General features: G+C 38.7%; 59 protein-coding genes (1 of these 59 only partly in view). 23 read left to right on the plus strand and 36 right to left on the minus strand.

What is annotated here, in order from left to right; genetic code table 11:
• The 4 genes from ACWIB3_RS11950 to ACWIB3_RS11965 form a co-directional block, all read right to left on the minus strand.
• Positions 1-336, minus strand: the 5' portion of a protein-coding gene (locus tag ACWIB3_RS11950) for a YpsA SLOG family protein (RefSeq protein WP_185211764.1). It extends 123 nt beyond the left edge of the window; only the first 336 of its 459 coding nucleotides appear in the window; its start codon is at positions 334-336; its stop codon lies beyond the left edge, outside the window.
• 231 nt (positions 337-567) lie between these two features.
• Positions 568-1,632 carry a PD-(D/E)XK nuclease family protein gene (locus ACWIB3_RS11955; RefSeq protein ID WP_454291676.1) on the minus strand — a complete coding sequence of 355 codons (1,065 nt, stop codon included), beginning with the start codon at positions 1,630-1,632 and terminating at the stop codon, positions 568-570.
• Between the two features lie 369 nt (positions 1,633-2,001).
• The gene (locus ACWIB3_RS11960; protein WP_454291677.1) at positions 2,002-2,523 is read right to left on the minus strand and encodes a YqiA/YcfP family alpha/beta fold hydrolase; all 522 of its coding nucleotides are present in this window, start codon (positions 2,521-2,523) and stop codon (positions 2,002-2,004) included.
• 636 nt (positions 2,524-3,159) lie between these two features.
• On the minus strand, positions 3,160-3,576 hold the full coding sequence (locus tag ACWIB3_RS11965) for a DUF3995 domain-containing protein (RefSeq protein WP_454291678.1): 417 nt from the start codon (positions 3,574-3,576) through the stop codon (positions 3,160-3,162).
• Positions 3,577-3,785: 209 nt separating this feature from the next.
• Here ACWIB3_RS11965 and ACWIB3_RS11970 point away from each other — a divergent pair, with 209 nt between their 5' ends.
• The 3 genes from ACWIB3_RS11970 (at position 3,786) to ACWIB3_RS11980 (ending at position 6,501) form a co-directional block, all read left to right on the plus strand.
• Entirely contained in the window at positions 3,786-4,712 is a 927-nt protein-coding gene (locus tag ACWIB3_RS11970) for a hypothetical protein (protein ID WP_454291679.1), read from the plus strand.
• A 90-nt stretch (positions 4,713-4,802) separates the two neighbouring features.
• Positions 4,803-5,819: an acyltransferase gene (locus tag ACWIB3_RS11975; protein ID WP_454291680.1), complete on the plus strand. Its 1,017-nt coding sequence runs from the start codon at positions 4,803-4,805 to the stop codon at positions 5,817-5,819.
• A gap of 193 nt (positions 5,820-6,012) precedes the next feature.
• The gene (locus ACWIB3_RS11980; RefSeq protein ID WP_454291681.1) at positions 6,013-6,501 is read left to right on the plus strand and encodes a hypothetical protein; all 489 of its coding nucleotides are present in this window, start codon (positions 6,013-6,015) and stop codon (positions 6,499-6,501) included.
• Positions 6,502-6,525: 24 nt separating this feature from the next.
• On the opposite strand, the gene ACWIB3_RS11985 is transcribed toward ACWIB3_RS11980, so the two are convergent.
• Complete coding sequence (locus ACWIB3_RS11985) at positions 6,526-8,496, minus strand: DUF1963 domain-containing protein (RefSeq protein ID WP_454291682.1); 1,971 nt, start codon at positions 8,494-8,496, stop codon at positions 6,526-6,528.
• Between the two features lie 611 nt (positions 8,497-9,107).
• Here ACWIB3_RS11985 and ACWIB3_RS11990 point away from each other — a divergent pair.
• Together ACWIB3_RS11990 and ACWIB3_RS11995 are read left to right on the plus strand one after the other, a co-directional pair.
• Positions 9,108-9,617 carry a flavodoxin gene (locus tag ACWIB3_RS11990; protein ID WP_454291722.1) on the plus strand — a complete coding sequence of 170 codons (510 nt, stop codon included), beginning with the start codon at positions 9,108-9,110 and terminating at the stop codon, positions 9,615-9,617.
• Between the two features lie 329 nt (positions 9,618-9,946).
• Positions 9,947-10,507 (plus strand): hypothetical protein, encoded by a 561-nt coding sequence (locus ACWIB3_RS11995; protein WP_454291683.1) that lies wholly within the window; start codon positions 9,947-9,949, stop codon positions 10,505-10,507.
• A gap of 73 nt (positions 10,508-10,580) precedes the next feature.
• On the opposite strand, the gene ACWIB3_RS12000 is transcribed toward ACWIB3_RS11995, so the two are convergent.
• From ACWIB3_RS12000 to ACWIB3_RS12015, 4 genes are all read right to left on the minus strand, one after another.
• Entirely contained in the window at positions 10,581-10,925 is a 345-nt protein-coding gene (locus tag ACWIB3_RS12000) for a hypothetical protein (protein WP_454291684.1), read from the minus strand.
• A 201-nt stretch (positions 10,926-11,126) separates the two neighbouring features.
• Positions 11,127-11,876 carry a helix-turn-helix transcriptional regulator gene (locus ACWIB3_RS12005; RefSeq protein WP_454291685.1) on the minus strand — a complete coding sequence of 250 codons (750 nt, stop codon included), beginning with the start codon at positions 11,874-11,876 and terminating at the stop codon, positions 11,127-11,129.
• A gap of 159 nt (positions 11,877-12,035) precedes the next feature.
• Positions 12,036-12,272 carry a hypothetical protein gene (locus ACWIB3_RS12010; RefSeq protein ID WP_454291686.1) on the minus strand — a complete coding sequence of 79 codons (237 nt, stop codon included), beginning with the start codon at positions 12,270-12,272 and terminating at the stop codon, positions 12,036-12,038.
• A 4-nt stretch (positions 12,273-12,276) separates the two neighbouring features.
• Positions 12,277-12,555: a hypothetical protein gene (locus ACWIB3_RS12015; RefSeq protein ID WP_454291687.1), complete on the minus strand. Its 279-nt coding sequence runs from the start codon at positions 12,553-12,555 to the stop codon at positions 12,277-12,279.
• Positions 12,556-12,780: 225 nt separating this feature from the next.
• Here ACWIB3_RS12015 and ACWIB3_RS12020 point away from each other — a divergent pair, with 225 nt between their 5' ends.
• From ACWIB3_RS12020 to ACWIB3_RS12030, 3 genes are all read left to right on the plus strand, one after another.
• Positions 12,781-13,302, plus strand: a complete 522-nt coding sequence (locus tag ACWIB3_RS12020; protein ID WP_454291688.1) for a hypothetical protein — start codon at positions 12,781-12,783, stop codon at positions 13,300-13,302.
• Between the two features lie 439 nt (positions 13,303-13,741).
• The gene (locus ACWIB3_RS12025) at positions 13,742-14,224 is read left to right on the plus strand and encodes a hypothetical protein (protein ID WP_454291689.1); all 483 of its coding nucleotides are present in this window, start codon (positions 13,742-13,744) and stop codon (positions 14,222-14,224) included.
• An 849-nt stretch (positions 14,225-15,073) separates the two neighbouring features.
• On the plus strand, positions 15,074-17,602 hold the full coding sequence (locus ACWIB3_RS12030; protein ID WP_454291690.1) for a phosphocholine-specific phospholipase C: 2,529 nt from the start codon (positions 15,074-15,076) through the stop codon (positions 17,600-17,602).
• Positions 17,603-17,652: 50 nt separating this feature from the next.
• On the opposite strand, the gene ACWIB3_RS12035 is transcribed toward ACWIB3_RS12030, so the two are convergent.
• From ACWIB3_RS12035 to ACWIB3_RS12060, 6 genes are all read right to left on the minus strand, one after another.
• A complete protein-coding gene (locus ACWIB3_RS12035; protein WP_454291691.1) occupies positions 17,653-19,161 on the minus strand; it encodes a redoxin domain-containing protein in 1,509 nt (502 codons plus the stop codon).
• A gap of 14 nt (positions 19,162-19,175) precedes the next feature.
• Positions 19,176-20,711 carry a RagB/SusD family nutrient uptake outer membrane protein gene (locus ACWIB3_RS12040; RefSeq protein ID WP_454291692.1) on the minus strand — a complete coding sequence of 512 codons (1,536 nt, stop codon included), beginning with the start codon at positions 20,709-20,711 and terminating at the stop codon, positions 19,176-19,178.
• Positions 20,712-20,721: 10 nt separating this feature from the next.
• Entirely contained in the window at positions 20,722-24,174 is a 3,453-nt protein-coding gene (locus tag ACWIB3_RS12045) for a SusC/RagA family TonB-linked outer membrane protein (RefSeq protein WP_454291693.1), read from the minus strand.
• Positions 24,175-24,443: 269 nt separating this feature from the next.
• Positions 24,444-25,619 (minus strand): FecR family protein, encoded by a 1,176-nt coding sequence (locus tag ACWIB3_RS12050; protein ID WP_454291694.1) that lies wholly within the window; start codon positions 25,617-25,619, stop codon positions 24,444-24,446.
• Between the two features lie 143 nt (positions 25,620-25,762).
• Complete coding sequence (locus tag ACWIB3_RS12055) at positions 25,763-26,362, minus strand: RNA polymerase sigma factor (RefSeq protein ID WP_454291695.1); 600 nt, start codon at positions 26,360-26,362, stop codon at positions 25,763-25,765.
• Positions 26,363-26,445: 83 nt separating this feature from the next.
• Positions 26,446-27,675 carry a DUF3748 domain-containing protein gene (locus tag ACWIB3_RS12060; RefSeq protein ID WP_454291696.1) on the minus strand — a complete coding sequence of 410 codons (1,230 nt, stop codon included), beginning with the start codon at positions 27,673-27,675 and terminating at the stop codon, positions 26,446-26,448.
• Positions 27,676-28,155: 480 nt separating this feature from the next.
• Here ACWIB3_RS12060 and ACWIB3_RS12065 point away from each other — a divergent pair, with 480 nt between their 5' ends.
• From ACWIB3_RS12065 to ACWIB3_RS12090, 6 genes are read left to right on the plus strand one after another with little or no spacing between them, the layout of a single operon-like run.
• Entirely contained in the window at positions 28,156-28,809 is a 654-nt protein-coding gene (locus tag ACWIB3_RS12065) for a hydrolase (RefSeq protein ID WP_185211735.1), read from the plus strand.
• Between the two features lie 54 nt (positions 28,810-28,863).
• Positions 28,864-30,156: an alginate export family protein gene (locus tag ACWIB3_RS12070; RefSeq protein WP_454291697.1), complete on the plus strand. Its 1,293-nt coding sequence runs from the start codon at positions 28,864-28,866 to the stop codon at positions 30,154-30,156.
• Positions 30,157-30,183: 27 nt separating this feature from the next.
• Positions 30,184-32,100, plus strand: a complete 1,917-nt coding sequence (locus ACWIB3_RS12075; protein WP_454291698.1) for an amidohydrolase — start codon at positions 30,184-30,186, stop codon at positions 32,098-32,100.
• A gap of 9 nt (positions 32,101-32,109) precedes the next feature.
• Positions 32,110-32,532 (plus strand): DoxX family protein, encoded by a 423-nt coding sequence (locus tag ACWIB3_RS12080; RefSeq protein WP_185217025.1) that lies wholly within the window; start codon positions 32,110-32,112, stop codon positions 32,530-32,532.
• 5 nt (positions 32,533-32,537) lie between these two features.
• The gene (locus ACWIB3_RS12085) at positions 32,538-33,221 is read left to right on the plus strand and encodes a YoaK family protein (RefSeq protein WP_454291699.1); all 684 of its coding nucleotides are present in this window, start codon (positions 32,538-32,540) and stop codon (positions 33,219-33,221) included.
• A gap of 19 nt (positions 33,222-33,240) precedes the next feature.
• Entirely contained in the window at positions 33,241-35,037 is a 1,797-nt protein-coding gene (locus tag ACWIB3_RS12090; protein ID WP_454291700.1) for an amidohydrolase, read from the plus strand.
• Between the two features lie 60 nt (positions 35,038-35,097).
• Here the strand turns inward: ACWIB3_RS12090 and ACWIB3_RS12095 are convergent, their stop codons facing one another.
• The 3 genes from ACWIB3_RS12095 to ACWIB3_RS12105 all read right to left on the minus strand — a co-directional run bounded on the left by ACWIB3_RS12095 (position 35,098) and on the right by ACWIB3_RS12105 (position 41,117).
• Positions 35,098-36,243 carry an efflux RND transporter periplasmic adaptor subunit gene (locus ACWIB3_RS12095; RefSeq protein ID WP_454291701.1) on the minus strand — a complete coding sequence of 382 codons (1,146 nt, stop codon included), beginning with the start codon at positions 36,241-36,243 and terminating at the stop codon, positions 35,098-35,100.
• A gap of 2 nt (positions 36,244-36,245) precedes the next feature.
• The gene (locus tag ACWIB3_RS12100) at positions 36,246-40,586 is read right to left on the minus strand and encodes a CusA/CzcA family heavy metal efflux RND transporter (RefSeq protein WP_454291702.1); all 4,341 of its coding nucleotides are present in this window, start codon (positions 40,584-40,586) and stop codon (positions 36,246-36,248) included.
• Between the two features lie 135 nt (positions 40,587-40,721).
• The gene (locus ACWIB3_RS12105) at positions 40,722-41,117 is read right to left on the minus strand and encodes a hypothetical protein (RefSeq protein ID WP_313258389.1); all 396 of its coding nucleotides are present in this window, start codon (positions 41,115-41,117) and stop codon (positions 40,722-40,724) included.
• A gap of 637 nt (positions 41,118-41,754) precedes the next feature.
• Here ACWIB3_RS12105 and ACWIB3_RS12110 point away from each other — a divergent pair.
• Genes ACWIB3_RS12110 through ACWIB3_RS12125 form a run of 4 tightly spaced genes read left to right on the plus strand, consistent with a single transcriptional unit; the run spans position 41,755 to position 50,049 of the window.
• Positions 41,755-44,739 carry a SusC/RagA family TonB-linked outer membrane protein gene (locus ACWIB3_RS12110; RefSeq protein ID WP_454291703.1) on the plus strand — a complete coding sequence of 995 codons (2,985 nt, stop codon included), beginning with the start codon at positions 41,755-41,757 and terminating at the stop codon, positions 44,737-44,739.
• Between the two features lie 10 nt (positions 44,740-44,749).
• Complete coding sequence (locus ACWIB3_RS12115) at positions 44,750-46,156, plus strand: RagB/SusD family nutrient uptake outer membrane protein (RefSeq protein WP_454291704.1); 1,407 nt, start codon at positions 44,750-44,752, stop codon at positions 46,154-46,156.
• Between the two features lie 21 nt (positions 46,157-46,177).
• Complete coding sequence (locus ACWIB3_RS12120) at positions 46,178-48,160, plus strand: S9 family peptidase (RefSeq protein ID WP_454291705.1); 1,983 nt, start codon at positions 46,178-46,180, stop codon at positions 48,158-48,160.
• Positions 48,160-50,049 (plus strand): CocE/NonD family hydrolase, encoded by a 1,890-nt coding sequence (locus ACWIB3_RS12125; RefSeq protein WP_454291706.1) that lies wholly within the window; start codon positions 48,160-48,162, stop codon positions 50,047-50,049. The genes ACWIB3_RS12120 and ACWIB3_RS12125 overlap by 1 nt, the downstream gene beginning before the upstream one ends.
• Before the next feature lie 21 nt (positions 50,050-50,070).
• Here the strand turns inward: ACWIB3_RS12125 and ACWIB3_RS12130 are convergent, their stop codons facing one another.
• On the minus strand, positions 50,071-50,412 hold the full coding sequence (locus tag ACWIB3_RS12130) for a hypothetical protein (protein WP_454291707.1): 342 nt from the start codon (positions 50,410-50,412) through the stop codon (positions 50,071-50,073).
• A 180-nt stretch (positions 50,413-50,592) separates the two neighbouring features.
• Positions 50,593-51,684 carry a helix-turn-helix domain-containing protein gene (locus ACWIB3_RS12135; protein WP_454291708.1) on the minus strand — a complete coding sequence of 364 codons (1,092 nt, stop codon included), beginning with the start codon at positions 51,682-51,684 and terminating at the stop codon, positions 50,593-50,595.
• 178 nt (positions 51,685-51,862) lie between these two features.
• On the opposite strand from ACWIB3_RS12135, the gene ACWIB3_RS12140 reads away from it, so the two are divergent.
• Entirely contained in the window at positions 51,863-53,116 is a 1,254-nt protein-coding gene (locus tag ACWIB3_RS12140) for a YaiO family outer membrane beta-barrel protein (protein WP_454291709.1), read from the plus strand.
• 3 nt (positions 53,117-53,119) lie between these two features.
• Here the strand turns inward: ACWIB3_RS12140 and ACWIB3_RS12145 are convergent, their stop codons facing one another.
• The 6 genes from ACWIB3_RS12145 to ACWIB3_RS12170 all read right to left on the minus strand — a co-directional run bounded on the left by ACWIB3_RS12145 (position 53,120) and on the right by ACWIB3_RS12170 (position 64,239).
• Positions 53,120-56,518 (minus strand): sulfatase-like hydrolase/transferase, encoded by a 3,399-nt coding sequence (locus ACWIB3_RS12145; RefSeq protein ID WP_454291710.1) that lies wholly within the window; start codon positions 56,516-56,518, stop codon positions 53,120-53,122.
• Between the two features lie 2 nt (positions 56,519-56,520).
• Positions 56,521-57,588, minus strand: a complete 1,068-nt coding sequence (locus ACWIB3_RS12150) for a hypothetical protein (RefSeq protein WP_454291711.1) — start codon at positions 57,586-57,588, stop codon at positions 56,521-56,523.
• Between the two features lie 3 nt (positions 57,589-57,591).
• Positions 57,592-57,945 carry a response regulator transcription factor gene (locus ACWIB3_RS12155; protein WP_185211717.1) on the minus strand — a complete coding sequence of 118 codons (354 nt, stop codon included), beginning with the start codon at positions 57,943-57,945 and terminating at the stop codon, positions 57,592-57,594.
• A gap of 4 nt (positions 57,946-57,949) precedes the next feature.
• Positions 57,950-61,852 (minus strand): response regulator, encoded by a 3,903-nt coding sequence (locus tag ACWIB3_RS12160; protein ID WP_454291712.1) that lies wholly within the window; start codon positions 61,850-61,852, stop codon positions 57,950-57,952.
• Between the two features lie 314 nt (positions 61,853-62,166).
• Positions 62,167-62,850, minus strand: a complete 684-nt coding sequence (locus tag ACWIB3_RS12165; protein WP_185211715.1) for a potassium channel family protein — start codon at positions 62,848-62,850, stop codon at positions 62,167-62,169.
• A 3-nt stretch (positions 62,851-62,853) separates the two neighbouring features.
• Positions 62,854-64,239 (minus strand): TrkH family potassium uptake protein, encoded by a 1,386-nt coding sequence (locus ACWIB3_RS12170; protein ID WP_185217038.1) that lies wholly within the window; start codon positions 64,237-64,239, stop codon positions 62,854-62,856.
• A 278-nt stretch (positions 64,240-64,517) separates the two neighbouring features.
• Between ACWIB3_RS12170 and ACWIB3_RS12175 the strand changes: the two genes are divergently transcribed.
• Positions 64,518-65,360 carry a mechanosensitive ion channel family protein gene (locus ACWIB3_RS12175; RefSeq protein ID WP_454291713.1) on the plus strand — a complete coding sequence of 281 codons (843 nt, stop codon included), beginning with the start codon at positions 64,518-64,520 and terminating at the stop codon, positions 65,358-65,360.
• A 676-nt stretch (positions 65,361-66,036) separates the two neighbouring features.
• Here ACWIB3_RS12175 and ACWIB3_RS12180 read toward each other — a convergent pair.
• Together ACWIB3_RS12180 and ACWIB3_RS12185 are read right to left on the minus strand one after the other, a co-directional pair.
• Positions 66,037-66,288: a hypothetical protein gene (locus ACWIB3_RS12180; protein ID WP_254529175.1), complete on the minus strand. Its 252-nt coding sequence runs from the start codon at positions 66,286-66,288 to the stop codon at positions 66,037-66,039.
• Positions 66,289-66,513: 225 nt separating this feature from the next.
• A complete protein-coding gene (locus ACWIB3_RS12185) occupies positions 66,514-68,964 on the minus strand; it encodes a ThuA domain-containing protein (protein ID WP_454291714.1) in 2,451 nt (816 codons plus the stop codon).
• Positions 68,965-69,444: 480 nt separating this feature from the next.
• On the opposite strand from ACWIB3_RS12185, the gene ACWIB3_RS12190 reads away from it, so the two are divergent.
• Positions 69,445-69,633: a hypothetical protein gene (locus ACWIB3_RS12190; protein ID WP_454291715.1), complete on the plus strand. Its 189-nt coding sequence runs from the start codon at positions 69,445-69,447 to the stop codon at positions 69,631-69,633.
• Between the two features lie 223 nt (positions 69,634-69,856).
• On the opposite strand, the gene ACWIB3_RS12195 is transcribed toward ACWIB3_RS12190, so the two are convergent.
• The 4 genes from ACWIB3_RS12195 to ACWIB3_RS12210 all read right to left on the minus strand — a co-directional run bounded on the left by ACWIB3_RS12195 (position 69,857) and on the right by ACWIB3_RS12210 (position 75,131).
• Entirely contained in the window at positions 69,857-71,071 is a 1,215-nt protein-coding gene (locus ACWIB3_RS12195; RefSeq protein WP_454291716.1) for an MFS transporter, read from the minus strand.
• Between the two features lie 38 nt (positions 71,072-71,109).
• Entirely contained in the window at positions 71,110-72,246 is a 1,137-nt protein-coding gene (locus tag ACWIB3_RS12200; RefSeq protein ID WP_454291717.1) for an NAD(P)-binding domain-containing protein, read from the minus strand.
• A 343-nt stretch (positions 72,247-72,589) separates the two neighbouring features.
• Positions 72,590-74,092 carry an acyl-CoA dehydrogenase family protein gene (locus tag ACWIB3_RS12205; RefSeq protein WP_454291718.1) on the minus strand — a complete coding sequence of 501 codons (1,503 nt, stop codon included), beginning with the start codon at positions 74,090-74,092 and terminating at the stop codon, positions 72,590-72,592.
• A 169-nt stretch (positions 74,093-74,261) separates the two neighbouring features.
• Complete coding sequence (locus ACWIB3_RS12210; RefSeq protein ID WP_185217043.1) at positions 74,262-75,131, minus strand: helix-turn-helix domain-containing protein; 870 nt, start codon at positions 75,129-75,131, stop codon at positions 74,262-74,264.
• Positions 75,132-75,270: 139 nt separating this feature from the next.
• On the opposite strand from ACWIB3_RS12210, the gene ACWIB3_RS12215 reads away from it, so the two are divergent.
• Positions 75,271-76,545, plus strand: coding sequence for a DUF2264 domain-containing protein (locus ACWIB3_RS12215; protein WP_454291719.1), 1,275 nt, complete (start codon positions 75,271-75,273; stop codon positions 76,543-76,545).
• Between the two features lie 103 nt (positions 76,546-76,648).
• Positions 76,649-77,116, plus strand: a complete 468-nt coding sequence (locus tag ACWIB3_RS12220) for a response regulator (RefSeq protein WP_185211707.1) — start codon at positions 76,649-76,651, stop codon at positions 77,114-77,116.
• An 11-nt stretch (positions 77,117-77,127) separates the two neighbouring features.
• Here ACWIB3_RS12220 and ACWIB3_RS12225 read toward each other — a convergent pair whose 3' ends face one another.
• The 4 genes from ACWIB3_RS12225 to ACWIB3_RS12240 all read right to left on the minus strand — a co-directional run.
• On the minus strand, positions 77,128-78,216 hold the full coding sequence (locus ACWIB3_RS12225; RefSeq protein WP_185211706.1) for a hybrid sensor histidine kinase/response regulator: 1,089 nt from the start codon (positions 78,214-78,216) through the stop codon (positions 77,128-77,130).
• A gap of 49 nt (positions 78,217-78,265) precedes the next feature.
• Positions 78,266-80,398, minus strand: coding sequence for a sensor histidine kinase (locus tag ACWIB3_RS12230; protein ID WP_185217044.1), 2,133 nt, complete (start codon positions 80,396-80,398; stop codon positions 78,266-78,268).
• A 37-nt stretch (positions 80,399-80,435) separates the two neighbouring features.
• Complete coding sequence (locus tag ACWIB3_RS12235; protein ID WP_454291720.1) at positions 80,436-81,539, minus strand: ThiF family adenylyltransferase; 1,104 nt, start codon at positions 81,537-81,539, stop codon at positions 80,436-80,438.
• A 5-nt stretch (positions 81,540-81,544) separates the two neighbouring features.
• A partial coding sequence (locus ACWIB3_RS12240; RefSeq protein ID WP_454291721.1) for a hypothetical protein occupies positions 81,545-82,364 on the minus strand: 820 nt, incomplete at its 5' end.

Here is an 82,364-nt window from a genome sequence, read left to right on the forward strand (position 1 = left end):
AATCATTTCTATTCCATTAGGATTAATACAATATGGTTTCTTAAACTTGTTTAAAAAATTGATAGTAGAGGCAGTTCCTTTGGATGCTATATTTCCAAATATTACTGTTCCATCGGAACTTTTAACATTATATCGAGTGCGTTTAGCCCACATACCAGAATCTAATTCTTCCAAATCATATAATTCTTTGAACTCAGGCTTTGGTCCTTCCTCTGTCATGAAACCTGGAGGCATGAATCCACCGGTCGAAATACCATGTAACTTTGCAAGTGATAATCCTAATTCATCAATACCTGTTTGACCACCTGAAATGACTTTAAACAACATGATTTTCATATTTAATATTTTATGGTAAAAGAAAAACATATTATACTACGATTGGTTAGAGTTTTTCATTATTATGAAAAAATTGTAGAAGCTTAAGAACTATTTTTAGTCTTACAACAGAAAAGCTCATCCCCCGATGAGCTTTTGTATTTGGAATTCAAGGAAGAAAACTTTCTTCCAATGAGTATAAAATTCAATGTTGGTAAGGATAAAAACTATTTATCCTACACACTACTGAAATTAATTCAAAATTTCTGGATTAGTAAATTCAGCAACATAGACCTGACTTAAATAATTTTTGATTTTTTCACCGTATTCTTCCATTGGAATATCGAAGAAATTAATTCGGTCTTCAAAAACAATTAGATGTTCATTTCTCCTGAAAACATGCTCATTGTTCCTTTTAATTGCCAACTTATCAAGTAAGGTTCTAGCCTTTAAAGAACGACCGCCGATAAACATTGAAACCTTCGTATACTCAAAAACAATATTTACAGCAATAACGGAATCATTAATAGTAAAATCGTAAACTAAAAAGTTTTTATTATAAACCCATTGTTTTACATTATCCGCCTCAAAACCGACATGATTCTTAACTTGATTTAGAGTACGCAGTAATGCCTCACTTAATTTTCTTTTTTCAATTTCTAATTCATTAAGCTCCTGTTCATTCTCCACTAAAAAAGAGAACATTTCTTTATTTATTTCTTCCATTTTATAATGACTTTCTATAGTTTGAATAAAATCTAGTAAATAGTTTAAATATATTTTATTTGCTTTTAGGCTGTAATATCCAATATTGGCTTTTATTTTATCAAAAAACTCTTCGTATGTTATACTGATAAAACTACCTACAACACTTTCTTTTTTTAGCGAGAGTACAATATGGATGTTCTTATCTTTTTTAAATTTTCTATTTACCTCCTTCTCATATAGCAAAAGATCATTATTAAGATGATGGAATAATTTATTCTCAATATTTATACAAAAATTCTCTCCAAGAATTATTAAATCTATTCTTTTCCTCTCATCAATTACATATTCTCTATAATAATTGACAACGTTCAAATTCATAGCATCAATTGATTCTAATTTAATAGTCTGCAAAAGAGATTTTAATAATAAATCCTGCAATCCATGTTTTCCATTTGTATTTAGAAAAAATGCCAAGATATTACTTGAGACATTCTCTAAATTTGGAAAGCCAGAAATATCCAGATAGGTTGGAAGAACTTCTTCTAATTTGCCAATTCTATTAAATTTCTTTAAAAGACGCTCTAAATTTTTTATTTGATCTACATCCATTTGATCCTTTTTTTAAGATATTATTTTTTGAAATTACGACTATCAAACAATGAAAGATTCAAATATTCCTTGATGTAAATTTTAACAATTACATTCAAAAATATTCCAAAACAATCATGTTGAAATTAACTTATGACTTGAAATTGATTGGTTGTTAATAATTAATATGAAACAAAATTCAATAAAATATTTTTTATTGAATTACGGCAAACCGTAAAATCCTATTTTACTCGAATAATTTAGTAATTATAGCTCGACAGAAGTAATGAATGAATGATCAGAGATACATTTACCTCAATTATTCCAAAGAATTAAACTTTAAATAATTGAGTGAATCCCTTCTAAAACCTCAATTACATTAATAAAAACTTAATGTTTTTCAATATACTTCTTAATTGCATCAACATAATTCTCAAAAGTCAAGATCCGATGCGTATCATCTATGATTAATTGCTCCACCTCAGGGCCTATTTTCATTTGGGAATGATCAATGACTTCATCTCGATTACTCTGAAGAAGAAAACAATGGTCTATTTCCTTTATTTTCTCCAAACTCTTTTCAAGTTTCTCCGGAAAGGGAAAACTGGCAATCCTGTTAGAAAAGTCTAATAAGGGATTAAGGAGGACTAATTTAATTTTCACTCCAGAGACTTTTAACCTTTCTCGTAATTGGTATGCAAAATTTCCGCCTGTGGAATCACCTATAAGGACAAGTTCCTCTTTGTCCTTGTAGAGTGACCATAAATCAGTTAATAGTCCAGATATATCAGTATCATTCCTCCATTCTACACAAAAACAACTGTGGCTACTATCAAAGGCATTATTAATCAGCTTAAATTTTCTAGATTCCTTATTGGATCCCAAACCATGAAAATATAATAAATCAATCATGAGTAATTTTCTTGTTAGTGAATAGAACTTTAATTACACAAAGGGGCAAAACAAATATTAACCAAGGCAAGGCATAGATCAATTGTATTGAAAATTTTATCAATTTATTGACCATTCGAAATACTGAATTATTCATGCTTACCAACTTTTAATTTCCCCAAAAGTAGATTAATAGACCATAGAATAGAATGTTCAATTCTAGCTTTAAATGCCGGTATTTTATTTTAAATGGACCTTTATAAAAACTTTGAAGCGATGTATTGGAATAGAAATCTATTTGAGGAAAATAATGCTTCGGCTTACCGTAGGTTATTACAAATAATTCAGTGAGAACTGTATAGACCAATTGAATGAAATTTCCAATAAACCAAATAAGCAGTCGATAATTATTTCTCCTATAATATCTTTCCTGCAATGGAATTAATACTTTGTCAAGAATAAGTTTAGGAAAATATTCCAGGAATTTAATCTTATAATAAATGTAGTATGAAATAACCATAGTCGTTTTTTTTAACATAATACGACGAGTGGCACAAAAATTTCAATAACTGTGATATTTATTAAGTATTCTTTTAGATAGCACGATTAAACAGTGTAAAATGATAAACATTTTTTACTTGAATTTAGCTCAATTCATTAATCAGCAAGATTCTTCACCAATATCAATAAAGCGATCAAGAAGCACAATGGCACAAAATATCTATTATCATTTCTTGAGAATGTCGTGTTTTTCACTTTCTTAAAAAGGCCGACATAATTAAAATCACCTATTACACGCAATAAAAACACGACCATTACTAACCAAAGTATACCACTCGAAATTGTGTCAGAAACTAAATCCAGACTTGGTAGGTACAGGAGAAAAATCAAAAACAAGAAACCAAGTCCCACAACAAGGCAAGGCATGAACCCAGGCTCAAACAATAGAGTTCCTTTTTCAGTTACCGGCACACTTTCGGTTTTTCCTACGGTTCCTCCAAAAGCCCAATACAAATGAAACAGGGAGATAATTAAGAAGATAATGGTTAAGACGATCAAAATTGTTAAAAGCATGCTATTCATTATTATAAAATCTAATTAAAGACAATATTAAAATACGATTTTTCCACATCATAATTAAAAGGATTTTTGATAACAGAAATCACGAAATGCTGGGCAATAAATTGATTCAGAGAAATTGTTATAGGTCATAAAAGATTTACCCAAAATTATCCTTATTTATTAATAAATTAGTTCGTCGGTAGACCTTTCACACTATAATTATGAAAACACTAAAAATCACATCCACTATTATAGGTTTTGCAGCATTTCTATTAACCCTAATTTCCTGCAAGAAAGATCAAACCGTACAAGAAACTCCATCAGACCTGATCAGCAAGCTAGAAATCATCAAACTCCAAGCATCCACTGGATTTGGTAATACCGTAGATTTAAAGTATGATGAAAAAAGCAGGTTAATTGGATATGGCTTAGAGAAGTTTTCCTATAACGCTCAAGGAAAGGTTGAAAAAAGATCATTAACCGATGAAAGCAATAAATTAATCCGTGAGTACGGATACATTTGGGATACAGATGGAAGATTGGCAGAAGTTCGTTTAAACTATTATTATCAGGACAATCAACCGGCAGCGACAGATATCGCCAAAGACAAACCTGTTATTGCCAAATTTGAATACCTGGAAAATCAACGTAACCCAAGTGAATTGACATGGAAAACCATTGTGACTGGATACGCTGCGGGGAGAATTACTACAACTTTATCCGCTGAAAAAACCATGAAATATTACTATGAATCCGACAATCTTCAAAAAGCAATATATTCCGGCAGCAATGACTTTTTTCCGAGCACCGGAGGCTCAAATAATTTTGAAGATATTGAAGCCCATATCTTCTTTAAACCTGGAGATAAAGCCCATTTCTTAAATAAATTATATAATCAACTGGGATTCAATCCTATCGAGCTATCAGACATTATTACGGCCAAACAACCTATTCAAAGCATCACGTATGTTTTTAAAGAGAAAAACGTAGCAGTCCAACCAGACTGGGAAAAAGCAAGTTCTTATGAGCTTGCTTACGATAACCTTTCCCGCCCAACCATGGTTTCTATCAATCAGAATATCATAGGCCTTTCCAGCATATTCCCTGATTTCAATAAATTAACATTGATCTACAAGATAACCTATTAAACTGATGACCTCTTACCCTTTCAAAGAAGGGTAATTCTTAAATTAGAATCACCTACTTAATTTTTCTCCAAATATCCATACTTTTACCCTATGGCCGAGAAAAACCCCTATCTCATCTATCTGCGCGTTATCGCGACGATATTTGTGGTACTTATTCATGCTTCCACTGGTTTCCTCAATCGTATAGACACCAATGCCTTTGATTGGAATTATGCCAATTGGATCAATGCGGCTACACGATGTTCAGTGCCTATCTTCGTTATTATTTCTGGGACCTTATTAATTCCAAAAGATGAGGACACATGGACTTTTTACAAAAAACGCCTTCCTAAAATCATCTATCCCTTTCTATTCTGGACAATTATTTATCTAATCTATTATTTCTACCGATACACGAAATTTGACCAATTATCCAATGAAAAGATATGGTCCATCATCGTAGATAAGCTTTTGCACGGAGCCAATGCGCATCTATGGTATCTATACATGATCATCGGCGCCTATTTGGCCATTCCATTTTTGAGAAAGATCCTGATCCATTCCACGACTCGGGAAATAGAATGGTTCCTTGTGCTCTGGCTCCTATCCTCTTGCTTCATGAGCAAACCCCTTTACTCCTACATGCCGAAATTCGACCTCACCTTCTTTTCTGGTTATATTGGCTATTTGGTATTAGGGTATTACTTCAGCATCAAAACTTTCAAATTCAGCAACAGACAGATAGTTTGGGCCTTAACCTATCTTTTGATGATCGCTATCGCAGGCTTTGGAACCAATCTGCTCAATCAAAACGCAAGCAAACTGAATACCTTTTTCTATAACTACCTTTTCATTTCAACAGCTTTGGCAGCAGCCGGCTTATTCCTGTGGGTAAAGGAAAGCATGCAAGATCTAAAGGTCCCAAAATGGGTATCAATTACCGACAAGTATAGCTTTGGAATTTATCTTGCCCATATCATACCGCTGAATTACTTCCATCCCATTATCGCAAAACAGGTGGGAACAGTCTGGCTGATTCCATTAGCAACCATTTGTACCATAATAGCTTCAATTATCATAACCTTTGTTCTCAGGAAGATACCTTATGGTAAATATATTAGCGGGTAGACTGATTTCCACCTCAAAATCTTTCACTCACATCAAAACTATTAATTATCTTTAAAACATATTACACACTAAATTATAATCAATTATAATAGCCAAAACATAGGCTACCCTTTAAACATTTACCGATATATAAGCTACAACTTATGAATTAAAATATCATAAGCCCACAATACCTAAATAACCAATCAGAACCATGAAAAATCATAACAGCTTAATACTCCTAATCATTTCGATCATGATTACCTGTTCAGCAAAACCATCCTATTCACAGGGACAGAAATTCATTTACGCAGAAGCAGTTGGTTCTGGTTTACTGGCTAGTATTAATTTTGACAGGCGGTTCCAGAAAGATTCCAGAGAAGGAATGGGATTCAAAGCTGGAATAGGAACCGGTTCATTAATAGGGTTTTGGGACTCTAAATTAAACATTCCATTAGGAATAAACTATGTCAAAGGCAAAAACAGATCAGCCTTTTTATTCGGTGCCAACCTTACAACGACCCTAGTGGATGAAAATGCATACGAAAAATCGGGCGTTATTTTAGTCCCTTCCTTGGATATTGGCTATAGATTCAGGCCATTGAAAAAAGGATTCGCTTTTCAGGCAACAATTAATCCTTGTTATGTACAGGATTCTGGGCTATCATTGGTTGGAGGTGTAGGATTAGGCTATGCATGGTAATTTCACTATTCCATCCCTCCTTCCCTAACTACTTTCCATGGTCACGAATACCTTACTGAAATCCTTTTTAGCCAAATCACTTTTATGGATCACAAAAAACAGGTCACCGGCATCGCCCCATTGAAAACTCCCCTTGGACCCCACTAATAGCAAGGTAACCCAATCCTGAGGCTCTCCTTTCCTGGCCAAGGCTGCCTGTAATTCTGGAGACTCATGTTGTGTAAAACCATAGGCATTCATGGCATGGTCAAATCCATGCAGATCTAGCACTGGTTTTTCAAATGGTTCATACAGGTCATAGGTAAAATCATATTGATCTTTTAAAGATTCTGCCTTTCCTTCAAAAAGATAATTATTGACATAACTCGCATAAAAAGAAGGAGCGGAAACCGTCAGGAATGCATCAGCCTTATTGGCTTGGTATTCCCCATCCATGAGTTCAAAGAAATCTCCCTCCACAAAATCAAATCTATTTCCAGAAGCCAGATCCTTATTGTCTTCTACATAAATGACCTTTCCGATATCCTGATCTTCAGATCCAAAAAACTGAAAACTCTTAAAAAAGAAAAACAAAGTCCCTGTTCGCGGTAAATAATCCTGTAGAGCCGCAATCCTTTCACAATTGATTTGCGCTATGAATTCATAGTTTAATTCTTGCTCTCTATAATCAGAATAGAAAGTTGGATATGGAATATTTTCAGGCAAATCAGGTTGTCCACCAAACCGATGATTTCCGACTTCAGCATAATCTTCTTCGCTGGTCAATTTAAATCCTACACTTCGCTTTACCAAGGAAACTAATGCCTCCTTATATTCAGATAAATCATTCGTGTCAATAATTTTCTCTACAGGTGAAATCAATAGTTTATTATGTTCAGCTTTATACATCGATTCATCCCATTTGACCGTTCCTCCTCCATCGGCACCTGGATATGTCGTATCCAGGAGTCGTTTTATTTCCTCCATGGTCAGACCTAAGCCTTTAAAGGAATTATAGGCAAAAGGAAGATTTTCCAAGGGATTAAAACTTGCCTTAATGGTTCTCAGATTAGGCTGTTGAAGTAGCGATTCGGGAAGAGTTTTGAGAAGGTTATTTTCGATGTCCAAATATTCTAACCAAGGCATTTGAATGTCTGCAGGAATACTTTCGATCTTATTCTTCCCTAACAGGACATATTCCAGTCTAGGCATTTTCCAAAATCCATCAGGTAGGGTGTTTAGCTCACAGTCAATAATACTCAGTCGATCCAATTGCATTAGTTTGGCAAAGGATTCTGGGAGGCTGCTAATCACAGCTTGATTTACGGTTATCTGTTTTAAGTTTTTTAATTCGGCGATTCTTTCTCCAAAATCAGCAAAAGGCAATTTATCCTTATCCCAATAATTCCCAATTCTTTGAATGATTAGGTACTCCAAATTTTCAAACGAATAAATACTTTCAGGCAAGGTGCTGAAAGTTGGATTGGTAATTTCCAGTAGCCGAATGGTTTGAGGATCTGCACCTTCGGTTTCCTCCAAACTCTTAAATTTATAGTCATTCCAATCTAAACTTGCTGGGTCAAACTCCAATGCCGCTTCCAAAGGAAAACTAGGAGAAGGATCACCGTATCGGTTTTTTAAATCCCCCTTAATTAAAACCCAACCCTTCTTATATTCAATGGTACCATAAAAAAACAGCAAATATTCCAATCCATTCTTACGGAAATAGGTATAATCCTCAGGATTTTTATCCTCTTCATAAGAACATATTCCAGTTGGAACGCCATCCTTAAAAATTTTTGAAGCCTCAAAATCAATTGATATAATCCCATCATCGGAAAAATCATTCAGCAAACCCTTCTTCTTATCAGACTCCACATCCTGACTCAGGATGCTGATCTCTGTATATAAGGTTTTACTTAACTTTCCAATTACCCATTTCGTTTTCTTTGCTTGAATAGTATATTCTTGACCATCAATCTTAAAATACGGTTGCTTAATTTGATCGTTTTCCATAGTGATATACAATTAGGATATTGCAAACCTAATATAATCAATTTCGCTAGAATTTAACCACCACCTTAAAAAACATGGAAAACTCATGAGTATATTTATATTGTTTCGATAACAGTATAGATTTAAAACAACAATTTATTCCAATTGAAATTTATTTTCCCTTTACCAAATAGATTGACAAGCTTTTACTTATGAAAGCTATATATTCTCCATCTCTCAACGGGACAAGCAATATCTCTTACCTAAAAAACTGAGTGGGACCGCCTTTCCATTAGCAGGATAAATGCTGATGAATAAATTTACCTCCACCTCTATGCCCAATTGCCATTTGACAGCACAATTTCCCGAACATGAACATCTGAAATGCAATATTGGTACTTGATAGGTAATATTGGTAGCAATCTCCGTAATCTGTATACCTAATTAGTAAGCTACTATTAAGAACTTTGTTTGCATATATCAATGGAATACAGATGAAAACAAACATGCTATACTGTTTTATACTAAGCATTTTCCTATCCTCAATCTCCTGTACAAGAGCTGAAGAGTCTGTTACCTCCAAAGAGCAAACTTTATCAGGAAACCAGGACTCCTTAGGAAATAAAAATATATTGATCGTCTATTTATCAAGAACAAAAAACACAAAGGTCTTGGCAGAAATTATCCAACAAAAAACTGCCGGTGGAATAGTAGAAATTGAAATTGAAACACCTTACCCAGAGTATTATCAAACCATGGTCGATCAGGTAGCTGAAGAAAACAGAACAGGCTATTTACCCCCGCTTAAAACAAACATCCAAAATCTGGAATCTTACGACATCATTTTTGTAGGTTTTCCAACATGGGGTATGCAGCTTCCCCCTCCAATAAAAAGCTTTCTTTCGAAATACGATTTAAAAGGCAAAACTATTATTCCCTTCAACACGAATGCCGGATATGGAATTGGCACCAGCCTGGCTACTATCAAACAATTAGCTACAAACAGCAGAATCGTTGATGGATATTCCACTCAAGGTGGTAAAGAACGCGATGGGATTTTCTTCGTCATGGAAGGATCCAAAGCAGAACAGGTTGATAAAGATGTTGAGATTTGGCTGACTAAAATAGGATTGCATAGGTAAAGAATTGCCTTATTCTCGCAATAGGAATAAACTATAATCAATTCATTGATGAGAAAAGTTTTTGGCTCTCCATAAAATTTGGTGAGCCTTTTCTTTTTAATTAGGATTTGTGCTATCCAAAAAACCCTGGTTAAGTCCTTAAATAATTAGGAAACCATCTTTTTACAAACATTTAACCAAAGGTTAGAACGAAAATAGAAATAGTGCTAAAAAACACGCATTGACTACTGCAAACCCAACCTTACAATTATTTCATAATCCCTTAACCTGTAATTGTCATTTTCCTTAATCTGCCTCTCTAAATTCATATAAACAAAAACTAATTGATTATGAAAACTTTACTATGCTGCAGCCTTTTACTGCTACTTTCTTCTTTTGCCTCAGCACAAGAAGACTCTGAAAAAGTTGAAATCGCCATTATCAACGATTCTACGACATTAAAAATTCAGGACACCCTAATCGTTAATATTCCTGCATCCTATGAATTTACAACGATTGAAGAACAGAAAAGGAATCTTGGTTTGGGGAGGCTCAAGCAAATTGGGGATATTGGAGGCGCGCTTGGTTACGGTATAGCCATGATGGGCACAGATCTATCTTCACTCCAGTCGGGCATTAAAATAGTAGGTGCTTCCAGTATCATAACTTCAGCAGGAATGACATCAGATGCCATTGATGATTTAAATGTGTCAAAGAAATCAAAGAGTATCATTGGCAAAAAACTTTTCATTACAGAGCTCCATAAATACCCGATAAGTGCTATTGATCACGGCTATTTTGCCATCACAAAAATGCTTAAGTCGAAGAAAAAATACAAGATCTATCTTGTCCCAGCACTATATTCCAAAGAGGTAATCACCATGCCTGAACTGAGGAGATTAACACAGTAAATTGTTCTCCATTTATCAGCGGAAAGATTGTATTGGACGATCAAGGATTTCCAATACAATCTTTATGAGCAAATTATTCCCTAACCAGATTCAGTTTATCTGGAAGGTTTGTTTTTGAAACTTCATCTAAAATAATCTCATCATCTGAAACGAAGGTCACACCATAAATAGCTTCAAGCCCTGTAGATCGCAAGGTCAATAGATAGTCCCCATAGTTATAATTGCCCTTTAGACTTAATGGTTTAGGGACATCCACGTTCATTTCAAAGGATTGGTCACTTTTCAGGTTAATAAATATTGCTGGTTTATCATTATCTATGACCCATCGGCCAACAATATTTTCCAGGTGCAATTCAGGCTCTTCAGAACAGCTTATCACGCACAAGGAAACCAACAATGCTATTAAAATTCTTTTCATGATTTTTGGATCTTATTTCTTTAAATAGTCAGAATCAAAAATAAATTTAATTAATTATAATTATCAAATTTTATTTCAAATACTATATAAAAACAAAGGTATGGGCTAAGCTCGTAAAGGAATTTTCCTTAGTTCTTCTTGAATAATTCTTCTGTCAGGATATTGTTATCCTTTTGAATTTTATAGAAAACCTTTTCATCTTCATGCCCCATACCTTCCAATCATATTTTTCAAAATATTTAGCATTTCCAACCTTAAGGATTGAGGTTCCATAACGACCAATTGTTCTCTATTTGACAAAAGTGCCTGTATAAAATCATAGGTAGGTCGAATAAATACTTCAAAATCCGTATAGCCCTCACACTCTTCAACTATTTCTTGGGAATGGTGTAATGGAACATCCTTTAGATAGGCGTTCTGAGGCCAAAATGCCCTAATTTTTATGAGTTCTGGTTCACCTTCATTAATTACGCCATAACTATGCGCAAAATAATCTTTGGGATTTATATTAATATTTTTCTTTACAATTTTTGGATCTTTTTCAGATTCTATTTTTAATTCTTGAATTCTTTCAAAGGCATATACCCTTTCTTTGTAATCTGCACAGTTCACACCTACAACATACCATCGCTGACCGCACAATCGCACAAAAACCGGATAAAATGAAACCTCTTTTGCATCCTTATAATGGGACTTATAAATCATTCTCATGATTTTTTTACCTTCAATACATTCCAGTATAGGTTCAAGAAGATCGGCTGCTGGAGGTGCGGGATCCATGACCACAAAGGATTTATCCCTAATTTCCTTAGATAGATTCCCTAACCGGAAACTTGTCAGTTCCCAACTTAGAAACCGATCATTTAAGATTTCTTCTTTATTTTCTATCTCATACCGATTGCCTAAACTCCTATTACATTTTATTTGGACCTGATATTGTGATTCAGCCATTCTCCTATACCTATTGAAAGTTCTTTCGGATAACTCATCCTGATCAGGATTACAACTAGCATACAACCATTTTGCCTGAATTTCCTGTAGATTCAATGGCTTTCTCTGCAAGGTATCCAACAACCAAAGACAAAATTTATTTTTATGATTCACGTTATTCTATTTAAATAATCCGATGATAAATCCACTGATATCCTTACTGGTGTTAAACATTAGCTTCACTGCCAAAATTCCTAAAATCAATAAAACGATATTAAAGGCCCATGCCCAGTCGGTATATAAGAATATATCTTCAGGTCCCAAAGACCCATATATGATTAATAATAAATAAATCGCTGGCCCAATAGAACCACTGATCATTAAAATGAAGATTATTACCGTCAATATTTTACCCATGACCTTATTTTATAATGAATAAAATAATATGTTTGACCATGGCCTGAGTAAAAATAAAAGCCAAATAGGCGATTATCATTATGATCAGTCCCACAACAATAGCTGAATATTCTATGGAATATTGCTGGTATAAAGCATACCAATAAAGGACAATCCAATAACCAGGTATCAAGCAGAGCAGTAAAGCAGCATAGGTAGCAATGGTTTCTTTTTCATTTGCCGCCGCACCTACTTCTACATCAGCAATCTCAGTTTCATTTTTTTCTAAATTTGTCTGTTCCATTTTTAAATTGATTTGATAATGGTCCAAACATAAAACACAAAACCGCCAAAAGTTGGCGGTTCAAAATTGCTTAAACCAGATCCGAATATTTTCAACACGACTGAAAAATATAAAAGGAATATGAACGCTCCTTACGGAATTCCGTAAGAACGGAATCTTTCATTCCATTTTCCCTCTTTACTGGTACGATTTTCGCTTCTCTCTGCAATGTCACACTATATTATTATGAAAAGGAAAATATTATTTGGAGCTGTATTAGCTGTTTTTACACTATTAAATTTAGGTTGCAGCAAAGATGAAGGCGTTTCTGGAGAATTAGGAAACAATTATCTAAAAGTCAAGGTTGATGGCGTTGAAAAAATCTTCGCGAATGTGAGTGCGAATTGGGTTGAAGGCGGAAATTATCTGATGATAACTGCGATGGACCAAGGTAAAGAGTCTTTAATGATCAATGTGATGTCTGAGTCCACTCGTGTACCTGCAGGCGAATATCATTTAGATGGCGGATCAGGGTTTAAATTGTTGATAGCTCATAATACCACAAATGAATCTGGGCAAGTAAATTCAACCGCAACTGATGATACCGTGGCTCCCGAAGATTCATTTGACCTAAAAATTGACAAGATCAACAACAATGAGGTTGAAGGTACTTTTTCTGGCGTTTTAGTGCGTACCCAAGGCTTAGTGACCTTAGCTACACTTAAACTGACGGAAGGCTCCTTTAAAACTTCTATAAAGCCTAATTAGTAATTAACGGTTAAAAAAAATATCATGATGGTCGGAAAAATTCTGACCATTTTTTTGTTCGAATTTGACCTTTCCCTTCGACTTTCCTTTTACCCATGTTCGACCCATATTCGGAAATTTCAAAATATGTCTCGAATAAGACCAAAAGAAGGTCCGAAAGAATTGATAAAATTTTGTCCAAATATTAGATAGTTCATTCCATAAATTTCCGGCATTTTGCCATTCGGCCCAATATTGCCCCTCATTTTGTTAGTTCTTTTTTGTCTGAGTTTTGCTTTTATGACAACCCTAAAAAACACTATTACCTTAAACGCCCCATTTAACGGAACAATATTATTAACAGGAACAAAAAAAGACACTCAAATAAATCAATAAACACTTCGCTAATTATTCCTTTAACTGTAGTAAATTAACTAATATTGCGAAAAATTATCTCGACATGAATAAAAAAATACTTTTTATATCATTGCTTACCTTGTGCACAATGAATGCTTCTGCGCAGCACCGAAAATTAGCCTTCTTTGAGCTGGGAGGTTCCAGCATATTTGGATCGGCTAACTACGACATGAGATTTTCAAGGAATGTCAATGATGGATGGGGAGCTAGGCTTGGTTTTGGGGGAACTTTTGGCGCATTTGACACTGACAGAATCTACACGGCACCTATAGGCATTAACTATATCTATGGAGAGGGCAATAATGGTCTACTGATTGGTGCAAATTCTGTTTTTGCATTTAATGGAGAAGGTGAAAAGAAACCCAGTGACTTCAAATCTGTTATTTTTTCGGCTGATATAGGTTACAGATATTCTCCCAAGGATAATGGATTGAGCTTTCAGGCGACCTATACGCCTTTATTCAATACCATTGATGGAAATATGCCTTTCTGGATCGGAGCTGGAATTGGATATTCCTGGAAATAAGGGAGTGAAGATTTATAATTTTTCAATCGAAGATTAACTCCATTTTCTTGTCTTGACGAAGGAAGGTTCTAGGGATAAATGCACAGCTTCAACATCAAAAACAACATTATGAGAATTGGCGAGCTATTTTAAAGTTTCGGTCCCCCCTTTTTGTTATGTTGAGGAACGAAACATCTCAGGGCTATACCTACTTATTACCTAATCAGGAAAAAAAGCATTGGCGAACGGTTCCTGCACCTGAAGTGCAGGACGACAGGGTCGTAGGTCAAAATTAATAAGTTAACGTTTTTTTTGTGTCATGCTGAGGAACGAAGCATCTCGGAACGATGCAGATCTTCATTCTACAACAGCCCTTATGGAATTGGCGAACAGTCCTTCAATCGAAGATTGAAGTAGTCAAAGCCATTATGGGGAGAACCGTAAAGATTCTTCATTGATTGTACAGAATCAAAATCCGCTAAAGAGGGATTCAGAGTGAAACGAAGAATCTATTTCTTGTTTTTTAGAATTTTTGTCATCTTGAGCAAAGCGAAAGAACTGTTTTCTGTCTTCAAAAAGATATATTGAAAAATATTTCACCCACGCTGTGGGTTGGCCACTGCACACATCCAATTTCTACAAATATTCCATCCCCGCTAGGGGTTCCCAATTTATACAAACAATCATCTTTCCGCAGGAAGTCCTTTAGCAACCGGCTCATTTCCTTGGCGGAAAAGTGGAAAGAATGCCGGAGGCTTGTAATCTTCATTCGTAACAATTCTATTTACTTAACAATTTCATAATCAATTCTCTCGAAATTTTCTCTCCCAATGGGGTAAATTAGGTAAACCTAAACAAACCCAACATCTCATGGATAACCGCAGAGAATTTTTAAGGAAAGTAATTATGCTTTCAGGGGCGACAGGAATGGTGAATGTAATTCCTTCCGCTATTCAAAAAGCAATGGCCATCGATCCCGATCCTGGGAGTACCTTTCTAGATGCTGAGCACATTGTGATATTAATGCAGGAAAACCGCTCTTTCGACCATGCCTTCGGCTCTCTTTCTGGGGTCAGAGGTTTCAATGATCCGAGAGCAGTGCTACTTCCAAACAAAAATCCTGTTTGGTTCCAAACAGATCTCGCAGGTAAAACCTATGCTCCTTTTCGCTTGAATATCAAAGAAAGTAAAAGTACATGGATTGGTGATCTACCACATTCTAGAGCAAGTCAGGTCGATGCCTATAATCTTGGGAAATATGACAAGTGGTTGCTCTCAAAACGCTCCAGCAACAAGAGATATGCAGATATGCCTTTGACTTTAGGCCATTACAATCGTGAGGACCTCTCCTTCAATTATGCCATGGCAGATGCCTTCACCATTTGTGACCAAAACTTCTGTTCGGCCATGACCAGTACAACCCCTAACCGTTCTTTTTTCTGGACTGGAAAAATCATGAGTACCCAAGACGGATTGCCAAAAGCAAACATCCGGAATGAGGACTATTCCTATGGACAGGAGACCTGGAAAACATTCCCTGAATTACTTGAGGACAATGGCATTTCTTGGGGATTTTATCAAAATGAATTGAGCAGTGTGGGTGGGTTTAAAGGAGAAGAGCGTTCTTGGCTTAGTAATTTCGGATGTAACCTGCTTGAATTTTTTGAAGCTTATCAGGTAAAATTCAATGATCGCTATGTAGCAGGCCTAAAAAACAGGATAGAAACCCTACCAGGTGAAATCAATAAACTTCAAGAAGAAAGTCCATCTTCGCAAGAACGGGCAAAGAAAGTCCAAGCCAGCATCCGAGATAAGCAAAAAGCATTGGATGATGCCATTGCAGAATTGGAAAAATGGAGCAAAACTAATTTTGAAAAACTGACTCCAAAACAGAAAAGTCTATATAAACGTGCATTTATTACCAATGAAGGAGATCCTGATTATAGGAACCTTGATACATTGACCTATCAGGACAAGAATACCCAAAGAGAACTAGCGGTGCCAAAAGGGAATTTACTTTATCAGTTCCAAGAGGATGTCCAAGCTGGAAAGTTACCTACAGTTTCTTGGCTGGCCGGACCACAGAATTTTTCGGATCATCCTAGTGCTCCTTGGTATGGAGCTTGGTATGTTTCTGAAATCTTGGATATCCTGACCAAGAACCCTGAAGTATGGAAGAAAACCATTTTTATTGTCACTTACGATGAAAATGATGGATATTATGATCACATCCCTCCTTTTAGCATTCCTGACAATAACAAACCCGAAACGGGTAAAGTTTCCCAAGGGATTGAAACTGAAGAGGAATTTGTTAGGTTGAGCAATGAATTAAAACAAGGGATTCCAGAGAAACAAGCAAGAGAGGGAGCGGTAGGCCTAGGGTTTCGTGTTCCCATGATCATTGCATCACCTTGGAGCCGTGGTGGAAAGGTATGTTCGCAGGTGTTTGATCACACCTCGACCCTACAATTTCTGGAGCATTTTGTTAATAAAAAATTCAATAAAAATATTCATTTTGATAATATAGGGAACTGGAGGAGAACGATTTGTGGAAATTTGACCTCAGCTTTCTCCCCTTTCAATCCAAAAGAGAAAAGTATCAGTTTCTTAAATCGGAATCCATTTATTGAAAGCATATACAGCGCGAAATTCAAAGAAGATCCAGGGAACTTCCATGAGATCAGCGATCAAGATATCCAAGAAGCTCTTAAAACGGGAAATTATTCCAAATTGATGTCCCAGCAAGAACCTGGAAAAAGAATCTCAACAGCTCTGCCCTACCAGTTAAACGCTGACCTGGAATTACTGGATAAACAGCGAATCCGCATTACGATGAAGGCTGACAACAAAATATTTGCCGATCATGCTGCCGGTTCAGCATTTACTGTTTATGCTCCGGATAATTTTACAGAAAACGGAAAGCAAGAAAGATGTAGAAACTGGTTTTTTGCTGTTAAAGCTGGCGATGAAATCCAATATGAGTGGCCTATCTCAGCTTTTGATTCCGGAAAATACCGCTTACATCTACACGGTCCAAATGGATTCTTTAGGGAATTCGCCGGTACGGCACAAGATCCGAAAATTCAGGCCCAAGTTTCAGGAGAATTGAAACGAATGACGAAAGCAGCTACTGAAAATATTAGCCTAAGGATAAAAAACAAGGGTTCTTCAACTTTACAGATCAGTGTGAAAGATATGAGCTATAAAAAAGGCGTCCTATTTGAAAAGAGTATTCCAGCGAACGCAGAGGAGAATTTGAGCATCGATTTGACTGGAAGTTCAGGTTGGTATGATTTCATTTTAACTACACAAGGAAATAAAGATTTTTATCAAAGATTTGCAGGAAGAGTGGAAACCGGCAAAGAGAGCATAACAGATCCGTTGATCAATCGGGTATGATAAATTAAGAAAGGCTTTTCTGTCATGGAAAAGCCTTTCTTATTCTCAATCTATTTCATCATGGATTCTATCATCAAGGTCAACATCTGTTCATTTTCAGCATCAACTGTAAAATCTGAATAGACGATCCTCCCCTGCTGATCAATGATAAAGTTAGTAGGTGCAGCGACTATTTGATAATCTCTTTTAATTTCTTTACTTGCTCCCAAAGGGGTAAAACTAAAGCCTGTATTGTCTAAAAAGGATTTGATGAGCTTATCTTGTTCCCTATAGATATTGATTCCTAAGTATTGGAACTTATCGCGATCGAAGCCCTTAATTGCATTTTCAAAGTGCGGCATCTCTCCTCTGCAAGGCCCACAAGCAGGATACCAAAAAGTCAGTAAAGTTACTTTCCCCTTTAGATCTTCCAAGGTAACTTTCTTTTCGGAATCGAATGAATCAAGAGAAAAAGGCTTGGCATTCTCTGCCTGCTTCATGACATGTTGATAAACATCAGTATCCACTACCTGATTGCTCTTATTCAATTTTGCGCCATATCTATAAATGGCTTCCTGATTGGCTAATGAAGGTTTATGCGCCTGAAGAATAATTAAACTATCATATGCTGCTTGGGTCTCTTTGTTCGCGTCTAACGCCAAAGCCTTCTTCAGCATCAGTAAGCTCCCTAAGTCATTACCATTCAATGTTCTATATTGAATATTGATGATCTGTTCTTTTGCTTCTGCAAATTGACCAGCTTTCATTCTAGCATCAGATTCTTTGAGGCTTTGCGCTAATGAGAGTTTTTCAGCTAATCCTAAATTAGCTTCTCCCTTATCCTTATAATTTGTTGCTAGTTCAATGGCCTTATCGTACTGTTCGGTCTTTATATAAGAATCAACCAGTCGCACCACTGCTACCAAAAAAACCAGACTTTCATTGTCTGGAAACAGTTTTAACATACGTTCACCGGACTGGATTTTATCAGCATCATCTTTTAAAACTATTCCGGCAATATTAAATATGGTAATGGATTGTTCAGAATCAGGGTATTTATCGATAAATTCATTGGCCTTTACCTTAAACTCATCTGCATCATCAGAAAACAGGAACACATACCTGGCCTTTAGATCAAGGCTTTCTGGATTAGCTTGGACAGCTTCTTGAATATACCTGATTTCATCTTCTTTGTTTCCTTTGAAGGCTGCATCACTTGCCAGATTTTCCCAGTTCTCTACATTTTTTGGATCGATTTCTGCCGCTTTTAACAAGTATTGCATTCTTTTGGGATTGAAATCACCTAATTTTTTGGCAATTGCAATTGGAAAGGTTGCAGAATTTGGGAATTTAGCTATTAATTTGATGTACTCAATTTCTGCCTGTTCAGGCTTAGCAAATCCCGCAAGATACTCTTCATGCAGCTCCATACTATCTGGATGAGCAAGTACCGCAGCCTGAAGATCTGCCATTTCCTTGGCAGAATATAAATACTCTTCTCCCGTTTGGGCATTTAGCTTTGCCAAACATGCCATGAAAATAATGAATAGGCAAGTGCTATGAATAAGTCTGATTTTCATTATAGGTCCGATTTTTAGTATTTATTCTGTTCAATTTTTCCATTACTAGCTTCTATATCCGAAACCGGAATTGGAGCTGCCCAACGTCTTGAGTCCTTGGATAACGTATAATCCTGTTTAGGCTGATCATTATTGACAACTGAGTTATTATACGGATAGAAGGATTTTTTCATAATGATATCATCTGAGGAAATCTCATTATGATTATATCGACGGACATCAATCCATCTTTGGGAAAAAGGCATTTCACGTCTTCTTTCATCAGAAACCTTTTTAATTGCATCTTCCTTATTTGAAGCTGTTAAATTGACCCAAGGTCCCGCAAGCATTCTTTTAGAACGTAAAGTATTTAATGTTTCCATGGCAGCAGCTGCATTTCCTAAATGGGCTTGGGCTTCCGATTTTGTTAAGAGCATCTCCGCAACAGTTGGTCCTGAGGGAATTCGATCTTTATAAAAAAATACATAGCCAGGATAATCATAGGATGGCTTTAACATCCCTCTATCATAAGAGTAACCTTTAACGATGTTGTATTTATAGCGTAGATCATTTTTTTGGTCATATAAAGCCAATAATTCGGGACTAGGTACATACCAATAACTGGGATTGGAAAGCATCCTAAAATATAGGAACTCCTTCCATCCGATCATATCGGTATATTCTACTTGATTATTATGGGTATAGGGATATTGAATCGTAAAAGATTTCTGATTTGCTGTACCTGCATCCAGTGTTACAGTTTTAGGAATTCCAAAACGCATTTGGGAATTATAATCCACAAGGATACTATAACCCGATAGAGCATCATTAGCATATTGTAGAGATTTGGCATAATCATTCCTGTTCAACCAATACCTTGCTGCAAATGCATTTACTGCAGTCTTATTGGCTCGCCAATGTACTGCTCTCCCACTTTGGACCAATGGCGTATTGATCTTTAAGGCCTCAGCAAGATCACTTTCAATCTGCGCATAGGTATTTGCCAAAGATTGACGTTCGCTATTTTCCTCAAAACTGATGGTCAATTTTATGGGCAATCCGAGCTCATTTGCATTGGCCTCGGTATAAGGTAAACAATAGGTATTTGCCAATTGCCATAAGCTATAAGCCCTAATAAAGTGAGCTTCAGCTTTCATGTTGTTTTTCTGTTCAGCAGTTCCACCCGAAACTTGGTCAAGATAGGTCAAAACAGTATTAGCATAAAAAACCTTTTTATACTCGGCAGTCCAGAAATCATCACCAGTATTTGTTGGCAAAAAGTTGCTATCCCAAAGACCGTATTTAACTGCTGTGATGGATACAACCGAAGGATCGGCATCATAAATGCCCGTACTTAGAAAATAATCATCAGAACTAAAGACCGCAGTCATGTTTAGATCTTGGGCAAATACCTCGCTATAGTTATTTAACAACTGGTTTAACTGATCAAAGGTCTTGATTTCCAATTCCGAGGTTTTGCTTGGAGGTTCATTTAAGAAATCATCAATTTTACTACATGAAGTTAATAACAGGGAAGATATGATCGATATCGTAAATATTCTTTTTTTCATTTTCTAAGTTTTAAAAGTCAAACTTCAACCCGAAGGTATAGCTAGGCATCAAACGCATTCCGCCCATTGGGAATTCTGGGTCTTCTCCAGCCTTGTTGGAATAGATGCTGAATAGATTGTTCCCCTGTGCATACAACAGTACGTTGTTGATCCCAATTCTTTTGGTCAAGGTTTCTGGAAAATGATATCCTAAATAGATTTCTTGAAGTCGCAGATGCGATGCTGATTGGATCAGATAATCCATTGAACTGGTCACATAGCTCCAGATATAATATTCCGAATCATCTTTATTCAACGGCAAAGGGACCATCTTGCTTGGATCTGCAGTATTCACTTCCGATAATTTTGAATTCGGAAGCACTCTAGAAACCCAGTTTGGCGGATAATTGAATCCTAGCGTTTGAAATACATGCCCAAATTTACCAGTGAAAATAAAGGAGAAATCAAAGTTCTTATACTTGAAGGAGTTCATAAAGCCAAGGGTATATGGTGCTACCATGGTACCCATATTTCTCAAATAGGTTAATGGATTGCCTTCAGGAAAAGAAGATAATGGGAAGGGTTCACCATCAGGGCCAATTCGGGTCGGTTGATTATCGACGATACCAGAATATTGCCATCGCCATGCCGTATTCGCATCATAGCCTTTTACATAAGCAGCAGAGCCGCCCAAAGGCATTTGGAATGCATTGTAATTCACAACAAATAAATCCGTGATCTCATTTTTATTATAAGCGAAATTTACGTTTCCAGTCCACTGTACTTGGTCGCCAAAATTCTGCGAAGTACCAAGATCTATTTCAATACCTTTATTGACCATTGCCGCATTGTTCAGTTTCTGGATAAACGTACCATGGATAGAAGGAATGGACAATTCGGCCAAAAGGTCTTTACCAGATTTTTTATAGAGGTCTACCTTACCAAATAGTTTGTGTTCAAAAAATGAAAAGTCTATTCCGAAATCCCAATTACTGGTCTGCTCCCATCTAAGGGTTGGATTACCGTAACTTGCAAATCCAGCAATCAGTGCATTGATATATAGATCGGGAGACTGGCTTGGTGTAATCAAGGGCCTGAATGTGGTAGATGGATCATAATTGCCTAACTTTCCAAAGGTCAATCGGGTTGTTAACCGGTCTATCCAATCCACATTTTCCATGAACCCTTCTTTATAGAGATGCCACATTCCCCCAACGGAAAAGAATGGGGCATAACGATATTTAGGATCATCAGTAATTAAATTGGATGCATCAAAACGGTAACTTCCGGAAAGGATATATTTCTGTTTATAAGTGTATGCAGCATTCCCGTAAGCAGAGAATAGGCGCTGTGTCGTGTATCCAAAAACATTAAGGTATGGAAACGTAATTTCCTGTCCCAAATAATCTAGGATAGGATTAGATGGTCCCCCTGGGCCATTTGGAAAAGTCCCTACAGACATGGTTTCTTCATTATACCCATAGGCAGGTGGATTTTCAACAGACTCCGCTGTTAAGCTTTGGAATTCCATACCCGCTAAGGCATCAAGCTCATGATCAGGACCAAAATCGCGGTTATACCTTAATTGCCCTCTTACATTATATAAATCTGTACGTACTCGTTTTTGCTTTAAAATGCCACCTTTGGGAAGGTTCATTATAAAGAGGTTGGGTTCCACGGATGGATCCCAAGTCGTCGATTCGTTTACAGACTTTCTGACTTCAAAACTGTTTTCATTGTACAGATTTCGGGTATTGGCTGTTCCATATTCATATTGACCTCTTAATTCTGCAGATAAGCCTTTTAACAATTTAAAATTCATGGCCCCTTGAAATCTAGCCTGTGTATTTTCTATACTGAGGTTTCTGTTTGCAATTTCTAATATCGGGTTATAGGTCCAGTCAGCATAAGGAAATGAAGCAGTAGGAACTTCTCGATCTAGAATAGGTGCATAATATTTATGGACATTTGTATAGGAGCCATCAGGATTGATCAACATATCATAAGGTGACCAGCTATTCAGATCTTCCAAGGTAACTCCACTGTTATGATCTTTATTGAACAGATAATTCGCTCCCAAGGTTAAATCCCACCATTTTGTAATGCTGGTAATATTCCTAAAGTTGATCAAATATTTTTTACCATTGGTTTCTTTAAAGTTTGACTGGTTACTTTCATGCATCAGGGATAGATAATTGGTCATCCTTTCAGAGCCACCGGAAATGGAGAAATTGTATTGGGTAGCCGCTGGATTGTCAAGCAAATGATCAGTGATCTGCTTCTTATTGTCCAAAGTTTTCAATTGAGCCAATTGTGCATCACGCTCAGCCGTTGTTATAAACCCATAATTAGCTTCATTCATCAATATGGATGCTGTTCCCCAATCATAGCCTACATCATAAAAAGAAAATGGATCAGGTAGGGCACGCCAATTTTCATAGGCTTTCATTTCATAATGTACCGTTTCAGAAGAGGAAGCCAGTGGACGAACATAGCTTAAATCCAGTTTGGGTGAGATTTTAGTGAATACATTTAATTCCACCTTTAATGGAGCATTTTTATTGGCACTTTTAGTCGTGACAACAATAACCCCATTTGCAGAACGAGCTCCCCAAACTGAGCCTGCTGCGGCATCCTTCAAAACAGTAACGGATTCAACATCATTGGGATTGATGGAGGAGAAATCACCTTGGATAGGAAAACCATCCACAACAACCAATGGGGATGCATTGGCCATCAAGCTGGATTGGCCACGGATCTCGAGTTTAGGATTTCCTTTATCATCTACAGACCTAGCTTGCATTCCAGGTACTGTCCCGATCAACCGTTGCGAAATATTGGTAGAAGGTTTCTCCAATTGAGCCTTGGATACGGTACCATATGAGCCTGTGGACCTTTCTTTAGAAATAGTTTGAAAACCAGTATTGACAACCGTCACCTCACCGATGCTTTCAGGCTTGGGAGTCAGTAGCACAGAATAGAATGATTTCCCATCCAATTGAAGCTGCCTTTTTTCATATCCCAAATACGATATTTCCAAAATATCTGTCGCTTGCGCATCATCGATGGTAAAACTACCCTGCGCATCCGTAGAATAGTTTTTCTGTGTACGAAGATTAATGATGGTTGCCCCGATTAGCTTTTCTCCTTTTTCATTTAAAACCTGACCAGTAATGGTCCCTTGCTCTTGGCTTTCACTGACCTGTGGAGCTCTTGAAGGATTGACTTGGCTTACTGGCTTTAATGAAATTGAAATGGATTTTCCACTTCTCTTAAATTGCAGAGGCTTATTCTCAAGTAACTCAGGCATTACCTCTGAAAAATCCTTGTTCGAAACTTTTAGGTTAATATTCCAATCCGGATTTATTACGCCATCCTCAAACACAAAGATATAGCCAGTCTGTTTGGTAAGTTCTAAAAATGCTTTCTTAAAGGTGGCATTTTTGAGGTCCAAATTGACTTTCTGTGCATTAGATTTTGCCATGACCCCTAGCATGGAAAATAAAAATAGAAAAATGGTCAGTTTCATTTTTAATAAAAAAACATGTTTTTTATTGCTCATCGGTACATCATAATGAACAATACATTCCATAAATCAAGACGGACTTAAATTGTAAAATCCAGTCTAATGATTAAGTTTGTACTGTCTGTTTAAAAAATAGTTAGCTATACTTTTATTTTTTCAGGCATTACTGCCTGAGGTGTCTTCAGCACCTCGGCAGCTTTTTGTAATGGCAAACAATAGATCGACCCCTATTTATATGCAGTTACTTTCCTGTCTTTTACTTTAAATTTAATCTTGGTATTTAATTCTATTGCTTCTAAAACTTCATTTAACTTCACGTCCCTTCTGATGGTAGCCGAGAGTTTTTGTTCTTTAAAAGGTCCCATATCTACTTCAACATCATACCATCGTTCGATTTTCTTTCCAAAATCTTCCAGACTTAGGTTATTGATCATGTAGAGACCATCCTTCCAGGAAGCATACTCATCTGTATCAACTACTCTGGTTTGCAATTCTCCATTACTTGAAAGAATAGCTTGTTGACCTGGTTTAATCTTAACAACCGCATTGTTCTGATCCGAGCTCACCTGCACACTACCTTCAACCAAAGTAGTAATCACCTGCCCTTTATCACCATAAGCATTGATATTAAAGGAGGTTCCCAAAACTTTTACGAATTGATTATTAGATTGAACGATAAATGGTTTCTTTGGGTTTTTCGTAATTTCAAAATATACTTCACCCGTAATTTTTACCTGTCTGTTTTCTCCAATAAATTGAGTAGGGTAATTAATGGATGAAGCCGCATTTAACCAAGCTTTAGAGCCATCCGGCAAGGTCACTTGATATTGCCCTGACCGCGGAGTGCTAATGGTTGCCAACTGCACTTCCGGAGTTTTCATAATGGTTGTCCCATCTGCATAGGTCATTTGATCTGCTCCGACTACAAGTCCTTCCTGCCCCTCACTTAATGCAATGGCATTTCCATTGGAAAGGGTTAAAGTTGCGCGATTGGTTCCTGGGAGGATATCTGCTGAGGCAACCTGTTCCTGCGATGTTACTTTAGCTTTATTGTATATATAGTACCAAACCGTTGAAATGCTCATCAATAATAGTACGGCAGCGGCATATTTCAAAACTGGTGAAATTCGGTGCTTAGGAAATTCTATGACACGATGTTCTTCATTGATTTTTAGGTTCAATTGCTTCCAGGTTTCTTCTACAATTGGAACAGATTTGATCTTCAGGTTTTCCTGATCCTTATCATTCTCGGAAAACTGGAAATAATCCCGAAAACAAGCATCCATTTCCTCTTCATATTCTTCTGAGTCAATCATGGAAGTCAACAGGTCTAGTTCATCCTTATCCAAAGTATCGTTAATATACTTATGGAACAAAACGCGATATTGTTCATTCTTTTCCATATCGGATTTTAAAATTGGCTTTATTAATAGTTAGTGGACTATACTTAGAATACACCGAATACCAAAAAAGTAACAGGTTAGTTTTATAAAAAAACTGAAATAATTTATATCAACCTGATTATCAGATATATAATTTTAGGATTTTAGCGAAAATAATTGCTTGAGACAAAGGGAACCAAGAACAAAAGTAGCTGAGGAAGCCTACTTTGAAGGAATAATCGGATCTGCTTATTAGCGATCTGCAAATGTTGATTGATGGCGGAATGGCTGATCTGAAGTTGTTCACTAATTTCTTTATAGCTTTTACCTTCCAGTTTATGGAGTACATATACTTCTCTTTGTCTAGGTGTCAAAGCAGATAGCGCTTCTTCAAATAGTTTATTCGTTTCTTCAAACTGTAAGTTCTCCTCCACGTGCGAGTAGAATTCTCCGGTATTTAGTTGAGAAATACGATTCTGTTCTCGAATTGAACTCCTAAATGCGTTTCGCGATTGATTGGTCGCCATGGTATAGAGCAAGGCTCCAAAAGATTTTTCTTCCTTTAATTCTGTTCTGATCTGCCAAATTTTAAGAAAGATATCCTGTAATAGATCTTGGGCAAGATCTTCCGATTTCACGAGTTGCAGGAGTTTTATCGTAAGTTTTTCAGCGTACCTATGGTATAGTTTTTCAAAAGCAGTACGATTTCCAGCTTGCAATTGCAAAAGCAATTCTCTTTCGTCTTTATTGCCTTGATCGACCATGTATTTTATTCCTTAGGGTGATGAACATCCTAAATTACAAAAACCTTTGGTTATTGACGGATATTCATGTTTAAACGTACGCTCTATTTTAGGTAAATCAATTTAATCTGTTGATTCAGTTTTCCGTTGTTCTTCACAAATTGATTAAATGCGATGATGCGACCATTCCTAGAGAAGTTAGGGATTCCTTGAACAGGGAGATCCTCTTCATTGAAATCGGTGAGTTTAACCAATTTGGACTGTTTCAAATGGAAGAGGTAAACATTATTTTTGGCAATAAAAGTAATCCGCTCTCCTTTTGGATCAAGATTGATAGCTGATGCAACTGAAAAATCAAAATCGCTAAGATAGATCATTTTCCCAGAAGGAATTTCACATTGTATAATTTGGTTTTTATCCTGATTATCTTTGGCCAATGCATAAATGGCTCCTCCATCTGGACTTGCTCTTAGCCAATGCCTTAAATTTGACAAGCCTTTCTCCGATCTCGTGATCCTAACAGCTTCTATATCCTGAGGTACTTTTGGATAATCCAAAATGTTTTCATCATTAACAGAATCCTTGAGCAATAAATCCCTATTAATTTCAACGATATAGATTTCGGTTATCTGCTTACCTTCCTTATTTAACGTATTACCTTGAAAAGCCAAGACATTATCATTTAACCAACATTCATCAAATGCTTTTACGATTTGATCCGAGCCTGGGATGGCCTTTGGTACCACCTGAGCTAAAAGGCTGGAAAAATAGGTTCCTTGTATATTTCCAGGAATAGGTTCAACTTTTTCTACAGGACTCTTTTGAAACATTACTCCAACGGTCCTTAAATCAGGTTCAATAAACTCGTCATTATAGGTGAAACTAACCATGTCACCGTTGGGACTCCAGCAATGCGAATGCGTTCCACCCCTTAAGCTTCCTTTTGAAAACGGCTTTTGGATATCCCTTGAGTCTGCTGGATATGCATTGATCTCATGACCAAGTTCGACCATCATTCCAAAACGGCGGGTCATTGCGTAAGGTTTTTCAGCATTGGCATCAGGTAAGCCATGGATAAAGATCACACAGTTCTCATGCGGGTGAAAAGATGCTGCTCCTACTCCTGGACCATATTGGCTTGGGTTCTTGGTCTGGTATATGATTCTTTCTTCCTTGGAGTTAACATTGACCATTCCAATTTCGGTACATTCTCCAATTTTAGTATCGTCGTTCCTTGCGTCGAAAACGATCCACTCATTATTGAAGTTGAAAACGGAATTATGGTGAAGGGTATGTCCTCGATCGGATTGGGTAAGCGTTTCAATTTTATACATGGAATTAGAATTCATTTTACATCCGGCAAAAAAACAGCTGCAATAACAAGAAGCAAATTATGGAATTTAGCTGGAAAGAAGGCAAAAATTGCTGTTTTGGATCGACCATGAAATTCAAACCCTAAGTTCACCCGCTTTATTTTTGATAATATTTTATCCAACACGCATAATTTTTGGTTAATAACTTTAAATTTTTTTCATCTTTTTAAGATTTCTGTTAGAATTTTCTTTTAAAACCTTGCCTAAAGCAAAGAACACATCCCTACTCTGCTGTTAATAATTTAACATTAATTGTGAAAACAAACTGGAAATTAGATGGTTAAACATTTAATTGTTCTTTTTAAATTTATTAACATAAATCAATGGATAGTTATCATTCAGGAAATAACTTTGAAATATGTTTTAGGTTTTGAACATTATTTTAATACCTGCGAAACTAATTAACTAAATATTTTTTTTCACTATTTAATCACAAAGACCATGACATCCAAAAATCCAACCCCAGCAAAATCACTTCTGACACCAGACAACCATGCTTTAGTGTTGATCGACCATGAAGGACAAATGGCTTTTGCAACATCATCCATCCCCATGATGCAGTTGCGCGCCCATGTAGCCTTACTAGCCGGAGGATCTAAAATCTTCAATGTCCCTACCATCGTAACTACAGTAGCCGAAGAAACATTCTCGGGACCAGTTTTCCCTGAGATCGAAGATGTATATCCGCAAGCAACCCATCCTTATATCGACCGTACCACAATGAACACTTGGGAAGACCAAAATGCCCATGACGCCATCGTAGCCACAGGAAAGAAAAGATTGGTATTGGCTGGTCTGTGGACCAGTGTGTGTATTGCGATGCCAGCACTTTCGGCAATTGAAGAAGGTTATGAAGTATATGTTGTTACTGATGCCTGTGGTGACATTACACCTGAGGCCCATAACATGTCCTTAATTCGCATGCAACAAGCTGGTGTAATTCCGATCACTGCTGTTCAATATGTATTGGAACTACAGAGAGATTGGGCACGTCAAGAAACTTACGAACCTGTAAACAACTTAATCAAGCAAAGAGCAGGATCATACGGTTTAGGTGTGCACTATGCGAAACACATGCTTAATAAAAACAATTAATCCTCTAACCCTATTATTTTAAGGTAGAAGATGAACAAAACCAAAAACTGGCGAATGACTATTAGCAGATATATTTTTATTTCAATCATATCATTAATTCCAGTTTTTGGTTTTTCCCAACAGCAAGATTCCATAGAACGATCAAACAAAATCAATTTCAAACAGGGAGGAGATATCCGGGTGCAATATTTTCATTTCAACAATCAAAATTGGAAAAAGGGAAATGATTCCGATTACTTATTGACTCGATTTTTATGGAATGCATCCTTAAATGTAGGTGCATCCCATCAATTCAAGGTTGAGTTCCAAAGTGGATTGGCAAATGGAATACCTAAACCGGTGTCCCCCGTCGATGAAAATGTTTTGGATCTACATCAAGCGTATTATAAATATTCCCATAATATCAATAACTCGAATAAGATTTCAGCGACGATAGGAAGACAGGAACTTCAATATGGTTCACAAAGGATTATTTCTGTTCGGGAAGGACCTAACAACAGGCAGTCATTTGATGCCATCAAGGTTAAATATGAACAAAATGACCTGTCGATTGATGCTTTTCTTTCCACATACGTTCAAGCCAAGACCGGTTTCTTTAATGATAGATTCTTAAATCAGAACAATGTGCTATGGGGAATATATGCTGTTAAGCATCATGTTCCTGTGATCCAGAATTTTGACCTTTACTATTTAGGTATCCATAGAAAAAAGGAAGTTATCAACCTACATAGTTATGAAACCAAGAAGCACTCTTTAGGGCTTCGAATTTGGGAAGGCACCTCAAACTTCACTTATGATCTAGAAGCACTCCTACAATGGGGAAAGACTAATTCAGGGGAACAGATCAACTCCTCTACGGCCTCAGCTCATATCACGTATAAGTTTGCGGAATTAGATTGGAAACCAATTTTAGGCTTAAAAGCGCAATACATCAGCGGAGACAAGGATTCAACAGATCAAACGCTGAATACCTTCGATCCTATATATCCAAAAGGAGCCTATTTTGGATTAAGTCCGATCATCGGTCCTAAAAACTTAACCAACATCCATCTTTACAGCAAAATCAATCCTATCAAGGACCTTACAGTTTCCTTAGAATACATCTATTTCTGGAGGAACTCGAGTGAAGATGCCGTATATGATGTAGGCGGAAATCCCTTGATAAAAAGCCTAAATCAGGAATCAAGAAACATTGGTAGCCAGTTTCAGGTCAGCCCTCAGTATCACCTCAAAGAAAAGCTTGTTCTCATGGGTGACTTTGCCTATTTCAAAACCGATCAATTCTTACAGGAATCGGATGCTGTAGACCTGTTCTCAGCTGCATTGGGAATTCAATATTCATTTTAGAAGTATAATTTTTAAAAATAAATAATCATGAAAGCAGACATAATATTATATAACGGAAAGATTAATACTTTAGACAAAGAAAACCAGATAGCCAATGCAGTGGCTATAAAAGATGATAAATTTATTGCGGTTGGTACCGACAAGGAAGTGATGGAGTTTTCGGACAACAAGACCAAACTTGTGGACCTGCAGCAAAGAACGGTTATCCCGGGCATCAACGATTCACATACCCACTTAATCCGCGGTGGTCTGTACTACAATCTTGAGCTGCGTTGGGATGGAGTACCTTCTTTGGCTGATGCCTTGAGAATGCTTAAGGAACAGGTGGATATCACACCGAGTCCGCAATGGGTCAGAGTTGTAGGCGGTTGGACAGAACAGCAGTTTGCAGAGAAAAGGATGCCTACTTTGGAGGAGATCAATGCCATCGCTCCTGATACCCCTGTTTTTATCCTTCATTTATATGATCGAGCATTTTTGAATGCCGCTGCCCTTCGTGCTGTCGGTTATGATAAAAACACGCCTAACCCTCCGGGAGGAGAAATCCAAAAGGATGCCAATGGCAATCCAACAGGTTTGATCCTAGCGACTCCAAATGCGACCATCTTGTACGCGACATTGGGCAAAGGTCCAAAATTAGGTTTTGAGGAGTCCTTGAATTCCACAAGACATTTTATGCGTGAGTTGAATCGCTTTGGGATTACCAGTGTAATCGATGCTGGCGGTGGTTCACAAAATTATCCGGATGATTATAAAGTCATCGAAACCTTAAGGGATGAAGATGAACTGACCGTAAGGATAGCATACAACCTATTTACACAGAAACCTAAAGAGGAATATCAAGATTTTCAAGGCTGGATAGACAGTGTAAAGCTTTTCCAAGGGGATGATAAATATAGGCATAATGGTGCCGGCGAAATGTTGGTTTATTCTGCTGCTGACTTCGAAGACTTTTTGCAACCAAGGCCTGACCTTCCAGAAACCATGGAAGAAGAGCTGGAAAAAGTGGTGAAGCTTTTGGTTACCAACAGATGGCCATTCAGGTTACATGCGACCTATAACGAGAGTATCAATAGATTCTTAAATGTCTTTGAAAAAGTAAACAAGGAAGTTCCTTTTGATGGATTGCATTGGATTTTTGACCATGCTGAGACCATTACCGAACAAAACATTGAACGTGTCAAAGCATTGGGCGGTGGTATTGCAATTCAGCATAGAATGGCCTACCAAGGTGAATATTTTACCGAACGATATGGCAAAGATGCTGCTGAACATACCCCACCAGTAAAAAAGATGTTGGAGATGGGTATTCCTGTAGCCGGAGGTACTGATGCCACTCGTGTTGCAAGTTATAACCCATGGGTTGGCCTATACTGGTTAGCTGCCGGAAAAACAGTAGGTGGACAGAAAATCTATTCCGATCAAACCATTTTAGACCGTCAAACCGCTCTTGAACTATATACCAAAGGTGGCTCTTGGTTCTCAAACGAACTAGGCAAAAAGGGCGAGATCAAAGTAGGTCAATTAGGAGACTTGGTTGTTTTGGACCGTGATTATTTCAATGTTCAAGAAGAGGAAATCAAAGATATCGAAGCTGACCTGACCGTTGTTGGGGGTAAGATCGTCTATGCTAAAGGTGATTTCCGAAACGAAGCGCCTCCTGCCCTTCCAATTTTACCGGATTGGTCGCCGACCAAAAACTACAATGGCTATTTCCCTGGATCTAACAATCTAGAACTTTCAAGCTACAATAAGAATAGCAGCGACGTCAAATCGGCGAAAGCAAAGGCTATGGCCCAAGCGCAAGCACAGTACATCCACGCATGTATCGGCTCATGCAATGTTCATGGCCATAACCATAATGTGGCTAGGATGAGCAATGTCCCAGTAAATAATTACACGTCTTTCTGGGGTACATTAGGCTGTTCTTGTTTTTCATTTTAATAAATATCCATGCAAGAGCTAATAACCAAACTATTATACTCTGATTTAGGATCAGAATTTAACAATTGGGTATTCCTTGGGTTCAGGGTGTTATTGATGATCGAACTGATGCGAGTGCATGGTCTAAAGAAAACGGACAGCCATCACGACACCCCAAATCCTTTGGGTTTGCCTCAAAAACTGAATAATTTAATTTCAGTATTCGCCACCCTATATCTTCCATTATTAGGAGTCATAGGGCTTGGTACCCGCTTAGTTATGCTGCCAGCATTAATGATCACGGCTATCGGATACTTTGTCATCCACAGGAAAGATAGTGTGGTAGAAAGAGATGTGCCCTTTATGTACAGTCTTTCTCTATTGTTGCTGGTACTATTTGGAGCAGGAACCAAATCAGTGGACTACTGGATCATAAACAACTTTCTACATTAAAAAACATGGAAAACAACATTTCAAAAATCATCGCTAATTTTCTTTTGGTATTTGTTGCCGGCTATGCAGATACCGCAACATTTACTTCTGGAAATGAAGTATTTTCTGCCCATGTGACGGGAAACTTTGTCGTCTTTGCCAATAAGTTGATCCACAATCCGCAACTTTCTGATTACAGGATATTACTGACCTTTCCTGTATTTATTGTTGCTGTTTATTTTACGGGATACCTTAACAGCAAAATCAATAATGAACGTACTCTTTATTTAGTAATGGGTACCATTTTAGCTATCTCGGGACTGCTCGCTCATTTCATCGGTAAAGATTATCCCATTGAATCGTTAGTGAATTTCGGAATAGTGCTGGTTGTAGTGTTTGCTCTAGGTATTAAAAATGCCATCAATAAACTCTATGGTAAATCTACTTTTGGACCAACGACGGTGATGACTGGAAATGTGACTAAGGCAACATTGGATTTTTGTCATGCTTTTATGGGCAAGGAAAAAGATGTTGATGCCAGAAAAAGTTTCCGGAGGATGCTCATATTAATTGTCGGGTTCTTGATTGGCTGTATCTCTGGAGCCCTGCTTTCTGCAAAATATGGCTTAGTCGTCCTGTTGATTCCGGCAACATTGGTCCTGCTCTATTACAGCCTGTTTTTTTCAAAAGCCAAAATTGCAAGCAGTTAGTTCCTTAAACATATCTATCATGAGAAAATTCAATCACTACATCACACTTGCCTACCTTACTATACTCTGTGTTTTTTGCAGTTCGCAATTATCGGCACAAGAGAAGGCAGATATTATTATCCATAACGCGAAAGTCCATAGCATGGACAATGCTAATCCCACTGCTGAAGCTATCGCCATCAAAAGCAATAAAATCCTAGCCTTAGGCAGCAATGCTGAAATCAATAAGTTGAGAGGAAAATCCAGCAAAACAATAGATGCCAAAGGGAAAACAGTAATTCCTGGTCTTTTTGACTCCCATTCCCATGTGATCCGAGCTGGCAGATTCTACAACAGCGAATTGCGCTGGGATGGAGTGAGCAGTCTGGAAAGAGCACTTCAGATGTTAAAAGAACAAGCCGAACGGACTCCAAAAGGCCAATGGGTGCGAGTTGTTGGTGGCTGGTCTCCGAATCAGTTTAAGGAAGAACGCTTCCCTACACTTGAGGAAATCAATGAAGCTACCGGCGATGTACCGACTTTCGTCCTTTATCTTTACGGAAAAGTGTATTTAAACAAAGCGGGGGTTGCCGCCCTGAAACTGAACTCGGAGAGTGAAAATCCTCCTGGCGGATTAATAGAGAAAGATAAACACGGAAATCCAACTGGGATGTTATTTGCAGAACCCAATGCTTTTATCTTGTACTCCACCCTTTCCAAACTGCCCGAGCTGAGTGACGCAGAAAAGATAAATTCAACCTTACTCTACATGACAGAATTGAATCGCCTAGGCATCACCTCTGTTATGGATGCTGGTGGTGGTTTCCAAAACTATCCGGATGATTATAGCATAACCGATAAATTGAATGAAGAAGGAAAGATCAGCATTCGACTTCCACATTACCTTTTCGCCCAGAAAAAAGGTGAAGAGCTGAATGACTATACCAAATGGGTAGGCATGGTTGATGTGGGCATCCATCCAAAAGCAACAGCGGTACCCAAAGATTATTATGTAGCTGGTGCCGGCGAGAATATCGTCTCTGATGCCGGAGATTTTGAGAACTTCCTTTTCCCCAGACCGGAATTACCAGAATCCATGGAAACTCAATTGCTGCCCGTAATCCGATTGTTGGTGAACAATAAATGGCCGTTTAGGTTGCATGCTACTTATGATGAAACCATTGGAAGGATGTTGGATGTGATCGAAGCCGTTAATGAGGAAATTCCATTGGGAGACCTTGTTTGGTTTTTTGACCATGCGGAAACGGTAAGTGATGCAAACCTAAAAAGGATCAAAGCATTAAACGGAGGGATTGCCATTCAAAATAGGATGTCTTTCCAAGGTGAGAATTTTATCAGAAGGTATGGCAAGAAGGCTGCGAATCAAGCGCCACCCATCCATAAAATCCTAGAAATGGGAATCCCTGTCGGATTAGGCACCGATGCCACCCGGGTCTCATCTTTCAACCCTTGGTTGGCAATCCATTGGTTGGTCTCTGGAAAGACGGTTGGAAATACCGAAATCCTACAAAAGGAAAATCGATTGGACCGCACACTGGCTCTTGAACTTATGACAAAAGGAGGCTACGACCTTATCAAACAAAGCAATGAAAAAGGCTTGCTAAAACCAGGTTATTATGCGGATTTGATCATTTTGGATCAGGATTATTTTACCATTCCTGAAGATGATATCAAAAAACTAAAATCTAACTTAACCATCGTAGATGGGAAAATAGTATTTGCAGATGATCAGTTCAAAGCATTCAGCAAAGAAAAACTGGAAGTGATTCCCGCATGGAGCCCAGTTAAATATTATGGTGGTTACCAAGAAAATTAATCAGTCTTAAAATAATGAGCTGTCGAGATGGACAGCTCATTTTTTAAATCCTGTTCTTCACTATTCTTCTTCGGTATTCTTTAATTTCATCAAAAGCGTATAGGCATTCTTGCTGACAACCTTCTTCTGCGAAAAATCCTGTGCATTTAACACCTGTACAAATCCCTTATCTGACTCGCCTAAAGAAACTGCTACCATGCGGTAGGTATTCTTGCCTTCATGAACAAATACAAAATTCTGTCCCTTGTAATCTACGATGCTTTCTTCGGGCAATGCTTTTGAAAAAGCAGTCTGTGATGCAATTTCTATATTCATGTAAGTACCCGGAACTAAATTGAGGTTCTTTTGGGTAAACTGACATTGAACATCTGCCAATCCATTTTCGTCAATTATGGCCCCCAGCAATTGGATCTTTGCCGGGTATCTAGTCTGAGGATCTAGATTTGAATAGGCTACTAAATCCTGTCCAACCTTTAATTTTTCCAAGTCTTTCTCCAGAACTTTAATGCTGAGATGAATATTACTGGGATTGATCAATTCGAAAAGGACATCGGTGGGATTTAAATACTTCCCGATATTTACATTGACTCTACTGACATATCCATTAATCGGACTATACACAGCAACATGATTGACAATATTAGTTGAGCTTATTTGATTAGGATCTATATGGACCATCCTCAATTGCTGTGCAATTGTGTTTATAAGAACCTGTTGGTTTTCCATTTCAGATTTTGCAGCTTGCATAACCTTGTCGCTACTAGCTTGGGCTTGGTTCAAGTCTCGCTGACGGATATAATCGAGATTGGCAAAGTTATACTTCGATTTTGCAGTCAAATAATCTTGTTGCAACTGAATAAACTGTGGATTTTCCAATATGGCAAGAACCTGCCCTTTGGCCACCTTCTTACCCGTCACTAAATCTGTTTGCTTTAAATATCCTCCTAAAGGCGCGCTGATGGATATTAAGTTTTGTGGAGGCACATCAATCTTGCCATTCATTTTTAACATCACTGAAATCTGCTGATCGGAGATTTCCATTTCTTCGATGCCTGCATTTTTTAGTTGTGCGTCCGTTAAAATGACTAGGTCCTCTTCTACTTTGTTTGCCACACTTTGTTGTTCGCTTACCTTCGTTGAACATGCAAACATGATGCTCATCAGGATTAAGGATATATATAAATAAATTGATTTTATAATTTTCATGATCATTGATTTAGAAGAAGAAATTTGTATTGAATGACAGCTTCATTGAGCTTCCACAAAGCATCTAGGTAATTATTGTTTACCAGTACGGTTTGATTTAAAAGCATCACGTATTCCAAGTAATTGATCTCTCCATTATTAAATTGACTTTGGGCAGATTCCAAAATTATTTGGGCATGCCTTAAATCACTTGATTCAAACTGATTGACAATCTTTAAGGAATTTTGATAAGCAATATGTAGCTGCTCCCTTTGAACTTCCATGCTGTATCTGAAGTTTTGAAGATTGCTCTCTGCTATGTTTTCTGATATCCTTGATGCTTTCACTTTGGCCCTTTGTCCTGAGGAGAAAATGGGCAAGCCTATCCCGAACTGTACAGAATGAAACCTTGGAACGGCATTGTAATAGATATCGTTTGGACCAATCCCTTTGAAACTATTCAAACTATACCCTAGTGTCAACTCTGGCAATAGCCTAGATTTCTCCAATTCAACCTGTTTAGCAGAAATGACAACTTCTTGTTCCAATAGACTTATTTGAGGGTTGTCTTGACCCTCCTGAAAAGCAAGTTTTGCATGAGCTTCATCCATTACCGTGAATGCTGAATTGGAATTGAGAAGCCAATTAAAACGCTTATGCAACATTTCAAGTTCCTGTTGTATTTGCATGACCTGAACACCAATCGATGACCTTTGGTTCTCCACTGTACTCAGTTCCAATATATTGCTTTCTCCAGCCTTCTTACGCAAGGTTGCTTTCTCCGCCATCTTAGAATACAGCTGATGATAACTTTCTAAAAGCTTTTTCTTGTCCTTCCAGAACAACATCTCATAGTAAGTCAAGGAAATGGCTTTCTTCAACTCATATTCTTTCATATCAATATGCAATTCGCTTTTCTTCCATTCCTCAGTAAATAAGCCTTTTTGTTTGCTGTAAACCGTTGGGAAGGCAATGCTTTGTGAGGCATTCAATCGGATATCCGTATTGGCACTATTGACCTGGCCGTATTCAGAATTGATCCCAAACTGAGGAATATCGGAGCTAGCTGTCTTTATCAAACTTTTCGCATAGTCAGATTTTAGTTTCTCTAGTTTAATATTGCGATTTTTCTTTATGGCCAATTGCATGGCATCCTCTAGTGAAATAGGAGTCTGTGCATTAAGCTGATTACCTAAAAAGGAACTCATGAACAAGAAAATGACAACTAATGTTTCAGGCTTTTTAATCTTTCTTTTAAATCCATTTTCAATGGTGACATAAAGCAATGGAAGAACAAACAGTGTCAGCAAAGTTGCAACCATCAAGCCTCCAATGACCACGGTTGCCAAGGGTCTTTGAACTTCTGCACCAGCCCCTGAACTGATTGCCATTGGGATAAACCCCAATGAAGCGACACTAGCAGTCATCAAGACGGGGCGCAAACGGCTTTCGCCAGCATCAATAACAATCCTGACAATATTCCTTATCCCTTTTTTCTTCAACCTATTGAACTCCGAGATCAACACAATTCCATTCAAAACAGCCACACCAAACAAAGCGATAAACCCTACCCCAGCACTGATACTGAACGGCATCCCTCGGAATGCCAAAAGAAACACCCCTCCAATAATAGACAAGGGTATCGCCGTATAGATCAGAAGGCTTTCTTTGATTGACTTAAAAGCCAAAAACAACAGGATAAAAATCAACGCTAAGGCTATTGGAACAGCAATCATCAATCTACCTTTTGCATTATTCAAATTCTCGAAAGAACCACCATAGGAAATGGAATAACCAGCTGGAAGCTTAATCTGTTGTTCCACTTTACCTTGAAGTTCCTCAACAATACTCTGAACATCCCGATCCTTAATATTAAAACCCACTACAATCCTTCTTTGCGCATTCTCTCGCTGAATTTGATTGGGTCCTTGGACGATGTCCACTGTTGCTAATTTGGACAAAGGAATCTGCACTCCTTCTTTCGTGGGTATAAGGAGATCCTGAACCTGTCGAAGGTTTTGTCGTAGATCCTGGTTCAATCTCACTACGATGTCGAACCTCTTCTCCCCTTCGAAAAACTGACCTGATTGCTGCCCTGCAAAGGCAGCATTGATGACCTTGTTGATTTCAGCAATGGAAAGATGATATTGTGCTATGACAGGTCTGTTAAACTTTACCAGCACTTGGGATAATCCCGATATAGGCTCTATATATAAATTCTGAGTTCCTTCAACTTCATTGATAATCTTTCCGATCTTCTTGGCACTTTCCATTAAGGAATCGAGGTCATCGCCAAATATCTTGAGCACTACATCCTGTCTAGCACCCGTCATCAGCTCATTGAAGCGCATCTGAACCGGGTATTGGAAACCAACGGTTATGCCCGGCACATCCTCCAATGCCTTTGCCATCTTGTCTGCCATTTCTGGAAAGGTCCTGGCTGATGTCCATTCCTTTTTGTCTTTTAAGATAACCATCATATCGGAGGCTTCCATCGGCATCGGATCGGTTGGAACTTCCCCACTACCTATTTTTGTAACTACTTTTTCTACTTCCGGAAAGTTGGTTTTTAAGACTTTCGCTGCCTTTGTGACGCTTTCAATGGTGGTATTCAGATTACTTCCGGGCAATATCCTGGTGTCAACAGCAAAATCTCCTTCTTCCAGAGAAGGAATAAATTCTCCTCCCATCCGACTTAAAATCCATATCGATATTGCAAATAGGATTAGAACAATGGAAAAGATAAGTTTGGGCAATCTCAATACTTTAAATAGCATTCTTTGATATAGAGCTTCCATCTTTTTCATCATTCGGTCCGAAAAGGAAGGTTTTAGCTGTCTTTTCTTTAACAAAACCGAACTCATCATAGGGATATAAGTTAAGGAGAGAAGAAATGCCCCCAATAACGCAAAAGCAACCGTCTCTGCCATTGGTTTAAACATTTTCCCTTCTATGCCTTCTAAGGTCAATATCGGAAGATAAACAATCAAGATAATGACCTGACCGAATACCGCAGAATTCATCATTTTACCCGCTGAATCCACCACAATAGAATCCATCTTTTTGTTCGGTATATTGGTCAATTCTTGGAATTTCGCATTCTTGCTCAGTTGATGCATGACCGCTTCAACAATGATAACTGCACCATCAATGATGAGCCCAAAATCTAAGGCCCCTAAACTCATCAGGTTGCCACTGACCGAGAACAGGTTCATCATACAGATGGCAAACAGCATGGCAAGAGGAATGACGGAAGCAACTAAAAAGCCTGCTCTTAGATTTCCTAAAAATAGCACCAACACAAAAACGACAATCAAGGAACCTTCCAAAAGGTTGGTTTCAACGGTGTTTATCGCATTGTTGACCATCTTTGTCCGGTCCAAGAAAGGTTCCAACAGCACGCCCTCAGGTAGTGTTTTTTGGATTTCAGCAACCTTCTTTTTTACCTCCTTTATGACTTGGCTGCTATTGGCTCCTTTTAGCATCATCACCACAGCGCCTGCCACCTCGCCTTCATCATTATAAGTCATGGCACCATAACGTGTGGCATAACCAATCTTTACCTCCGCTACATCTCTGATAAACAATGGAACTTCAGACTCCTTGTTGATGGCTATATTTTCAATATCCATAATGGAATTAACAAGGCCTTCACTACGGATATATAAAACCGTCGGACCTTTCTCAATATAGGAACCACCTGTATTCTGGTTGTTATCATTCAAGGCTTGGAAAACATCATGAATGGTGATTCCATAGGCATTCAATTTATCTGGATTTACGGCAATTTCATATTGCTTCAATTTGCCGCCAAAGCTGCTTACCTCTGCAACGCCTTGTACTCCTAAAAGCTGTCGCCTAACCACCCAATCCTGGATAGTTCTCAATTCTGTCACATTGAACTTCCGTTCATAGCCTGTCTTGGCCCGGATTACATACTGATATATTTCGCCAAGACCCGTCGATATTGGACCTAGCTCAGGTATTCCTATTTCCGCAGGAATCTCCTGCTGCACTTTTTGGAGACGCTCAGCAACTTGCTGCCTGGCCCAATAGATATCAACATGATCTTCAAAAACGATGGTCACTAAGGAAAGGCCAAACCTCGAAAAACTCCGTATTTCCTTTCTGCCGGAAATATTATTGTTGGCCTGTTCAATTGGAAAGGTAATCAAACGTTCAATATCAGTTGCACCATATGATGGGGCTACTGTAATAACCTGCACTTGATTATTGGTAATGTCTGGAACTGCGTCAATGGGCAGCCTAGTAAGCTGATATGACCCCACAGCGATAAGCCCCAATACCAAGAGTGCGATAATGAGCTTATTCCTTACGGAATACTCAATAATTCTTGTAAGCATAATCTGGATTCTGTTAATCTTTAAAAAAATGAAACTCAAGCCTAATCTGTAACCCCCTTGAAACCCCGCAATTCCTTAAAGAACTGGACATGGTTACCCAAGAATGTGATTACAAACCGATATTAGGCGGAAAGATTAACAAGCCTTTGGCGGCTGCCAAATGGACGAGAGGTAAATGTGATTTATTAAAAATTCATTTTCAAAAGGAAAGGTCTTTTCCTTCTCGATATAAGCCTTGTCTATTACTTCAAGATTTATACTTGTTGGTGAAATAAATACAAAACTTAAGGTTGAACTATGAAGCATAAAAGGAAGCCTTTTATCCTGATCATAATCTTCGTCATGAGCGTGACCTTTGAAATGGTCTTCGTTGTAATGCAATACTAAGAAATCAGAAAAGCTGAGATCATAGCTTTTTTCTTTATGTTCAAAATAATGCTCTATTAGAATAGGTAATTTCAACAATTGACTTAATTCCGTTGTCGAAAAAACGTATAGAAATAGAAACAATATGGCGAACTGCTTTTTCATTAAATCAAATTTAAGAAACATTGTTTTTAATAATTGTTGGGTTCAATAATTTAAATCTGTTCAAAATAAGGTGATTAGGAATCCTCAGACCCTTTTCTGTAATCTTATCCTAATACTTATTGATCCTGTTCAGATTCTTTACCATTTATTGTTTATTTCATAGATAGCACAAAAATACCTAACAAGCTCTTATGCAGAAAATTAACTACCAATTATCAATAGCGAAATTATAAAAAAGTGTTTGCCTAAAAATTTATTTTTGAACTAAGAAAGATTTGATGATTTTATCATCAATTTTCAACAAGGAAAATCAGACGATCAGACCAATTTATTCACTTTGGAACAAGGATTGTCATATTTTACAAAGTCTACATTCTTTATGGACTTTTAAATAAAATTGTTGAATCTTTAATTATTTGCCAATTAATTTCGTTTTCTGTAAAAACATTGATAACAATTCAGGCATTGGTAACAAAGTAGTGACAACAATAATTCTAAATTGTAAAGCTGTTCCAATTAAATTAGTTTTACCGCCTGAGACCTTAACAAACCGAATTTAGCCGTGGCCTTTTTCTAGAAAATTTTCTAGTAATTATTACTTTTTTAACCTAAAAACTAACCCTAATTAATCAATCTTATGAAGAAACATAAGCTGCTCTATGTGCTTTTCTTTTGGCTTAGTCTTGTTCAATTGACTTATGCCCAGACAACCATCTCAGGAAAGGTGGTTGATGAACTTTCAGGTTCAGCACTCTCGAATGTCAGTGTAAGGATTAAAGACACCCGAATTGGTGGTGTCTCTGACAACAATGGAAATTTCACCATCAATGCCCCAAAACTTCCCGCTACCATCCTCTTTACAATGGTAGGATTTGAAGATCAAGAAGTCCAGGTCTCTGCTGCAAGCAACAACCTTGTCATCAAGATGCAGGAAAACATGAACAATACCTTGAATGAGGTCGTTGTTACCGGTTTGGCTTCATCTATCAAAAGAAAAAACTTAGCAAATGCTGTTAGTTCGGTGAATGCCGCTGAACTGACTGGTGTGACTAAACCTCAAACGACCGATGCAGCTCTGTACGGTAAAGTAACGGGTGCAAACATCCGTTCTAACTCTGGAGCTCCAGGTGGTGGTATGTCCATACAGTTAAGAGGGCTTTCAAGCCTTGTTGGTGCCTCTCAACCTTTGATTATCTTAGATGGGGTCTATGTGAACAACTCTACCCAATCAACCGGTAGAGCAACTGTAAATGGCGCTGGTAACTCAACACAAGATGATGGTTCAAACCGCCTTGCCGACATTAACCCCGATGAAATCGAAAATATCGAAATCCTTAAAGGTCCTTCTGCCGCTGCGATTTACGGAACCCGTGCCAATGCTGGGGTAATAATTATTACCACCAAAAAAGGTAAAGAAGGCCGTACGAAAGTATCGATCTCGGAGGACTTTGGTCTAACAACTCCTCTTAAGCTTCTGGGCTATGATGATTGGTCCGAAGAAAAAATCAATTATTTCTATGGTGGTACCACCCAAAGCCAAACAAATCGTAGAAACCTTGAACTGGAAAGATTCCGTGAAGCTAAAGCAAACAATAGCTTTGTGAACTATGAAGATTACTTCTATGATCATCAGCGCTTTTCAAGCAACACGCGTTTAAATGTTTCCGGTGGTACAGAAAAAACTAAATTCTTTGTTGCCGGTGGTATCAATGATGAAAACGGATTGATTAAAAACACAGGATTCCAAAGGTATACCGTGCGTGCAAACATCGACCAAAAGATCACAAATGCCATCCAATTGTCTGTAAATTCTAGCTATATCCGCTCCAATACCGATCGCGGATTTACAGGAAACCAAAACAGGACCGGAGCAAGTATTGGCTATGCCATCGCTGCAACGCCAAATTACTACGACCTGAGACAACGTCCTGATGGTACTTACCCTGACAACCCATACTTTACTGAAAACCCTATTGCCCTAACGGATAAATCAACCAACAACTCCTTGGTAAACAGGTCAATCAGTTCTTTCAACTTAGGCATAGATCTATTCAAAGGGGAAAGCAGTTATATGAAATTCGTGTTGAATGGTGGTCTAGACTATTTACAGAATACAACAAACATCCACCTGCCAGAAGATTTACAATACCAACGTAGTATTGCCAATCCTGGTGATATCATGAACGGCAAGCAAGAGAGTTTCAATACAAACTTACAGGCTGCCTTGGTTTACAACTTCAACCTGAAACGTGTGAACATGAACTCCCAGGTAGGTATGGTGAGATTGGATTTCAAAGATGACTTGCTATTTGTAAGAGGTCAAGGTTTGGCGCCGCTTCAGAAAAATGTTAAACAAGCTGCTGTTCAGACTATCTTCAACCAGTTCTTTATGAGAACTCAGGAAGCTGGTATCTTCTTACAACAGGAAGCAAACTTTGAAGATAAGATCATAGGTACCCTTGGTGTCCGTTTTGATAAGTCCTCTTTAAATGGCAATCCAAATAAATTATTTGCATTCCCTAAGGCATCCTTAGCGATGAACTTAACAAGTTTCGACTTCCTAAGAGACCACTTCATTTCTCAATTGAAACCAAGGATTGCCTACGGTGAGACTGCTGGTCCAGTAGCTTTTGGGGCAACCTATTCCTCTTTGGTTGGTGTGAACATTGGCGGTTTATTGGGTTCATCCCTTTCTACCATTGTAGGAAATGTGAACATCCTTCCTGAAACCGCTAAAGAATTGGAATTCGGTGTGGATGTCGGAATTTTGAAAAATAGACTTTCCTTGGAAGCGACCTATTACATCAAAAATACCGCAAACAACATCCAGCCATTGAACCTTTCACCTTCATCGGGATTTACTTCAACTTCCAGCAACCTTGCTGAACTGAGCAACAAAGGTATCGAGTTAAGCCTGTCCGGTACTCCATTCGAAAGGGAAAACTTTAAATGGAACAGTAGATTGATGTTCTGGAAAAACGATATTACCATTAGTAAACTGGGAATCCCTACCTATACCACTGGTGGATTCGGCGTTAGTTACGGAACATTCCTGATGAAAGAAGGCGAAAAACTAGGAACTATCGTAGGAACTCCACAGATCAACCCAGGTGAATACACGGTTTGGGGCAACTCCCAACCGAAATTCAACATGAGTTTCAGCAACAACTTGACCATCTACAAAAACTTTGACTTCTCTTTCTTGTTTGATTGGAAAAAAGGTGGCTACAATGTCAACTTAACTAACCTAAACTTGGATGAAGGTGGTAACTCAAAAGATTGGTTCGGTGATAGAAACGGTGATGGTATCCCGAATGGTAAACAAAGAGAACCAGAACCATTCAACAATGCCGGTCGATTCGTAGAAGATGCTTCTTACATCAAATTAAGAGAGGTTGGTTTATACTATAGCATGCCAACTGAGGTTACCCAAAGATTGTTCAAAAACAAAGTACAACGCTTTAGAGCAGGTATCTCGGGCAACAACCTAGTAATGATAAGCAAATATTCGGGTTATGATCCTGAAACTTCAACATTTGGAAATGGCCTTGCCAACAATATCGATGTTGGTCCATACCCAAGTGCACGCAGATTTTTCTTAAACCTTAGCCTAGATTTTTAACCTTATTATCATGAAAACGACAACATTAAAAAATACGATATTCATGCTCTCGTCAGTTTGTCTGCTTGCTTCTTGCAACCCATTTGACATTGAGTCCATGATAGATCCAAACAACCCATCGGTTGCTTCGGTCAACAACAATGCAACTCCTCAACAGATCCAATATTTGGTAACGGGCTTAGAATCCAGACACCGCGATTATGTTTCCAACGTAACGAATGGCTGGGCCAGCTTAGGTCGTGAAATCTGGTTATTGAACTCATCGGATACCCGCAACATGACCGAATGGTTAGGCCTTAACGACTACACCCTAAACTCCAATGTCTTCGGCTATGGAACAACCGGTGGTGGTTCTTATGCCTCTCCTTACGGTGCCATCAATCAGGCAAACCTGATTTTGGATGCCTTGGCCAATACCGACAAAATGAATGAAACAGAGAAAGCTTCTGTTTCAGGTTTTGCAAAAACCATTATGGGCTACCAATACATGATCCCTGCCAACTGGCTTTACCAAAATGGTATCCGCGTGGATGTTAAAGATGAATTGAACCCTGGCCCTTTTGTTTCCTATGATGAAGCCTTAACCTACATTAAAGGCCAACTGGATGCAGGTTTCGAAGATCTAAAGAAGGCAGGCACTACTCTTCCTTTTAAATTAAGCACTGGATTTTCGGGCTACAACAACCCTGCGGGCTTGGCCAAGGTCAACCGCGCCATTTCTGCACGTCTAGCGATCTATCGCAAAGATTGGCAAGGAGCATTGGATGCACTATCAGGTTCTTTCATCGCTGAAAACGGAAATCTAGAAGAAGGGCCTAAGCATACTTTCAGTAGCGGTGCTGACCTGAACAATCCTTTGTTCATGGCCTTAAATATCCCTAACCCAGGAAACCTTAGAGTTGTAAATCCTGGACTGATCGCCGATGCTACTCCCGGAGACAGCCGTGTTGCCAAGAAGTTCTTTAAACTAACTACTCCTTTCGTAGTTACGACTTCCACCGTGGCATTGACAGGTGAATACCAAGACAACCGCTATCCAACAAATACTTTGCCGGTAACTTTTATCAAAAACGAAGAATTGATCTTGATCAAAGCTGAAGCTCAAGCCCAATTAGGACAAACTACCAATGCCATTGCCAGTATCGATATTATCCGCGAGGCAGCTAACATTGGCAAATACACCGGCCCTACCGACAAATACAGCCTGCTTAAGGAAATCCTATACCAACGTAGGTATTCCCTTTGGGCTGAACCTGCTGGCCACCGCTGGGTAGACGTAAGACGCTATACTGGACCAGGTCTATTATATGCCAATATGAGTGAAGCAATTGATGCGACTTATGATAAAGGAAAAGTATTTACCCAATTCCCACTACCACAAGCAGAAGTGAACTGGGACCTTTATAAAAATAAATAACATCAAAAAAAGACAAATTATATGAAGTTAAAATATCTATTATTGATGGGAGCTGTATACATGGGCAGCTCCATTCAAGCCCAACAAAAAATAACGGAAGAGACTAGTTTCTCTATGCCTTCCATTGCTGGGCAAGCATTATCTCCAAATGGTGAAAAATTAGCCTACGTACAAGCGAAAACCAATTTGGAAGCCAATAAAGTACAATCGGAATTAATTATCATCGACATAAAATCAGGAAAAAAAGAAACTGTAGCGACTCAGGTCAGCGACCCACAATGGTCTCCTGATGGCAGTAAACTGGCCTTCCGTGGTAATATCAATGGACAATCCGGAATATTCTATATTACAAACAGTGACAACAGTCCAAAATTTGTTGCCCCCGTGTATTCCAGCAACCATTTCCTGGGCCACTCTGCCAAGAAGAATTACGCATGGAGCCCTGATGGAAAGTTCATCGCATACGTGGGGGCAGACGCTGAAAAGGCTCAAGTCAAAATCGACCCTGCATCTCCTAAAGTAATCGAAAGGATCCTTTATAAATCCAGGACTTCTTTCTCCGATAATGTACTAACAAAAATCCACTTGGTGGATGTAGCAACAGGAACCGTAAAGGTATTGACGGATGATAAGTTTGATAGCCATTCTTTAACTTGGGCACCAGATTCTAAAAGAATTGCCTACGTCTCAAACCATACCGATGATCCAGATAATAATTACAACAACGACCTGTTCATAGTCGACATTTCCAATTCCAATGTGAAACAGATTACCAATACCATTGGTACTGAACATAACCCAAATTGGAGCCCAGATGGAAAATACATCCTCTATCCAGCTACGATCCGCCCCTTAAACACCAAAGACAGTTCCCCAGAAGACCTTAAGCTTTACATATATCAGGTTGCTAATGGCGAGGTTACTTGCCTAACCACTGATTTGGATGAAAGACTGAGTGGAGGTGAATGGATGGATGATAGCAAGAACTTTTACTTTGGATTCCCAAGACATGGAAAACGTGTCTTGTACAAAGGAAACATAGACGGTAAAACATTCACACCGATAATCGATAAAGAAGCTAGTGTTGGAGCTGTCAATGTTTCCAACAAGAGAATCTCCTTTACCATGTCAGATTTCAATTCAGCAAATGAAGTATATATATCTGATAATGAAGGTAAAACTATTACACAATTGACTAACGAATCTAGCAATTGGTTAAAAGACAAGGACCTTTCCAAAAAAGAAAGCTTCTGGTTCAAATCCCATGATGGCGTCAATGTCCAAGGATTTATTGCCTATCCAGCTAACATTCCTGCAGGTACAAAGATCCCAGTTATCCAACGTATTCATGGTGGTCCACATGGCGCATTCGGTTATAGCTATACCGATATCGTAGAGGTGTTGACTGGAAAAGGATATGCTGTAGTCTTTATCAATCCAAGAGGTTCCACGGGCTATGGACAGAAATTTTCCGACGGCACTTACCAAGCCTGGGGTGGTGGAGATTATTTAGACCTGATGAAAGGATTAGATTATGCCCTTGAAAAATACCCTTTCTTGGATAAAAACAGAATGGGAGTTACAGGTGGCTCTTACGGTGGATTTATGACCAATTGGGTCGTTACTCAAACAGATCGATTCAAGGCTGCAGTAACCAGTGCTTCTGTCAGCAACCTCATTTCTTTCTACGGAACATCGATCTATCCGGATCTGATAGAAACTGAATTTAATGGCATGCCTTGGGACAATTACAGCCTTTTATGGCACTTCTCCCCAATGGCTCATATCAATAAAGTGAAAACCCCTACCCTAATTGTCCATGGAGAAAACGATATGGATGTTCCTATTACCCAAGCTGAAGAATTCTTCATCGGACTGAAAAAAGTGGGTATCCCTACTCGTTTCGTTCGTTATCCGAATGAAGGCCATGGAATGGCACAGCCAAAAAATAGGCTTCACAACAATAAGGAGTTATTAGCTTGGTTTGACAAATACCTAAAATAATGGCTAGATCAATATTAACGAAATGGACAGTAAGTCTATTTCTCATGCTCGCTATCTTTTGCTCGCAATCTATTGCGCAAGCAATCAACCAAGATTCCATATACTTCCGCGAACACTATGACAAGAAGGAGTATATGGTCAGTATGCGCGACGGCGTCAAGTTATTTACTGTTGTATACAGTCCAAAGGACAAAAAAGAAAAATACCCTTTCTTGATGATGCGTACGCCATATAGCTGCGCACCTTATGGTGAAGATAATTACCCTGGCAGTCGCTTTGGACCTTCCATGGAATTGGTTCGTGAAGGTTATATCTTCGTTCGTCAAGATGTCCGTGGAAGATTTATGTCTGAAGGAACATTTACTTGGATGGCTCCCAATCAATCAGATCCTAAAAAATGGGATGAAAGCATGGATACTTACGATAGCATCGATTGGCTTGTCAAAAACATCAAGAACAATAATGGAAAAGTGGGTACTTACGGTGGCTCCTACCCTGGGTTTTATGTTGTAGCCGGTATGATCGATGCCCACCCTGCATTAAAGGCGGCTATGCCATCAGCACCAATGGCAGACCTATGGCAAGGTGACGACATGGTGCATAATGGAGCTTTTCTAATGCCGCACAACATCAATTTCATCAACAACTTTGGTGTTAAGAGACCAGTACCTCTGAAAAAATACCCTGCTGGAAACATGCAGTATGATACACCCGATGGATATGACTTCTGGCTACGCCAGGGTCCGCTTTCAAATCTGAACAAAAACTTTTTCAAAGGGGAAAACATCCATTGGGAGGAATACCGAAACCACCCAACTTACGATGAGTTTTGGAAATCCAGAAACGTACGCCCGCACTTAAAGAATATCACACCGGCAGTTATGACAGTGGGCGGATGGTTTGATGCGCAGGATATCCGTGGACCATTTTATGTGTACCAAGGTATCAAGAGTCATAGCCAAAACACTTCAAACCGACTGATTTTAGGCCCTTGGTACCACGGCAGCTGGTCATCGCAAAAAGGAGACCGCTCTGCCAATATCTATTGGGACAGCAATACCGGTGAGTATTACCGTCAGGAACTGGAATTGAAATTCTATAATTATCACCTGAAAGGAAAGGGATCAATGGACCTTCCTCAGGTAATGGCTTTCAATACCGGCGCCAACAAATGGCATAATTTCGATCAATGGCCGCCAAAGGATTTACAGACAAAAAACCTATATTTTAATCCTAACGGCGAGCTAGCTGAACATGCTAAAACCGATAGGGATAACTTTGATGAATTTACCCACGACCCGAAAAAGCCAGTGCCTTTTACCCAAGAAATTACGACTAGATTCGGCAATGATTGGATGGTTGAGGACCAGAGGTTTGCTAGCAGAAGACCGGATGTACTGGTTTACGTTTCGGAACCCCTTAAAGAAGACTTGACCATTGCTGGAAGTATAGGCGTACATTTAGTTGCTTCTACCTCGGGAACAGATGCAGATTTTATTGTCAAGGTCATCGACGTTTATCCAAACGATGCACCTGACCCTGCTGACAATCCTCAAAAAATCAAGATGGGTGGAAACCAAATGTTATTGCGTGGTGATCCAATCCGTGCTAAGTTTAGGAATAGTTTAGAGAACCCTGAACCTATGGTTCCTAACCAACCAACCAAACTGAACTTTGATCTGACGGATGCCTTTCACACCTTCAAAAAGGGTCATCGTATCATGGTACAGGTTCAAGGATCATGGTTCCCCATGCTTGATATCAACCCTGGTAAGTTTATGGATCTATACAATGATTCCAAAGAATCTGATTACCAGAAAAATACCCAAAGAATTTACAGGTCTAATACCGAGAAATCATTTATTAGCCTACAGGTTTATCAACCGTAATAAAGATTCTATTTAATTGAACTAAACATTAGAGCAGAAGAAGTAATTTTCCTCTGCTCTTTCTTTTATCCCCTTTAATGCTCTTCGCATATAAAACTGAACTTCCAACCCATCCAAATCTTCCTCCAAGCCATTCGCTTCTAGGCACAGTTTCGTTCCCAAAATATTTTCTTTCAGCCGATAGGTATAATCTATGTTTTTTTCGATATCCCAATGAATTATACAGCTTTCCTTATCGTCCACTATCAATTCCTTAAATATCTCAAATCCCCTTTCCCAAACCTCTATATGATCATAACGGATCAACAATTCTTGAATTAATTCTAGATCTGCATGGATAGCGATTTCTTGATAATACTTCATAAACTAATTCTTTATCCTAAAAATGAAAATGTTCAAGGCCTAAATTAGTCGATCAATAAGCTGCAAATGTCTTGACTTATAGATCAGAACAACAAATCAGCTTAACTACTTAAATCCTTAGTATTCTAATACTTACGTGTTCAAGTTTATAAATTGGCACCACATAACAGGGGCATATCCTTATTTTCGAGAGTTTCTGAACTCAGTTGGAGTCAGTCCGGTTATATTTTTGAAAACGGTATTAAAGGCTGTCTTGGAATTAAAGCCTGAAGCATAACCAATTGAAATCATGTTATAGGGTATCATGGTCTCATCAACCAATAGTTCTTTCGCTTTATCTACCCGAAACCGATTGATATATTGAAAGAAATTCATTCCAAATCCAGAATTAATAATGTATGACAATTGATGTACAGTAATCCCTAAGCGATTTGCCAATTTCAATAAATTGAGTTCACTATCTAAAAACAATTCCTCTTGTATCATCAATTGACTTAACTCCGCTTTGTAATGGATCAAATCTTCATCTGACAATAATTTAATTTTATGCTCAGATTGCTCCCCATCTACCTCATCAGCAATATCCAATGTTTTGTCAACATCTATTCCTTTAGGGTAAATTTCTCCCTGACGCATGGAATAAAATGCAACTAAATAGAGCACGCCCATGAAAAATAAATTGATGATGATATTTAGGTTAGTTTCAGGGAATAATAGGTTATAGATTAAAATCAGGACCGAAGAAATGATGCAGCAGTAAATAATGTACTTTATCCATCTCAGATCAATATTCATGGTATTCGAAGAAAACGACTGTATAACTTTCTGATGCTTTCGCAATTTGAGATAGGCCAAGACTGTACACAACAAGGCTTGAATAAAAAACAACAGCATCAATATCGGTTTGTAAAATCCTTGGGGATTTCCCTTTCCAAGGATAAGGACGGACAGAAAAGCTATTGGTAATAGAAATAAAAAACTATCTTTCGCTTTCCAATTATACTGAGGGTTTGTATAATAATATACACTTATCAGGAAGCTCAAGGGAACAAAAAACTGAACAGTACGAAACAGAATATAGGCAGAATAATTAGTGAATTGATTATCCGGAAAGATCAATTCATCCAACCAGAATGTAGACCATAGTAACACAAAAAAGCCAAACCATAGGTTAGCTTTTCGATTTACCCGGATGGCATTACTAAAATTCAGAAAGGCTAACAGAAACATTCCGCCCACAAGAGCTCCTTTTATGATCAATTCTAGGTTCATCCTTTAATCATTAATTTGATGGTTAATTTATACCCTAAAGAAAAATAAAACAAACCAAACCCCAAAACTTATTGTTATGTTCACAATTTGAGATAATTTTTTTATCCAAAAATCTATTTGTTTAGACATAAATCCACTTAAAGAGGTTACCTTTGTTCTCTATCGAGTCAATCTACTTATGAATTTAAAAACGCAACTATTAACTATTCTAGTCTTTGTTTTGAGTTTTGGAACACAAGAGCTATGTGCTCAAGAAAGCAATTTGAATTCGGATGAATTGTTCCAAGCGGCTCGAAAGGAAGCATTTGACAACAAAAACTATCCCGCTGCAGTAAATCTAGCAAAAACAGCCTTAGCTAAAAGTCCAGATTATACAGACATCTCCGTGTTCCTGGGCAGGTTATATACTTGGATGGATAAAATCGACTCCGCTCGAATCGTATTCAAGGAACTTGAAATTAAAGAAGCGAAGGATCCAGATTTCTATTTCGCTTATGGTTCACTTGAATACTGGGAAGATAATTATCCAGAAGCTCTCCGAATTGTAGACAAGGGATTGACCCATGACCCTAAATCCATGGATCTTCTTTTGTTAAAATCCAAAATCGCAAATGGCACTAAAGATTTTAAAACGGCAAAAGCAACTTTAGATGAAATCTTAGAAATTGACCCAAAAAATGCTGATGCCAGAACCTTGGAAATTGCCATCAAAGAACAGGTAGGAATCAATGAGGTTGGTGTCACCTACAATTGGATGTATTTTGACAAGCAATTTGAAGACAACTGGCATATCGTAGGTTTAAGCTATAAAAGAGGCACAGCAATCGGATCATTTATTTTCAGGGCGAATCTAGCAAACAAATTCGGAAGCAATGGAACTCAATTTGAGCTGGAAGCCTACCCGCGACTTTCCAAAATGTTCTATATGTACCTTGGTACGGGATTCTCTAATAGTACAGGCTTATTCCCAAAATTCAGGACCGCAGCCTCTCTATACGCCAACTTACCAGCTAGTTTTGAAGCTGAGATCGGTTTCAGACAATTGAAATTCACCGATAATGTTTGGATGTATACCGCATCTATTGGTAAATACTATAAAAACTTTTGGTTCAATGCCAGAACTTACCTTACCCCAAGTGAAAACAATATCTCCCAATCCTATGCCGGAACAGTTAGATATTATACCAAGGGTTCTGATGATTTTCTAGGCTTTATCGTTGGAACAGGTATCAGTCCTGACCAAAACAGAGAAAATTTGCTATTTGACAATCTGTACAAATTGAAAACCTTTAAAACAGGTTTAGACTACAACTTCAGTGTAAAATCCAAAAATATTTTCAATATCTCCGGCACTTATTATAATGTGGAGTATAAACCAAAAACCAGGGATAATCAACTTGATTTCACGGTTGGCTATAGAAGAAGGTTCTAAAATTTAATTCTTAAAATAAGATCTAAAAGCACTGTCAGGCAATAGCTTCATTTTTGAAGTAAATTGCCTGTTCATTTTTTTGAAGGTATCAAATCTTTGGTTCAGCTCCTCGGCACCCGATTTATTATCTATCCCATCTTCACTGAGGTCTTTATTTAATTTGTATAAAGTCCCTGAGTTCAAATGCAGGTCCGCAGAAACAAAATCAATCAATTGCGATTTACTTTGCATCATTGGAATCCCGAGCCCTTTCTTGTTAGCTCCGATATCCAATCCCTGTCCTACCCAAGCAACCTGACCTGGAACCTCCAACTGATAATTATTTTTGTAAAATGCCAAAATGCTTGGAGCAAGGTCAAAATGACTGACCACATTCTGAAATTTACGTTTAGTTTTCAATAAAGGAGAGTACACAATCAAAGGAACATGATAGCGATCTATCTTACTTTGCAGAGGTATCTCTGGCATACTATGGTCTCCGGTGATAATAAAGATCGTATTCTTGTAATCACTTCGCTGCTGGTAGGAACGGAAGAAATCCCTTAAAGCCTCGTCCGCATTCAGCACCGAAATCAATTGCTTCCTATTTTCCAAAGCAAAATTCTTTTGTATACTGTTCAGCTTAATCGTCTTCAGCCTTTGATCAAACATGGAAGCAAACTTTGCCTCATTATTGATCAGGAATGGGTTATGGGTCGATAAAGTCAGGGCAATATGGAAATGCGGAGCATTATTCTCCTGATTTGCCAATCTTAATTGTTCTAATACCGCCTGATCTTCATAACCCCAACTTTCCCCATTGCTGCTCGGCAGTTTTTTATACCCCTCCGGAAAGGAGCTGACATCGACTAACTCATCAATAGCGTTTGCCTTCAGGTATTTGCTCATATAGTCAAACTCAGCATCTCCACCGTAGAAAAATGCTGTGGAGAAGCCATTTTTCTTCAAGATATTGATCAGGTTAAAATGTTCCGGATAATCCTTTAATTCTAGGAAGCCCGAATTTCCAAATGGCAGGGAACCTAAAATCGTCGGAAGCACAGAGAAAGTTCTTCCCGATGTGCTTAGATTATTTTCCCATACCAAAGAGCTATCCTTTAAGGAGTTCAAGAATGGCGTAAAATCACCGATATATCCAGTAGGATTACTATAAGCATTGCCCAATCCCTCTACGATAATTAACACAAGATTAGGAACAGAATCACTCTTGTCGAAAAATGGTCCGAGCAGGTCTAGGGTTTGATCTTCTCGCATAAATGGAAAGTCCCCAGAAACTTGAGCATAACTAGCAGATGATGTATTCAAGCCTAATCCTTCTTCAATATCTTCCATGAGCATCTTGGCATTGCTCTCCATGAAAAACCCAAGCTTGCTTTTCTCTGCAGTTTCCAAAAACTCATTTTTTGTGGCGCTTTTCACATCTCCACCCATGGAAAGATATCCAAAAGCTAAAATCGCCAAGCCAAGAAAAACTGCCGACAATTTCCCTGAGCCTTTAAATCGGTTACTCGTTTTATGGAACACAAAATATAATCCAACTAAACCGACTATTAAAATCAAAATATTAACCCAATTCAATACCCCACTGGCAAGCAGTATATTCTTCAGCTCATCCGCAGAATAAAAAAACAGGTCGGTCCCCAATAAATTTCTCGATTCTGCAAAATAAAAGGCCAATACCAGTTGAGAGATCAAAATTAAACTCGCCAAAACATGAAGGGCAACTCTGGAAAACTGACGATTAAAGATTGCCAAGACTGCGTAGATCACGAAAAAGAGCACCAGAATCACAAACCCTATCAATACGTTATTCAGCAACAAGACAAAAAACGAACTCATGCCATTGAATTGCTGGATATTATGACTATAGATAAAGTATTCCAATATGCTAAAAATCGAAATTAGGATCATAAATAAACTTGCGACCGAGCTAAACTCCCGGAACAAGGACTTAATAATACGGACAACCTTTTCCTTGAAAGTTTCATGAACTTGATCCGAGAAGCCTTGTCTTGTCATTTCACCCCAAGTATGCCCTTTCTTGAAATAATCAATCATCCCCCTGATACCTGCCATCGTGACTATGGGATGAAAATAAAAAGGTTCTATTATGGCCGTCAGGATCAACTTGGTCAAATCCTTCCGCTTGGTATAAACTTGGTAACTCACTAAGTCAACCGAAATCGCATATACGGAATAGAGTATACTAGAAAATAAGACTAAGGCAAATAGGACAAAGAAGAAAGTCCAGTTCAAGACGCCCATAAATAAGAATATCCAGAAAATAACATACCCCGAAAACTCAACCAAGGGTCCAAGAAACTCAAAGAAAAACCAATATGGCAAACTGAGCATTCCCATCTTGCCGTACTTCGGATTGAACATCATTTTCCTATGTTTCCACAGGGTCTCCATCGTTCCACGCATCCAACGATTCCTTTGTTTCTTTAACACAGACTTATCCTCGGGAACTTCGGTCCAACATAAAGGGTCTGGAATGGTAATAACCTGATGAGGCAATTTATGCTCTTTCATATACCTACGCATTCTCACCACCAACTCCATATCCTCACCCACCGTCTTTGGATCATATCCACCACAGGCCAGCACAATCTCCTTGTCAAAAGCACCAAATGCACCTGAAATCAAGATTAACCCACTGGCTCTTGACCAGGCCATACGTCCCAATACAAACGCCCGGATATATTCCAATGCCTGACTCCGGCCTAACCAGCTTTTTGGTAAATTAACTTCAACAACCTTACCCTTCTCTATCTTACAGTTATTTGCTAAACGGATGGTCCCACCACATGCAATCAAGCGCTTGTCTGTCTGCTCCATAAAAGGCTTCGCCAATCTCAAAATGGCATCTTGCTCTATGATACAGTCCACATCGATGCAGACAATATAGTCAGCCTTAGAAATATTGATCCCAACATTCAATGCATCGGCCTTCCCCCCATTCACCTTATCCACTACAATCAATTTCTTAAAAGCAGGGTTCTTACTTTTGTAAACCTGCTTTACTTCTTTGGTTGCTATATTCCCAGGAATGATATAAGAAACTTTTTCTAATTGATAGGCCTCGATCAATCTTTCCATTGAATCATCCTTAGAACCATCATTGACGATGATAATCTCCAATTTATGGTAATATATGGAAAGCAGTGAGCGGACATTCTCCACCACCGTCATTCCTTCGTTATAGGCGGGTGCAATCAAACTGAAACTTGGCGCATTCGGATTGGAGGCTATAATGGAATAATCCGTAAAGATATTACCATGCTTATAACGCAGGACAGCACCATAGGAAAATAGAGCAATCCAGGTATAAACACTAAAAATTCCAATGGAATAAAGTAAAAATAACCAAACTATGATTACATAAATAATCTCAGCCATAATTAGGATTTTTTCTGCAGAGCGTGATTCAAAACCATTAAAGTTGGATCCTCAGGAGCCAACTTATTACTTAAGTCTATTAAATATTTAAATTCCCCAAGATTCGCTAAAGCTTCGGCAGCCGAAACCTTAATCCTATTGGAAGGATTGTCTATTAAGTGCGATCTTAAAAATTCTAATTGATCAAAAGCCCTAGTCTGCCCAAATCCCTTTAGGATCTCAAGTTGAAGGTCTTCCTTCATTTTAGGATAATAAATGGCCAATAGACTGGATGTATCCTGAGCATCCAAACTAAAAAGTGTTTTGATGGCATCCTTCAAAATCACATCCTGGTCATCCGCCAAAATCGCCACTACCTGATCATGCAACTCAAAAATTTGAAATTTCCGAACCAACTTTAATGCAAAATGCAAAACCGATGGATTATTGGACTCCAGCCATTTACTGATCTTTTCAGTGGCATTTTTGGGTAAAGATTTAATATTGTTCAAAATCCGCAGCTGTTGCCAATCCGACAGAATTCCTTCTAGCGTGTCTAAAAAGGATAAGCCCTCAAAACCATTGAAATGTACCATGGCATATTGTACCTCATGGACCACATTCTTTTTCCGATGATTCAGTTTGGATTCAATTTCAGGTAAGGCCAAATGCACATCCATGATAGTCAAGGCCTGTATGCCTCGAGCAATTAAATGCCCCTTATAGCTTCTAAGTAAACTATAGGACTCTTTATCTAATTGATAGGAATAAAAGACCCGCTGTAGGACCGTAGCAGCCACTCCTGAAAACTTACGGTCAGCTTCAATGAGTTGCCCCAAGAAAAACCTCCTGAAATTCTCATGCTTCAGTAATTCCGACAGATTAGGGTCGATATACAGATCGGTTTGGTTCCCTTCTACGAGTACTTGCATCAAGTATTCGTTCAACATATTCTTCCAATACTTCCTATTGATTTCCAATTTATAGGCTCGGAAACTGTAGATCAACAATCCAAGCGTAAAAAGGAAAACCAATATCAGAATGGTCAATATTCCTAATGTCAACTCATGAAGGGTAAACATTTTCTCCATAGGCTATCGCAGCAGTCTATTTACTCTAATAATCAGTTCATTGGGACTGAAGGGTTTAACCATAAAATCAGAAGCTCCCAAGTCAAATGCTTCAAGCACAGTATCTTCTTGCCCCATACTGGATAACATGATAATTGGTATCCTCTTTTCTAGACTCTTTAACTCCGAAAGGATTTCGATACCCGATGCAAAAGGCATCATGATATCGCTGATGATAAGATCGATTTCTTCTTTATTCAACAAATCGATGGCCTCCATTCCATTCCTCGTTAAGATCACCTGGTAACCCTCTTTTTTTAGTTTATGTTCGATAGTTTTGAGGATTAATTCATCGTCTTCAGCTAATAACACAACCATTTCTTTACTCCTTTATATCAATTAATAATTTCTGTAATATTTCAATTTCATGTAATACCTTAGGCAAATGTTCCCACACTTCAATCCCCTTCGAAAATTGACTGTCCAATTCAATCAACATAAGATTCAATTCCGTCAAGCCTGCACTTCCTGATGTACCTTTCAATTTATGTAAGACTCGTCCTAATAGATTTTCATCTCGATCCTGGATCAATTGCTTGATATCCAATTCCTGCATCTGCAGTTCTTGAAAGATCAATCCATAAAACTGTTGTTTAAATACCGGATCAGAATCGGTCGCTTCTTCAATAACATCAAAATCTATATGCTTGACCTCATTGATGTTGGATAAACTTTTATCTGAAGCCTTTAGTAGGCAATTGTACAGTACTTCTTTAAAAGTCTCAACTTTAATGGGCTTGGTCAAAAAATCATTCACACCTACCTGTAAGCACCTTTCTCTTTCCCCAACAACATTACCGGCAGTAATTCCAATGATGGGCACATGCTTATAACTTTCAATCTCTCGGATCCTTTTTGTCGCTTCAAGCCCATCCATCACCGGCATCTGAATATCCATTAAGATCAGATCGAAATCCTGGTTTTCACAGGAGTCTACTGCCAATTGGCCATTCTCAACACAGACCGTACTACAATTAGGAAGTAAATTTTCTATAAGTCGATTATTCAAGGCCATGTTCACCGGATTATCATCTGCAAGAAGAACCTGATATGACTTTGTGGATATCTTTTCTTCTGCAGCGAACTCCATTTCCTGCTCCACTGGAAGTGATTTATTAGCCTCAGTATCTTTCCTCAAGATCCTATACAAGTCTTCTGAAATAATAGGCTTGGTTAATATATGTGAGTTGGATTCTTGACGGAAGTGTCCAATATGCTCTTCATCATCTGAAGAGGTATGCAAGATCATGATCGGTAACTCCTCCTCGTTCTGACGATATAATTCCTTGATTTTTGAAAGAGTTTCTAAACCATTTAGGATTGGCATCCTATAATCCATCAAAATTACATCAAATCGCTTCCCAATGGACAAAAGCTGTAGGGCCTCAAAGCCATTTTCAGCAGTTTCGGTTTCCACTCCTTTATAGGCCAACATGTGCTCCAAAATCATTCTATTGCTGCCATTATCATCCACAATCAGGGCAGAATCGACTGCCAAATTATGTTCAGCCTCAATAGGGTTCTCATAAGGAACTTCTATTTCAAAAAAGAATTCCGACCCTACCCCTACTGCACTCCTCAAGGATAGATTGCTGCCCATATAATTTAGGATATTGTTGGAAATCGTCAGACCTAAGCCCGTTCCTCCAAAACGTTTGCTCACAGAACTGTCTTCCTGGATAAAAGCATCAAATATGCGCTGCTGCTTTTCATCTGGAATCCCTATTCCGGTGTCTCGAACCGTAAATCGCAATCCGACCTTCTCCTCATTCCTGAAGGTTTCCTCCACCCGCAATTCAATCTCTCCTTGTTCCGTAAATTTTACCGCATTCCCCAAAAGATTGATCAGAACCTGTTTAATCCTGGATTCATCTACATGAATCATGGTCGGCAAACCCTGCTCAATATTCAATAATAGCTCAATATCCTTGTTTTGGGCTTGATAGAGAATCACGTGGATGACCTGGTTTACTAATTCATATAGGTTGTATTGATCAATGTAGAATTCAAGCTTTCCTGATTCTATTTTTGAAAAATCCAAGATATCATTAATGATCGCAAGGAGGTTTGTCCCAGATTCATTTACATATTTTAAATATTGCTTCTGTAGATCGTTTAGCGGTGTTTTCAGCAATAGATCGGAAAAGCCTATTACACCATTTAATGGTGTCCTGATCTCATGGCTCATATTCGCCAAGAATTCGGATTTAGCTTTACTGGCTAGGTCCGCAAGCTGTTTCGCTTTCCTTAGTTCCTCATTGTTCTCGACTTGTTCCGTTATATTTTGGGAGAATATGATTATCCCACCAATATTATTGTCCGAAATACGCCAAGGCCTCACTTCCCAATTATAATGTTGATTTTCTGCAGCGCCTTCAACTTGAACAACCTCATCTACATTTTTATAGGGTATTCCTTCTAAGGCTCGTTGATAGATCTGCTTGCGACTTTCGGGAACATTTGGAAAAAGTTCAAAAAGATTCCTTTTGCCGTCTGAATTCTTCCCTTGATGGAATTCTTCAATCCATTGTTGACTGAGCGCCAAATAATTGAGATCAGTATCAAACATGGCTACTGCAGCTGGAACGTGCTTGACAAAGGTTTGAAGCATGGCTTCTTTTAACTCAATGTCTAAATACAGCCTCTTGCTCTGGTCAATATCTTGAATAACCCCAAAAACCCTTTCACATCGCCCTTCGATATATTCAGGGTTGCCTTTAATACGGACCCAGATCTGTTCTGAATTCGGCTTTCTTAATTGTATTTCAAAATCATAGGACTGCCCAGTTTCGATGGCCCTGTTAAATCTATGCTCAATGATCGTTCTTTCCTCCGGATCGAAAAATGAAAACACATTCTCCATATTGGGCTGAAAATCCTCAGAAACACCATGGATCAATCGTGTTGAATCAGACCAATAGATTTCATTCTTTTTAACATCAACTTCCCAACCACCTACTTGGGCAACAATATTGGTTTGCTCAAGCATCTGTTTGGTATATTCTAAGTCCTTCTCTAACTTGATCCGATCGGTTAAATTCAAGGCGGAGCTCACGACATATTGCTTGCCGTTCTGGTCTTTTTCGACCATATTGTTGTACAACCAATAGATCCATTCTCCATTCCTTTTTTTCAGGACCATCATGCCAGAATCCTCTCCATTTTTCAGGATCCTATCCAAATAAGGTTGAACAAGCGATTTATTTTCATTCGGTACTAAATCCCTTAAGTTCAAACCTGGGATTTCTTCCAAGGAATATCCAAGAACCTGTCTGCCCTTTTCATTGACCTCCAATATATTCCCATGGATATCGTGCATGCTCGTCAGCCCGATTCCATTTTCAAAGAAATTCCTAAATCTCCTTTCGGAAACTTCCAGTTTTGCACGTTCTGAATTCTCTCTGGTCATGTTCCTGCCAAATGCAAAAATCTCCTTATTCTCTTGACCATGCCTCAGGTGCCAATCAATCGTTACCGACTCGTCTTCCCTAAGCTGTGTTTGCGTTTGCACCATAACCTCCAGATCTGAACTGGATACAGACTTGATTTTCGAGACCACCTTCCTATCCTTAACTTTCAGTACCTCTAAAAAATTAAGACCGTCGAATTCGCGGATAGGTATTTGCATCAGTTCTGCAAAGGCTGGATTTACTTCCTTTACGGTAAAATCCTCATTCAAAACACAGATCATGTTCTGTGTCACGGAAAGGATATCCTTGAAATAACCCGCTTGATTTAATTTCCGCTTGGCCAATAGTACGGCCAAAACGGCTTTTGCTAAGTCTTCCAGTTCTTTTAACTGTTGCTGGCTTAATGTTTTGGGATGATAATCGATTACACATAGTGTACCTAAAGCATGTCCACGTTCGTCCAATAATGGTACCCCAGCGTAAAACCGGATCTGCCCAGCAATGATGAGCGGATTATGCGCCGTCCTGGTATCCAAGAAGGTATCCTCAATCATCAATGGCTCCGAACTCAATATCGTATATTGGCAGACCGTATTCTTACGATCTACCGTTTCTAAGTCCAGACCAATGCAGCTTTGGATTCGCTGCTGATCCTTTTCCATAATAGCAATGATGGAGGAGGGACAGTTCGTAATACGACATGCCAGTTCTGCAAAAACATCCAGTTCCGGCAATTTTCCAACAGCAATCAGTCCAAAAGAATATAGGATATTTAAACGCTCCGATTCATTTTCCGGGACAATAGGCATGCTCATACAATATTGGTAGATTAATAAGTAATGCAAGATAGTTATTACTTATGTTATAACTTCTTTTTTATTAATTTAAACCATAAAATTGCGATATAGTTCTAAAATTATTTTATCATTTTAAAAAAAATTAACGAAACTAAAATCATACTGAATAAATAACTTTCATATAGCAATATATTAGCGCTAATAATAGTATATGGAAATGCAGATATATTCTTTGCCGATAATCCGAAGTTCTTGTTTAGGTAAGGCTTTTTATACAAAAAAAGGGATGCCAAACATCCCTTATAATTCTTGCGATTTCATTAAAAGCAATCCTATTTCAAGAACTCTTTAATGTTATTGTTGCTACCGTATATGACGATGATTTCTCCTTCTTGCAATACCGTATCAGGTTTAGGGATTCCATGCAAAATCGTGGTGACGATCCTGCTTTTGCCAAATAAAGTATCTCTTTCTGCACTCTTCAGAATGGTCAGGACTAATATTTCATATTTTTCCCTAAAACCGATTTCCTGAATTGTTTTGCCTACATATTGCTTTGGAATTATGGCTTCCACAATGCTGTAGTTGGCATTTAATTCAAATGAATCAACCAAACCAGACAAACATAGCTTCTTCGACCAGCGCTCTGCAGTTTCCTCCTCCGGATGGACAATCTCAGTAACTCCGATGGCATTCAAGACCTTTTCATGTAATGCATTGACCGCACGGCTCACCAAACGTTTCACTTGTGCTTCTTTACATAATGCAGTCACCATAATATTGGCCCCTTCATCCTCGCCTATGGCTACAATGACTACATCGGTGTTTTTTAAAGGCAAAGAATGAAAAGCACTTGGCTCGGCCGCATCAAGCGCAATGGTATGTGTGATTTTCTCTTTCAAAGCGGTAATGCGCTCCAGCCTCAAATCAACCCCAATCACCTCGTTTCCTTGGGCTGTTAGTTTCATGGCCAAAGAGGCCCCAAAATTCCCTAATCCTATGATGATAAATTTCATTGCTTAATTTATTGTAAGTTCTTCTTTTGCGTATCTATAATTCGTGAATTTCACCTTCTTGAACATGGCAATCATAATTGTCAGCATGGTCACCCTGCCTATAAACATCAGAATAATCAATGTGATCTTACTCCCTGCTGATAGCTTTGCCGTAATGCCTAAGGTCAATCCGACCGTACTATAGGCAGAAAAACATTCAAATGCGATTTCTACCAAAGTACATTCTGGATCAAAAACAGAAATCGAAATGATACAGCAGCCGATCACAAAAAGCGATAAGGTCATGATGGCAAATGCCCGTTTAATGGTAATGCCTGCGATTTCACGTTGAAATACCTCTACCCTTTCTTTTCCCTTAACCAAACTCAGGATGTTCAAAACCGCTACGGCAAAAGTACTCGTCTTAATACCTCCCCCAGTAGAGTTTGGTGAGGCACCGATCCACATCAACAGTATAATGAACAGGATACTGTAAATATGTAAAGCGCCATAGTCAATGCTGTTATAACCTGCCGTACGTGGGGAAACAACGGTAAAAAGTGCTGTTACGAATTTGCCTATCCCCTCATGCGTCACCAAGATATTATCATATTCCAATATAAAGATCAATATAGTCGCAAAAACTGTAATGCTCAGCGTAGTAATCAAATTGATCTTACTGTTTATATTGATCACCCAAGGCTTATAATCAAATTCCCGATAGGCAATCTTCTTAAATATGCGATTGAATACGTGCTTCAGGTATTTCAATATATTGATTACTATTGGAAAGCCAAGACCTCCAAAAATGATCAAGATGATCAAGACCATCTGAAATGCATAGTTATGGATAACGAGTGGATTGGTCAGACCATCTGGCACTACAGAAAATCCTGCATTACAAAAGGATGAAATCGAATGAAAGACTGAAAAAAACAGATGTTCCAAAAAGGACTGATCCATCAACTTTGCCGTAAAAAGGAAAATGAAGATCGCTCCAACCAATTCTATGGAAAACGTAATGATGATGATTCGCTTCAACATCAAAAATACTTCCCCCAGCTTTTCATTATTGGAAAAATTACTGGTCGCGATTTGGTTTTCGTAAGTGCTTGCTCCTTTGAAAAAATAAGCGAAATAGTTGGTAAAGGTCAAGATGCCCAATCCGCCGATCTGAATCAGTAAAATAATGATAAAATGACCTATGGGAGTAAATGCAGTTCCGGTATCCAAAGTAGTCAATCCCGTGACACAGACCGCACTGGTTGCCGTAAAGAGTGCATCGATAAAATTAATCGGAACCTGGGTAGAAAACGGCGCCATCAACAATAAACATCCAGTCAAAATGATCATAATAAAACTGAACGTAAAGAGTTGCGCAGGGTTATAGAATGCTTTAACGTTTTTCATATTTCAGAGTGCTGGCAAAGTAAGGATAATTTCAAAAAATATGCAATAATTCATCAATCCTGCGCTAAAATTGCCTATTAGTTTATTTTTTAATACCTTTGTGTCTTATTTATTAAAAACAACAGCAAATTAGCATTCGCAATTCGCTGCAAATCCCATACTATCTTTAACGCTTCTAGGTGATTAGCCGTGGGATCTCTTTTTGTTCCCTGCGAAGGGTACATCGAATTTATCATACTGAATATTTACTATTAATACGCACCACAAAAACAGAAAAAATGCAAGACGCAAATTTGAACGGTATAGAAAACAAACTTGAAAAATTTATTGACAGTGCAATCGCATATGCTCCAGTATTATTGAGCTCTATGATTTCTGCCGCACTTGTTCTCTTCTTGGGACTATGGTTGATCAAGCTATTTGGAAAACTTTTAGGAAAGATTTTCGAAAAGCGCGATGTAGATCCCAGCATCAGGACATTTTTGGGGAACCTATTGAATTGGGTCTTAAAGATCATGCTTTTCATCGTGGTGGTCAGCCAATTAGGCGTACAGACTTCCACCTTTATTGCAGTAATTGGTGCTGCCGGTTTAGCAATCGGTATGTCATTACAAGGATCACTTTCTAACTTCGCTGGAGGTGTATTGATCTTGCTGTTCAAACCTTTTAGGGTCGGTGATTATATCTCCTCTTCATCAGGTGTGGATGGTACGGTCAAGGTAATCGATATTTTCAATACCAGATTGGTTACTCCGCAGAATCAATTGGTAATCATTCCCAATGGTGAACTTTCCAATAGTAACATCACCAATTATTCTGAACTAGGAACCCGAAGAACATGGTTCAACATAGGTGTAGGGTATGACACCGATTTAAAGGCAGCAAAACAATTGTTGTTGGATACGATTTCGAGAAATGAATTTGCCTTTAAAGATCCAGCACCAGATGTGGTTGTCACTGAATTAGGTGATAGTGCCATCAACCTCTCAATCCGTGCCACGACCTCCAACGAAAATTTCTGGGCCATGCAGGAACAATTGATCATACAATGTAAAGAAGACCTGGATAAGGCAGGAATCGATATCCCATTCCCACAAACCGATATCCATATCAAAAAATAAAAAAAGAGATTGCTGGGAGGGGGATTTTGAACCAGGATTGAAGGGATAAGAGGATGGACCAAGATCGGGGTTGAACCAGGATTCAAAGGATAAGAGGATGGGCCAAGATCGGGGTTCCATTATTTTAGCTAGCATGGTACGTTAGCCTGGAAGTAGCGAAAAACTGATGTTCGATTAATCGAACATCAGTTTTTCGCTACTTCTATATTGTTCAATACTATTTCTAAAATAATTCTGCCCTTCCAGGGCAGTATGTCATAAAAAAGGAAAAATTCAGGATAATAAAAATGGGTCTAGAAAGCCAGAAACATAGATCTATCAAACTTCATTGGTATGCAGGAAGGATCTCGGAACAATGCGTTTCCATAATTGCAATGGCTTACTTTCCCGGACCTTCGGTCCAGGATGACAGGGTCGTAGAGTGGAGAACTGTACAGAATCCTCATTGATCGTTCAGAATCAAAATGCGCTAAGAAGGGATTCAGAGTGAAACGAAGAATCTATTTATTTTCTTTTTTTAAGGATCGTTGTCATTGCAAAATCGCAAGATGAGCAAACTATTTTTTTCTTTTTTGACCCATAAAAGGAATATATAGAAAAATATTCCACCCCAGCTAGGGGTTGGCCATTATTCAGATCTAATTTCTGAAAATATTCCATCCCCGCTGGGGGTTTTCTACAAACATTTCACCTTCCGAAGGAAGTCCTTTAGCCCCCGGCTCATTTCCAGTGGCGGAAAAATGGAAAGAATGCCGATGACCTGTGCGATGGGATTGGCCTTGGAATGCTTTCTCAAGATCATCCCATCAAAAGGGATGATCTTGAGAAAGGTATTCCCGACAACAAGGCATTCTTGTCCATGTGCGGATGACTGTGCGAAAAGCCACCTTAAATGGGCCGAAGCCTTTTGGTTACTTTTGGGCTTCAAAAGTAACGAAGAAAATTGGTATCCTTGAGCTCCTCCGGCGGTTTGATTACTTTTGGGCTTCAAAAGTAACAAAGAATCTGTGGTTATTTTCCTTAACTTAATGACATTGCGCGCTAGGGGTTGCCTACCTAAGCAAACATTCATCCTTCCAATACAAAAAAGGAGCGGCTTTTCAGCCACTCCAATTCTTTTATCCCTGAAACATCAGGTTAACTAAATGATTTCTTATTTATGTGACAAGATCCAGGTTACGATCTCATCTAGGTCGGCATCTTTCATGTTCGGGTGTGCAGCCATCGCTACTTCTCCCCAAACGCCACTTCCGCCATTCTTGATTTTCTTCACTAGGATACTGTGTGCATCTTTATTGTCTTTATAGTGTTTTGCAATCTCTACATATGAAGGTCCTACAGACTTCTTATCGATAGCGTGACAAGCCTTACAGTCTGATGCCTCGATCAAGGCCTCACCTTTAGGCTTGCTGCCTTGCTGGTGGCCCATTGGTCCAGCAACACTTGCATCCCCTTCAGTTCCTTTATGAGCAGCCTGATCTGCCGAAGCCGGCACGAAATCAATTCTTGAAATCCCAGCATCCGGGTTCTTGCTAAACCATCCACTGCCATACTCCAATACATAGAACTTACCATCGGGACCTACTTCCATATCGATTGGACTGTTGAATTTAACACCGCCCATGAATGGCTCCATCTTATCGAAATCACCGTTCGGCAACATCGTAACTGCTTTAAACCAACCGCGGATCCAGTCATAGACAAACAATTTACCATTGTAATAGTCTGGATAACGGGTTTCCTGAGGGAACATATCGGTATAATAAATTGGACCGGCCATCGCATTACGTCCACCAGAACCTACTTGAGGGAAATCCGGTGATTCCGCATATGGATACCAAATAAAGGCAGGCACTGCCTCTGGCAACTCTCTTAAACCTGTGTTATTCCTTGAATCATTGATTGGTTTTTTCGCATCATACGCAGGACCCATTTCACCAGTTTCATAATTATAAGCATGGTAAGCATAGTTGTTTCCTACGAAATATGGCCAACCAAAGAAACCTGCTTTACGAGCCTGGTTAACTTCATCGTAACCACGCGGACCTCTGTTCAACGAATCCTTATTCGCATCCGGTCCAACTTCACCCCAATACAAGAAACCATTTTTCTTATCAATAGAGATTCTATAAGGGTTTCTGTTACCCATTACGTAGATCTCAGGTCTTGTTTTCTCTGTTCCTTTCGCAAATAGGTTGCCTTCAGGAATAGCATAGGTACCATCTTCTTTAACGGTGATACGTAACACCTTACCGCGCAGATCATTGGTATTTCCAGAAGAACGTTGAGCGTCATATTGCTCATGCCCTTCCCGAGCATCCTTAGGAGAAAATCCATTGCTCACATATTTTTGGTTTGGCTCATCAAATGGAGTAGAGTTGTCACCTGTAGAAATGAACAGATTTCTATCCTTACCAAATGCCAATGAACCACCTGTATGACAACAGATATCACGTTGAGAATAAAGCTCTAAAATCACTTTTTCAGAAGCCATATCCAATTTATTGTCCTTGAAGACAAATCTCGAAAGTCTATTTACCGAAGTATCTTTAGGACTGTAATAAGCATAGATAAAATTGTTCTTTGCAAAGTCTGGATCGGCTGTTAGACCCATAAATCCTTCTTCCGCATTCACGTTTGGAACTTCTGTTTTATGATAGACATCCAAAAGTCCAACTTGGCTTACTTTATTGGTTTCTTTGCTATAAAGCAACAATTCGCCGCGACGTTGTGCAATCAAGATATCAAGGTTTGGAAGGATAGCCATTTCCGTCGGTTCAAAGAACTCTCCTTCGGCCATAGTTACCTTCTTGAACTGGTCTGCAGCTGGAACCTGAACAGTCTTAGCTTTTTTATAGTCTAATTCAAGGTTTTTACCGATTGCATATTGAATACCCCCTAAGATATGTTTCAAGAAATTCGCGTCTGCATATTCTGCATCCTCATGTCCCAAACCGGTGTAGAAAGACCTTCCGCCATCATATTCATGGAACCAAGCAACAGGAGCCTGCTCAACCTCATCCTTATTCGGGAAAACAGATTTATCAACCGTCATCAGGATTTTTAAGTTTTCAGGTTGTTTCTTGAAGGTGTACCATTCATCGGTAATCTCCCAAGGATCAGGAAGACCTTTTGTAGAAGGATGATTTTTGTCTACAATGGTTAATTTACCTTGTTTCAATTCAGGCTCTGAACCAAAATATCCACCAAGTAAACGTCCGTACCAACCCCAATCCGTCTCCGAGTCAGCTGCTGAATGGATTCCAACAAAACCACCTCCAGCTTGAATGTAACGCTCGAAATCAGCTTCTTGATAATTGTTTAAGACATCCCCAGATGTATTTAGAAATACAACTGCTGAGTAATTCTTCAAAGAATCTTCAACAAATCGATCCGCATTCGAAGTGGTATCCACAACGAAATCGTTCTCTAGACCTAATTTTTGAATGGCTGCATTGCCCTTTTCAATTGAATTGTGATGAAAACCTGCAGTTTTACTGAAAACCAATACCCTAGGCTTTCCAGATCGCTTTTGTTGACAAGAACTCAGTACCGCCACTAATATTAGCAGGAGAGAAATCTTGGATAAACAATGTTTAATCATATTTGAGTTTATTAATATTTTTTGTGTTTAGGTTTCGCTAATCCGTTTTACCAAATTAGCAAATGTCAGTCAAAAAACAAATATGCAATTAATTATTTCAGTCTAAAGAACTGCATTGAAAAAATTACAACTGAAAGGTTAGTAAAAGATCAAGTTTTGGGAATCGACAACAGTAGTGAAATATTTGTAGAAAGGTGAATTGGAATGTAGAAAACCCACAGCGTGGGTGAAATATTTTTTATATCTCCCTTTTAAGCGTCTAAAAAGAAAAAAAATAGTTCCCTCATCTTACGATTTCGGGATGACAACGATCCTTAAAAAAAGTAATAAATAGATTCTTCGTTTCACTCTGAATCCCTCCTAGGCGCATTTTGATTCTGAACGATCAGTGAGGAATCTGTACGGTTCTCCACACAAACCGATTGTCATCCTTAACCGAAGGTTAAGGACCTGTACGCCAATGCCATCCGTAATTTGATTATGTCTGTAAAATTCCGAGATCCTTCCTTCGTCAGGACGACAGGAAGGGGGAAACCGAAGGTTAAGAACCTGTACGCCAATGCCATCCGTAATTTGATTATGTCTGTAAAATTCCGAGATCCTTCCTTCGTCAGGACGACAGGAAGGGGGAAACCGAAGGTACAGGAAAGTACGCCAATACACTCTTGAAAATATATGCATTGTTCCGAGATCCTTCCTGCGTCAGGATGACCCCGCAAAAAAAACAGGCCTTTTAGCACTAGTTATATGCTAAAATAAGCCCCCAATCTTGGTCCATCCTCCTATCCCTTTTATCCTGGTTCAAATCATCGATCTTGGTCCATCCTCTTATCCTTACATCCTGGTTCAAATACCAACCGGCTTAGCATTTCCCCTACCACAATCATTACATTTACTTCAAATATTTCCCTTCCACGATTTTATTCACCCTATACATCAACAAGATACAGATCAAAATACTCACAAACGTAATCAGTCCCAATAACTGAAAATTCTCAAAGCCCTGATTACCTTCCTTTTCAATCAAAACAATTCCACCTAAGATGGAGGCAATTCCCCCACTGGACTGTTGTATGGCTGAATTGATATTCATAAAGGCTCCACGTTCACTAGCATCTGGAATGGCTGTAATCATGGCGGTTGCACTGATAATCCTAGAAGATACAAACAGCATCATACAGCTGAATGCCACGGCAACCATAAATAAATTGCCCGCTGGAACATTAACAAACCAAATGATACAGATTCCGGCCAATAAACTACCCGTAACAAACAACTTATACTTTCCCCAAGAATCACTTAATTTTCCAAAAATTGGTGAACCAATCAATGTGGCTATCCCCGCCGAGAAAAAAACATAGGGCAACTGGTCTTCTGCATAATTAAGATCGAATACCAAATGCGGGGTAACATAGGGCTGTAGGATAAACCCTCCTGTTGCCAGGAAAAAGGTTGTCGAAAAGGCAACCAAATATTTTTTATTGGTAAAAACCCTTTTTATCACTTGGAAATAACTGCTTTTCTCTCCAGGAACGGTTTTGGAAGGAATAGGCTTCATAAATTTCACCAACATGGCGATATTGATAAGGCCAATACCAACGATAAAATAAAATGGAACATGCCAGGACCAAATATGCGCTAAATAGAGCCCTAATGGAATCCCCAAAATCTGACTTGCAGAAAATGCCATCTGTATAAACCCCATCACCCTACCTCTGATCTCATACCTGAAAAAATCTGTAACGGTCGCAAAGGTAATTCCCGACATTACTCCACCAAAAACACCGGCGACAATCCTAGATACCAACAAAAAATAGTACGAAGGTGCTATTGCGCAACAGACTGTTCCGATAATAAAACCTACGTACATGATCAAGAGGATATTTTTACGGTCAAAACGATCGATAAAACCGGCTAAAAGGAAGCCCGAAGCACCTGCACTCAATGCATAGGCAGACACTAAGATACCAAATTGCTTGGTGGAAATATCCAAGGAGTCGATCAACTCTGCACCTAAAGGTGCCATAACTGCAAAATCTAAAACTACCGTAAACTGGACAATGGTCAACATCACAACCAATAATGATTCGTATCGGGAAAAAGTCATATTGTAAGTTAAGTTCTCAAAATATATCTGCTCGGCACTTATTTCAATTTTAAATAGGCAATTAATTCCTTTGCAGCCGCACGCCCCGCCCTATTTGCTCCAATGGTTGAAGAGGAAGGCCCATAACCAGTCAGATGAATCCTAGGGTCTTTTACCACTTGGGTTGCTAATTGACCGCCCATTTCAATTCCACCTTGCTCATTTTTTAACCCCAGAGGATCCAAATGGTCCAAGGAATGCCTAAAACCGGTATTCCAAAAGATAACATCAGCATCCATTTCGCTACCATCTTCCCACTTCACGCCATTTTCTGTTATCTCTTGAAACATGGGCTTCCTATCCAATACACCAGACTTCAACATATCCGCAATAGCCGGAGTGATCGGTAAGCCCGTGACAGAAACAACCGATTTTGGAGGCAATCCTTTCCGTACCCGTTCATCTACCATGGCCACCGCCTCTCGACCTAATTCTGGATTAAATTCATAAGGCCGAAAATCAGGAGGCCTCCGAGTTACCCATGTAGTCTTAGTCACTTTGGAGAGCTCACCCAATAATTGTACAGCAGAAATCCCACCACCAACGACTATGACGTGCTTCCCTATAAATTCAGCAGCATTTTTATATTCACCGGTATGTAATTGCCTTCCTTTAAACTTATCCCAACCGGGATACTTCGGGCAATGTGGAGTCTTCCAGGTACCGGTCGCATTGATAATGCCTTTTGCTGAAAACTGCAGTCCATTGGTATGGATCAGAAACCTTCCATTTCGCTCCGTTACCTTCAATACATTTACTGGTCTGATTACAGGGAGATCAAAGGCCTTTTCGTACTTCTCATAATATTGGGGCAAAGCAACATTGGCCCGCAATTGTTTATCATCGCGATTGACCGCTTCCGAAAAGGTCATCCCCGGCAGGTCATTGATTCCATTCACATTGCTCAAGGTCAAGGAATCCCAGCGATGTTGCCATGCTCCACCGGAACCAAATTCATCATCCAATACCACAAATCCTTTTCCTGGCTCTAACCCTTCCCTTTTGAGATGATAGGCCGCCGACAGACCTGCCTGCCCCGCACCGATGACTACAATGTCCACTTTATAGAAAACATCTAGTTTCCTTCCATCCGGAATTGGCGCCATAGCATTATCAGCCTTATTCTGTTTCTCCATACAGTATTTAAAATAGTAAAAGACAATAGATTGTTTAACCTATAGCTAGTTTTTTTATATGATGAAATAAAATTATCAAAGATTCAGGAGAATGGTATTTTTCAAGGTTTTTCCTGACATAATTATGGCTAATAAAATAGACCATGGTCGAGACTCATTCGAGGCATATTCGAGAATGCTTCGGATAGAATATTAACTCTACCTTATTCATATTGCCAAAATTCGGAATATGTCTCGAATAAGACCAATAGGAAAATCAAGAATACTTAGTAATTAAAAATTTTGGCCATAAAAAAAGCTGGGTAATAAAACCCAGCTCTCCTTGTTGTATTTGAAATTGTTATTAAGAGACAAAGTTCATCCAATCGGAATCCATACTATATTCAACCAAAGGATTAGCGCTGTTTTTGCTAATGTACTGGCCATGGAACATCGTCAGATCCATCAATATATGCTGACGGGTGATTTCTACTAATTCAGCGTTGAAGCCTTCCATTTGAAGAACAAATTGGAAACTGATTACCCTAGCGATCATTCGACCAATGGTAACCATGTCGCGTTGGTTGATACCGGCTTCTAGGCTGAAGTTCAATTGTTCCTTGAAATATGGAGCACTCAGATTAGCATTAGGATAGGTTTTTAAGAATTCATATAGATTTGATTCTTTTGCTCTACGCATCATCTTGCTGATACCTTCAGCAATCTGTCCATATAGCATTTCATTGGATCCTTCGAATATCTGGAATGGGCGGCTATCCACCACTGATCGTCCAGCGATATGATCCAATCTATATCCATTTGCACCTGCTAATTGAAGACTGATCTGTGCAGACTCTTGCATCAAGTCGGTAATCAAGGCTTTCAAGGTATTGGCTTCAATACTTAATCCTGAAAGGTCATTTTCAATACCACTGGTTGCTACTGAATAAGCACACATACCTGAGCAGATGGCAAAGGCTGCCTGGATTCTTGAAATTTGATATTTTACAGAATCAATGTTGATCAATGGGCTTCCACTGACAATCCTGTTTTGGCAATGTTGCAGAGATTCATCAAGTAGACGCTTGATAAAACCTAAGCCCATACCTGGGAATTGCAATCTACTTCTGTGAAGCATGTCCAGCATCAATTTAATTCCTGTACTTTCTGGTGTTAATTTTTGATCTTCCGGTACAACTACATCAATTTGATTGACGCCATAAGGAATTGCATACAAACCAAGGTTGTTATAGCGCTCCAGCATAGGGATATGTTGTTCAGGATTGCTGTTATCCGTCACGAAAAAATCAATGTCGCGGGTCAACTCACCGGTTGGGGTGAGTTTGCGGGCAGTAACTAACCAGAAATCAGCAGCACCGCTAAGTCCTTGCCAATGTTTTTCACCTTTGATCTTATAGGAGATGCCGATTTGATCGTAAGCCGTTTTCATATTTAATGCATCGCTACCGTAGGCTTTCTCGGTTATCATTAAACCTCCCATGGCATTGTTCTCTATGAATTCCTTAAATACGCGTTCTTGCACAGCATAATTTCCGTACTTGGCAACAGGCTCCAAGAACAAAGCGATATTGATACCGAACATTAAGGAAAGTGCCAGAGATTCATACGAAGCGGCAGACAGAACTCCTAAACATTCTTTTACCGATACGCCTCTTCCTCCGTGCAATTTAGGAATTGCCACCGCCAGAGGTTTTTTCTTCATGATCTCTGCTAGAAACTCTGCAGGAAAATCACGTTTCAAACTAATGGATGAATAATCAAATTCTTCTCTGAATAGGTGGTATAAGTGTTTTCTGAATGATGAAATATAGTTTTCAAAATCTATATTTTCTATAACTCCGTTCATGCTATTTTTTTATTTACAATGTATAGTGAGCAATTCATAGGTCCGCCTTTTTGAGTTGAACAAATTGGCTATTATAAAACTCAATTGTAAAATTAGAGGGAAATCAAGAAAATATCTATGAGGAATTCGTCTATATTTAGGACAAATCGTGCATAAAAACCATTCTGCGCTAATTTATCGTTTTGCGATATTCAGTTGGAGAAATTCCTACGATCTTTTTAAACAGACGGGTAAAATAAGATGGATCTTCAAACTCCAATTCATAGGCGATACTGGCCACACTTTTATTGGTTTCCAACAGCATTAACTGGCTATGGATTATGGCAACTTCAAGAATGAGCTGTTTTGAGGATTTCTTGAACACCGAAGAAACACATCTATTCAAATAGTTTACGGAGACAGCTAACTTATCTGCATAAAAATTAACGGACTTTTCCTTATTATAATGTAAATGAACCAGTTGTTTAAATGATATCGCAATTTCCTGTCGCCTTCCCAAGGATTTATTGGAGGCAGAAATCTTGATAATCTTTAACATCACGGTCTTAAAAATACTTTCATAGTATTCCTTATAGGGTTTTTCCGTATAGATTTCCTCGTATAGCAAATCCAGAAGTCCGTTCAATTCTTCATTATCTATCTTACTGAGATTCAATAAAGGTGAGATGGTGAAAATATTGAGGATTTCTTGTTCCCTGAACAAGGATGTCATAGCCTGCTCCTTGATCAATACACAATATCCCTGTGCGGATTTATCCACCGAATCAATAGCAGAAATATTACCATAGTTGGAAATTAGCACAGAAGGTGCCTGTACCATAAATGAAGTAGATTCAATCTGATGTTTGAAATAACCTTGATTAATATAAATAAGGAGATTATAGCCGAAGAAAATAGGTGGAATCGGGGTTTTCAGATAAGGTGCTATATCACGTAATGGAAAGATCTTGATAGGCGTTTGTATATAGGTCAGGTGTTTAAGGCTCCCTCCCATAAACTTCTCGACGAACTCATCAGCGCTGATTTTATTCTTTTCCATACCTTATTGCATCTCGATATTACAAACTTAATAAAATTGATTGAGGATGCCGATTTTCAATATATGCTACTTTTTGGCCAGAATATGTTAAATTAGAGAAAAGGCAAATAACTGACCTAAACCCATAAATACCTACTCTATGAAAAGAAGAACCTGGATACAGTCTGCAGGATTAATGATTGCTGGTTTAACCATGCAGGAAAACAGGGCATATGCCGTCCTAAATGAGACCAACACAGATGGATTATCATCAAAATATCTAGCTACAGATGACCGAGCCTATTGGGTTTCCATTTTGAGCAAAATGGCAAACCCTATTTTGGAGAACATCAGTAAAGGCACTTTCCAGAAAAACATGCCCATGGTCGTATCCGAATCTTTTGATGGGCGAAATCCAAAGGTTGGGTATTTGGAGGCCTTTGGCCGATTGATGGCCGGCATGGCTCCTTGGTTGGGATTGAAAGACGATGCTTCTGAAGAAGGTAAACTTCGAAAAAAATATAGGGAACAAGCCCTACTCGGTATACAACATGGGTTTGATCCCAGTTCGCCCGATTATTTTTCTTGGCGTGGAAAAGAAGGTCAGACCTTGGTAGATGCTGCCCATTTAGCATTAGGCTTTTTAAGGGCTCCACAAGCCTTATGGGAACCTCTTCCTGACAAGACCAAACAACAGGTCATTGAGGAGCTGAAATACATACGCTGGATAAAGCCGGGGCAAAACAATTGGCTGTTGTTTTCATCGATTACCGAAACCTTTCTGTACAGCATTGGTGTGGAACCCAATCGGGAAAGCATAGATTTAGCCATCAATAAATTTGACCAGGATTGGTATGTTGGCGATGGTTGGTACTCAGATGGTAACCACTTTGCATTTGACCATTACAATGGCTATATCATCCATTGCATGCTGGTTGAAACCTTAAAACATAACCTGAAGGCTGGGATCTACCAAGAGAAGTATGACCGTGCTTATAAGAGAATGCAACGATATGCCCAGCACTTGGAAAGAATGATTTCTCCGGAAGGTTATTTTCCAATTATCGGACGGAGTTCAACCTATAGGAATGGAGCTTTCCAACCTTTGGCACAAGTAGCATTGGACAAGAAACTTCCAGAGCATCTATCATATGGCCAAATCCGAAATGGATTGACAGCCATCCTGAAAAACATTTACAAGCATGATCTTTATGATCAATATGGTTGGTTAATTTTGGGATTTACTTCCACAGATCAGGGGAATATGGCTGACACCTATACCAATGCCGGATCATTATATGAAGCATCCCTTTCCTTCTTACCATTGGGCTTACCAGCAGATGATGAATTCTGGACTTCTAAAAGTGAAGAGTTGACCTCACAGCGAGCTTTTTCCGGAAAAAAGTTTCCAAAAGACTATCAAGTAAAATATTAATTTAAATCTGAAAAAAAATGCAATTTTCTCATTATATTCAAATCAATTATTATGGACCACAAATAATTACTAATTTTGAAACAGTTTTTCAAGTAAGAAAGTAATGAACATAGAAAATAAGATTAATGTGCTGTATTTGGATGATGAAGAGAACAATTTATTTTCTTTTAAAGCTACGTTCAGGTTTAAATACAATGTATTTACTGCCTTAACGGGAGCTGAAGCATTGGATATTATTCGTAAAAATGATATCCAGATCATAATTACTGACCAGCGAATGCCTGAAATGACCGGGGTGGAATTCTTGGAAAAGGTTATTGAAATCAAACCTGACCCTATGCGAATCCTGTTGACCGGTTATACGGATATGGGTGCAGTGGTCGATGCCATTAACAAAGGCAAAATCTTCCATTACCTGAACAAGCCTTGGCGCGAAGAGGAATTGACCGAAACCATCTCAAGAGCTTTTGAAATCTATCAGAACAAGAAAAATATCATCGATCAAAAGTCTAAACTGGAGATCTCAAACGAACAATTGGAGTTTTTACTTCGTCAAAAACTATTGTCCTAAAATTCCAATGACTATTCCTTAGAAGGAATAGTCACTACAAATTTAGATCCGTTCTCTGGTTCTGAATCTACTGAAATCCCGCCTTTAAGTTTCTGCACAGCAGTCTTCACATTATATAATCCAAAGCCCATCCCTTCAGCCTGATCGCTAGCGCGGAAAAATAACCTAAAGATATCGTTGATCGAAGATTCTGAGATTCCAATTCCATTATCCGTTACGGTTATTTTTGCATGACCATTTTCAGTTTCTGCCTTCAATTTCACCCATTTATCCAGAGAGTCTAATTTTTGGTACTTTATCGCATTGGAAACCAAATTGTGTATGATCAATTCCAAGATGGATTTATCATTGATGAACGTGTTTTCTTGGTCGACTTCAAAGCTGATCTCTACGCCCGAGTTTTGGCTGTACATTTTATAAAAGTCAAGAATATCTTCGAAGATGGAATTGAAATCAATTTTGGAAAGGTTGAGCTCTCCCCTTCTCAACAGATAATAATCTCGAAGGCTGTTGATATAGTCCTCTAATTTAACAATGGAAGTTTTCATGAGGTTCAGGATTTCATGAACCTGCTCGACACTCTTGAAATCCAAAGCAATCCGGATAGCACCAAGCACCCCGGCAAGTGGATCGCGTAAATCATGGCTAACGCTATAGGCAAATTTATCAAGCTCCTCATAAGCTTTCTGAAGCTCCATATTGCGCAAATCCAACAAAGAATTTGTTACATAAAACTTATTGGCCTCTTCGATACAGGAAATAATCTCAGCTTCTTCCCAAGGTTTTTTGATAAACCTGAAGATATGACCGCGGTTAATGGAGTCAATTACCGTATCCATGTCTGCAAAAGCTGTGATCAAGACCCGCATAGGCTTCGGAAATTCCTTTTTGATCCTGCTGAAGAAATCAATTCCATTCTCTCCGGGCATCTTTTGGTCACAAAAGATTACCCTGATATTGGGATTGGTCATTAAAATATTTTCTGCATCCGTAGTATTGCTCGCAATATGAATATCGTAGTGAAACCTCAATGCCGCTTTAAATCCTACCAAATTATTGTACTCATCATCAATGTACAACACCTCAAAATTCTTATCCATACTATTACCTTTTAGTGTGACCTAAAAAACCTTTATTTTAATCTTTACCTTATTGTTTGATTGGCAAATGGATATCAAAAGTGGTTCCCTCTCCGACCGTGGATTGCAAACCAATTCTTCCATTATGTCTTTCAATTGTTTTATAAGCAATTGACATCCCTAGACCTGTGCCTTCACCAACATCCTTTGTTGTAAAAAATGGTTCAAAGATACGTCCGATGACCTCTGGAGGGATCCCCGTACCGTTGTCCATAATACTGATTATTACTTTTGACAAATCCTCGTCAAGTTTTGTTTCGATCTTGATTTCTCCACCCGCATTTCCATTGTATTTCTTTTCAACGGCGTAGATGGCATTGGAAAGTATATTCATGAAAACCTGGTTCAGTTTACCCGCATAACATTCCACCATGGGAATGCTATGGTAATTTTTGATGACCCTAATCCGTTCTTTGGTCATTGGATTCAAGATGACCAAAGTGGAATCCAGGCATTCATTCAGATCGGCACGCTTCAGCGTATCTTCATCAATCCTGGAAAAAATCCGTAAGCTCCGGACTATTTCAGCTGTCCGTTCTGCTCCTTCTTGGATACCCTTCAACAAGAAATTGATTTCCGATTTCAGATAGTCAACATCGTTGATATTCTTGATATTTTGGATTTTCTCCTGTTTCTCTTCCAGTTGCAGGTCGTTATCCAATGCTATCATTTCAATTTGATCGATAATATCCCAGAGGATTCCAACATCGCGGCGAAGTGGAGAAACATTGGAGGTCACAAAATTGATCGGATTATTGATCTCATGGGCTACACCGGCCGTTAACTGACCTAGAGAGGCCATTTTCTCAGATTCCACCAGCTGGGCTTGGGCATCTTTCAGGTTTGACAAGGTTAAGCTCAGCGATTTATTGGACTCTTGGAGTTCTTCCGTTCTTTCACGGACCTTCTGTTCCAAAATCACATTCTGTTCACGGATCAGCTTTTCATTTTCTTGGGAAATAGCCAATTCACGGACCTGTAATTCCAACATCTCCTTGCGGTAAGTATTGATCTTATCGGCCAATGCAAAAGATAGCAAGAGCGCTTCGATAACAGAACCTATCTGTACGGACCGAGCCGTAAATACGTTGGTTGGCAGCACGCCATAATCCTTAAGAACAAAGACCAATACACTGATCAGGAAGATACACCATGCAAAGAGGAAAAACTTGGTCTGGCTATATTTTCTTCGCGATAACTCAAAGGCAAATATGAGGACGATGGCAGCTCCACCACCCGCAACCAGGTTTACGATTCTATATGCAGGGATAATATAGCCTATCAACAACAATAGGATGGCAAAGAAATAACCAAATAAAAAAACGTTCAGTAATTTATTGAAGCCCTTCGCTTCTACGGAAGTGTGCAGGAAAGACTTGACAAAAAGAATGGCACCGATACCTGACATGGCGCCTGAAAACGTTAACAATCTTGATGACAGCCATTCACTGCGAATGGGGAAAACTCTTTCAAATAGCCCCAATACCGCCATTTGGGCCACAAAGACCCAAAAAATATAGTTCACATAGCTTAAATAATGCTTTTCCCCAGTTGCAACATATAGAAACGCATTATAGAGCACTAAGGACAACATCAGTCCTATGTAGATGGCTGAAAGGATATCTTCTTTCTGCAGGAAATTAAAAAGTCCTGTTGGCGTATGGATGGACAGCGGAACAATGACTTGAGTTTCGCTCTGCAACTTCATATAGCAGACTGCTTTCTCTCCTTTTTTGAGATGGAGATCAAACAGATAGAATTGATGGGAATATTTTCGATCGCTATAACCTTGTTTTAAGTTATATCCAACACTGTCTATTTGGGAATTGATAATGCTGTAAAATTTCACTTCCGCAATATTAGGTTGGGATAGGTCTACGATCAAGCGATCCTCATCAGAATTATTGACGATTTCAAACTTGATCCAATGGGGTTTCTTGACGATCCCGAGGTTAGGGACCTCAGTTTCACATTTAGAAAAAAGGTTTGGATGTGCTAAGACATCATTAAAAGAAACTGACTCCCCATTTTCTTCATAGAGAGATAAATACTTTCCAATATTTTTGACATCCTTCCCATTAAAGTAAATGACACTATCTGTCGATGCCTTAGCTTTAGGGCTAAAAAGACAGCATAAAATCATAGTTAGAAATAACAAATACCTTAACATCGCTGATGTGTTAATTAACAGGGTTTGCACTTAATATTTTCTCCAAATCCACGTAATACCTTCCAGATTTCAGATCTTGACCGAGCAGAAGTTTTCGCGAAGCCCAAGCAGAAATACCACCGCCCAACACGACTTCGGAAGCCAATTGTGGCCAAGATTTCAGGGATTTACCCAGTTCAGGAAGCGATTGTTTCATCCTTTCAGATAGCTCTTTGGCATTGACAATCTTCATCAACAGCCCCATCCTCTCATTCTTGTCCAAAGCTTGGATTTCATCAACCGTTATATCACCAACAAGTCCATGGAATATTTTCAGTTCAGGAAATACATCAAACCTTTCTATGTCCAGCATTGCTCGGTCATTGGTTTCCATAATTACCGGAATTCCTAGCTCCTTAGCGCGGATCCTGCTTTCGACCTTCACCTCAAAATTATCACAGACCTCGATCAGCAAGTCCAGTTTTTGACTCCCCAAAAGAAATTCTCGATAATTCTCCTCATAGATCCCTTCGGGATATATCTCCACTTCCAGATAGGGATCGATTTCTGCAATTTCCCTTGCTGCCAGGACAACCTTGGGAATCCCCAAGCTGAACACTGGTGCTCTCAACCTATTCAAATTGCTAAGATCCAGATCGTCAAAATCGGCAAGCTTTAACTTGCCACAACCTCTTTCCATAGCAATGGTAATAGCCACAGATTGACCAACTGAAAGTCCGATAATACCAATTGTCTTATTCGACAGAAGCTCCTGCTCTGCTTTTGATATTTTAAGTTGATTGCGGTTTGTTCTTACTTCGATAAATTCTTCACGTTCCAAAACGTGCACTAAGGTTTTTCTCCACGGATAATAAACCCAGGCACCCAACTCTTCCATAGGTCGTTGATTACTGATTAAACCAACAAATTGCAGAAATTGTTCTTCGTTTGTCGAAAAAGTAGGATTTCGGCAAATAAAAAGATCCCTTAACTGCCGTTCGAATTGATCATGTACAAATACGATTTCCTGTTTATCCAGCAATTCTTGGATGGCAACAGCATCCGCAGGTTTGGATTTGTCAAAAAATATAGGTTTGTATAAATAGTTGTTTTTGGTAGCGTGATTGTCTTGCATAGTTTTTATAGAATTACAATATCGTCGGGACTCTTACCATCATCAATAGACCTTGGTCCATTTGCCATATTGATAATTTTTTGAAGGTCCCAACCTTGCAGGTTATTAAGGCTTAGATCGTAATGGATTTCAATCTCCTTGGATCGGAGGACCTCTATCCGAGGACCTACAGCCATATCCCGCAGGGCAAGAATGGCATTACGATCTTCTTCGGAGGCTGTAGGAACATTAAATACATCATCCAAAACCATCGTTGTGGCCAAGAGATCTAATTTCGGGTAATAAAATGTACCGTTATTTCCTACTCCAAATTCTTGTCGATAACCTACTGCTTTTGTAAGATTGATGGTATAGGGTGCACAAAGTGCAAATAAGGTTTTCAGTCCGATCCGAGGTGCGATTGCAATTGCCGCTCGGGTAAGGAAAATACTTCCGATTCCATAGCCAGCAATTTCACGGGAGTTCCATAGTCCACAGCCTTCCCCTGTTCCCTCTTGAGCGTATGACCAGACAAGGTCAAATATTTTTGGATCCATCATTCCGGTGGCTTCTTCGATAGGAAGAGGTTGAGTACCACCAGCAACATGTATACGCGCCCCACCATAAACGTTTGCACCATCTAGAGATTCTACAATTAAAACAAAAGATGCGGGATTGAACATCCATTCGTCCTTGGATGAGGTTACTTTTTTAACACCTATAGAGGTTAGCACGTGTTCATGCCCTTTGATAAATCGTAAACATGTTTCAGGGTCATCTATCGCTCTAAACGCCCTTAATCTGACAACAGGTCTACCATTTTTTAAAATTAATGTCACTTTTCTG

Source organism: Sphingobacterium sp. NPDC055431 (genome assembly GCF_053644255.1).

Bases quoted from the DNA above. Each gene is read 5' to 3' on its own strand.
- ACWIB3_RS12195 (WP_454291716.1), bottom strand. From the start codon at position 71,071: ATGACTTTTTCCCGATACGAATCATTATTGGTTGTGATGTTGACCATT.
- ACWIB3_RS12210 (WP_185217043.1), bottom strand. From the start codon at position 75,131: ATGGAAAAGAATAAAATCAGCGCTGATGAGTTCGTCGAGAAGTTTATG.
- ACWIB3_RS12050 (WP_454291694.1), bottom strand. From the start codon at position 25,619: ATGGAAAAGAATGAACAATATCGCGTTTTGTTCCATAAGTATATTAAC.
- ACWIB3_RS12005 (WP_454291685.1), bottom strand. From the start codon at position 11,876: ATGGCTGAATCACAATATCAGGTCCAAATAAAATGTAATAGGAGTTTA.
- ACWIB3_RS12065 (WP_185211735.1), top strand. From the start codon at position 28,156: ATGACATCCAAAAATCCAACCCCAGCAAAATCACTTCTGACACCAGAC.
- ACWIB3_RS12160 (WP_454291712.1), bottom strand. From the start codon at position 61,852: ATGAGCATGCCTATTGTCCCGGAAAATGAATCGGAGCGTTTAAATATC.
- ACWIB3_RS12215 (WP_454291719.1), top strand. From the start codon at position 75,271: ATGAAAAGAAGAACCTGGATACAGTCTGCAGGATTAATGATTGCTGGT.
- ACWIB3_RS12090 (WP_454291700.1), top strand. From the start codon at position 33,241: ATGAGAAAATTCAATCACTACATCACACTTGCCTACCTTACTATACTC.
- ACWIB3_RS12020 (WP_454291688.1), top strand. From the start codon at position 12,781: ATGAAAAGGAAAATATTATTTGGAGCTGTATTAGCTGTTTTTACACTA.
- ACWIB3_RS12155 (WP_185211717.1), bottom strand. From the start codon at position 57,945: ATGGTTGTGTTATTAGCTGAAGACGATGAATTAATCCTCAAAACTATC.
- ACWIB3_RS11995 (WP_454291683.1), top strand. From the start codon at position 9,947: ATGAAAACTTTACTATGCTGCAGCCTTTTACTGCTACTTTCTTCTTTT.
- ACWIB3_RS12095 (WP_454291701.1), bottom strand. From the start codon at position 36,243: ATGAAAATTATAAAATCAATTTATTTATATATATCCTTAATCCTGATG.
- ACWIB3_RS12035 (WP_454291691.1), bottom strand. From the start codon at position 19,161: ATGAAAATCAGACTTATTCATAGCACTTGCCTATTCATTATTTTCATG.
- ACWIB3_RS12220 (WP_185211707.1), top strand. From the start codon at position 76,649: ATGAACATAGAAAATAAGATTAATGTGCTGTATTTGGATGATGAAGAG.
- ACWIB3_RS12105 (WP_313258389.1), bottom strand. From the start codon at position 41,117: ATGAAAAAGCAGTTCGCCATATTGTTTCTATTTCTATACGTTTTTTCG.
- ACWIB3_RS12110 (WP_454291703.1), top strand. From the start codon at position 41,755: ATGAAGAAACATAAGCTGCTCTATGTGCTTTTCTTTTGGCTTAGTCTT.
- ACWIB3_RS11980 (WP_454291681.1), top strand. From the start codon at position 6,013: ATGAAAAATCATAACAGCTTAATACTCCTAATCATTTCGATCATGATT.
- ACWIB3_RS12000 (WP_454291684.1), bottom strand. From the start codon at position 10,925: ATGAAAAGAATTTTAATAGCATTGTTGGTTTCCTTGTGCGTGATAAGC.
- ACWIB3_RS12235 (WP_454291720.1), bottom strand. From the start codon at position 81,539: ATGCAAGACAATCACGCTACCAAAAACAACTATTTATACAAACCTATA.
- ACWIB3_RS11975 (WP_454291680.1), top strand. From the start codon at position 4,803: ATGGCCGAGAAAAACCCCTATCTCATCTATCTGCGCGTTATCGCGACG.
- ACWIB3_RS12230 (WP_185217044.1), bottom strand. From the start codon at position 80,398: ATGATTTTATGCTGTCTTTTTAGCCCTAAAGCTAAGGCATCGACAGAT.
- ACWIB3_RS12025 (WP_454291689.1), top strand. From the start codon at position 13,742: ATGAATAAAAAAATACTTTTTATATCATTGCTTACCTTGTGCACAATG.
- ACWIB3_RS12165 (WP_185211715.1), bottom strand. From the start codon at position 62,850: ATGAAATTTATCATCATAGGATTAGGGAATTTTGGGGCCTCTTTGGCC.
- ACWIB3_RS12200 (WP_454291717.1), bottom strand. From the start codon at position 72,246: ATGGAGAAACAGAATAAGGCTGATAATGCTATGGCGCCAATTCCGGAT.
- ACWIB3_RS12145 (WP_454291710.1), bottom strand. From the start codon at position 56,518: ATGGCTGAGATTATTTATGTAATCATAGTTTGGTTATTTTTACTTTAT.
- ACWIB3_RS12040 (WP_454291692.1), bottom strand. From the start codon at position 20,711: ATGAAAAAAAGAATATTTACGATATCGATCATATCTTCCCTGTTATTA.
- ACWIB3_RS12045 (WP_454291693.1), bottom strand. From the start codon at position 24,174: ATGGCAAAATCTAATGCACAGAAAGTCAATTTGGACCTCAAAAATGCC.
- ACWIB3_RS12015 (WP_454291687.1), bottom strand. From the start codon at position 12,555: ATGGAACAGACAAATTTAGAAAAAAATGAAACTGAGATTGCTGATGTA.
- ACWIB3_RS12140 (WP_454291709.1), top strand. From the start codon at position 51,863: ATGAATTTAAAAACGCAACTATTAACTATTCTAGTCTTTGTTTTGAGT.
- ACWIB3_RS12055 (WP_454291695.1), bottom strand. From the start codon at position 26,362: ATGGTCGATCAAGGCAATAAAGACGAAAGAGAATTGCTTTTGCAATTG.
- ACWIB3_RS12010 (WP_454291686.1), bottom strand. From the start codon at position 12,272: ATGGGTAAAATATTGACGGTAATAATCTTCATTTTAATGATCAGTGGT.
- ACWIB3_RS12070 (WP_454291697.1), top strand. From the start codon at position 28,864: ATGACTATTAGCAGATATATTTTTATTTCAATCATATCATTAATTCCA.
- ACWIB3_RS11970 (WP_454291679.1), top strand. From the start codon at position 3,786: ATGAAAACACTAAAAATCACATCCACTATTATAGGTTTTGCAGCATTT.
- ACWIB3_RS12075 (WP_454291698.1), top strand. From the start codon at position 30,184: ATGAAAGCAGACATAATATTATATAACGGAAAGATTAATACTTTAGAC.
- ACWIB3_RS11965 (WP_454291678.1), bottom strand. From the start codon at position 3,576: ATGCTTTTAACAATTTTGATCGTCTTAACCATTATCTTCTTAATTATC.
- ACWIB3_RS12030 (WP_454291690.1), top strand. From the start codon at position 15,074: ATGGATAACCGCAGAGAATTTTTAAGGAAAGTAATTATGCTTTCAGGG.
- ACWIB3_RS12175 (WP_454291713.1), top strand. From the start codon at position 64,518: ATGCAAGACGCAAATTTGAACGGTATAGAAAACAAACTTGAAAAATTT.
- ACWIB3_RS12185 (WP_454291714.1), bottom strand. From the start codon at position 68,964: ATGATTAAACATTGTTTATCCAAGATTTCTCTCCTGCTAATATTAGTG.
- ACWIB3_RS11955 (WP_454291676.1), bottom strand. From the start codon at position 1,632: ATGGATGTAGATCAAATAAAAAATTTAGAGCGTCTTTTAAAGAAATTT.
- ACWIB3_RS12120 (WP_454291705.1), top strand. From the start codon at position 46,178: ATGAAGTTAAAATATCTATTATTGATGGGAGCTGTATACATGGGCAGC.
- ACWIB3_RS12100 (WP_454291702.1), bottom strand. From the start codon at position 40,586: ATGCTTACAAGAATTATTGAGTATTCCGTAAGGAATAAGCTCATTATC.
- ACWIB3_RS12225 (WP_185211706.1), bottom strand. From the start codon at position 78,216: ATGGATAAGAATTTTGAGGTGTTGTACATTGATGATGAGTACAATAAT.
- ACWIB3_RS12125 (WP_454291706.1), top strand. From the start codon at position 48,160: ATGGCTAGATCAATATTAACGAAATGGACAGTAAGTCTATTTCTCATG.
- ACWIB3_RS12115 (WP_454291704.1), top strand. From the start codon at position 44,750: ATGAAAACGACAACATTAAAAAATACGATATTCATGCTCTCGTCAGTT.
- ACWIB3_RS12130 (WP_454291707.1), bottom strand. From the start codon at position 50,412: ATGAAGTATTATCAAGAAATCGCTATCCATGCAGATCTAGAATTAATT.
- ACWIB3_RS12080 (WP_185217025.1), top strand. From the start codon at position 32,110: ATGCAAGAGCTAATAACCAAACTATTATACTCTGATTTAGGATCAGAA.
- ACWIB3_RS11960 (WP_454291677.1), bottom strand. From the start codon at position 2,523: ATGATTGATTTATTATATTTTCATGGTTTGGGATCCAATAAGGAATCT.
- ACWIB3_RS12190 (WP_454291715.1), top strand. From the start codon at position 69,445: ATGTCTGTAAAATTCCGAGATCCTTCCTTCGTCAGGACGACAGGAAGG.
- ACWIB3_RS12060 (WP_454291696.1), bottom strand. From the start codon at position 27,675: ATGTATAAAATTGAAACGCTTACCCAATCCGATCGAGGACATACCCTT.
- ACWIB3_RS12150 (WP_454291711.1), bottom strand. From the start codon at position 57,588: ATGGAGAAAATGTTTACCCTTCATGAGTTGACATTAGGAATATTGACC.
- ACWIB3_RS12135 (WP_454291708.1), bottom strand. From the start codon at position 51,684: ATGAACCTAGAATTGATCATAAAAGGAGCTCTTGTGGGCGGAATGTTT.
- ACWIB3_RS12205 (WP_454291718.1), bottom strand. From the start codon at position 74,092: ATGAACGGAGTTATAGAAAATATAGATTTTGAAAACTATATTTCATCA.
- ACWIB3_RS11985 (WP_454291682.1), bottom strand. From the start codon at position 8,496: ATGGAAAACGATCAAATTAAGCAACCGTATTTTAAGATTGATGGTCAA.
- ACWIB3_RS12170 (WP_185217038.1), bottom strand. From the start codon at position 64,239: ATGAAAAACGTTAAAGCATTCTATAACCCTGCGCAACTCTTTACGTTC.
- ACWIB3_RS12085 (WP_454291699.1), top strand. From the start codon at position 32,538: ATGGAAAACAACATTTCAAAAATCATCGCTAATTTTCTTTTGGTATTT.